This is a genomic window from Dorea sp. OM07-5 (assembly GCF_003481355.1).
Taxonomy (GTDB): Bacteria; Bacillota; Clostridia; order Lachnospirales; family Lachnospiraceae; genus Dorea_D; species Dorea_D hominis.
In genome coordinates this window covers 1-104,057 of record NZ_QUKZ01000009.1, presented here as the reverse complement: position 1 = coordinate 104,057, position 104,057 = coordinate 1, and the positions used below count along the sequence as shown (strand labels likewise).

108 protein-coding genes and 2 tRNA genes are annotated in these 104,057 nt (G+C 41.6%); 63 read left to right on the top strand and 47 right to left on the bottom strand.

The window, feature by feature from the left end:
- Window positions 1-796: 796 nt before the first annotated feature.
- The 13 genes from DXC04_RS10375 to dnaA all read right to left on the bottom strand — a co-directional run bounded on the left by DXC04_RS10375 (window position 797) and on the right by dnaA (window position 14,003).
- A tRNA-Ser gene (locus DXC04_RS10375) sits at window positions 797-884 on the bottom strand.
- 187 nt (window positions 885-1,071) lie between these two features.
- Window positions 1,072-1,785 (bottom strand): lysophospholipid acyltransferase family protein, encoded by a 714-nt coding sequence (locus DXC04_RS10370; protein ID WP_021859835.1) that lies wholly within the window; start codon window positions 1,783-1,785, stop codon window positions 1,072-1,074.
- Between the two features lie 150 nt (window positions 1,786-1,935).
- Window positions 1,936-3,435, bottom strand: a complete 1,500-nt coding sequence (locus DXC04_RS10365; RefSeq protein WP_118660956.1) for a DUF4153 domain-containing protein — start codon at window positions 3,433-3,435, stop codon at window positions 1,936-1,938.
- A 32-nt stretch (window positions 3,436-3,467) separates the two neighbouring features.
- Window positions 3,468-3,659 (bottom strand): hypothetical protein, encoded by a 192-nt coding sequence (locus DXC04_RS15550; protein ID WP_117538465.1) that lies wholly within the window; start codon window positions 3,657-3,659, stop codon window positions 3,468-3,470.
- Between the two features lie 101 nt (window positions 3,660-3,760).
- Window positions 3,761-3,967, bottom strand: coding sequence for a helix-turn-helix domain-containing protein (locus DXC04_RS10355; RefSeq protein ID WP_118660955.1), 207 nt, complete (start codon window positions 3,965-3,967; stop codon window positions 3,761-3,763).
- A gap of 11 nt (window positions 3,968-3,978) precedes the next feature.
- Window positions 3,979-4,428, bottom strand: a complete 450-nt coding sequence (locus DXC04_RS10350) for a DUF2975 domain-containing protein (protein WP_118660954.1) — start codon at window positions 4,426-4,428, stop codon at window positions 3,979-3,981.
- 248 nt (window positions 4,429-4,676) lie between these two features.
- On the bottom strand, window positions 4,677-5,123 hold the full coding sequence (locus tag DXC04_RS10345) for a C-GCAxxG-C-C family protein (protein ID WP_021859830.1): 447 nt from the start codon (window positions 5,121-5,123) through the stop codon (window positions 4,677-4,679).
- 305 nt (window positions 5,124-5,428) lie between these two features.
- On the bottom strand, window positions 5,429-7,954 hold the full coding sequence (gene gyrA, locus DXC04_RS10340) for a DNA gyrase subunit A (protein WP_118660953.1): 2,526 nt from the start codon (window positions 7,952-7,954) through the stop codon (window positions 5,429-5,431).
- 16 nt (window positions 7,955-7,970) lie between these two features.
- On the bottom strand, window positions 7,971-9,905 hold the full coding sequence (gene gyrB / locus DXC04_RS10335; protein ID WP_021859828.1) for a DNA topoisomerase (ATP-hydrolyzing) subunit B: 1,935 nt from the start codon (window positions 9,903-9,905) through the stop codon (window positions 7,971-7,973).
- A 10-nt stretch (window positions 9,906-9,915) separates the two neighbouring features.
- Window positions 9,916-11,001, bottom strand: a complete 1,086-nt coding sequence (gene recF / locus DXC04_RS10330) for a DNA replication/repair protein RecF (protein ID WP_117538469.1) — start codon at window positions 10,999-11,001, stop codon at window positions 9,916-9,918.
- Window positions 10,991-11,200 carry an RNA-binding S4 domain-containing protein gene (locus DXC04_RS10325; protein ID WP_021859826.1) on the bottom strand — a complete coding sequence of 70 codons (210 nt, stop codon included), beginning with the start codon at window positions 11,198-11,200 and terminating at the stop codon, window positions 10,991-10,993. Before DXC04_RS10325 ends, recF begins: the two co-directional genes overlap by 11 nt.
- An 11-nt stretch (window positions 11,201-11,211) precedes the next feature.
- The gene (dnaN, locus tag DXC04_RS10320; RefSeq protein WP_118660952.1) at window positions 11,212-12,321 is read right to left on the bottom strand and encodes a DNA polymerase III subunit beta; all 1,110 of its coding nucleotides are present in this window, start codon (window positions 12,319-12,321) and stop codon (window positions 11,212-11,214) included.
- A 287-nt stretch (window positions 12,322-12,608) separates the two neighbouring features.
- Window positions 12,609-14,003: a chromosomal replication initiator protein DnaA gene (gene dnaA / locus DXC04_RS10315; protein WP_021859824.1), complete on the bottom strand. Its 1,395-nt coding sequence runs from the start codon at window positions 14,001-14,003 to the stop codon at window positions 12,609-12,611.
- A 407-nt stretch (window positions 14,004-14,410) separates the two neighbouring features.
- Here dnaA and rpmH point away from each other — a divergent pair, with 407 nt between their 5' ends.
- The 8 genes from rpmH to rsmG all read left to right on the top strand — a co-directional run bounded on the left by rpmH (window position 14,411) and on the right by rsmG (window position 21,344).
- Window positions 14,411-14,545: a 50S ribosomal protein L34 gene (rpmH, locus tag DXC04_RS10310; protein WP_021859823.1), complete on the top strand. Its 135-nt coding sequence runs from the start codon at window positions 14,411-14,413 to the stop codon at window positions 14,543-14,545.
- A gap of 49 nt (window positions 14,546-14,594) precedes the next feature.
- Complete coding sequence (rnpA, locus tag DXC04_RS10305) at window positions 14,595-14,930, top strand: ribonuclease P protein component (protein ID WP_021859822.1); 336 nt, start codon at window positions 14,595-14,597, stop codon at window positions 14,928-14,930.
- A gap of 11 nt (window positions 14,931-14,941) precedes the next feature.
- Window positions 14,942-15,154, top strand: coding sequence for a membrane protein insertion efficiency factor YidD (gene yidD / locus DXC04_RS10300; protein WP_021859821.1), 213 nt, complete (start codon window positions 14,942-14,944; stop codon window positions 15,152-15,154).
- 29 nt (window positions 15,155-15,183) lie between these two features.
- Complete coding sequence (locus tag DXC04_RS10295) at window positions 15,184-16,245, top strand: YidC/Oxa1 family membrane protein insertase (protein WP_021859820.1); 1,062 nt, start codon at window positions 15,184-15,186, stop codon at window positions 16,243-16,245.
- Between the two features lie 11 nt (window positions 16,246-16,256).
- Window positions 16,257-17,105, top strand: a complete 849-nt coding sequence (gene jag / locus DXC04_RS10290) for an RNA-binding cell elongation regulator Jag/EloR (protein WP_117538470.1) — start codon at window positions 16,257-16,259, stop codon at window positions 17,103-17,105.
- Between the two features lie 81 nt (window positions 17,106-17,186).
- A complete protein-coding gene (mnmE, locus tag DXC04_RS10285; RefSeq protein ID WP_118660951.1) occupies window positions 17,187-18,608 on the top strand; it encodes a tRNA uridine-5-carboxymethylaminomethyl(34) synthesis GTPase MnmE in 1,422 nt (473 codons plus the stop codon).
- The gene (gene mnmG / locus DXC04_RS10280; RefSeq protein WP_118660950.1) at window positions 18,574-20,484 is read left to right on the top strand and encodes a tRNA uridine-5-carboxymethylaminomethyl(34) synthesis enzyme MnmG; all 1,911 of its coding nucleotides are present in this window, start codon (window positions 18,574-18,576) and stop codon (window positions 20,482-20,484) included. Before mnmE ends, mnmG begins: the two co-directional genes overlap by 35 nt.
- Window positions 20,485-20,654: 170 nt before the next feature.
- Complete coding sequence (gene rsmG, locus DXC04_RS10275) at window positions 20,655-21,344, top strand: 16S rRNA (guanine(527)-N(7))-methyltransferase RsmG (RefSeq protein ID WP_243112139.1); 690 nt, start codon at window positions 20,655-20,657, stop codon at window positions 21,342-21,344.
- Between the two features lie 84 nt (window positions 21,345-21,428).
- Here the strand turns inward: rsmG and DXC04_RS10270 are convergent, their stop codons facing one another.
- Window positions 21,429-22,403, bottom strand: a complete 975-nt coding sequence (locus DXC04_RS10270) for an alpha/beta fold hydrolase (RefSeq protein WP_118288806.1) — start codon at window positions 22,401-22,403, stop codon at window positions 21,429-21,431.
- An 816-nt stretch (window positions 22,404-23,219) separates the two neighbouring features.
- Here DXC04_RS10270 and DXC04_RS10265 point away from each other — a divergent pair.
- From DXC04_RS10265 to DXC04_RS10235, 6 genes are all read left to right on the top strand, one after another.
- Window positions 23,220-23,981, top strand: a complete 762-nt coding sequence (locus tag DXC04_RS10265; RefSeq protein WP_118660948.1) for a ParA family protein — start codon at window positions 23,220-23,222, stop codon at window positions 23,979-23,981.
- 31 nt (window positions 23,982-24,012) lie between these two features.
- Complete coding sequence (locus DXC04_RS10260; protein WP_021859813.1) at window positions 24,013-24,927, top strand: ParB/RepB/Spo0J family partition protein; 915 nt, start codon at window positions 24,013-24,015, stop codon at window positions 24,925-24,927.
- Between the two features lie 6 nt (window positions 24,928-24,933).
- A complete protein-coding gene (locus DXC04_RS10255; RefSeq protein ID WP_021859812.1) occupies window positions 24,934-25,461 on the top strand; it encodes a DUF4446 family protein in 528 nt (175 codons plus the stop codon).
- Between the two features lie 90 nt (window positions 25,462-25,551).
- Entirely contained in the window at window positions 25,552-26,838 is a 1,287-nt protein-coding gene (gene serS, locus DXC04_RS10250; RefSeq protein ID WP_021859811.1) for a serine--tRNA ligase, read from the top strand.
- 77 nt (window positions 26,839-26,915) lie between these two features.
- Window positions 26,916-27,794 (top strand): DUF3881 family protein, encoded by an 879-nt coding sequence (locus DXC04_RS10245; RefSeq protein ID WP_117538476.1) that lies wholly within the window; start codon window positions 26,916-26,918, stop codon window positions 27,792-27,794.
- Between the two features lie 614 nt (window positions 27,795-28,408).
- Window positions 28,409-28,485 (top strand) — tRNA-Arg (locus tag DXC04_RS10235).
- Between the two features lie 231 nt (window positions 28,486-28,716).
- Here DXC04_RS10235 and DXC04_RS10230 read toward each other — a convergent pair.
- The 20 genes from DXC04_RS10230 to DXC04_RS10120 all read right to left on the bottom strand — a co-directional run bounded on the left by DXC04_RS10230 (window position 28,717) and on the right by DXC04_RS10120 (window position 44,834).
- Window positions 28,717-30,183: a site-specific integrase gene (locus DXC04_RS10230; RefSeq protein WP_118660947.1), complete on the bottom strand. Its 1,467-nt coding sequence runs from the start codon at window positions 30,181-30,183 to the stop codon at window positions 28,717-28,719.
- A 21-nt stretch (window positions 30,184-30,204) separates the two neighbouring features.
- Window positions 30,205-30,405: a helix-turn-helix domain-containing protein gene (locus DXC04_RS10225; RefSeq protein WP_226814520.1), complete on the bottom strand. Its 201-nt coding sequence runs from the start codon at window positions 30,403-30,405 to the stop codon at window positions 30,205-30,207.
- 503 nt (window positions 30,406-30,908) lie between these two features.
- The gene (locus DXC04_RS10210; RefSeq protein WP_005334926.1) at window positions 30,909-31,097 is read right to left on the bottom strand and encodes a helix-turn-helix domain-containing protein; all 189 of its coding nucleotides are present in this window, start codon (window positions 31,095-31,097) and stop codon (window positions 30,909-30,911) included.
- Between the two features lie 57 nt (window positions 31,098-31,154).
- Window positions 31,155-31,526 (bottom strand): RNA polymerase sigma factor, encoded by a 372-nt coding sequence (locus DXC04_RS10205; RefSeq protein ID WP_442873197.1) that lies wholly within the window; start codon window positions 31,524-31,526, stop codon window positions 31,155-31,157.
- Between the two features lie 285 nt (window positions 31,527-31,811).
- Entirely contained in the window at window positions 31,812-32,036 is a 225-nt protein-coding gene (locus DXC04_RS10200) for a sporulation initiation factor Spo0A C-terminal domain-containing protein (protein WP_118660946.1), read from the bottom strand.
- A gap of 87 nt (window positions 32,037-32,123) precedes the next feature.
- A complete protein-coding gene (locus DXC04_RS10195) occupies window positions 32,124-32,843 on the bottom strand; it encodes a hypothetical protein (RefSeq protein WP_118660945.1) in 720 nt (239 codons plus the stop codon).
- Window positions 32,844-32,876: 33 nt separating this feature from the next.
- Entirely contained in the window at window positions 32,877-33,359 is a 483-nt protein-coding gene (locus tag DXC04_RS10190) for an SMI1/KNR4 family protein (protein ID WP_158569968.1), read from the bottom strand.
- Between the two features lie 118 nt (window positions 33,360-33,477).
- Complete coding sequence (locus DXC04_RS10185; protein ID WP_118327222.1) at window positions 33,478-34,380, bottom strand: conjugal transfer protein; 903 nt, start codon at window positions 34,378-34,380, stop codon at window positions 33,478-33,480.
- A gap of 14 nt (window positions 34,381-34,394) precedes the next feature.
- A complete protein-coding gene (locus DXC04_RS10180; protein ID WP_118660944.1) occupies window positions 34,395-35,402 on the bottom strand; it encodes a bifunctional lytic transglycosylase/C40 family peptidase in 1,008 nt (335 codons plus the stop codon).
- Window positions 35,399-37,549 carry a CD3337/EF1877 family mobilome membrane protein gene (locus DXC04_RS10175; protein ID WP_118660943.1) on the bottom strand — a complete coding sequence of 717 codons (2,151 nt, stop codon included), beginning with the start codon at window positions 37,547-37,549 and terminating at the stop codon, window positions 35,399-35,401. The genes DXC04_RS10180 and DXC04_RS10175 overlap by 4 nt, the downstream gene beginning before the upstream one ends.
- Window positions 37,546-39,999 carry an ATP-binding protein gene (locus DXC04_RS10170; RefSeq protein WP_118660942.1) on the bottom strand — a complete coding sequence of 818 codons (2,454 nt, stop codon included), beginning with the start codon at window positions 39,997-39,999 and terminating at the stop codon, window positions 37,546-37,548. The genes DXC04_RS10175 and DXC04_RS10170 overlap by 4 nt, the downstream gene beginning before the upstream one ends.
- The gene (locus tag DXC04_RS10165) at window positions 39,986-40,375 is read right to left on the bottom strand and encodes a conjugal transfer protein (protein WP_005611098.1); all 390 of its coding nucleotides are present in this window, start codon (window positions 40,373-40,375) and stop codon (window positions 39,986-39,988) included. The genes DXC04_RS10170 and DXC04_RS10165 overlap by 14 nt, the downstream gene beginning before the upstream one ends.
- 113 nt (window positions 40,376-40,488) lie before the next feature.
- Window positions 40,489-40,992 (bottom strand): antirestriction protein ArdA, encoded by a 504-nt coding sequence (locus DXC04_RS10155; RefSeq protein ID WP_055158607.1) that lies wholly within the window; start codon window positions 40,990-40,992, stop codon window positions 40,489-40,491.
- Window positions 40,993-41,009: 17 nt separating this feature from the next.
- Complete coding sequence (locus tag DXC04_RS10150; protein WP_117458680.1) at window positions 41,010-41,405, bottom strand: hypothetical protein; 396 nt, start codon at window positions 41,403-41,405, stop codon at window positions 41,010-41,012.
- A 15-nt stretch (window positions 41,406-41,420) separates the two neighbouring features.
- Window positions 41,421-41,912 carry an antirestriction protein ArdA gene (locus DXC04_RS10145; RefSeq protein WP_117458681.1) on the bottom strand — a complete coding sequence of 164 codons (492 nt, stop codon included), beginning with the start codon at window positions 41,910-41,912 and terminating at the stop codon, window positions 41,421-41,423.
- Window positions 41,913-41,995: 83 nt separating this feature from the next.
- On the bottom strand, window positions 41,996-42,523 hold the full coding sequence (locus DXC04_RS10140) for a YcxB family protein (protein WP_005334889.1): 528 nt from the start codon (window positions 42,521-42,523) through the stop codon (window positions 41,996-41,998).
- Window positions 42,524-42,612: 89 nt separating this feature from the next.
- On the bottom strand, window positions 42,613-42,834 hold the full coding sequence (locus DXC04_RS10135; protein WP_004844214.1) for a hypothetical protein: 222 nt from the start codon (window positions 42,832-42,834) through the stop codon (window positions 42,613-42,615).
- Entirely contained in the window at window positions 42,831-42,965 is a 135-nt protein-coding gene (locus tag DXC04_RS10130) for a DUF3789 domain-containing protein (protein WP_005611092.1), read from the bottom strand. The genes DXC04_RS10135 and DXC04_RS10130 overlap by 4 nt, the downstream gene beginning before the upstream one ends.
- Window positions 42,966-42,968: 3 nt before the next feature.
- Window positions 42,969-44,201 (bottom strand): MobT family relaxase, encoded by a 1,233-nt coding sequence (gene mobT / locus DXC04_RS10125; protein WP_117980761.1) that lies wholly within the window; start codon window positions 44,199-44,201, stop codon window positions 42,969-42,971.
- Between the two features lie 219 nt (window positions 44,202-44,420).
- Window positions 44,421-44,834, bottom strand: coding sequence for a hypothetical protein (locus DXC04_RS10120; RefSeq protein WP_118324637.1), 414 nt, complete (start codon window positions 44,832-44,834; stop codon window positions 44,421-44,423).
- A gap of 107 nt (window positions 44,835-44,941) precedes the next feature.
- Here DXC04_RS10120 and DXC04_RS10115 point away from each other — a divergent pair, with 107 nt between their 5' ends.
- Window positions 44,942-45,142: a helix-turn-helix domain-containing protein gene (locus DXC04_RS10115; RefSeq protein WP_005334884.1), complete on the top strand. Its 201-nt coding sequence runs from the start codon at window positions 44,942-44,944 to the stop codon at window positions 45,140-45,142.
- On the opposite strand, the gene DXC04_RS10110 is transcribed toward DXC04_RS10115, so the two are convergent.
- The 6 genes from DXC04_RS10110 to DXC04_RS10085 all read right to left on the bottom strand — a co-directional run bounded on the left by DXC04_RS10110 (window position 45,134) and on the right by DXC04_RS10085 (window position 51,686).
- Entirely contained in the window at window positions 45,134-46,525 is a 1,392-nt protein-coding gene (locus DXC04_RS10110; protein ID WP_118001316.1) for an FtsK/SpoIIIE domain-containing protein, read from the bottom strand. The two genes, DXC04_RS10115 and DXC04_RS10110, sit on opposite strands and share 9 nt — an antisense overlap.
- 103 nt (window positions 46,526-46,628) lie before the next feature.
- Window positions 46,629-47,024, bottom strand: a complete 396-nt coding sequence (locus tag DXC04_RS15710; protein WP_008704173.1) for a DUF6483 family protein — start codon at window positions 47,022-47,024, stop codon at window positions 46,629-46,631.
- A 95-nt stretch (window positions 47,025-47,119) separates the two neighbouring features.
- Complete coding sequence (locus DXC04_RS10100; RefSeq protein ID WP_117819228.1) at window positions 47,120-47,647, bottom strand: DUF3592 domain-containing protein; 528 nt, start codon at window positions 47,645-47,647, stop codon at window positions 47,120-47,122.
- Window positions 47,648-47,735: 88 nt separating this feature from the next.
- On the bottom strand, window positions 47,736-48,119 hold the full coding sequence (locus DXC04_RS10095; protein WP_118324635.1) for a YdcP family protein: 384 nt from the start codon (window positions 48,117-48,119) through the stop codon (window positions 47,736-47,738).
- Between the two features lie 15 nt (window positions 48,120-48,134).
- A complete protein-coding gene (locus DXC04_RS10090) occupies window positions 48,135-48,458 on the bottom strand; it encodes a YdcP family protein (protein WP_005334875.1) in 324 nt (107 codons plus the stop codon).
- Between the two features lie 177 nt (window positions 48,459-48,635).
- Window positions 48,636-51,686 (bottom strand): VaFE repeat-containing surface-anchored protein, encoded by a 3,051-nt coding sequence (locus DXC04_RS10085; protein ID WP_118660941.1) that lies wholly within the window; start codon window positions 51,684-51,686, stop codon window positions 48,636-48,638.
- A gap of 730 nt (window positions 51,687-52,416) precedes the next feature.
- Here DXC04_RS10085 and DXC04_RS10080 point away from each other — a divergent pair.
- Entirely contained in the window at window positions 52,417-52,596 is a 180-nt protein-coding gene (locus tag DXC04_RS10080) for a hypothetical protein (protein WP_024721699.1), read from the top strand.
- A 75-nt stretch (window positions 52,597-52,671) separates the two neighbouring features.
- Here DXC04_RS10080 and DXC04_RS10075 read toward each other — a convergent pair whose 3' ends face one another.
- Window positions 52,672-52,893, bottom strand: coding sequence for a DUF3784 domain-containing protein (locus DXC04_RS10075; protein ID WP_015573075.1), 222 nt, complete (start codon window positions 52,891-52,893; stop codon window positions 52,672-52,674).
- Between the two features lie 610 nt (window positions 52,894-53,503).
- Between DXC04_RS10075 and DXC04_RS10070 the strand changes: the two genes are divergently transcribed.
- The 27 genes from DXC04_RS10070 to DXC04_RS09940 all read left to right on the top strand — a co-directional run bounded on the left by DXC04_RS10070 (window position 53,504) and on the right by DXC04_RS09940 (window position 85,307).
- Complete coding sequence (locus DXC04_RS10070; protein ID WP_024721698.1) at window positions 53,504-54,328, top strand: ParA family protein; 825 nt, start codon at window positions 53,504-53,506, stop codon at window positions 54,326-54,328.
- A complete protein-coding gene (locus DXC04_RS10065) occupies window positions 54,285-55,229 on the top strand; it encodes a ParB/RepB/Spo0J family partition protein (RefSeq protein ID WP_024721697.1) in 945 nt (314 codons plus the stop codon). The genes DXC04_RS10070 and DXC04_RS10065 overlap by 44 nt, the downstream gene beginning before the upstream one ends.
- Window positions 55,230-55,462: 233 nt before the next feature.
- Complete coding sequence (locus tag DXC04_RS10060) at window positions 55,463-56,167, top strand: hypothetical protein (RefSeq protein ID WP_024721696.1); 705 nt, start codon at window positions 55,463-55,465, stop codon at window positions 56,165-56,167.
- A gap of 70 nt (window positions 56,168-56,237) precedes the next feature.
- On the top strand, window positions 56,238-60,488 hold the full coding sequence (locus DXC04_RS10055) for a SpaA isopeptide-forming pilin-related protein (protein ID WP_015573073.1): 4,251 nt from the start codon (window positions 56,238-56,240) through the stop codon (window positions 60,486-60,488).
- 148 nt (window positions 60,489-60,636) lie between these two features.
- Window positions 60,637-60,930, top strand: a complete 294-nt coding sequence (locus DXC04_RS10050; RefSeq protein WP_003525240.1) for a hypothetical protein — start codon at window positions 60,637-60,639, stop codon at window positions 60,928-60,930.
- Between the two features lie 9 nt (window positions 60,931-60,939).
- The gene (locus tag DXC04_RS10045) at window positions 60,940-61,533 is read left to right on the top strand and encodes a hypothetical protein (protein WP_015573072.1); all 594 of its coding nucleotides are present in this window, start codon (window positions 60,940-60,942) and stop codon (window positions 61,531-61,533) included.
- Between the two features lie 13 nt (window positions 61,534-61,546).
- Window positions 61,547-61,780: a hypothetical protein gene (locus DXC04_RS10040; RefSeq protein WP_015573071.1), complete on the top strand. Its 234-nt coding sequence runs from the start codon at window positions 61,547-61,549 to the stop codon at window positions 61,778-61,780.
- Between the two features lie 55 nt (window positions 61,781-61,835).
- Window positions 61,836-62,315, top strand: coding sequence for a hypothetical protein (locus DXC04_RS10035; RefSeq protein ID WP_243112138.1), 480 nt, complete (start codon window positions 61,836-61,838; stop codon window positions 62,313-62,315).
- 5 nt (window positions 62,316-62,320) lie between these two features.
- On the top strand, window positions 62,321-63,004 hold the full coding sequence (locus DXC04_RS10030) for a hypothetical protein (protein ID WP_015573070.1): 684 nt from the start codon (window positions 62,321-62,323) through the stop codon (window positions 63,002-63,004).
- A gap of 15 nt (window positions 63,005-63,019) precedes the next feature.
- Window positions 63,020-70,684, top strand: coding sequence for an N-6 DNA methylase (locus tag DXC04_RS16100; protein WP_118660940.1), 7,665 nt, complete (start codon window positions 63,020-63,022; stop codon window positions 70,682-70,684).
- Window positions 70,674-71,066 carry a hypothetical protein gene (locus tag DXC04_RS10020; protein WP_014635901.1) on the top strand — a complete coding sequence of 131 codons (393 nt, stop codon included), beginning with the start codon at window positions 70,674-70,676 and terminating at the stop codon, window positions 71,064-71,066. Before DXC04_RS16100 ends, DXC04_RS10020 begins: the two co-directional genes overlap by 11 nt.
- Before the next feature lie 16 nt (window positions 71,067-71,082).
- Window positions 71,083-72,036 carry a DUF3991 and TOPRIM domain-containing protein gene (locus tag DXC04_RS10015; protein WP_024721691.1) on the top strand — a complete coding sequence of 318 codons (954 nt, stop codon included), beginning with the start codon at window positions 71,083-71,085 and terminating at the stop codon, window positions 72,034-72,036.
- Complete coding sequence (locus DXC04_RS10010) at window positions 72,033-72,950, top strand: DUF3846 domain-containing protein (RefSeq protein WP_102364678.1); 918 nt, start codon at window positions 72,033-72,035, stop codon at window positions 72,948-72,950. Before DXC04_RS10015 ends, DXC04_RS10010 begins: the two co-directional genes overlap by 4 nt.
- A gap of 133 nt (window positions 72,951-73,083) precedes the next feature.
- The gene (locus tag DXC04_RS16285) at window positions 73,084-73,227 is read left to right on the top strand and encodes a DUF3789 domain-containing protein (protein WP_081721142.1); all 144 of its coding nucleotides are present in this window, start codon (window positions 73,084-73,086) and stop codon (window positions 73,225-73,227) included.
- The gene (locus DXC04_RS10000; protein ID WP_024721689.1) at window positions 73,208-73,549 is read left to right on the top strand and encodes a plasmid mobilization protein; all 342 of its coding nucleotides are present in this window, start codon (window positions 73,208-73,210) and stop codon (window positions 73,547-73,549) included. Before DXC04_RS16285 ends, DXC04_RS10000 begins: the two co-directional genes overlap by 20 nt.
- Complete coding sequence (locus tag DXC04_RS09995; protein ID WP_024721688.1) at window positions 73,540-74,910, top strand: relaxase/mobilization nuclease domain-containing protein; 1,371 nt, start codon at window positions 73,540-73,542, stop codon at window positions 74,908-74,910. The genes DXC04_RS10000 and DXC04_RS09995 overlap by 10 nt, the downstream gene beginning before the upstream one ends.
- Entirely contained in the window at window positions 74,894-75,688 is a 795-nt protein-coding gene (locus DXC04_RS09990) for a PcfB family protein (RefSeq protein WP_003525219.1), read from the top strand. Before DXC04_RS09995 ends, DXC04_RS09990 begins: the two co-directional genes overlap by 17 nt.
- A 5-nt stretch (window positions 75,689-75,693) precedes the next feature.
- Window positions 75,694-76,578, top strand: a complete 885-nt coding sequence (locus tag DXC04_RS09985; protein ID WP_015573064.1) for a hypothetical protein — start codon at window positions 75,694-75,696, stop codon at window positions 76,576-76,578.
- 9 nt (window positions 76,579-76,587) lie between these two features.
- Window positions 76,588-76,791, top strand: coding sequence for a hypothetical protein (locus tag DXC04_RS09980; RefSeq protein ID WP_002606285.1), 204 nt, complete (start codon window positions 76,588-76,590; stop codon window positions 76,789-76,791).
- Complete coding sequence (locus tag DXC04_RS09975) at window positions 76,778-78,574, top strand: VirD4-like conjugal transfer protein, CD1115 family (RefSeq protein ID WP_024721685.1); 1,797 nt, start codon at window positions 76,778-76,780, stop codon at window positions 78,572-78,574. The genes DXC04_RS09980 and DXC04_RS09975 overlap by 14 nt, the downstream gene beginning before the upstream one ends.
- A 14-nt stretch (window positions 78,575-78,588) precedes the next feature.
- Window positions 78,589-78,948: a glutamyl-tRNA amidotransferase subunit A gene (locus DXC04_RS09970; protein WP_014635894.1), complete on the top strand. Its 360-nt coding sequence runs from the start codon at window positions 78,589-78,591 to the stop codon at window positions 78,946-78,948.
- A gap of 73 nt (window positions 78,949-79,021) precedes the next feature.
- A complete protein-coding gene (locus DXC04_RS09965; protein ID WP_118660939.1) occupies window positions 79,022-79,858 on the top strand; it encodes a hypothetical protein in 837 nt (278 codons plus the stop codon).
- Between the two features lie 14 nt (window positions 79,859-79,872).
- Window positions 79,873-80,058, top strand: coding sequence for a hypothetical protein (locus DXC04_RS09960; protein WP_015573063.1), 186 nt, complete (start codon window positions 79,873-79,875; stop codon window positions 80,056-80,058).
- Window positions 80,058-80,423, top strand: coding sequence for a PrgI family protein (locus tag DXC04_RS09955; protein WP_015573062.1), 366 nt, complete (start codon window positions 80,058-80,060; stop codon window positions 80,421-80,423). Before DXC04_RS09960 ends, DXC04_RS09955 begins: the two co-directional genes overlap by 1 nt.
- Window positions 80,416-82,749 (top strand): VirB4-like conjugal transfer ATPase, CD1110 family, encoded by a 2,334-nt coding sequence (locus tag DXC04_RS09950; protein ID WP_015573061.1) that lies wholly within the window; start codon window positions 80,416-80,418, stop codon window positions 82,747-82,749. The genes DXC04_RS09955 and DXC04_RS09950 overlap by 8 nt, the downstream gene beginning before the upstream one ends.
- A 37-nt stretch (window positions 82,750-82,786) precedes the next feature.
- Window positions 82,787-83,557 carry a class B sortase gene (srtB, locus tag DXC04_RS09945; RefSeq protein WP_015573060.1) on the top strand — a complete coding sequence of 257 codons (771 nt, stop codon included), beginning with the start codon at window positions 82,787-82,789 and terminating at the stop codon, window positions 83,555-83,557.
- A 40-nt stretch (window positions 83,558-83,597) separates the two neighbouring features.
- On the top strand, window positions 83,598-85,307 hold the full coding sequence (locus DXC04_RS09940) for a CHAP domain-containing protein (RefSeq protein WP_015573059.1): 1,710 nt from the start codon (window positions 83,598-83,600) through the stop codon (window positions 85,305-85,307).
- Between the two features lie 58 nt (window positions 85,308-85,365).
- Here DXC04_RS09940 and DXC04_RS09935 read toward each other — a convergent pair whose 3' ends face one another.
- The gene (locus DXC04_RS09935) at window positions 85,366-85,587 is read right to left on the bottom strand and encodes a hypothetical protein (protein ID WP_015573058.1); all 222 of its coding nucleotides are present in this window, start codon (window positions 85,585-85,587) and stop codon (window positions 85,366-85,368) included.
- Window positions 85,574-85,906, bottom strand: a complete 333-nt coding sequence (locus DXC04_RS09930; protein WP_015573057.1) for a hypothetical protein — start codon at window positions 85,904-85,906, stop codon at window positions 85,574-85,576. Before DXC04_RS09930 ends, DXC04_RS09935 begins: the two co-directional genes overlap by 14 nt.
- Before the next feature lie 427 nt (window positions 85,907-86,333).
- On the opposite strand from DXC04_RS09930, the gene tet(O/32/O) reads away from it, so the two are divergent.
- The 5 genes from tet(O/32/O) to DXC04_RS09900 all read left to right on the top strand — a co-directional run bounded on the left by tet(O/32/O) (window position 86,334) and on the right by DXC04_RS09900 (window position 91,727).
- The gene (tet(O/32/O), locus tag DXC04_RS09925; RefSeq protein ID WP_118442958.1) at window positions 86,334-88,253 is read left to right on the top strand and encodes a tetracycline resistance ribosomal protection mosaic protein Tet(O/32/O); all 1,920 of its coding nucleotides are present in this window, start codon (window positions 86,334-86,336) and stop codon (window positions 88,251-88,253) included.
- A 50-nt stretch (window positions 88,254-88,303) separates the two neighbouring features.
- Complete coding sequence (tet(40), locus tag DXC04_RS09920) at window positions 88,304-89,524, top strand: tetracycline efflux MFS transporter Tet(40) (RefSeq protein ID WP_118660938.1); 1,221 nt, start codon at window positions 88,304-88,306, stop codon at window positions 89,522-89,524.
- 599 nt (window positions 89,525-90,123) lie between these two features.
- Window positions 90,124-90,633, top strand: coding sequence for a sigma-70 family RNA polymerase sigma factor (locus DXC04_RS09910; protein WP_105116765.1), 510 nt, complete (start codon window positions 90,124-90,126; stop codon window positions 90,631-90,633).
- 94 nt (window positions 90,634-90,727) lie between these two features.
- On the top strand, window positions 90,728-91,153 hold the full coding sequence (locus tag DXC04_RS09905; protein WP_000323895.1) for a sigma-70 family RNA polymerase sigma factor: 426 nt from the start codon (window positions 90,728-90,730) through the stop codon (window positions 91,151-91,153).
- 124 nt (window positions 91,154-91,277) lie between these two features.
- A complete protein-coding gene (locus DXC04_RS09900) occupies window positions 91,278-91,727 on the top strand; it encodes a GIY-YIG nuclease family protein (protein WP_015573053.1) in 450 nt (149 codons plus the stop codon).
- A 41-nt stretch (window positions 91,728-91,768) separates the two neighbouring features.
- Here DXC04_RS09900 and DXC04_RS09895 read toward each other — a convergent pair whose 3' ends face one another.
- Both DXC04_RS09895 and DXC04_RS09890 read right to left on the bottom strand, forming a co-directional pair.
- Complete coding sequence (locus DXC04_RS09895; RefSeq protein WP_024721678.1) at window positions 91,769-92,302, bottom strand: ImmA/IrrE family metallo-endopeptidase; 534 nt, start codon at window positions 92,300-92,302, stop codon at window positions 91,769-91,771.
- Between the two features lie 100 nt (window positions 92,303-92,402).
- Complete coding sequence (locus tag DXC04_RS09890; RefSeq protein WP_015573052.1) at window positions 92,403-92,813, bottom strand: helix-turn-helix domain-containing protein; 411 nt, start codon at window positions 92,811-92,813, stop codon at window positions 92,403-92,405.
- Window positions 92,814-92,963: 150 nt separating this feature from the next.
- On the opposite strand from DXC04_RS09890, the gene DXC04_RS09885 reads away from it, so the two are divergent.
- The 14 genes from DXC04_RS09885 (at window position 92,964) to DXC04_RS09810 (ending at window position 101,542) form a co-directional block, all read left to right on the top strand.
- Window positions 92,964-94,199, top strand: coding sequence for a DNA polymerase Y family protein (locus DXC04_RS09885; protein WP_015573051.1), 1,236 nt, complete (start codon window positions 92,964-92,966; stop codon window positions 94,197-94,199).
- A gap of 12 nt (window positions 94,200-94,211) precedes the next feature.
- Window positions 94,212-94,511, top strand: a complete 300-nt coding sequence (locus DXC04_RS09880; RefSeq protein ID WP_024721677.1) for a hypothetical protein — start codon at window positions 94,212-94,214, stop codon at window positions 94,509-94,511.
- Window positions 94,512-94,513: 2 nt separating this feature from the next.
- Window positions 94,514-94,765, top strand: a complete 252-nt coding sequence (locus DXC04_RS09875; protein ID WP_003525178.1) for a hypothetical protein — start codon at window positions 94,514-94,516, stop codon at window positions 94,763-94,765.
- 19 nt (window positions 94,766-94,784) lie between these two features.
- A complete protein-coding gene (locus DXC04_RS09870; protein ID WP_024721676.1) occupies window positions 94,785-95,516 on the top strand; it encodes an ImmA/IrrE family metallo-endopeptidase in 732 nt (243 codons plus the stop codon).
- A complete protein-coding gene (locus tag DXC04_RS09865; RefSeq protein ID WP_074124429.1) occupies window positions 95,513-95,710 on the top strand; it encodes a hypothetical protein in 198 nt (65 codons plus the stop codon). The genes DXC04_RS09870 and DXC04_RS09865 overlap by 4 nt, the downstream gene beginning before the upstream one ends.
- Before the next feature lie 244 nt (window positions 95,711-95,954).
- Window positions 95,955-96,494, top strand: coding sequence for a sigma-70 family RNA polymerase sigma factor (locus tag DXC04_RS09860; protein WP_015573050.1), 540 nt, complete (start codon window positions 95,955-95,957; stop codon window positions 96,492-96,494).
- 100 nt (window positions 96,495-96,594) lie between these two features.
- A complete protein-coding gene (locus DXC04_RS09855; RefSeq protein ID WP_024721675.1) occupies window positions 96,595-97,173 on the top strand; it encodes a type II toxin-antitoxin system PemK/MazF family toxin in 579 nt (192 codons plus the stop codon).
- Entirely contained in the window at window positions 97,166-97,426 is a 261-nt protein-coding gene (locus DXC04_RS09850; protein ID WP_015573048.1) for a helix-turn-helix domain-containing protein, read from the top strand. Before DXC04_RS09855 ends, DXC04_RS09850 begins: the two co-directional genes overlap by 8 nt.
- Window positions 97,427-97,532: 106 nt before the next feature.
- Window positions 97,533-97,784, top strand: coding sequence for a helix-turn-helix domain-containing protein (locus DXC04_RS09845; protein WP_015573047.1), 252 nt, complete (start codon window positions 97,533-97,535; stop codon window positions 97,782-97,784).
- Window positions 97,771-98,472 carry a helix-turn-helix domain-containing protein gene (locus tag DXC04_RS09840; RefSeq protein WP_015573046.1) on the top strand — a complete coding sequence of 234 codons (702 nt, stop codon included), beginning with the start codon at window positions 97,771-97,773 and terminating at the stop codon, window positions 98,470-98,472. Before DXC04_RS09845 ends, DXC04_RS09840 begins: the two co-directional genes overlap by 14 nt.
- A complete protein-coding gene (locus tag DXC04_RS09835) occupies window positions 98,462-98,668 on the top strand; it encodes a helix-turn-helix domain-containing protein (protein ID WP_015573045.1) in 207 nt (68 codons plus the stop codon). The genes DXC04_RS09840 and DXC04_RS09835 overlap by 11 nt, the downstream gene beginning before the upstream one ends.
- A 12-nt stretch (window positions 98,669-98,680) precedes the next feature.
- Window positions 98,681-100,144, top strand: a complete 1,464-nt coding sequence (locus DXC04_RS09830) for a tyrosine-type recombinase/integrase (RefSeq protein WP_015573044.1) — start codon at window positions 98,681-98,683, stop codon at window positions 100,142-100,144.
- A gap of 737 nt (window positions 100,145-100,881) precedes the next feature.
- Entirely contained in the window at window positions 100,882-101,130 is a 249-nt protein-coding gene (locus DXC04_RS09815) for a hypothetical protein (RefSeq protein WP_117538435.1), read from the top strand.
- 13 nt (window positions 101,131-101,143) lie between these two features.
- Window positions 101,144-101,542: a hypothetical protein gene (locus DXC04_RS09810; protein WP_330411929.1), complete on the top strand. Its 399-nt coding sequence runs from the start codon at window positions 101,144-101,146 to the stop codon at window positions 101,540-101,542.
- 179 nt (window positions 101,543-101,721) lie between these two features.
- On the opposite strand, the gene DXC04_RS09805 is transcribed toward DXC04_RS09810, so the two are convergent.
- The gene (locus DXC04_RS09805) at window positions 101,722-103,017 is read right to left on the bottom strand and encodes a tyrosine-type recombinase/integrase (RefSeq protein WP_108817231.1); all 1,296 of its coding nucleotides are present in this window, start codon (window positions 103,015-103,017) and stop codon (window positions 101,722-101,724) included.
- A gap of 86 nt (window positions 103,018-103,103) precedes the next feature.
- Window positions 103,104-103,733, bottom strand: coding sequence for a helix-turn-helix domain-containing protein (locus DXC04_RS09800; protein ID WP_109257464.1), 630 nt, complete (start codon window positions 103,731-103,733; stop codon window positions 103,104-103,106).
- 175 nt (window positions 103,734-103,908) lie between these two features.
- Between DXC04_RS09800 and DXC04_RS09795 the strand changes: the two genes are divergently transcribed.
- A partial coding sequence (locus DXC04_RS09795; protein WP_147366237.1) for a helix-turn-helix domain-containing protein occupies window positions 103,909-104,057 on the top strand: 149 nt, incomplete at its 3' end.

The following is a 104,057-nucleotide window of genomic DNA, read 5'->3' as shown; positions in this document are numbered from 1 at the left end:
ACTAGCTTTCTTATCCCTTTTACTGTTTTAAGGTTGACATTCTAAAATGTCCGTTCTGAATATTCTCTTAAGAATTTTCAGGGTTGTTGTCTATTGTTTAATTATCAAGGTTCTTATCTGTTGTCTCATCGACAGCTATATTAGATTATCACATCTTCAAGCGTTTGTCAACAACTTTTTAAATTTATTTTGCTATTCGTTTGAACCGTTGTTCTTGCGAGTCAGCTTAGATATAATACCATTTACGCAATTACATGTCAATAGTTTTAGTAATTTTTTTTACACTTTTTTACATTTTCTTTTCTAATGCTACACAAAGTATTAATTTAATGCTTTTATACTATATATAGGTCTTTATATTCCCATATCATAACTGTACACTCTACATTCTTACTTCTTATTTTATATATCTTTTCACATTATATTTTTGTTACACAATTTTTTGCATTCGATTATTTATAATAATACATATAATATTATATTTTCTATAGCTTTCATTTTATTTGCCATTACAATTAATGATGCTTTCTCTGTTAAATAATAAAACCGGTAAACCTGACATTAATAATTCTAAATTCTAATGCAAATCAACTTCATATGAGATATACTTTAAAAATCTTATTCTGATTAGATGGCGCAGAATGAATCTACATATATGTTTTTTCCTGTTTCCATAGAAAACACTTTGCGAGTTTTATTCGCTGATTAGCGGTCGACAAATGCTGTCATAAAAGCATGGCGTATTTTCCTCATCGCATAACAAAAAATCGCAATTCAATGAATTGCGATTTTCTTACGGAGAAAGAGGGATTTGAACCCTCGCGCCGGTCACCCGACCTACACCCTTAGCAGGGGCGCCTCTTCAGCCTCTTGAGTATTTCTCCAGCACGCATTATTATACTAGAGTTTATGTTTATTGTCAATATAGTATTTTCATTTTTTTATTTTTTCTCAATTATGTATTTGTGAAACTAAATAAGCCCTTTTTACTTTCTCATTTGTAAAACCAACTTCTACTCTTTTTCTTCACTTCGTAGAAAAACAAGTTTCTTTACGTTGCACTATTTCTATTTAAAATCCAGCTTCTCTAATTGTATTCTGAATTCTTTCTCTGACTAGCGCTGCTATTTCTTTTGTATTCATATCTTTATAATCTTCATAATAAAGAGGTTTCAGAAAATGTACCTGAACTGTTACCTGACTTGTAGTATTTGTGTCAAATGGTTTAAATGAATCTATTAATGCTACCGGAACGATTGGGCATTTCGCTTTTGTAGCAGCTTTAAAGCTTCCACCTTTAAACTCCAGAAGCTCATTTCCATTTTTAGATCTTGTTCCTTCTGGGAAAATTAAATAGTTTCTTCCCTTTTTTACTTCATTTGTTACATTGATAATTACCTGAAGTGATTGCTTAATGTCATCTCGATCTATCATATATGCTTTCATACAGGCAAATACTTGTTTCAAAAACTGAATGTTCGCAATTTCCTTCTTAGCTACAACTGAAAATGGCTTCGGGCATACATCCAGAATAGCCAATACATCATAAAGCCCCTGATGATTCGGAAAGAACATAAATCCATTTTCATCCGGAATATTTTCCACACCGTATGCATCAATCGTAACGTTTCCACCTTTATTTGCTCTGTGAGTAATATACTTTAGTAACTCGTAATGTTGTTCTTCTTTGTATTTATCCACATGTGATGCATGATAGCACAATCTTATCCACATATAAGGAACTAGAAACAGATTCCGAAATACCATCATTATGATCCTTTTCATTGTAAACTCCTCTCCTTATTCGTTTCCCCACTGTTGGGGAATATTATCTATTTTAGTATAATGTTTTGTGGATAAAATGTAAAGTTAGTAAAAAGGGGACGGGGTTTTTTTTAAGTGCCAGGTGCATGTCCAAAAGGGGACGGGGATTTTCTAAAAAATCCCCGTCCCCTTTTGGAAGTTTTCTACTGCTTTTTTCGCTTTATATCTTCCTAAATTCCAATTTCTTAAATTTAGATCACTTTGGTCTTTTTTCACTTCCCGGAAATATTCCGCCAGTACATCTTTTACATTATCTATGTCTTCACTGTCCAGATCTTCCGATTTCAGATCTGCTAATACAGGGGCAGCATCTTCTGACCACATATCTGTCAGCTCTGCTATATCATTAAATTTCAGTTTTTTATTTTCTGCCTGTATATGAGTGATGTTATATTTTGAAATCATCCAGTCCGGTTGGCTGAATGACAAAAAAATATATAATCCAAATGCAATCACCATTGTATAGCGGAACATAGGAAAGTTTCTTTTATATATCGAAATCACGACGCCACACATAACAAACCCAAGTACCAGCAATGACCATAATACAAGTATTCTTAAAAATGTAAGATGATAAGCTCCGATATAAAGTAACATCCGGTATGCCGCTGAAATGAGCATTATAAATGTACAACTGCAGACTATGGTTAGTATAATATTTAAAATTTTATTTTCTTTGAATATATAAAGGCATAATATAACAATTATAAAATTAAGTGCACAGACAAACAATAACTGCCAGAAGCCGCCTCTTGCATATTCCGCATAGGTTGTATTTGCCGGAAGACCTTTTTGCACTCCGATGAATAGATAAAAAATCTGTATTATACAATATAATACATAAATTGCGCTGATGATTCCTGTGAATGTTATTGCAATTACTGTATTTCCATTTTTCTTCTTTTCTTTATCCGTTTCCGAAAAATTTTTCTTGCTTGCTGTGTAGAAAAATGTGTAGCATAAATGTACACCTGCTATAAATAAAACGATATATCCAGGTACTATGCCTATTTTTATATGCTTTAATACATTTCCAAATATTCCTGCAAATATTGCATCCGAACTGAGCAGCACCGGAAATATGATGAGAAGCAACAATGCTGCAATTACTATTCCAATTAAAACTGCAATCAACATATTTTTCTTTTTTGCTTTGTCTTCTCCAGTGTGATCTCTTGTTAGATATCTTACTCCTCCAACATACAGGGCTGGCGTACTTTCGATCATTCCAATTCCAAGTAAAATGATTCGTTTCAGATAGCCGCCGAAATTCCAGCTTGTATCATCATAAAACTGATGCAGCATAAATACGGTTAATAAAATTGCTGTTCCTACCCAGTTGAAAAATATAAAAAAGTACGATGTCGTACATGCAGTTGATATTCCTAAAAGCAACATTCCTGTTATGTATATCCAGGAATCCTTTTTTAATTTCAGACCCAGTTTCTTTAAAAAGATTTTTATAAAAAAAATTGTGATTCCGATGCATATTGGAAATGTGATTCCAGAAATATTTTCATACAATGATACTGTGAAAATAATCCCATATAATAAACTTAATGCTGCAAAAAACGGATATTCTTTTTTTATTTTTTCAATATATCGATTCATATTAAACGCTCCTTCAATATCCACATTCTTAATTACCAATTTTCGTAAAAATATACAATTGTATGAATTTCATCATTGGCCGCCCATCCACATACATAACCATGATTCCATTCGTATTCTTTTTCTTGTGTTCCACTACACTTTACAAAACTATATGTCCACTTTACTTTTGTTTTCGGCACATGGAATCTTCTCTGGGAAACTTTCTGATACTTCTCCGCCATATGTCTTAATAATGCTATTGTAATTTGTTTTATAAATACCCAATAGAACAGCAAAAAAGAATATTACAATTAAAATGGACGAAATTAATTTCTTTCGCATATTACTCCTTCGTATACTCGATAATATCTCCTGGCTGGCAGTCGAGCTCTCTGCAGATAGCTTCTAATGTTGTGAAACGAATTGCCTTGGCCTTATTGTTTTTTAAAATAGACAGATTTGCCGGCGTAATGTCAATTTTATTTGCCAGTTCAACAAGCCCGATTCCTTTTTGTGCCATCATTACATCCAAATGTACTTTAATTCCCATTGTGACACCCCCTAAATCGTAAAATCATTTTCTTCTTTGTATGCAATTGCTTTGTCAAATACGCAGGCAAGTACCTGACTGAACAAAGCTGCAATAAAGAAAACGATTATAATTACAAGTGCCGCCGGTGTCGGATTGAAATAAAGTTTGATAATCCATAAAATTGTAATTCCGAAACTTAATCTTGCCATATGTCTGAGGCTCGTTACATTAGCGGTTACAAAACACTCTTCTTCCATTACGGTTTTCATCATTCTGCGGAGTTCATATATGATCGTCACTCCAAGGATTCCTGATATTCCGAAAATAATAAGCATTGGTATATACTGATTCATAAATACCTCAATCTTGAACTTTGCAAGATATCGTAAACTGATTGGCAATGTCAGAATTACAATAATTCCACTTACAAACATTACATCCAGAATATGTTTTGTAAATTTAACTGTCTTTGTATTCATAATTAGATTGCTCCTTCTTATTTTATTTTCTATAAAATAACATATTGTTTATTGTTTTTCAATATGTATTTATTGTTTTTCAATATTTTTTTATCTTTTTTCGATATTTAAAAGGTGGATTTTTGGTAAATAGCTTTTTTATATTTTTATATTCAACAAAAAAGACCTACCTCTGCAGGTAAGCCTTTTTTATACTCGCTTCTTAAATTTATCTTTGCTAAAAAGTGTAACTTTAATCTTTCCAGAATCTATGCTTCCAGTTCTCGCAGAATAATTTCTGCTGTTTTCTTTACAGTTGCTGCTACAAAGTCTGTACACTGTGCCTTACGTTCCGGAGAATTTTTCTCTTTTCCTTTTGTAAGTACACGACAACAGGTTGCTCCGCAATATTCTTTGAAGAAATCATGTAATTCATTTGTCAGGGCAAAACATTTGTTGATCTTTGGATCTCCCGGTGTGGTACGTCCAAAGAAATACCCAATCATCATTGTTGCTCCGGCAAGCGCTCCGCATATACAGCCGCCTCCTCCAAGTCCCCATGGAAATCCTGAGCTCATCGCAATTGCATCATCCGACATATCCAGATCAAAATTCTTGCGGATAGCATAGATCAGCGATTCTGAACAGGCGAACCCCTGATTGAAAATCTCTACTGCATCCTTCTGTAATTGCTCCATATTAATATCCGTATTCATAATAACGACCTCCTTTATTTTCCTCTTTTCATCTTACATCATTATTGATAAAAATTCTACGAAAATAAAATGTTCTCTTCCTTTCACTCTATTTTCACAGATTTTATGTACTATTATGACAATCAGGGAATATTAAGAGGCAAAGTCCCATAACAACACTGTAGTGGAATCCGGATTCCAGAGGATTTTTGCAGAATATGACAGCAGTCATAATAAAATAAATAAAACTGACGTACTTCAGATCTTCCTGAGATTCTTTCTGCAGATACGTCAGTTTTTCTATTTACTTAATCAATATAATATTTCTATTCTTCAGATGTATCGTTTTCTGTTACATCTGCTTCTTCAGATTCGGAAGTGCTCTCCTGCTCCTCCTCAGAATCGTCCTCGTCGCCTTTTCTTACTTTCGCAATACTTGCAACGATGTCTTTATCTTTAAGATTGATGAGCTTCACTCCGGATGTAATTCTTCCAAGTACGGAAATTCCTTCACACTTCATACGGATGATAATTCCTTCCGTATTGATGATCATGATCTCATCTTCTTCGTTGACAGCTTTTACGCCAACTACGTTACCTGTCTTTTCTGTGATCTTATAGCATTTCACACCTTTACCGCCACGGTTCTGTGGTGTAAATTCATCCATGTCAGTACGTTTTCCCATACCTTTTTCAGATACAAACAGAAGCTCACTTCCCTGGGAATCTAACTGCATACCGATGACTTCATCTCTGTCAGAAAGATTCATTCCGCGTACTCCCATAGATGTTCTTCCGGTAGAACGGACATCTGTTTCTTTGAAACGGATACACTGACCATACTTGGTAACAAGCAGGATATCCTGATTATTGTCTGTGTATTTTACTTCAATCAATTCATCTTCTTCACGAAGAGTGATTGCTGCAAGACCTGTCTTTCTTACATTTGCATAATCTGTAATAGGCGTTTTCTTAACAAGACCTTTCTTCGTAGCCATAAACAGATACTCACCTTCTCTGTACTCCTCAATCGGAATGACAGCACTGATCTTCTCACCCGGCATCAACTGCAGCAGATTGATGATCGCAGTTCCTCTTGAAGTACGGGAAGCTTCCGGGATTTCATATCCTTTCAGACGGTAAACTCTTCCGGTATTTGTAAAGAACATGATGTAATGATGTGTATGCGTCATAAACAGTTCTTCTACATAATCTTCATCCAGTGTCTGCATTCCCTTGATACCTTTACCACCACGGTTCTGTGCTTTGAATGTATCATTGGACATTCTCTTAATATATCCTAATTTGGTCATTGTAATAACAACATCTTCTCTTGGAATCAGATCTTCCATGGAAATATCAAATTCATCAAATCCGATGGATGTTCTTCTCTCATCACCGTATTTATCACGGATAACAAGAATCTCTTCTTTGATCACGCCAAGAAGTAACTTTCTGTCAGCAAGGATTGCTTTTAATCTGCTGATCTGCTCCATCAGTTCTTTGTATTCAGCTTCAATCTTCTCTCTTTCCAGACCTGTCAGCGCACGCAGACGCATATCTACGATTGCCTGTGCCTGTACTTCGGAAAGTCCGAACCGTTCAATCAACTCTGCTTTGGCGATCTGGACATTCTGCGAGCCTCGGATGATATTGATTACTTCATCGATATTATCAAGTGCGATCAGCAGTCCTTTTAAAATATGTGCTCTTTCTTCTGCTTTGTTTAACTCATACTGTGTACGTCTTGTCACTACTTCTTCCTGATGATTCAGGTAGTGATTTAACATCTCAAGAAGATTCATGACTTTTGGCTGGTTTCCGACAAGTGCCAGCATGATCACACCAAAAGTATCCTGTAACTGTGTATGTTTGTATAACTGATTCAGGATGACATTTGCATTGACATCTCTTCTGAGTTCAATGACAATTCTCATTCCTTCACGGCTGGACTGGTCACTCAGATCTGTAATTCCATCGATTCTCTTATCTCTGACCATCTCTGCTATTTTCTCAATCAGTCTCGCTTTATTTACCATAAACGGAAGTTCCGTTACAATAATACGGCTCTTGCCATTTGGCATAGCTTCAATATCTGTGATTGCTCTGACACGGATCTTGCCACGACCGGTACGATATGCTTCCTCGATTCCTCTTGTTCCAAGGATCATACCGCCTGTCGGGAAATCCGGTCCTTTGATGATTTTCAGGATCTCTTCAATCGTTGTCTCTTCTTTGTCTTCGATCTGATCATCAATGATCTGAACAACTGCATTGATGACTTCTTTCAGGTTATGCGGCGGAATATTTGTTGCCATACCTACCGCAATACCGGAAGTACCATTTACCAGAAGATTCGGAAATCTTGCCGGAAGTACTGTCGGCTCCTTCTCTGTCTCATCAAAGTTCGGCGCAAAATCAACGGTATTCTTGTTAATATCTGCTGTCAGTTCCATGGAAATCTTACTTAATCTTGCCTCTGTGTATCGCATGGCGGCTGCACCGTCACCGTCTACAGAACCAAAGTTTCCATGACCGTCTACGAGTGGATATCTGGTAGACCACTCCTGTGCCATATTAACGAGTGCTCCGTAAATAGAACTGTCACCGTGCGGGTGATATTTACCCATGGTATCACCAACGATACGGGCACATTTTCTGTGTGGTTTATCCGGACCGTTGTTCAGCTCGATCATAGAGTATAAAATTCTTCTCTGTACCGGTTTCAGACCGTCTCTTACATCCGGAAGTGCACGTGAAGCAATAACGCTCATCGCATAGTCAATGTAAGATGTTTCCATTGTTTTTTTCAAATCCACTTCATGGACTTTGTCAAAAATATTATCTTCCATTTATCCTTTTCCTTTCCTACACGTCCAAATTCTTCACGTATTGTGCATTTTCTTCGATAAACTCACGTCTTGGCTCTACTTTATCTCCCATCAGGGTTGTAAATGTCAGATCCAGTTCACTTGTTGTCTCTTCATCCATCTTAACTTTCAGAAGTATTCTGTGCTGCGGATCCATTGTTGTATCCCAGAGCTGTTCTGCATCCATCTCTCCAAGACCTTTGTAACGCTGAATCTTGTTGTTTCCGTCTCGTCCAACTTCCTGCAGGATACTGTCTAATTCTTCATCGCTGTATGCGTACCATACTTTTTTGTTCTTCTCCAGCTTATAAAGCGGCGGCTGCGCCAGATATACATATCCTTCTTTGATCAGATCCGGCATAAAACGATACAGGAATGTCAGAAGCAGTGTACTGATATGTGCACCGTCGACATCGGCATCTGTCATGATGATGATCTTGTGATAACGCAATTTTGAAATATCAAAATCATCATGGATACCTGTACCAAATGCAGTGATCATTGCCTTGATCTCGGCATTGCCATAAATCTTGTCCAGTCTTGCTTTCTCAACATTCAGAATCTTACCACGCAGTGGAAGGATTGCCTGTGTCGCACGGTCTCTCGCTGTCTTTGCAGAACCGCCGGCAGAGTCTCCCTCTACGATGTAAATCTCACAGTTTTTCGGATCTTTGTCTGAGCAGTCAGCCAGTTTACCGGGAAGCGACATACCGTCTAAAGCAGATTTTCTTCTCGTAAGATCCCTTGCTTTTCTTGCTGCTTCTCTTGCACGCTGCGCCATCACAGATTTCTCGACTGTCATCTTTGCCACAGATGGATTCTGCTCCAGATAAATCTCAAGCTGTTTGCTTACAACACTGTCAACGGCACCTCTTGCTTCACTGTTACCTAATTTCTGCTTTGTCTGTCCTTCAAACTGCGGATCTTCGATTTTTACACTGATGATTGCAGTCAGTCCTTCACGGATATCTTCGCCGGACAGATTCGGCTCGCTGTCTTTTAGTAATTTATTCTTTCTTGCATAATCATTAAATGTCTTTGTAAGCGCATTACGGAAACCAACTACATGGGTTCCTCCTTCCGGAGTCGTAATGTTATTTACAAATCCATACGTATTATCGCTGTAAGAATCATTGTGCTGCATTGCAACTTCCACAGATACATTGTTGACATTTCCTTCGCAGTAAATGATATCTTCATACAGCGGAGTCTTGCTCTTATTCAGATATTTTACAAATTCGCGGATACCACCTTCGTAGTGGAATGTCCGTTCTATCGTTTCTTCTTCCGGACGTTCATCTCTTAATACAATCTTCAGTCCGGCTGTTAAAAATGCCATCTCGCGGAAACGCTGTTTTAAAATATCATACTCGAAAACAGTCTCTTCAAAAATCGTATCATCCGGTAAAAATGTAACCTTTGTTCCCGTCTTTTCCGGAGCACAGGAACCGATCACTTCCAGCTTCTGAACGACTTTTCCTTTCTCATAGCGCTGTTTATAAACCTTGCCTTCTTTACAGATTTCAACTTCCAGCCAGTTGGAAAGCGCATTTACGACAGAAGCTCCTACACCATGAAGCCCACCGGATACTTTGTATCCTCCACCGCCGAATTTACCACCGGCATGCAGCACGGTAAATACAACTTCAACTGCAGGAAGACCCGCTTTATGATTAATTCCGACAGGGATTCCACGTCCATTATCTACAACGGTAATCGAATTATCTTTATTAATGCTCACAAAAATCGTGTCACAGAATCCTGCAAGTGCCTCATCTACGGCATTGTCTACAATCTCGTATACGAGATGATGTAAACCTCTCGATGATGTACTTCCGATATACATTCCGGGACGCTTTCTGACAGCTTCTAGCCCTTCCAGTATCTGGATTTCATCTGCACCATATTCGTGCTGTACTTTTTCTGTACTCATTCTATTCCTCCTAGTTTTCTTTCTTTACCTGTCCGCTCTGGACATGGAATACTTTATTTATAGAAAATCGATGATTTACAAACTCATCCATCCCCGTACAGGTAATGAGCGTCTGTATATCATGAATACTATCCAGTAAATAGTTTTGCCTATGTTTATCAAGTTCAGACAATACATCATCCAGTAAAAGAACCGGCGTATCATGAATCGACTGTTTTACCAGCTCTATTTCTGATAATTTGAGGGACAATGCCGCAGTCCGTTGCTGTCCCTGGGAACCGTATTTACGAATATCGATATCGCCGATCATAAATGCAATATCATCCCGGTGCGGACCTACAGATGTGCTTCTGATACGCAAATCTTTTTCTTTGTTCTTGTTCAGCGCCTGCTCAAGCGTCAGATAGCTATTGCTTGGCTCATATAAAATCCGGATGGATTCTTTTCCTCCGGTCAGTTTGTTATGGATTCCGGAAATGATCTCATTCATCTGTTCTACAAATTCCTGCCTTCTCTGAATGATCAGATTGCCATAATGAACAAGCTGCATGTCCCAGATATCCAGTGTTTTCAGTACATCACTGTTGTATGCCGCCTCTTTCAGCAGATGATTCCGCTGATTCACAATTCTGTTATAATTTGCAAGATTGCTCAGATATACTTTATCCAGCTGAGAAAGTTCCAGATCCACAAACCTTCTTCTCTCTCCGGGACCATTTTTAATAATATTCAGATCTTCCGGCGAGAAAAATACAATATTGACAATTCCGAATAATTCACTGGCTTTTCTGATCGGCATCTTATTGATCGCAATTCCTTTTGGACTGTTCTTCTTCAGATGCATGTCGATCTGATAATTAATGCCGTTCTTCTCTACAACTGTCTCAATGTGGGACTCATTCTGTTCAAAACGAATCAGATCCTTGTCTTTGGCTCCTCTGTGGGATTTTGTTGTTCCAGAAAGATAGACAGCCTCTAAGATATTCGTCTTTCCCTGGGCATTATCACCGTAAAAGATGTTTGTTGCTTTGTCAAATTCAAGAGATAACAGCTCATAATTTCTGAAATTTTTAAGCTTTAAAGACTCAATCTTCAATTCTTATCTCTTCTCCATCAAATAATACCATATCCCCGGCATATAATTTTCTGCCGCGTCTGGTATCTGTTTCTCCATTTACTGTTACGAGTCCTTCTGTGATTACTTCTTTTGCTTCCACTCCGGACTCAACAAGACCGGCAGCTTTCAGTGCCTGTCCGAGTTTAATATATTCATCTCTCAGTCTTATAACTTCCATCTTTTCACCTCTTAACCAGCCGCATTAAAGTTTACCGGAAGAATCAGGTAAATATAAGTCTCATTGTCATCCTTGATGAAGCACGGAGCTTTCGCATTCATCAGATAAAGTGTTACTTCCTCGTCATCAATAACTCTTAATGCATCAATCAGAAACTTCGGATTGAATCCGATCAGCAGATCCTTACCTTCTTTATTGATCATAATCTCTTCATTCATGGAGCCAATCTGTGATTTGATCTTCAGTTCCATGATCTCATCACCAATATTGATGATAATTGGCTTCTTATCACCTTCTTTGACGAGAAGGGTAGCACGGTCAATACAGTTTAACAATTCTTTTTTGTTAATTCTGACCTTAGTATCATAATCGCTGGACAGCATCTGATCAATTTTAAAATATTCTCCCTCCAGAAGTCTGGATACAACAACTGTATTATCAAACTCAAATACAATGTGATTGTTTGTGTAAGAAATATTTACTTTGCTTTCAGCTTCTCCGGATAAAATCTTACTGATCTCGATCAGTGTCTTACCTGGAACAACAAGTTTCTTGTCTGTAACGTCTGCATTCAGAGCAATCTTACGGATGGAGATACGGTGCCCATCCAGAGATACAACCCGAAGCATATTATTCTTAATCTCAAAGAGTTCTCCTGTCATCAGTTTATTACTGTCAGAATCAGCAATAGAGAAAATAGTCTGTCTGATTACTTCTTTCAGCGTAAACTGTGATACTTCGATCGATTCGTCTTTTTCGATGATTGGAAGATAAGAAAATTCATCGCCCGGTTTACCGGAAATATTAAATTTTGCTTTTTCGCAGACAATCGTAGTCTGTAAAGATTCGTCTGTTTCGATAATGACATCACTGTCTGGAAGTTTTCTTACGATTTCGGAGAAAAACTTCGCGTCAATAGCGATCATACCTCTTTCGATGATCTCACCTTCTATGTCTGTCTGGATACCAAGTTCCATATCATTGGCAGTCAGACGGATAATATCTGTTGTAGCATCGATCAATACACATTCAAGGATTGACATTGTTGTTTTTGAAGGTACCGCTTTTGAAACAATGCTAACCCCTTTTACAAGATTACTTTTCGTGCAAACAATTTTCATGTGTGTAAAACTCCTTTCGCGGTGCGCAATATATATTATGTCTATGAAATGCTTCCGTATCCGTCGCCTTAGGGGGTGTGGAAAAGGGGAAAACCCCTTCAAGCCCTCTGTTTATCGGCGTTTCCGGAATTAAAAACTCTGTGGATTTCGATGAGAATTCATGGGGATTGCATTGGGATAAAAAAATTCTATCCACCGCGTTGGTTAAAAATCCACATATAATCCCATAATTATCCACAACTATATGAAAGTTATCCCAAGCCAGTCCACATAATAATTCACATAAACTAAGCCGGATTGATCTTCTTCTTAATGATATTGACAGTATTTGCCAGTGTTTCGTCGGTCTCCATCTCGGATTCTACCTTTTCAATACCGTATTTGATAGTAGAATGGTCCTTTCCACCAAAAATAGCACCAATTGCTTTTAAAGAAAGCTCTTTGGTAGACATCGTACGCATCAGATACATCGCTACCTGACGAGGATTGGCAATTTCTGCGTTTCTTTTTTTGCTCTTAAGATCAGCAATACTGATATTGAAGTGCTCTGCAACAATATCCAGTATGAGTTCCGGTGTAACTTCTCGGTTATTATCAGAAGAAATAATATCTTTCAATGCTTCGGCAGCGAGAGATATGTCAATCGTTCCTTCATTATTATTCAGTCTGTAAAGAGCAATCAGTTTATTAAGAGAACCTTCCAGTTCTCGGATATTTGTCTTGATATTTGTGGCAATGTACTGGATTACATCTAATGGGATGTTGTATTTTTCAAGCTTGTCCAGTTCGATCTTCTTCTGAAGGATTGCCATACGTGTCTCATAATCCGGAGAAGAAATATCTGCAAGCATACCCATCTCAAAACGGGAACGCAGTCTGGCTTCCAGTGTCTCGATATCCCTTGGCGGGCGGTCACTGGAGATAATGATCTGCTTTCCGGAAGTATGTAAATGATTAAAAGTATGAAAAAACTCTTCCTGCGTACTTTCTTTACCAATAATAAACTGGATGTCATCGATTAACAGTACATCAATATTCCGGTACTTTTCGCGGAACTTTGTCATAGAAGATTCGTTGCCGGATGATTTACCGTTCTTTAATGATTCAATCAGTTCATTCGTAAATGTCTCACTTGTTACATATAAAATCTTTTTCTTTGGATTCTGATCTAAAATAAAATGTGCAATGGAATGCATCAGATGAGTCTTTCCCAGTCCGACACCTCCGTAGAGAAATAGAGGATTATAAACCTGTCCCGGCGATTCCGCTACCGCAACGGAAACTGCATGGGCGAAACTGTTATTTCCGCCTACAACAAAAGTGTCAAAAGTGTACTTAGGATTCAGCCCGGCTCTTTCGGCTACGGACTTCGTACGTTTCTTTTGACTTGCTTCAACTGCCATATTCTGTATTTCATTCAATCGGTCATCATCTTCGGATATGAAAGAAACTTCGTATTCTTCTCCTGTGATTTCAGCAATGCATACCTTCAAAGGAAGAAGATATTTTTTTTCAATGTATTCAACACTTGAATTCATATTTACCATAATAAATACAGTGTTGTTGATGACATCATATACTTTCAGCGGTTTAATCCATGTCGAGAATGATACATTGGATAATTCGTGTTCCACGCGCAAATGTTCTATTATTTGCGGCCATTTTTCCTCTACTGTGTTCATTTTATAAAACTCCTAATCTTCTATATACTCTATTATAGTTTACATCAAAATGGGGGATTAGGCAACGTTTAATCAATGTGGATAACTAATTTCCCCCTTGAAAACGGCATATTTGCGTTCGATTTGTGGAAAAAAAAGTTAAAATCCACAAGTTATCCACTGAAATCCACAAAGTTTTCCACATTTAGTGGATAATTCCATGATAAATAAGTTCTTACCTATTTATATAAGGCGAAGTGAAAAATGTGGAATACCGGCATATTTATCCCCATTAACTAAAATACAAAGAAAAAGTCTATAAACTCGCAGGTTTTGCTTGACGTAAAGGAATTTTATGAATATAATAAAAAATGATGTCTATAGAAAACTGAGGGATAACCCTTAAAAATATAAGGAGGTGGATATCAATGAAAATGACATTCCAGCCAAAAAAGAGACAAAGAGCTAAAGTTCATGGTTTCAGATCAAGAATGAGCACTGCAGGCGGAAGAAAAGTTCTTGCAGCAAGAAGAGCAAAAGGAAGAAAGAAATTATCAGCGTAGGCCGCATATATGTGGCCTTTTCTTCTCTCAAAATTAGGAGAAAATGAAAATGAAATATTCCGAATCATTAAAAAAAAACAGGGATTTCCGTTTAGTATATAAGGAAGGAAAATCCTGTGCAAACAAATATCTGGTCATGTATATTCGAGAGAATCATTCAGATGTAAACAGATTGGGAATATCTGTAAGTAAAAAAGTTGGAAATAGTATAGTACGTCATAGAATAACGAGATTAATTAGAGAGAGTTATCGACTACAAGAAGAGCACTTCAAGTGTGGATGGGATCTGGTTGTAATTGCCAGAGCCGGTGCGAAAGGAAAAACATATCGAGAAATAGAGAGCGCATTGATCCATCTTGGAACTCTTCATGAATTATATATATGAGGTAGCGTGTTATGAAAAGAATTCTGTTGGCATATATCAGATTCTATCAGAAATATTTATCGAACCTCAAAGGATCATCGACCTGTAAATATTATCCGACCTGCTCCTGTTATGCAAAAGAAGCAATTGAAAAATACGGAGCATGGAAAGGCGGAAGACTTGCGTTATGGAGAATATTGAGATGCAATCCATTTTCAAAGGGAGGCGTTGATCCAGTTCCATAAAAAATGTAGTTACGATGGAGGAAGAACGAATGACTGTAAGTTTACTGACTGCAGCAAACTGGCCGCTCGTAGGACAGTTATGCTGGCTATTAGGTAAAGTAATGAGTTTTATCTATGACTTCTTAGATAAGGCTCTGCCCTCAGATAATGGGCTTGTAGGATTATCAATTATCATCTATACGATTCTGGTATATACTTGTATGCTTCCATTGACGATCAATCAGCAGAGATCATCTAAAATGATGGCTGTGATCAACCCGGAAGTACAGAAAATTCAGAAAAAGTATAAAAACAAAAAAGATCAGGCTTCTATGATGAAGCAGCAGGAAGAAATCCAGCAGGTATATGACAAATATGGAACTTCCATGATGGGAGGATGCCTTCCGCTGTTAATCCAGATGCCGTTCCTGTTTGCATTATATCCGGTTATTTATAATATTCAGCAGTATGTACCGGCAATCAAAGGAGCTCCGGCTGCAGTAAACAGATTTATCACAATACCGGATCTTACCGTATCTCCGGCTGCTATGCTGAAGAACAGTGGATCATACGGAATGCCGGCAATTGTGATCATGATTACGGCAATCGTGCTTCCGCTTCTTTCAGCCGGAACACAGTATGTAAGTATGAAACTGTCCCAGGCAATTTCCGGACAGCAGCAGATGGATAAAGATAATCCGATGGCAGGAACTATGAAGACAATGAATATGACAATGCCTCTGTTCTCTGTATTCATGGTATTTACATTGCCGACTGGTATCGGTATTTACTGGATCATCAGTGCGTTAGTACGTTGTGTACAGCAGGTATTTATCAACAAACACCTGCAGAAGATGTCTGTTGAAGATCTGGTAGAAAAGAATAAAGAAAAAGCAGAAAAGAAACGTGCAAAGAGAAGCGAGAAAGCAGAGAAGATCAATGCAATGGCTCAGATGAATACGAAAAACATTTCTGAGAAATCAAGTCTGGGTGTTTCTGATGCTGAAAAAGAGAAAAAGCTTGAAAAAGCAAGAAAGAATGCAGCGAATGCAAAAGAAGGAAGTCTTGCAGCGAAAGCCAATATGGTTAGAAAATTCAATGAGGACAAATAGGGGGCGCTATTATGGACGGTTACATTACTGTATCAGCTAAAACATTGGATGATGCGATTACAGAAGCATTGATCCAGCTTGGTGTGACAAGTGATCATTTAGATTACGAAGTAATTGAGAAAGGAAGTGCCGGATTTCTTGGAATCGGCATGAAGCAGGCAGTAATAAAGGCGCGCAGAAAACAAGAGGAACCTGTAGAGGAACCGGTTGTTGAAGAAGTAGAAGAAAAGCCTGTTAAAAAAGAAGTAAAAGAATTTAAAGAAGAGAAAAAAGATTTTCATAAAAAAGAATTCCACAAAAAAGAGCATGTGAAAAAAGATAATTTCAAAAAAGAGGCTCCAAAGAAGGAATTTGTGAAAAAAGAAGTTCCGAAGAGAGAAGTTGAACTTGCTCCTGTTGAAGATGCAACAAAAGAAGCATGTGTGAAATTTGTAAAAGATGTACTCGCTGCAATGGATATGAACGATGTTGAAGTGAAAGCAGAGATTGATGAAGAAGGTGCTCTGAGCATCACGATGGACGGAAAGAATATGGGTATTCTGATTGGAAAACGTGGACAGACACTGGATTCCCTGCAGTATCTTACAAACAGAGTTGCAAACAAAATGCAGGATGGTTATGTCAGAGTAAAACTCGATACAGAAGATTACAGAAGAAGAAGAAAACAGACATTAGAAAATCTTGCAAAGAACATTGCAAGCAAAGTAAAGAGAACAAGAAGATCTGTTTCTCTTGAGCCGATGAATCCTTATGAAAGAAGAATTATTCATTCTGCTCTTCAGTCTGATTCTGCTGTATCTACACATAGCGAAGGTGAAGAACCGTACAGAAGAGTTGTAGTAACATTGGTAAGAAGATAAAGAAAGAAAAAATAGGGGTTTTGATGACCTCTATTTTTTATATAACGAAAAATGCAATTTTATGTTATTAGGAGGAATTCGATGAATTATAATGAGCAGACCACTATTGCTGCTATTTCAACGGCTATGAGTAATTCCGGAATCGGTATTGTACGAATGACAGGAGAAGATTCTGTTGAAATTGCAGATCGTATTTATCGTGGAAAAAAGAATAAAAAGCTTAGTGAGCAGATGTCACATACCATTCATTATGGCTATATATGCGATGGTGACGAGGTGATCGATGAAGTCCTTGTAATGCTGATGCGTGGTCCACATACTTATACAGGAGAAGATACTGTGGAAATCAACTGCCATGGCGGTGTGTATGTGGTGAAAAAAGTGCTAGAGACAGTGATCAAATATGGAGCAAGACCGGCGGAACCAGGTGAATTTACAAAAAGAGCATTTTTAAATGGAAAAATGGATCTTTCCCAGGCAGAGGCAGTAGGAGATCTGATTACTGCTCAGAATGAATATGCATTGAAAAGCTCTGTTAGCCAGTTGAAAGGAAATGTAAAAGAGAAGATTTCAAATATCAGACAGAAAATTATTTATCATACTGCATTTATTGAAACAGCGTTAGATGATCCGGAACATATCAGTGTGGATGGATATGGAGAAAAGTTGAAAATAACAGTGGACGAACTGCTCGGTGATATCAGACATCTGTTGGACACATGTGATGATGGAAGAATTCTGAAAGAGGGTGTGAACACTGTAATTTTGGGAAAACCGAATGCCGGAAAATCATCGCTTATGAATGCATTTCTTGGGGAAGATAGAGCAATTGTAACGGATATTGCCGGCACAACAAGAGATGTACTGGAAGAACATATTAATTTGCAGGGGATTTCTCTGAATATCATGGATACTGCAGGAATCCGTGATACAGAAGACATTGTTGAGAAGATTGGCGTAGATAAAGCAATCAATTATGCAAAAGATGCGGATCTGATTTTATTTGTAATTGACGCGTCATCTGAACTTGATGAAAATGATATCGAGATTCTGAAGATGATACAGGGAAAACAGGCAATTATCTTGCTAAATAAGTCAGATTTAGATATGATAGTTACGAAAAAAGTAATTGAAAATAAAGTGAATGAATTACAGCCTGTAAATTCGAGTGAGACAGAAAATCATAACCCGATCATTGAAGTTTCTGCGAAAGAGAAGAGTGGAATTGCGGAGTTTGAGCAGATTTTAAAAGACATGTTCTATGATGGAAAACTGACATTTAATGACGAGATTTATATTACAAATGTTCGTCAGAAAACAGCACTTCAGGAAGCGTACAGATCACTTCAGAAGGTAAATGAAAGTATTGAAATGGGAATGCCGGAAGATTTTTATTCCATTGATCTGTTAGATGCATATGAATCACTTGGCAGTATCACAGGCGAGACAATAGGAGAGGATCTTGTAAATGAAATATTCAGCAAATTCTGTATGGGAAAATAAAGATCAATATGATGTAGCAGTGATCGGGGCCGGTCATGCAGGGTGTGAGGCGGCTCTGGCGTGTGCACGACTTGGCTTTCGTACAATTGTATTTACTGTCAGTGTAGACAGTATTGCACTTATGCCGTGCAATCCGAATATTGGAGGAAGTTCTAAGGGACACCTTGTAAAAGAGGTGGATGCACTCGGTGGAGAGATGGGGAAAGTCATTGACCAGACATTTATCCAGTCCAAAATGCTAAACAAATCCAAAGGACCTGCAGTACATTCACTGCGTGCACAGGCTGATAAGAATGAATACAGCAAAACAATGCGCCAGGTTCTGGAAAATCAGGAGAATCTGGAGATTAAGCAGGCCGAGATTGTGAATATTCTTACTGAAAATGATGAAGTGACAGGAGTTCAGTTGTATTCTGGGATGATTTACCGGTGCAAAGCTGTTATTTTATGTACAGGAACTTATTTGAAATCACGCTGTGTTTACGGTGATGTGAGCATGAGTACAGGACCAAATGGATTACAGTCAGCAAATTATCTTACGGATTGTCTGAAAGAGCTTGGAATTAAGATGTATCGTTTTAAAACGGGAACACCGGCGAGAATTGACAAAAATTCCATTGATTTCAGTAAAATGGAAGAGCAGTTTGGTGATGAGAGAATTGTTCCGTTTTCATTTACAACAAATCCGAACGATGTGCAGATTGATCAGGCATCCTGCTGGCTGACTTATACAAATGAAGAGACTCATCGGATCATTCGTGAAAATCTCGATCGTTCACCACTATATTCGGGAATGATAGAGGGAACAGGACCAAGATATTGTCCTTCAATTGAAGATAAGGTTGTAAAATTTGCCGATAAAAATCGTCATCAGGTATTTATCGAGCCGGAAGGACTTGGAACAAATGAGATGTATGTAGGTGGAATGTCCAGTTCGTTGCCAGAAGATGTGCAATATGCGATGTACAGATCAGTTCCGGGACTTGAAAATGCGAAAATTGTTCGAAATGCATATGCAATTGAATATGATTGTATTGACGGAAGACAGTTAAAACCGTCTCTTGAATTCAAAAATATTCATGGGCTGTTCAGTGCCGGACAGTTTAATGGAAGTTCAGGATATGAAGAAGCAGCGGCACAGGGAATTGTTGCAGGTATTAATGCATCGAGAATGTTACAAGGAAAAGAACCAATGATTTTGGACCGTTCAGAGGCGTATATTGGTGTGCTGATCGATGATATTGTTACAAAAGAAAGTCATGAGCCATATCGTATGATGACATCGAGAGCAGAATACAGATTACTGCTTCGTCAGGATAATGCAGATCAGAGGTTAACAAAAAAAGGTTATGAAGTCGGTCTGATCAATGAAGAAAGATATCAGCGTTTACTGAAAAAAGAAGAGTTGATTAAAAACGAAATAGAACGTGTAGAACATGCAAATGTCGGCGCAAATGAGAAAGTACAGACATTATTAAAAGAATGTGGAAGTACACCACTTTCTTCTGGTTCCACAATTGCGGAACTGATCCGAAGACCAGAGCTGACATATGATATGTTAAAGCCGATTGATAATGCAAGACCGGATTTTCCGAAAAATCTTGCAGAAGAAGTAGCAGAGCAGGTTAATATTTGCATTAAGTATGCTGGATATATTACAAGACAGATGCGACAGGTAGAGCAGTTTAAGAAGCTGGAACGTAAGAAAATACCGGATGATATTGATTATGATAAAGTAAACAGTTTGCGTATCGAGGCGATTCAGAAGCTGAAAGAACACAGACCAGCATCAATCGGACAGGCATCCAGAATTTCCGGAGTATCTCCGGCAGACATATCAGTTCTGTTAATATACCTTGGAGGGGTATATAAGTAGCATGGTTGCTGTTGTTTAAAAGAGTGTTTAATGCTATATAATATATATAACATTAATAACATCCAAAGAAAAATATATGTATCATAAGTTTGGGATAATATCTCAAACATTGTATATGAGAGTTGAGAGTAAAGGTAATATATATGCATAAAGAAATATTAAATAAAAAAATGGAAGAAATAGGGATACAGTTAAGTGATATGCAAACAGAGCAATTTCTTACTTATTATGATATGTTGATCGAACGTAATAAAGTAATGAATCTCACTGCAATTACGGAATATGACGATGTAGTAGAAAAGCATTTTGTGGATAGTGTATCTCTGATCAAGGCATTGGATGAAGAAAAAGTTAAAAATGTAATTGATATAGGGACAGGAGCAGGATTTCCGGGGATTCCATTAAAAATTGTGTTTCCACACCTTAAAGTGACATTATTGGACTCACTAAATAAAAGAATAAAATTTCTGAATGACGTTATTGGAGCATTAGAATTGGAGAATATTGAAACAATTCATGGAAGAGCTGAAGATTTTGCAAAGCAGGAAATATATAGAGAACAGTATGATCTGTGCGTGTCCAGAGCAGTAGCAAATCTTGCTACTTTATCTGAATACTGCTTGCCTTATGTAAAGGTAGGGGGATATTTTATATCCTATAAGTCCGGCGAGATAGAAGAGGAATTACAGCAATCGAAACGTGCAGTAAGTATACTTGGAGGTACACTGGGTGATGTTATAAAATTTGCACTTCCGGGAACAGATATCGGTCGTTCTTTTGTGAAAATAAAGAAAGTAAAGAATACCGGTAAGAAATATCCAAGAAAAGCAGGATTGCCATCGAAGGAGCCATTGGTGTAAAAAGAATATAGGATAATAAAAAAGATGAATGTACGTAGCGCATGGGGCAGGCACATTCATCTTTTTGCTTTACTTTGTATAATACTAAATTGTCGTTTCATCTTCGTAGGAAAGTATTACAGCTAATTGCTCAATGAAAGCATCAGGTCTTTCTAATTGAGGAAGATGTTTGGTATCTTCTATTTTCATAATCTCGATAGATGGAAGAATACTTTCATATTTGCACGCAATATCAGCATTTCGGGAATCTTCGTCTCCAGATATAATGAAAATACTATTTGTTAACGATTTCATACAATGATAGACATTAACAGTTGTATAATGGCCAAGCAGACTGGATAGCAAATATTTGGATGAAGAGTGGTCCAGATGAGCTGTTTCGTAGTAGTTGTTAATATATTCCTCTTTTAATTTGTAATGATCATAGAAATATTCGTTCTTGAATTTATCTGTAATAAGTCTCCTTTTTACTAATATGTTATAGAAATAAGTGCCGAATACAGGCATATTTAGAAACCATGTCAGAGATTTACTTCTCTTTGATGGCATCTTATTTAATTTATTCACATCTTCAGGATTTACAAGTATAATGCGATTTATAAGATTTTTGTTGTTCTGTACGGCTGCAATTGCGAATGATCCAGAAATACCGGTTGCTATGACATCACAAGGTGAATCAATAACTTGATTAATGAAGTCTGTGATTAATTGCACATATAAATAATTAGTATAAGTGATGGATGGTTTCTCGGATCTTCCGCATCCAAGCAGATCAATTGTATAAACAAGATGGCTTTTTGCCAGTTTATCAATGATTCTGTGCCATTCATAAGATGAACTTCCGACAGAAAAATCATGAATCAGAAGAACAGGCTCACCTTCGCCATATTTCTCATAATATATATTTCCAAATTTCCAATCAAAGTAAGAACCGGCTGTGTTTTGCTCGTGATTTTCAGAAGTCGCGGAAATATCAATTATTTTATTAGCCAAATGTATAGTAAATGTTGTCAATGCAGATAATGCAGATATAGTAATAGCTTTCTTTTTCCAACTCATGAGTATTACTCCTTTTGCTTATATATTGTCACATCAAATGTTGATCTTCTGATTAATGGAATCAGTGAAAACGTTTGATACTACAATATAAATAATACCACATGCTAAAATTAAAGTAAATGTTTCACGTGAAACATAGTGATACAGATGCTTTTTGGAAAATATCGTAATATATAAATGAATAGTTGTTGTGAAACATTTATTGCAAGAATTTAAAGAATGAAAGAAAACATTATTTCATAAATATTGCTGCAAGAATAATATAACGTTGACAGTTAGAAAATTATTTTGGTTAGTCATAAATTATTCTAATATTATAAGTAATATGTTTCACGTGAAACATATACAATATGGGACGATGAATTTTATAATTTGAAGAAAGAATATGTAATTGTAAATTATATGTAATTATAAATAAATCATCATAAAATCAGGACGTTAATTTTCTTTACTTGCTTATAAATAAATTGATATGTTTAAAACAATTACAACAGTATAAGACAAAATTAAGATAATATTAAAGATACGAATAAAATTTAATGATATAATATGATACCGGAATCAAAAGTTGCTTGTAAATTGTTCTATGCTGTGTGCCGCCAAAGAGATCAGTCTTAAACGTTATATTCTAAAGACAGTCTAATTATTATAGTAAGCAGGTAATATTCATTAAGATTATAAATAGACAAAAATATAAATGTTTCACGTGAAACAATTATAAAAAAGTGAAAAATTATGTTTCACGTGAAACATTTATAGAAAAGTAAAATAAAAAATGCTATACTAGAAGAAGCTCAAAATAGAAAGGTGATAAAAATGGGAAGAGTTATAGCTATTGCCAACCAAAAAGGTGGAGTGGGAAAAACAACTACAGCTATCAACTTATCGGCATGCCTTGCGGAAAAAGGACAGAAAGTTCTGGCGGTGGATATGGATCCGCAGGGGAATATGACAAGTGGATTAGGTGTTGATAAAAATAATGTTGAAAACACAGTGTATGATTTGATTATAGGAAAATCATCAATTAATGAAGTGATTGTGAGGGATGTTCTGGAAAATCTGGATATAATACCAACAAGTATTGATTTGTCCGGAGCGGAAATTGAGCTTCTTGATGTAGATGAAAAAGAGTATATTATAAGAAATGCGATTGCAAATATTAAAGAAGACTATGATTATATAGTAATTGACTGTCCACCATCTTTGAGTATGCTGACAATTAATGCAATGACTACAGCAGATTCTGTATTAGTTCCTATTCAGTGTGAATATTACGCGCTGGAAGGGTTAAGCCAGCTGATTCATACAGTCGAGTTGGTTCGTGATCGTCTGAACCCGCAACTGACAATAGAAGGTGTTGTGTTTACAATGTATGATGCAAGAACTAATCTTTCGTTGCAAGTCGTTGAAAATGTAAAAGATAACTTAGATCAGACAATATATAAAACAATTATTCCTCGCAATATTCGATTGGCAGAAGCACCGAGTTATGGTATGCCGATTAACAAATATGATCCAAAATCTGCAGGTGCAGACAGTTATATGCGCCTGGCGGATGAGGTGATGGAAAAAGAATAATACGGAAAATAATGCAGGAGGCGAATGAGAGATGGCGGTTAAGAAAAAAGGTCTTGGAAAAGGTCTTGATAGTTTGATACCGGATAATAAACCGGCTAAGAAAAATACAGAGACGGTACAAAAAGCTGAAGAGAAAAAAGAAGAAATGAAAGACGGCGTTCAGATGATGAAAATCAGCATGATCGAACCAAACCGAGAGCAGCCGAGAAAGAAGTTCGAGGAAGATGCATTACTTGAGCTCGCTGATTCTATCAAACTTCATGGGGTTTTGCAGCCGTTGCTTGTCAGAAAAATTAAAGATTATTATGAGATTATTGCAGGCGAAAGAAGATGGCGTGCAGCAAAGTTGGCCGGTATCAAAGAGGTACCTGTAATAGTAAAAGAATACAGTGAACAGGAAATTGTGGAAATTCGTTTGATTGAAAATATTCAGAGAGAAAATCTGAACCCAATCGAAGAAGCTATGGCATTTAAAAAACTTCTCGAAGAATTTCAATTGAAACAGGATGAAGTCGCAGATCGAGTTTCAAAAAGTCGTACCGCTGTAACAAACTCTATGCGCTTGCTGAAACTGGATGATAAAGTACAGCAGATGATTATTGATGAGATGATTTCTACAGGACATGCAAGAGCGCTGCTGGCAATTGACGATAAGAAATTACAGTATGAGCTTGCAAATCGTATTTTCGATGAAAAATTAAGTGTACGTGAAACAGAAAAGCTGGTTAAGGAGATTAAGAATCCGAAAAAACCAAAAGAAAAGAAAGCAGTAGAGAATGAATTTGTTTATAAAGATCTGGAAAACCGTATGAAAGAAGTTATGGGAACGAAGGTCAGTATTGCATCAAAAAGCAATGGAAAAGGTAAAATAGAAATAGAGTATTATTCAGAAAAAGAATTAGAACGTATGTTCGAGATGATTATGACAATAGGAAAGGAAGAATAAGAACTTATGGAAAGCAAAATCTTAAGTACAATAGGGATTGATCCGGGAATCATTATTATCTTAATGTTGATTTTGATTATTGTGTTGTTTATCCTTACTGTAAATGTTACAATGAACTACAATAGGCTAAAAAGCAGCTATCAGACGTTTATGAAAGGAAAAGACGGTAAAACTCTTGAAGAGAGCATGAAAGAACGCTATACAGATCTTGAATCCGTAGTAAAAGTTGTAAAACAGAACCGTCTTGACATTCGTGAACTGAACCGGAAGATGGATAGAAATTACCAGAAGATTGGTGTTGTGAAATACGATGCATTTAACGAAATGGGAGGTAAACTTAGTTTCGTACTTGCACTGTTGGATAATCGTAATAATGGATTTATCCTGAATGCAATGCATAGTAGAGAAGGCTGTTACACTTATGTAAAAGAAATTGTTAAAGGTGAGAGCTTTGTTGAACTTGCTGAGGAAGAGGCAGAAGCACTGGATAAAGCGATTTTCCAGGAATATACACCGGAAACTGTAGAAAAATAGCAGTAAAATGTAAAACTATTATATAAGGTAATTATAAAACTAAAGGATAATAATAAACCTATATTAATTACAAAATGAGGAGGATACAATATGTTAGACATTAAATTTTTAAGAATGAACCCAGATGTGGTGAAGCAGAATATTAAGAATAAATTCCAGGATGAAAAACTTCCATTAGTGGACAAAGTAATCGAGCTGGATCAGAAAAACAGAGATATCAAACAGGAAGTAGAAGCTCTTCGTGCAGAGAGAAATAAAATTTCCAAAGAAATCGGTGCATGTATGGCACATGGTAAGAAAGAAGAAGCAGAAGAACTGAAGAAAAAAGTACAGGCAAATGCAGATCGTGTAGAAAGCCTGTCAGCTGAAGAAAAAGATGTAGAAGCTGAAATTAAGAAGATCATGATGGTCATCCCGAACATCATTGATCCGTCTGTTCCGATTGGAAAAGATGACAGCGAGAATGTAGAGATTGAGAAATTTGGTGAGCCGGTTGTTCCAGATTACGAAATCCCGTATCACACAGATATTATGGAAAGTTTTGATGGTATAGATCTTGAGGCAGCAGGAAAAGTAGCAGGAAACGGTTTCTACTACCTGATGGGAGATATTGCAAGACTTCATTCCGCAGTAATATCTTATGCACGTGATTTCATGATCGACCGTGGATTTACTTACTGTATCCCGCCGTTTATGATCAGAAGTAACGTTGTAACAGGTGTTATGAGTTTTGCAGAGATGGATTCCATGATGTATAAGATCGAAGGAGAGGATCTTTACCTGATCGGAACAAGTGAACACTCTATGATCGGTAAATTTATTGATACAATGACTAAAGAAGAAGAACTGCCAAAGACACTGACAAGTTACTCTCCATGCTTCCGTAAAGAAAAAGGTGCACACGGTATCGAAGAAAGAGGCGTATATCGTATTCACCAGTTTGAGAAGCAGGAAATGATTGTTGTATGTAAACCGGAAGAAAGCAAACAGTGGTATGATAAGTTATGGAAAAATACAGTAGATCTGTTCCGCTCTATGGACATCCCGGTACGTACACTGGAATGTTGCTCTGGTGACCTTGCGGACCTGAAAGTAAAATCATGTGATGTTGAAGCATGGTCTCCAAGACAGAAAAAATATTTTGAAGTAGGTAGTTGTTCAAACCTTGGAGATGCTCAGGCAAGAAGACTTGGTATCCGTGTTAAAGGAGCAGATGGAAGCAAATATTTCGCTCATACATTAAATAATACAGTTGTTGCTCCACCGAGAATGTTAATCGCGTTCTTGGAGAACAATTTACAGGCTGACGGATCTGTCAAGATTCCGGAAGTTCTCAGACCGTATATGGGCGGTAAGAGCGAGATCAGACCAAAATAATACCGGAATAAATGTGTAAATTGTGGATAAATAAGTCCACAGCGAATGACTCCGGGGATAATTAATGAGGAAGTAAAATGCATCAATATTTAACTGCAATTGGAATGGAAAGTGTAAAGTCAAAACAAGAACTGGATCGTTTATTGCAGGGGCTGGAGCAGGAGAATAATGAACGTGCTGTAATGTCTGTAACTGCAGATAAATATGACCGGTGCGAGTATAAAAAAGAATTTGCAAAAAATATTGGAATTGCAGCGGGTGGATTTCAGGACAGCAATGGAATATTTGAAAGAGAATATATATATCCTTATTTTTACGGAACCGGAATTACAACATATGCAGATGTAACGGTGGAAAGAACAAAGGATCAACAGTCCTACATCGGCATCTGTGAAGATGTGAAAATAGGTGTTACATTAATGTTCCGGATTCAGAATTATATGGAATATCTGAAAAAGAAATGGCATCCGCAGGAGCCGGGAGGTTATGACTCTATTACATTATCCGGGCTGTGCAATGAGGGAAAGATTCTCCTGCCGGTAATGAAGGACGAATCACAGAAACAGCAGCAGTCGGAAGATGTGCATAACCGGATGATGCTTGTCAGTGCTGCAAGAGCCGGAGATGCGGAAGCAATCGAGAATCTGGCGTTGGATGATATAGACATTTACACAAAAGTATCAAGAAGGCTGATTAAAGAAGATGTATTCAGTATTGTAGATACATACATCATGCCTTACAGTGTAGAGTGTGACCGGTATTCCATCCTGGGTGTGATAACAGGTGTGCGGATTGTGGAAAACATTTACACAAAAGAGGAACTTTATGTGATGAATTTGGAAGTAAATGACCTAAAATTCGATGTCTGCGTGCCGGTTCATCGAGTATTTGGAGAGCCGAAAGCCGGACGCCGGTTCAAAGGAAAAATCTGGATGCAAGGGCGGATTAATTTTTAGGTGTTTGTGGGCAATTCTGCAGGTGATTTATTTGCAATAAGATCTGTTTAGAAAGAAATGTAGATTTTTATATGCCAGAGTGTTATAATAACATTCTGGCAATAAGTCTTGTTAGTTTAACTGATAAAATAAGCGCCTCCTAAGAGAAAGCCGAGGCATTCCCCAAAGGGAAAAAATGAAAAACAACTTTCAGTTCGAATCTATTCTGAAAAATGCTAATGGTGACAACAAAGCATTCCCCAAATTGGGGAACGTTCTAATGTTACCAAATCAAAAAAATCTGTAGATTGACAACTCGAAAAAGAGTTGATAATCTTATATATGGCCGAAGGGAAAAATCCCAGAAACCCAGTAAAATCAAGGGTTTGCGGCATGTGTCGTCATAGCTCAGCTGGATAGAGCACTCGCCTCCTAAGAATATGTTATAACGACCGCCTTTCGGGCAAAGGCGATTGACATTGAGTAAGTTTAAGACTAAAATTGAATAGATTTTAAAGATGTTTCCGTAGCTCAGCTGGATAGAGCGACCGCCTCCTAAGGGTCAGGTGGAGCAATCCCCTTTTGGAAGCGATTTATGAAATAAATTTGAAAATTGCTCCGTGAAAATTAAATACGTCTCAGTACCTCAGTAGGATAGAGGGTTCGCCTCCTAAGCGAAACGTCGCAGGTTCGATTCCTGTCTGGGACGCCAGCAAACAACGCTGAAAGCCTTGATTTATCGAGGTTTTCAGCTTCTTTTGTTTTTGGCTTATAACCTGTCGGATAAGAACATATTCAATTTATATTTTGCAATTTCTTTTGATTTTCAGAATTTGTAATTCGATATTTTTATGACTGTTTGAGTAGAAGAGTTTGCTAACACTTTTTTTATTTTGAAAAAATATCAGCAGATTTTTGAAGATTTGCTAACACTTTTGAAAAATTACTTTGAAGCTGATTGTTTCAAAAGCATTGCTTTCATCTCTGGCGTAAGTGATTTTAAAAGCTGTAAAAGCTCCATATCACTGTCTGATAAGCCGTTGTTTTCTGGCTGAACTTCCTCATTTTGTGGTTGCATTTCTGAATCATGGTTTAGAGTGGAATAAAATTGTTCGTCCATCTTTTGAGCATTGTAACGTCTATCTTCGTCTATGATTTCTGAATAAACGTCTGTAACCATTTCTGCTTCTGCATGACCTGTATCGCCTTGTACCGATTTTACATCGCCGTTGGTCATTTTCAATTTGTATCCTGTGGATAAATGACGCAGACTGTGGAAAACAACTTGTTCATAGCCATTTTGTTCGCATAACTTTTGAAATCTGTCTCTCACAATTCTACTCTCAACGGGATTTCCATTTTCCAAAGCTATAACAAGGTTGTAATTGTTATAAGCGTCTCCTAGAAATTCCTGTAATTCCTTTTGGTCTTTTTGATATTGCACCAGCAATTCTGCAACTGTCTTTGGCAACCATACGGTACGATTACTTGTTTCTGTCTTTGGTGTCTTTAATACAAGCCTTGTTGTGCAATGTGGCTTTTGTGTCGGAAAAATCTTGATAATATCTTTTTCCTTTAATTTCTGCATAGCTTGTGCATTTACTCTAGAAAGCTCTTTATTGATGATTACTCTTGCGTTATTCGTTGCAATGGATTGTTCATCAATAATTACATCTTCCCATGTAAGACCTGTAATTTCTCCAATACGAATTGAGCAGGAAAACGCCAAATGCATACAGATGGTTAATAAATCGTCGTCTGACTGCTGAATTGCTTCACGGAATGTATCTACACTCCATACTTTTCTTTTTACCTTAGGAACTTTAGGAAGCGTTGCTAATGAAGCAGGGTTACGCTTGTTGGTATCAATATATTCCCAACGGATTGCTTGATTTAATGCACAGCGTATAATGTCATGTATTTTCTTGATATTGGCAGGTTGTACGCAACGTCCAGTTGCTTTTCTGTTAGCTCTGGGTACTTCTGGAACGCTCAATAAATCGTTGTAGTAGGCAGATAATTTCTTTGTGGTAATCGCATTTAACTTCCAATCCCCGATAAGTGGATTGATGTAATTTTCGATAGTACCGACCTTACTACTAAATGTACTAGGCGACCATTTTGACGTACCATAGAGATTGACAAATATTTTTAAAAAGTCACAAAGCGTAATATCTTCATCGGTACTATCAAGTTCTTTTTTCGATTCATCAATCTGGCGTGCAAACTGTTCCTCTAAGGGAACAATCACATAACCATATTTTTCTTGATAATACTCAACAAATGCTTTTCTCTGCTTTGCTTCTTTCTTTGTCTCTAACGTATCCCATTTCTGTTTACGTTCTCCTGCATTGTCTAAATACCAGTAAATAACAGAAAATGTTGATTTTCTTTTTTTGATTGAAGCCATAATATATTCTCTCCTTAACAGTTAATTTTGATTTAACCATTTATCGAAAGAATCTTTAGATACCCGTATGGCTCTACCAGCACGAACATAAGCGAACTGTCCACTTTTAACCAATGCGTAAGCCACTTTTTTACTCACACATAATTGTTCTGCAATTTCCTCTACTGTATATGTCTTTTTCTCCTTTTTAGGAGTTTCTGTATTTGATGTATCACTTATCACGAGTAATAATAACTCCTTTCCGTGTGATAACAGCAAAATACATACGTTTAACAAGGTCATTATAGCATATCAATAACTCTTGCGGATATGTTTTTTGCCGTTGCTAACACTTTTGCTAATACTTTTTATATGCAGACAAATGGCTTTGGCAAGCTCCACTGGTATCTCAACCATTCCCATTCCTGTGGGCTGAACCGTGTCATACGGGTGTATCATTATCCTGTGTTGCAGGTCATGGCAGAACGACTTTTCCAACGGTCGCTCCCAGATCATTGCATGAATCGCTATCTCCCGATTGGAAAAGTCACGGCGTACAATCTCTGATGGCTCACTGCAAGCACAAACGTATCTGTCTGCATTATTCAGTTGTCAAAGAACTATTAGGCTCTTGTCAGCCTGTATCAATCTGTTTTGTTAAATAGACTGATACAGAATGACAAGCTAAGAAGTAAGCGGAACAGGAAAGAGGGAAGTGCTTATATGAAGCGTTCCGCAGATATTACCTATTCAATTTTTATGTCAAATTCCAATATCATTTTCATAATGGCTTCTCTGATACGACCTTTTAACTCCATATCCACAGCGATATATACATTTCCGTATTCATCATATAATGGTCGAATACAGCTTTTTGATATATACGGGTCATAAAAATCTAAGATTTTATCAATGGAAATTTTGTCGCCGTCCATAGCCGATGAAATCACATAAAATGATGGCTTCTTATACGAACGTTTTTGTTTCAAATACTAATGTTCCTCCTCTAATGACTTTTTCATTTGTTTTAATGCATAGTGTCGGTTTTGAAATACACCACTTCGGGATATATTCTGCAATTTTGCAATTTCCGTATCACTCATATCCAAGAAATAGTACATAAGTACATTTTCACGGTAACGGTCAGATAATTGTTTAATGACTTTTGCCAGCTCATCGTCATATACATAAATGTCATGTCCACATATATTGAAAGTCGTGTAATCCGTTTTATATGTATCCCATATAGCAACTTTATCTATGATAATATCGGGAAGCTCACAAAAGGGGATAGCTTCTGCTTGATTCTTTTTCAACTCTTTGTAGTAATCCTTTACAACTCCGAAAACAGTTTTTTTAAACAACTATCAAAACGACACATTACAGTTTTCTGGAAGTCAGATGGTTTCATGTTCTCACCTCCTCCCTGTGCTGTTTTGTATCTATCCCTCTTTCCACTCCATATAAGAAAAAAACAGGGCAGTTGCTAAGTGATTTGAAAAAATAATCGCTATTTTAGATAAAATTTATATTTGCCCTCAATATATAAGCCGATGAGAAAGGTAAAAATTATTCAATTCGATAAAAAACGACAAAAAAAGACCTGCACAGTTAATGTACAGGTTAATGAAGTGATGATTTTTCATAAATCAGTATTTAATTTTTGTTGCCATCGTGTAAACGTATTCTTCTGGTGTAGGTCGTTTCTTTCCAAAATAACTTGAAAATTCAGCTTGCACATCTGGGTCATCGCTATAATACATTTCATCAATGGTTGACTGAATACGTTCTTTTACTTCTAATACGGAAACACCCTGTTGATGTGCAATCGCTTTAAATACTTGTTTTGTATCACGTTTTTTGATACCCAACATCTAACCACAACCTTTCTGAATAAATTTATTTCCATTCGATAATACCACAAAAATATCAACGAAAACACTAAGGAATATTTTTATCCATTACATATTAAAATTTGATATTAAATATGGCTCTTTACTCATATTTTTATAAGACGGTTTCTCATAAAAATATTTTCGTCTTCGGTTAATCATATCTACAACCATCTGTTGTGCAGATTCCTTTGAAGATAAGTGACATTGAATGTTTTCAATACAATAGTTATAAAATTGTTCATGCCATTCAATATAACAATCCCCAGAATAAAAACTGTCTTTTAATATTTGCATATAATGTTCAAATACATCTTTTCCTTCTTCAAAATCTCCCTTTAGAAAACAAAGCATTGCCAGATTGTATAACTCCCAAAATCGTCTATATTCTGGAAGTTTATCAACTTGCTCCTGCAAACAAGATTTTGCATAGTCCATATCTGAAAATTTTCGATATTCGTCTACTTTTTCTAAAGCTTTTTTTGCCAGTTTCTCTATGCCATTCTGAAACGCCTCATCATCATTTTTATATTCCACATAACTCGTTATAACTTGACATTCGTAATCATATGATAACATTTCATTTAGGCTTTCCGTAGATTCCCATAGAAACGAAACTCCTGCATTCAAGCTTGCCCCTTTTGAATAACCACTTGATGCAAATTCAACAATAATCATATAATACCCTTGATCGTCTAACCAGCTTCTTGAGCTTCCTATTTGAAAAAGTTTTTCCGGCTCTAAAAATTTCTTAACTGTTGTTTTGATAATTTTATTATGTGGTAACATATAAATTCAGCTCCTTTTTAAAGTAGATATGCATTAAAAATTTTCTATCGCATTTTCCAGATTATCTCTAAAAAAATCATAGAAGTTATCAAAACGATATATTACACCGTCATTATCATATTGACTCCATGAAGTAATCTTCCCATTAGAAGTATCCAAGCAATGATAAAATTCATCACAATCTTCAATAACCAAGAAGTTTTCCGGCAACCCATTTTCTCTCTGATTAAGAGTTTCTTCAACAAATTGTGCTTTTCCGTTTTTAGTGTAGCCAATGAAATCAAACCAATAGCCACCACTACCAAATTCTTTTAAAAACCATACAAAAGGTGCAGGAATTTTTACTCCTAATTGTTGCTCTGCTTGAAATATTTCCTTATCGGTAGCTCTTTTTCCCAAAAAGGCATTATCAAATATAGCATGATTTTGTTGGACTATATTTTCAAGTTCTCTTTGTTCATCTGTTTTTATTTGCTTTACGTTCTCTTTGTTCTTGAATTTATCAAACAATCCCATAATTATGACTACCTCCATAATATCATGTTTGCATATTTCTTAATTCATACTATATCATAACAAAATGCAGAATAGTATAGAAAAAATAACAAATTACCATACTATTCTGCTGTAATATTTATCCTACAATTTTCCAGTTATCGTCCTTATGAAGCACAAGCTCATACTGTGAGATTTGTGTCATTTTCGACTTGTTATCCAGATATTTCACTGACACACTGACTTTGAGGTTATCGCCGTCTTTGGTAAAGACAGGGTTTACCAGTTCCGAAAATACATAGTCGCCGGAAACAGGAGCAAGCACTCCGTCTTTGACATAATAGGCAAGTTCTTTTTCCGTAGCTGTCGGATAGAGCTTAAAGAATGTTTCCAAGAAAGCGGTAGCGTCCTTGACAGTATCGGAGCTGACACTGACATCTGTTTCCTGTGCTTTCGGTTCATACTTTGATTTCTGCACTGCCGGAGCAAGGGTAGGATTCTGGGTAATGACCATTGTACCGTCCTTATCCACATGAACGGTCACGGTGTAGTTTTCTGTGACTGCCTGTGTCTGTTCTCCCTCTTTTACCTGCTGATCTACTTCGTAGGCAACGGTAAAATCGTCCGTTCCAGACTGTTCTACATTCCAGACCAGCACATTTGTAACCGTAACACTGGTTGGTATGTCCGTTCTGATGGTATCAGCGTTCAAGTCCTGTAATTCTTTGGTAAGGTATTTACTGATTTCCGTTGTTCTTGCTTCAATGGCTTCCTTGCTGGTATCCCATGAGTAGTAGGCTTTCGCAAAGTTCTTGACGAAATTCTCAATACCGTTGGTATCGTTCAATCTTAACTGAATGATTTCTTTTTCATGTACCGTGTGGGTGTCAATGGCGGTAAAGTTCTTATACACACCAAAGCTGGTGCTTGCCAGAAGCACCGCCCACAAAAGCAGAACAGATTTCTTATGTGTACCGACTTTCATGGTACGCACCTTCTTATTCTTAGGTGCTTTCTCTGTTTTTTCTTTTTTCTTAAACATATTTCAAGTCCTTTCTATTGTTTGATTCTTCCGGCACAAATGATGTGCTGTTGCCAGTAGGCAGAGGTCAAATCGGTATAGCCGATTGGATTTCCGGCATGATACATCTGATTGTTTCCGACATAGATTCCTACATGGGTAACATAGTCACTGGTATTGTAGGTGGAATGGAAAAAGACCAAATCGCCAGCCTGTGCCTGTGACAATGGGATATGCTGGGTTGCGTCATACTGTGCCTGTGCGGTTCGTGGCAGGCTAATTCCGGCTTTTCCGTAGCACCACTGGGTAAGACCAGAACAGTCAAAAGAGGTGTTTGGGTTACTGCCACCATAGACATATTTCCAGCCTTGATACTTCAACGCTTCATTCATAACCGCCTGTACCGTTTCATTACTGAACTGTTTTATGTTCAGATATTGGTTGACCAGCTCCACATAAAACATATTCCCGTAGTTATAACGCCAGCCACCATTTTTACTGACTGCTATCGGGTTCGTATAGGTCACTTTTATACCGCCGGATTTATTCTTTGCGAAATTCTCTGCAAGGTTGAAGCTGTGCTTTTTCCCGTTCTTCGCCACATAGTCTGCATAGCCACCACCATAGTTATAAGATTGAATGACCACGTCAATGTCATTCATACCTTTGGCTTTACAGGAAGAAAGCAGGGACGCAAAATATTTACATCCCTGCTTAATGGATTCTTCCGTACTTAATGAGTTTGGCGGTAGTCCCAGACTTTCACTGGACTGCATGACATCGGTAGCCGTACCGCCACTTTCCACCTGTATGATGGCAAGCAGGACGTTCACATACTCCAAGATACCGTTTTCTCTGGCGTATCTTTCTACTATCGGCTGATGTTTGAGGACATCTGCTGACAGGTTCATGCCAGAGTAGACCGCCGAATAGCTGTTAGCGTTGTCATCATCTTCGCCGGAAATCAGTATCCCGAAAAAGAGGACGATGGAGAAAAGGACAGGAAATATCGTACCTATGATAAGGATACGCTTTAATCTCATTTTTTCCGTCCTTTCTCTGATGGCTTCCTAACAATTTTACGGTTTTGTTTTTGATTGACCTGTGTTTTCTGTACCGTTGATTTTTTCGCATTGTTGGTGGTTTCTGTTACTTTCGGTTGGTTCGTTCTGACAACAGGTGTGACCTGCTGTTCCTGTCTGATATTGGTTCGGACAGTTTCTTTTCCAACTTTGACTTCTGCATTTTTTATCACAGGGGAAGTAGCAGGACGTTTCCTTTCCGGCTTTGCAACCGTATCTGCCTGTGCAGGTTTTGGAACAGGTGTGGCAACAGGGCGTTCATGGCTTCTGGTAGCTCCGACTGTCGCTGATCCATTCGCATGAACATTCTGTCTTGCTTCCTGTGCTTTCTGTAATTCCTGTTTTTTCTGTGAGATATTTTCCCTATGCAGATTGCGTTTCTGTGTACGCTGTTCCTGTCGGTTTTCCCGTTCTTCTACAATGCCACGCTTAAAGTCAGATACATTATCCTTTGCTTTCTGTTTGGCAGAATGGACGGCATAACCAGCCTGTGTCGGTAAGTCTTTCACATTTTCTTTCAGAGAAGAAGCACTGTCACGGACTTTATTTTTCGTATCCATCACAGCACCTACCGCAGAACCGATACGGCTTCCCATGGAAACCTCATTATTCCTTTGTGGTCTGGCTGGCGTATTTTTATGTGTAGAACGAGAGTGATTATAAGCAGAACCAGCGACTGCACCAGCACCAGCTCCGACCATACTTCCTGTACCCACAGCCCTTGCAAGTCGGCGTTCCATACGTCTTGCCCTGTGTCGCATGAACACCATCGGTCTACGGAATATCCGGCGACCTATCTGCTGGCTGTCATTGGCATTAAGGCTGAACATACTCATTAGTTCTCCGAGTTTCATGTAGATTCCGGCAAAACAGATTATCTGCAAAAACGCCACCATGAAGAACGGATAGTCCGTGGAAATGTTGTAGAACATACTGGAAATCGAAAATGCCACGGTCACAATCAGCGTAATTCCGGCTCTTGTCATAATGGCGTTGAACACACGGACAACTGCCTGTTTCGCCATGTTCTCATAGGTCGGTATCATGGACAGTAAAAAACTGACAGGTAAAAACATGGCATATATGATAAATAGTATCTGGGAAAATAACATCATGCCGGTAAGCAGGAAGATAAAGATTGTGATACCGAGATTGAAAATGAGCAGGAAGAACACCATACCCAGACGGTTGACGACCTGTGGAATGGTAAGGTTGTCATTGTCGTTATCTTCAATCTCTGTTTTGACAACATTTTCCCTTGTTTCTCCATCTTCGTCTGACGGACTGGCAGATACCAGAGCTTCCACACGGTCAGCCCCGATTTCTTCGGTATCACTGTTCCCGAACTGTAACAACAGCCACGGTTTTTCTACCTGTATCGAAAACAGGCTGTCACGGATAAGGTCTACGCTGTCTTTCCCTTTGCTTTGTGAATCGGGGAGCATGATTTTTGTCCCCAAGTCCAGAGAAGCGGTGCTGATGTCCGAACTGAAATCATTGATTTTCTGGATATAGTTGGGAGCATAAGCAATAAAGGACGCAGACACAATGAACACCATCACAAAGTTGATAACAGCGTGAAGTGCCTTGCTTGTTTCCCGTTTGAGAAGCCCTGTATAGGCGATATAAACACCTACAATCAGAATGATAATGAGCAGGAATCCCACATAGAATCCACTGCTGGAAAATCCGTTTTCGGTCACTCCGGCAAGTGTCTGGATACTTTTCCCGATACTGTCAGCCATGTCATTGATAAAGTCCAGCTTATACGCCTGTTGCACCACATATCCTGTGGCATTGCTAAGATACAGGCTGATTGTCCAGACAAAATTTGTGATACAGTAAAGCCCGTACTGCACCGATTTTCCAATGCCGTCCAGCCAGTTCCACGGAAGCCATGACCAGCTATTGTCCACATAGAAATCAAGCTGATAATTGGAAAGCGGATACTTTGAATACAGGTTGTCTGCATTGACCGTATCATCGACCAGTCCAGACGCATGAGCTACTGTCCCAAGCAGGGACAGCAGTACCAGCGTGACGGTCACGGCAAGCAGAACCAGTTTCAGTACATGGAATACCTTTTCTTTTGTGACAGATTTCATCATTCCAAATCCACCTCACTTTTTATCGGCGGTCTGGTATCAAAGGCATGAAGCAGTTCTACAAAGACAGGGTGTATCTGTACCACACCCACACGCCCGTATAAATCCTGCATTAAACATTGTCCGTTCTCCAAATCCCTCAACCGTTTCTGGTTGTTTTCGTCCTCACTGTCCAGTCCGAAAAACTCTAAGGTCTGTTTGATTTCATTGGTATCTGTGGAGCGGAACGCAAACTTTAAACCGATGTTATTTTTTAGGCTTTCTTTCGATACGTCCCCAGAGGATTGTGTCACGAAATAAACTCCGGCGTTCATGGCTCTACCAGCACGCACCAGCTTATTTGAGAGGGTTTCGCCCTGTGCCACATTTAAGAACGCCCATGCTTCATCAAGGTCTACAATCTTAAAAATGCTTCGGTCTGAATGGATAAAGTCTAAGGCAAAGGTAGATATTACAATCAACATTGCCACCGATAATAATTCAATGGTCGTGTATTCGTCAAAAGTAGTATCTTTATCCGGCAGAACCAAATCCGCAACCTGTATGATATTGAGCTGGTTATCCAGACTGATAGTATTTTTCGCTGTTCCGTCTGAAAAGAGCAGGTGTGCAAAATCATAATTTGTAAAACTGTCAATATGATTTGCGATATGGTTTGCAATAGGCGTATTTTCTTTCCGTAATTCTGTGATAACATTTAGCAATCCTCTTTGTTCACTTTCTGATACTTTGCTGATTGCACTGATAAGCACAGGGAACTTGTCTCCATCACGGGTTGAGATACCTGTTAAAAATGTTAAAATTTCTTTTGCCAGTGTAGCTCCGTCCTCTTTATCTTTCATAATTACAAACGGGTCAAGAAGCCCTGCATTTTCCTTGTCGCTGGTAAGATTTACAATGTTGATTTCCTCTGCAATCTCCGGCAGTGTTTCTTTCCAGTTTCCACGCTCACTTTTCGGGTCTAGGATAACTGCCTGTCCCCCGAACAGGACGGAATAATACACCAGCAGGTTATTACAGAATGATTTTCCACCACCAAGCGAACCGACAAAGGCAGAAGCCAACGCATTTGTGACCGTACCTTTTATCCCTTGACTGGCAAGGGACGGTTGCAGGTAGACATTTCTTCCTGTATCCACGGAATATCCGATATAGATTCCTGTATTTTCTCCCAACATCTGGGTAGCACCGAAACCAAGTCCGGCTAAAAAATCGGATTTCACATACTGGATATAATCATTGATATAACGCTTGCTGGCTGGAAGAAATTCTCCATGCAGTCCCATCATATCTCCGGCAGGGCGTACCAGCTTCACGTTCAAATCATCGTAAAAATCCTTAACCTCATCGCAACGGCGTTTCAGTTCGTCAAGATCGGGTGCAGACACCCGTATGACGTAACTTAACTTATACATACTTTCCTTGCTCTGGTCTAAATCTGTTTCCAGTTCATCGACACTGTCTAAGGCTTCCACCACATTTGAACTTGTTTCATTTCCGGCTTGATAGGCGTGATTGTCCAAGTCTTTTAATTCCTTTTTCTTGTTGCGGACAGTGGTTAATGCTTTCTTATTTCCCACAATCTCAACATTCATGGAAGTATCCACAGGGAATGTGAACTGCTGTTGCTGGAAATAAAAGATTTCCGATGATGGGAAGTCCAGCTCCCCGACAATGGCATTGACCGTAAAGTAGGACACATAGCTTTCGCTGTCCTCATGTTCCAGACGCAAATATCGCTGGCTTTCTTCCACCACACAACGGGTAGGACGGATAAGGTCATAATACTTAATCAGTGTTTCCCTTTTTAATTTTCTTTTTGGCAGAGGATACACATAATCTTCATAGGCTATCCCGTCCCTGCCGTAGAGGTGTTCCATCAGATACGCAAAGTCTTTGGCTTCCAGTCGGCGGATTTTGAACCTACGGGAGATTTTATTTTCCAATAACTTCTCCATCTTCACATAACGGTTGATTTCATCATTGCTCATGGAAACAAAGTCATTCATCAGCGTGTGTCTTACCTCGTTCAAAAACTCACGGAATGTCAGAAATACCGATTTTTTGATGTTCTTCAGATTGACTTCGTCCTCTGTGACCATGAGCTTGAATCCCAGAAAGAAACGGTAATCAACTTGATTGTCGCCTATCATGGATACAAGGGCTTCGGTCTGGTCGTCTATCTTTTGGATTGCTATCTCATGGAGCTTTCCAGTGACCAGCTTCTTTGACTGTTCCTGTATGCTTCGGATTGAACTTTCGGTTGCAATCTGCAACGCATGAATCTTTCCCTCACGGGACTGTGCGATAAGCTGACGGAAGCTGTCATGCACAAGGTATTTCTGTTCTGGGGATAAGAATGAATAATTGTACGGTATCAGCTCATAGTAGGCGAACACCTCATTGTCCTTATTCCAGACAAGGTTATTGTCGATATATTTAATCGGGAACATAGGTCACACTCCTTACTGCCGTGATAGTTTCCTCAAATTTCTGCTTATGCAGGTTCACGGCTTTTCCGGCATAAGTCACTTTGGGACGCAGAGCATACAGCACCATCGTCTTGATGTAACTGTATGGCTTTTTCCCGTCAAAGGTTTTCTGTGACATAAACCATGTGAGGGCAACGGGAATCCCGAAATATTTTAAAAATGCTCCCTCAATCATGGAAAGTGGCGGTACATCTGCAAACAGAATGATGATAAATTCCGTCAGTACAAACCATGTAATCTGGGTAAAGGTTACAGGGAATGGCAGGTTTACATCATTGATGGCATACAGTACCTTTTCCACGTTCCAGATACTTGTATAACTTCGGATTTTCTTCACTTGTAAATGCTCCTTTCTTCATTTTCATAACAACAGGGACAGCCGGATTTCCCAGACTGCCCCCAAGAGAAAAGCTGACAGTAGCACCAGTGGCGGTGCTGATCTGCCAGCCCTTAACGCAGTACCTCACAGATACCAGCGTTTGTTGCAATAAATGTCCCCTCTATATCGAGGTCACGCCCGTAGGCTTCGTAGTCGATATAGTTCTGTAAAGAGGACGGGATTTCTCCGAGTACCTGTTCTTCATCAATCAGATAGTAGGCTAAATCGGTCATCGTTTCACAGCCGGAATACAGAATGATGTCGTCTTTATGCTCCACCAGTTCTTCCAGACTGCCATAATAGGATACAAAACTGTCCAAGTCGTCCAGCAGGTAGTCTGGTAATTCTTCCAACTGCTCATAGATACGGTTCAGTTCTTCGATGGAAGTATATTCGCTAATCTCCATAGGGAAGTTGTCCGTATCGTGGATTGCGTATTCTTCGTACTCTGCATTTAAGCCGATACGTTCTGCAATCACTTCTTCGTCCAACGGAAAAGAGAACCAGTCCCCGACCAGTTCTCCCTCATTGTACTTGCCAAGATTGGCTATATAGACTTGCATATCATCAATCATAAGCGGTTCACTTCCTTTCACTCATTGTATTCATAAAATCTGCCATGCACACATAAGAAATGTTCTGATGTTTTTTTCATATCTGAACAGTTCCGATGGTATGTAATACTGCCAAGTCCGGCTTCCAGCTCTTGCAGATTTGAAAACCATTCTCTTTGAATTGCAGGTATATCTTCGGGTGGAATTTCACTCTCCGAAATTGCAAGGCAGACATTGTTTAACAGGTCAAGGTCTGTATCTTGCAGGATTTCAAAAGGAAAATCATAATCACTGATAAGATAACGGTCACTGTCCGGCGGTAAGCCAATGGATTGTTTTAATGCTTCTATGTTGCAGGGAAGTGTAAACCATGCACAGCCTGTATCTTTTTCCTGTTCATCAAGATTGATAACAAATACTTTCATTTCTGCCATAAGCAATACCACCTGTCAAAGTTTAAACATTCCATTATTGCAGACAGCATAACGTCCTTTTTCGTCCAGTTCATGGGCGTAGGCTTCCAGATTAAAATATTTCTTTCCCTTTTCGGAGAGAGCAGAAAATTCAATGTTATGCTCCAAGCGGTAGCGGGCAACGTCCATGATGTTGTGACACTCTGGATAAAACAGAAATTCTTCTGATTTCTGCAATAAATCCTCTACACCGCCACAATAAGGAATCAACTCTTTGTATGCCTGCTGAACTTCTGGCGATAAATCCGTGTAAGCAAAGTATAGCTTGTTTAATCGTCTGACAGAAGTTGTCCTTACAATGTCGCCAGCAAAGGGGAGCTTCATATCTATAATCTGATAATCATTGCTGTCAGCTTTCACGCCGAGCAGGTCACGGAACAGCTCATAATCAATGGGTAAATCAAACCAGCGAGAGGTTTTATCCTCTGCTGATTTGGTCGTTTCAATCAATACGCTACATTCTTCCATCGTAATTCAGTCCTTTCTTCTAATTTTGAGTATGAAAAAAGCAGTCGATCATAACTGAAAGACTGCTTAACTCTAAAACAATATTAAAGCGTTTCTTCTTTTAAATTCTGACTCAAAAGGGATTTTAACTCTTTTACATCATTTTCAGACAAATCATTTTGATTAACAAGAACCATTTCATTTTTTATTGTTCTGATATATATGTAATTTCTGAAAATCCCCCAACATTTAAAGGCGTTCCAATGATTAGTCCCGTTACCGATATCAGAACTAACTGTAATACCATCGGTATCAAAACAATATTCACGTTTTCCCGAAGTCAATTTATTATCCATCTTTGAATGAACAATATTTATTACTTTTTTCTGAAATGTGTTAGCTCCGTTTATGATAATCCAGATAAAGAAAACCGAAAATAATAATCCAATAATACCATATCCAATACGACTATTCATAAAACAAAGAATCGTATATATTAACATTATGACAGCCATCACAGACGATAACCCTGTTGCAAATTTACGTTTCTTTACATTTTTATCACTGGCTAAAACGATTTCTTTTAAAATATCTTGTTCTTGCTGTCCGATTTCAATACTGTATCTAACCATAATAAGAATCTCCTTTAAACATTTTAATGATATTAGTATATTACCACATATTACCACAAGTTTGTGTTCAAAATGTGGGATTCTTAATTTTACGCTCCAATAATCTTATTAAATAACTGTAACAATACGTCTTTTACGCCGGACGCATTGAATACAAGACCAACGGCGACTAAGGCAACTACCAAGAATCCGATAAGTTTGGAAAACTCACGCTTGAATCCCAAGTAGATTCCGATAACAACAATCGCCATCAGCACAAGGCTCTGTGCGTTGCTTAAAAACCAGTTATAAAGGTTCTGTCCAAAATTCATGCTTTCTTTTCTCCTTTCAGTTCCATCATTTTTCGGTCAGACTGTCTGCCAGCCTGTAAAATACACATGGCAATCACGCCAACTGTTCCACCTAAAGAGAAGAACAGGAAGTCAAATAATAATCGTTGCATTTTTCAATTCTCCTTTTCTAAAATTACATCTTCGGTTGATGTGGTCTGTTGTTCGATTATCTTGTAGTGCTTTTCCGTCAGTTTCGTGGATTTACGGATTTCTTTCAGATAATCAATCCCTGTTTTCGCTGTGATTGTTTCCAGCATTTTGAGTGTCGGGTCAACCTGCCGTTGAATCCAGCGTAGGGTTCTGTCCAGTGTGTAAGGTTCGGGTTTGGTCGTGAGCTTTAACGGCTCTCTGTTTTCCCCGATGAACCACGCCCAGCGGACAGATAATTTCCAGTCGCTCCGTTTCTTGTCTGCTTCCTTATCCACAAAGCGTACATAACGGTTGATAATAGAAAATGCCGTCCGTTCAGCGTCATAGTAAGTCAGCAGGTCACGGACAGCATAATAAGCACGTTCATTTTTTAACCGTATTTCAAATCTGTTTTTTATCGGTGCTTCCTCAATGGGAATCCCAAGTTTGATGTACTGCTCATAGCTTTTTTCATAAACACAGAAGTACACCTCACTTTTCAATGAGCCGATATAAAGCGTATACCCCATACCAGCCTTGTCCTGTTCCTCATGCTTGACCAGTTCGCCGGAAGCATAGGACTTAAAGGAACGGAACACCGATACACATTCCTCATTCCGGCATTTTTCGGTCAGTTCTGGAATATCTAACATTCCCGTATGGTCATTGATGGCAAGGTCAAGACGTTTCATCACACCGCCGTCCACCAGAGCGTCCATAAGGAAGTCATACCAGCTCCGTTCCTGTGCCAGCAGATAACTTTCAAACTGGCGACAGCCTTTTCCTTTCAGTTCCAGCAGGACACCTTTTTCTTCATCGGGGGAAGTATATACGAAAATATCTCCAATGTAGTAGTGTTCCGTGTAGCTGTAATGCCCGAAGTCCTCATGTATCATGTACTGGATATTGAGCTGTAAGATGTCCTTAATGATGTGTCCAATATCCAGTGTCGGAAACCGTATCCTCACATAATCAAACAGCATGGTAAGCGGTGCTTCTGGATTGAATTTTTCCAGAGCTTCCAAAAGTTTCACTTTCATTTCTTCTGTGACCGCCACCTTGCTGGATTCGATACGGCTTAAATGTTCACGGCTGATTCCAGCCATGACCGCAAGTTTCGTCTGGGATACACCGTACTGCAAACGTTTGTCTGCAAAATCCTGTATCCACTCTGTATCATTCAGTGCGATACCCCCTTTACGAAAAAACTGTGACATTTTTTATCCGATGTCACAGCAGTAAAAAAAGCTACCAAACGCTTGATTTCAGCTAAGAATCGGTAACTTTTGTGTATGTTTCCTTGTGATTTGTGCCCCTCTGTTAGATACCGAGGGGCTATTGTCTGCTGGCGTGGCTACCGCCACACCAGCAAGGCTAGTCCGTACCTGTGGCTTTCGCTCCGCACGCCACCTGTCCGTCCTGCCTTATGTGTGCAATCAGTCCATTTCCAGAGTAAATTTTTCTGGATTGTCCACAATATTGTATGTGCCGTCTATCTGCTTCTCCTGCCGATAGGAAAAGCGAAATGCCGAGTTGCCGGATTCAGCGTCTTTCTGGTTCTTGTAGACCGTAACAGAAAGTGCGTGGGGAATCTGAATATCATAACTGAAACGGACACTGTGAAAAGAGTTGTCCCTGCATTTTTCAAATATTTGTTCCGCACATTTCTGTTGATCGGTCACGACCAAAGTGTTGAGTATGACCGACACCCGTAGCTCATAATGGTTATCAGAGCCAGAGCCAGACGAAGAAGATACGTCCATCTGTCGTCCCCATTGCAGGTAAAACAGGATTCCTGCCAAGAGCAGAAGTATAGTGATTACTATAATTATTGTCCGTTTTCTTATCATTTTAATTTCCTCCGTACACCTGTATTACAGTACAAGTGTAGAGCAAAACAGCTTATTTTTCAATACAGCTATATTTATAATTTGATTAAAAGACGAGGTAAACAAAAATGACAGTATACATGGATTTAGAAAATCTTCTCAAAGAAAAGAATATCAGTAAAAACAAAGTCTGTGAAGCCTGTAATTTACAAAGGACACAGCTCAACAACTACTGCAAAAATAAAGTAACCAGAATCGACTTCTCCATCTTAGCAAAGTTGTGTGAATATCTGGACTGCACACCTAATGACATCTTGAAATTAAAGTAAGGCTTCGGATTGTTCCAGAGCCTTTTTTTCTGTTCTCCTTTCTGCAAGTTCCCCAATCGTACCTAAGAAATCATAGCCTTTGGGTACAAGGGGAGTGTAAAATTCCGATATGACGCTTGTTCCCACATCACAGTATCCACGCCCTTTGATTTGCTTCTGGAAAAACTGCTTTTTCACATCACTTCCAAAGAGCATACCGTAGCCGAGTTCACTCATGCGACCGAGCCCCACACGGAAATTAAAGTTATCTCTGATACCGTCCCCGAAATACTTTGCGTCTGGACGCTGGCAAGCTACAATCAGAAAGTATCCAGCCTGTCTGCCAAGCATGACGATTTTCTTTAACTGGCTTAACAGGGCAGTGCTTTCCTTTGTCGTGAGCATTTCCAAGAACGCCACATATTCATCAAAGATAAGGAACTGTGGAGCAAGCCCCAGATAGGCATAGTTTTCCCCTGTACGGTAGTTCGGGTGCAGTTTCATTTCTTCCGAGCGTGTGACCATGCTCTCATAAAAGGCATTGACGCAGTCAATCATATCGTCTTTCGTGTGGTAGACATTTCCCATGACCGTTCCCAAGTCTGCAAGGTCAGCGTTCTTCGGGTCAAGAATGTATAAATCCGCATTGGTTCTAAGCAGGGCTTCAATGATGGTCAATAGAAAATATGTCTTTCCACCACCTGTACCACCGCAGATAAGGGCATGGGGAAGTGAATCGTATTCCCACACCAAATTTTTCATTAACCGCAGACCACCATTTTCGGCAATCACTTCATCAATCGAAATACGGTTCGCTATCATATCATAGAGCAGGGTGTATTCGATGTATCCGTCATGCAGTGTTTTGTCAGTAAGTTCACAGTACAGCCCCGATTCCAGCTTATCCTCTAAGGACAGGAGCTGTTCTTGATATTTTCCCATTGTGATTTCACACAAAATATGCAACAATCCATTGTCCATCTGATAATAGATTTTCGGAAACCACACGATTTTTTCTCTTGATCTGCTTTGCAGGTCAGTGAAAAAACCGCTGTCTTTGGTGTTTTCCGCTTCATACCATTTATTTTCCAGCACCATACGAGCCAGTTTTTGTCGGTGTAACAACCGCTTGATACGGTCATATCCGTAACGGTAGTAGAGAAAAACGACCAATGCACAAACACCAGTCGCTATCAGAACCGTAATGGAATTGTAGGCAGTCCATGTGATTCCGGCATGGAGCAGGTTAAAATCTTTCCAGTTGGTAACAAGGAGCTGTCGCAGGTTCAGTAGCAGGAATACCGCAACGAACAGGAGCAACAACCAGCCGATACAGAAATGATAGACCAGTGATTTGTCACTGGCACGAATCCTGTTACCTTTAGAGTTTTTCCATACTTTCATATAAACTCCTTTCTTTGGACGTAAGAAAAGCAGTTAATCATGTAGACTAACTGCTTTGTGAATATAAATATAAAATTATAAAGGCTGATTTTTTAATTCTGTATTACTCATCATATTTGAGCAAATAAAGCAAATCGCTATATCCCGATTTCATAAGTAATTGTTTGAAACCAGAAAGCACTTCTTCTTTTGTATAATTGTTGTTTTCCAAAAACTGATTATCTTTTTCACTAAGGTACTGATAAAAAAGAGCCACCGCCATTACTTCGTTTTTGTTTGTATAGTCAATGCTATCTAAAAGTATGTTCTCTGCTTCGTTAATCTGTCCTAAATCAATCATATTAAGAAAAATTTTCAAATTTTTTCCCGATACTTCATACTTGTTTTCTTTTTCAAGTTCAACAGAAACATACTTTTTCCCAAAGGCTAATGAAAATAATACTCTCACCATTTCTTTTATCATTCGCATGATGTAATCTTTTTCATCGGTAAAATTCATTTTCCCATCTCCTTAAATGTTGGTTTAATTGTTTGGAACATATAAGCTAACTTATAAAACTTGAAGTTGTCTGATTAGCAATTATCTTTTGCAATTTATAACTGCATCAAAAAGAATACCAGTACACTCGAGAGTATTGTTACTGTCCCCATTATGATAAACATCATGGAAGTAAAACTTTTTGAAATTGGTCTATCAACATAACACTTTTTAGGATTGTTTGGATTATAATAAACTGTCATCTTACTGTTGATAGGCCACAACTGCTCTGCAAATTGACGTAAATTTGCAATAGCTCCAGTTTTTACATGTAGCCATCCTTTTTCATCTTCATAGACTTCTGATTTCATCGGTACAGGTACTCCTGATAGTTGCGTTGTTATAATTCCTCGAAATTTTTTCTTTGCTTTATAACAAGTTCCATTCACAAAGTACTCAACGATTGGGTACACTCTTCCATTTCCAGGAAACCCATATTGTTTAACAATACCGTCTGTCTTTTTTGTACACAATTTATTCTGTCTTTTTACAATGATATTGAAAGTAACTCCTAGTAGAACTAATATTACACCAAGACCTCCAACTGTCATCAATTCTAACCATGCAATTTGTATTTCAGCCATAGTTTCATCACCTCAAATTCCGATTTGATTTTTTTATATTATATCAACCCCATTTGAACAATACAATGAAAATCCATTAGTTACAAACTTATTTCTTCGGCGGTTGCTGTGAAACATTGTTCTGTGGATTTCCGGCATGAGTGCCTTTGTTCTTCGGAACAATGTCATCTGCCTTTACATACCAGTCCACATCTGCACCACGGTAATTCGCATTGGCTACCGTATCTGCAACAGGGTTGATAAGTTCCACTTCGGCGTTGTAGTCATAGTCCTTTAACGGAACAGTCGCCGGAACGGATACCTGTATCATACGTCCTTGTGTGTTACATTTCAAATCGTAAGTACGTTCCTTGATTTCTTCACTAACCGTTCCATCTTCATTCTGTACATGAACCTCACGGCGTAATGCGGAGAACTTCAACACTCCGAAAGTCTTTTCTTTATCAATGACGATTCCATTTGCTAATCTCATAATCTGAATACCCCCTTATTTATTTTCTGCTGGTAACATATCGTCTGCAAGTAAGATGTAATTGACAAATCCACGTTCTCCGATTTTATAGCCATCAGTAGTGATTCGTGGGTTGATAAGTTTTACTTTCTGCTCTGGCGAGAAATGCTTTTCGCCAGCTTTGGCAGGAAGTGTCACAACTACATCATCGGCTCTCTGCACATCGGAATACAGGTTGTAGCTTCTGGTAATGACAGCCATACGCCCGTTGATTCTCTGTTGTTCCGTAGTATTTTCTCCGGCAAACTCCAAGTTTCCGAATGTCTTTTCCATGTTTGGTACGACAAATCTTAATTCCATAAATAATTGACCTCTTTTCTTTCTGTTTTAGTTTCTTTCCTGCTGTACTTTGTGGGGAGCTACACTCCCCACGCCCCTAGTGGACTTCACGCCCCCGTAAATCAGAGCTTCACGGGAGCGTGAAGTTGCAAAAAGGGTGGCGACCTTGAACGCTCTACCAACCGCTACATTACCGCCTTATGATTTCTTTCTACGGCGTTTGAAGTAAAGCATACCGCCAAGCCCTACGCAGGAAAGACCGAGCATGGCAAGGTAAGCATAGATATTGGTATTGTCGCCTGTTTTTGGGCTGTCACTTGTCTTAACTGTAGATGGTGTATACGGTGTGTCAGTATCCTTTGGTGTGTCTGGGACTTCCGGCACTTCCTTGATTGTCACAGTCTGTCCATCGTCTGTGATGTCCTTATGTTCTGTCACTTTCTTTGGTTCGTCTGGATTAGTCATATCGTATAATTCCTCAAATGTGACAAGGCTCTTGCCACCAAGAGAAGAGCCATCAAAGGTAAATGCAATCTCAACTGTCATTTTTTCATTGTCGGCTGTAAACTCATAATCATTGGATACTTTCTTTCCATCAATCAGAAGTTCGGCGTTTTCTTCCTTTAACATCTGCCAGCCGGAAAGTTTATATTTTGTTCCAACTTCCAGCCCATCTAATGTGACTTTATCCACAATCGTTACATCTTTTCCGGCTTCGATTTCTTTCTTGCCGTTCTTGTCCGTAGCGGTCGTATGGATTTTGATGATACGTTCTGTGATAAGAACAGTCTGTCCATCATCGTTGATGTCTTTATGTTCGGCAACCTTGACAGGCTCTTTCGGATTGCTTATATCGTACAATTCCTCAAAAGTAACAAGATTCTGACCGCCAAGAGCTGAACCGTCAAAACTGTAAGTAATCTCAAACGTCATTTTTTCGCTGTCAGCAGTGAAAGTATAATCACTGTCTACACGTTTCCCGTCAATCAGAAGTTCGGCGTTTTCTTCCTTTAACATCTGCCAGCCGGAAAGTTTATATTTTCTGCCTGTTTCCAAGCCATCAAGTGTAACTTTGTCCACGATCTTGATGTCTTTTCCGGCAACAATCATTTTTTTACCTGTTTTCTTGTCGGTAGCTGTGGTATGGATTGTGATTTCTTTTTCGTATTCATCGGTCAGTGTCCCTAAATCTACGGTCACTTTATTTCTGGATACGACCACCTCAAAAGCTGGAATCAGCTTAAATCCGGCGTTGGAATCACACTTTAATTCCTCAATCACATAGGTATCATAAAGTAATGCACCTTTGCTGTCGTCTGGTTCAGATGTCCCAAACCATACACCGTCCTCACTGGATTTTCCGGCATTAGTATTGACCTTATGGGAAGCCCAGCTTGAAGCAGTGGAGAACTGACCGTTGTTGTCAGTAACTACAATATGAGATTCTCCCGTTGTCTTGCTTGTAATTCTGAATGGAACACCTGCAAGACGTTTGTGTGTACCTGCACCGATTTTTACACCCTCAATATCGCCACGTTTAATCTGGTTGTAGACAGAGTGAGATTTGTCGGTCAAGTCCACGATTTTTCCATCTTCCGTGATAGAAAAGTCGATTGTTTTTGCACCGTCTGTCAAGTAGCCCTCTGGTGCTTTGCTTTCTTCTAATCTGTAATTTCCGTAAGGGAGTAAATCAGCAGAAGTAGAAGCAATTCCATCAATGCCTGTCTGAATCTTCTTGACAGTTTCATTCTTGTTGTATAGTTTTCCCTCAACCAGTACAGGACTGTCATTTAAGGAAATGATGTTGAACTCTGTGTACTGTAAGGTTGCACTTCCTTGTGCTTTGGTATCCTTTGTTTCAAGGTCACGTTTCTGGATTTTTACACCGCCACGGATAACCTTGTCAGATACGGAATACTGGTTGCTTCCAGAAAGTACGGCAAGTTCGCCATCTTCGGAAATCTGTGTAAGGTATGTTCCCTTAATCTGTTCAGAACTTCCGTCAGCCTGCATATATGCACCATCTAATAAGTAGCCGTTTGGTGCTTTCGTTTCTGTGACAGTGAGTGTACCAAGTGACAGTACATTCTTACCGTCCTGTGTATAGAAGCTGTCGCCGGATACTTTGTAGCTGTCGGCAAGTCTGGATACATAATGGATAGTTCCGTCACTGTCTTTTTCGGCAACGGTTTTGGTTGTCCATGTACGGGTAGCCTTTGCAGGAAGATTGTCTGCATTGTAGTAACCGTCATAATAGCTCCATGTGAACTCTGCACCCTCTAAAGATGCATTTCCCTGTGGAGTGGATTTTCCTGTTTCCATGTCAATTTTGAATAAATCAATCAAAGTCTCTGTGACCTTTGGAGTGTCAGCAACAGTTAATGTCGCTGTTTTTCCAACTTCCACATTTAAGGCATGGACAGTAGAATCCAGCTTGTAACCCTTTGGAGCAGAAAGTTCTTTGATGTAAACTGTTCCGGCTTTTACCTCAACTTCTTTGGTATCGCCGTTTCCATCGGCAGTAAGTGTGGCAAGCTGGCTGTTACAGCCCTTATCAGAATAGACACCAAATGTCGCACCCTCAAAGGAATAGTTGGCATTTCCATCTGTGACCGTGGGATTGGAAGAAGTCTTTTTGACCTTTGCATTTCCCACATTTAACTTCGCCCAGAACTGTCCGATGTCCTGTCCTTCGCCAGTATAAATGTAACCGCCACATTCATAACGTCCCTTGTTTGCTTTCACAAATGCTTTCGCACCAGCGTACACTTCATTCTGTACCGCCTGTGAAATTTCATTATAGGAAGCTCTGACGTTATCGCACTGCCAGCCGAGCTGTTCACTCAATCTCTGCCAGACAACACACTGTTCCAGCAAGTATCCCTGTTTGTAATTCAAGTTCGTATGAGAAGCGGTATATTGCTTGACGTACTCTAAGGAAAGAGCAACGTCCGCAATTTGATCGCTACTCATACGAGTGCTTGCGTCAGAACGTGTTTTATATCCATTCTTAAAACTGGTATTGATGTCCACACAGTAGGCAGTTTCGCCCTCAACTTTCATGTGTCCCTCATTGAATGTAGATTTGATAGAACCGTCATTCATAACGTGTTCAATGTAGCCGACACGTTCTGCTGATTCTGTCCAGTATTGATTGCCGGAAGCATGAACCGCCGTCACTGGTAATGCCGTAAGAATGGTTGCAAAAGCAAGCGTTCCTGTCAGCAATCGCTTTACTAGCTTATTCATATTTTCTCTTTCTCCTTTCGATTTTGGGTATGAAAAAAGACGCTCATTTATTGAACGCCTTTAACTTAATTAAATTCAACCTAACGGGTATCTTGTTTCCATGTGATAAATGATTTTAAATACGATTGTAACAAATTATCAGTAAATCCCGAAAAAGTGGTTGGTTTGCTAACAGCCTGCTAACACTCTAAAGGATATAATTGAATATTAGAGTTTATTAACAGAGTCGTTGTGCAAGCCCCTTTTCTGCTTTTTTGGGCGTTAAACGTCACTTACAGGATAATCGAACTACTACATACTAACCGCCACAGGGAACTCCTAAGCGGTAGGTCGGGTGTTCGAATCACCTCGGGAACGCCAAAAACTCCGCCGGAAAACCCAGTAAAATCAAGGGTTTCCGGCGTTTTTTCATTTTTACGGAAAAAGTGAAAAATCGTAAAATTCACAGATTTTCATTAGCAAAATCTCCGTCAGCTAATGGAAATTAGGACGAATGTCGTCCGCCTTTCAGGTGAACGACTTGCTAATAAAAATTAGCAGGATTTTCGCTATTTTGCTAATGAAAATGCCCTCTCTGCTAATGGCAGAAAAATTCGAGCAAAATTCCTGCTAATGAATAAGGCGTTCGTTACCCTGTTAATTCGTTCATTTAGGGGTGGTCAAGCGACAATCGCACACTACTTCTATGCCATTTCTTATTATATAATTGCGGTAACAGGAGGTGGTTGTTTTGAAAGAACAAAAATATCATTTATACCTTTCCAAGGACGAATACAGCGAAGTGCTGCAATCACTTATCCGTTTGAAGAACAGCCTGATAGCACAAGGCAGATACACGGACGCAGCAGATGATATTATTTGCAAGGTGCTTTCAGCCAAGAAAAGAAAGTTCAAAATCAAATATATCTGAACACGAATAAAGACCGCCTACACTTTTGTAAGCGGTCTTTGCTAATTTAGAGTAAGTTAGACAAACTGGAATTTATTAGGCAAACAGAATAAGTGCAACACCTGTGATAAGCAGAACTATACCAACAACAAACTCTATCATTCCCACTTTCTTTGCGTATTCTTCTTTCTTCCGACCGGCTTTGAAATCCGCCTCAAAACCGTTGATAAGATTGTATTTCTTTTTAAAGTAAATGAAGTATCCAAACAGAAGGAATGCCAATCCCAGAACTACAGCCAATACCTTTAGGAATATCATATAAACACCTCCACAAAAAATTCAAATTTGTCTTTCTCTTAATTTCCTATTATACACCAAAATTATGAATATTTCTACCCGCCGTCTATTGACCTCAATTAAGAGGAAAGTAGGTGGCTTTTTTTGTTAGCAAAAAAATTTTCAAGAAATTTTGAAAAAACACCCCCCAAAAACGCTCTCCCATTTCAAACAAGTGAAGGGGTTAATTCCGAGCCACGAAAAGGTCAGCCCTTTCACTTGTATTTTGACAACTGAATAAACCATTCACTAAGACTTTAATTCTGATGATTTTAGCCACCTTATCGGGTACGCCGTGACTTCTGCATTGCAGAACAGCGAGAACTCCCGGTATAGGTAACAGGTTGCCCCTGTTACGGCGATGACAGTCAGAAGGATAATGATACTTCTCTACGGAGCTGGCGGAGTACCCGGCAGAGGTGAAATTCCTATGATACAGATTAGCAGTCTGTTCCTTAGTGACTTCCCGTGAGCTTATTGCTCGGCAAGGGGTGTTGAGAACAAATATTGCCCGACCGGTTAGGAAATGAGCCGGTCAAGTACATAGCCATACTGCGATGGCTATGAATTTCACGAAAGGAGGACGCACAAAGTGTCGAACTGCAAAACGATTGCGATATGCAATCAAAAAGGCGGAGTTGGAAAGACGACCACTACGGTAAACCTCGGCGTCGGTCTTGCAATGCAGGGAAAGAAAGTGCTGCTCATAGACGCAGACCCACAGGGCGACTTAACCACTTGTCTCGGTTGGCAGGATACAGACAACTTGGGTATCACGCTTGCAACGAAACTCACAGATGTCATAAATGAAACGATGAATGACCCTACGGTCGGTATTCTGCACCACGACGAAGGTGTTGACCTTATTCCGGCAAACCTTGAGCTTTCAGCAATGGAGTTTAACCTTGTCAACGCAATGAGCAGAGAGACGGCATTGAGAAACTATCTCAGCGAAGTGAAGGAGAAATACGACTATATCTTAATAGATTGTATGCCTTCCCTCGGAATGGTAACAATCAATGCTCTATCTGCGGCAGACAGCGTAATAATTCCTGTTCAGGCTCAGTATTTACCGGCAAAAGGTATGACGCAGCTTGTTCAGACCATTTCACGAGTTAAGAAGCGTATCAATCCGGGCTTAAAGATTGACGGTATGCTTCTCACTTTGGTGGATAGCCGTACCAACCTCGCCAAAAGCACGGTAGAAGCTCTGAGAGAGAACTTCGGTAGTCAAATCAAGATGTATCGAACATATATCCCGATTGCCGTAAAAGCCGCAGAGACTTCTTCCAAAGGCAAGAGCATTTTTGCCTACGAACCGGGCAGCACGGTGTCAAAAGCGTACACCGAATTTACAAAGGAGGTGTTAGCCGATGGCAGGAAGAAAGAGCGACTTCACTCTCACGAAGCTCGATGACTTATTCTCGACGCAGGAACAGAGAGATGAAGAAAAACTTTCAAAAATCCGAGATATTCCCTTGACTGAGATTGACGATTTCCCCGACCACCCTTTTAAGGTGCGTGATGACGAGGATATGGCACAGCTCATTGAGAGTATTAAGGAACGAGGGGTAATCACTCCGGCGACGGTAAGGCAGAAAGAGGACGGCAGATACGAACTCATATCGGGACACAGACGAAAGCGAGCCTGTGAGCTTGCCGGGTTTGATACTCTCCGTTGTGAGGTCGTTGAACTGAACCGAGACGAAGCCACGATTTTAATGGTTGAGAGCAACTACCAAAGGTCGCAGATACTTCCCTCGGAAAAAGCCTATGCCTACAAAATGCGTTTGGAAGCATTGAGCAGACAAGGCAAAAGAACAGACCTAACTTCCGACCCAGTGGGTTGGAAGTCAAGCGGAAAAGAAACAGCACAACTAATTGGAGAGCAGTCGGGTGACAGTCAAACCCAAGTTCGCAGATATATTCGCCTTACAAACCTTGTTCCCGAACTTTTGGAATATGTTGATGAGGGGCGAATTAAAATGCGACCGGCGGTTGAATTGTCTTTTCTCGATGAGGACAGTCAGCGTGATGTGGTTGATGAAATCGACCTGAACGACGCAACCCCGTCCCACGACCAAACAATCCGTATGCGAAAGTTCTTTGAGGAGGGCAAGCTCACAACCGAAGCAATCCAAGCGATTATGTCGGAGGAAAAACCAAACCAAAGGGAGAAAATTGTTTTGAGGGGCGATAGGGTTCGACAGCTTATCCCGAAGAATATTCCCATAAGCCAAACGGAGGATTTTGTGTGCAAGGCATTGGAGCATTACAACAAGTTTCTGCGAAGCAGAGCCGACCGTGACAGCCGATAGCCTTCCCCCTTTCTCACACTCTAACCCCTATATATACCGGCTATTAACCTGCTGAAAAATATACTCTATCTCCCTTGAGTATATCTATCTCTAATAACATATAGCTGTCTATAAAAGGGTTCGCACATTTGGAGCAAAAGCAAAATGTCTGCTACGATAAAAAGTTCAGCCAATCGCACCTTTGATGTTTTGACCGGTTTTGATTACGATTAAGGCAGAAAGGAGCGATGGATATGAAAAACAGGCTGATACCTTGTGTTCTTGCCTGCCTGATGATTTTCCTCGTAGGTTGTAACGGTAACACAGCCAAAGAAGCTGCACAGGAGATTACGAAAACAGAGACTTCTTTTCCGGCTGGTAATACCGAAACAGATTCTCAGGAAGAAACGGCAGAAGAACCGGAAAGCACGACAGTTCAGGAAGAAACACCGATTACGGCAGAAGAAAGCCAATCAACCGCTGAAAGGCAGACGGTTGCGACTGTTCAGACAAAACCGGCGGAAGAAAAAACGGCTGATACTCCTGCAACCGAAAAGCCAAAGGCAGAGCCACCGAAGCAGACAACCACGCAGGCTGAACCCGAAAAACAAACGGAACAGCCAAAAGAACAGACAACTGCCGAACAAAAGCCGGTTGAAAAACCGACTGAAAAGCCGGCAGAACCGAAACCGACAGAGCCGCACAAGCAGACATTCGATGTCAGCCCTTATGTTAGTTACGCAAAAGAGTATGCGGTAAGCATAGGGCTTTCTCTTGACATCACGGCGACAGAATGTTGGGACAACCCCATATCCGCAAATCCTAACCGAAGCGGTATCAAGTCTGATATTGAAAGCAGACTGAACCGATACAAGAACAGCGAGGGTTTTACCGCTGTGTGGATATGGACAGAAAAGCTATCCGATACGGATTACAACATCTATATCGGCTACTGCTAAAACAAAATAATTTTAAGCGGACGCACTGAGTAAAATCGGTGCGTTTTTGCATTTCAAGGAGGAAAACGCAATGGTTAAAACAAAATTCAAGAAAGCCGTCTCGCTTATGTTGGCGGCGGTTATGAGCCTTACTGCTTTTACGGGCATTGGGGCAACGACAGCCTTTGCAGCCGTAGGAGAAAAAGCCGATGTGTACCTCGTCGATTATCCCCGAAGCGGAGATACCAATAACAACGGCGAATGGGGACACGGCAATCTCAACTATATGAACGGTTGGAAAGGCTTGTCCACAAAATATACAGGACTTCGTGCAATGGGTTCGTATTCGGGCAATATTGCCTACTGTATTGAACCGGGTACAGGTCAGCGGACTGGAGATACTCTCACCGAAAAGGACGAGAACTTCTTTAATAACATCAGCCCGAACGGAACGATTTCCGGCGATGACATTCGCCTGCTTATCGGTCGTATCTTGCAGTACGGCTACCGTGGAGGTATTTCGACAAGCTGGAAGTCGCAGAATGAAAGCGACGCAAACTGCATCGCACACGCTTATGCCACTCAGATTTTGATTTGGGAAACGATTGTCGGAGAAAGAGACGCAGGCTTTAATCACGTTTCTACCAGCGGATACAATGCCGTGCTTGAATGTGTAAGCACTGCACACCCACTCCGCAGTAAAATCTTGTCGTACTACAACAGTATGGTAACAAGTGTTCAGAATCACACCAAAGTGCCGAGCTTCTGCACAAGGTCAAGCGGTTCTGCAAAGGTAAACGAGCTTGAATGGAACGGAAGCAAGTATGTTGCTACTCTCACCGATACAAACGGTGTGCTTGGCAATTACAACTTCTCGGCAAACATTGACGGGGTTTCTTTCTCTGTCAGCGGAAACAAATTGACTGTTTCGATGGAGAAAGCTCCGAGCAAGGAATTTACCATCACAGCCGCAAAAAAGAACGGTGTCCGCAGAGGTGTTGTCGTATGGTCTGACGGTATCCATCAGAACGGAAACGGCATTCAGGATGTGGTCACTTATGCTCAGGAGGTCAGTGACCCTGTCAGCGGCTTTGTCAAAATGAAGGTAAGCTACGGCTCTTGTCAGATTGTAAAGACAAGTGAGGACGGAAAGGTTGACGGCATTCAGTTTACCATAAGCGGTAACGGTGTCAATCAGACTGTAACAACCGCAAACGGCGGTAAATTCCAACTGGATAACCTTATGCCCGGTGTTTACACGGTAACAGAACAGTCTATCGACAAATATGTTCCGCAGGAGGTTCACAGAGTAACTGTTGTTGCCGGTCAGGTGTCAAAGGTCAATTTCAATAATGTTCTCAAAAGAGGTAATCTTCAGGTCATCAAATCTTCTGAGGATAACTTGGTTGAGGGCGTTACCTTCCATCTTTACGGCACATCTCTTTCCGGTATTGCTGTCGATGAGTATGCCGTGACAGATAAGAACGGTGTTGCTTCTTTTGATGATGTGCTTATCAGCGGCACTACCCCATACACCATTGAGGAAGTGGATACCGCAATCCGTTATGTTGTGCCTGCAAATCAGACCGCACCGATTAACTGGAAAGAAGTAACCACAAGAAACTTCACGAACATTCTCAAAAAGTTCAGCGTAACCGTAACAAAGAGCGACCGAGAGGAAGGCACACCGCAGGGCGACGCTACCCTTGCCGGAGCAGTTTACGGTATCTATAAAGGCGAAACCCTTGTGGACAAGTATGTGACGGATAAGAACGGGCAGTTTACCACAAAGGAATATGTCTGTGATAATGACTGGACAATCCGTGAAATCACGCCGTCCGAGGGTTATCTGCTTGATACGACTGTTCACAAGGTCGGTGCTGAACCGCAGCTTTATACGGTGGAACACAATCAGACAGCAAATGATGTTACCGAACAGGTTATGAAAGGCAATATCGCCATTATCAAGCACACCGATGACGGCGAAACTCAGATTGAAACACCGGAAAACGGAGCAACCTTTGAAATCTATCTCAAATCTTCCGGCAGTTTTGACGCAGCAGAAGAAGATGAAAGAGATGTCATTGTCTGTGATGAAAACGGTTTCGGGCAGACAAAGGATATGCCTTACGGCGTATATACCGTTCATCAGACCTCCGGTTGGGAAGGTCGTGAGCTGATGAAGAACTTTGATGTGTTCATTGCTCAGGACGGACAGACCTACCGCTATCTTATCAACAACGCAAACTTTGAAAGCTATATCAAGGTTGTCAAGGTGGACGCAGAAAGCGGTAAAAACATTCCTTATGCCGGTGCAGGCTTCAAAATCTTTGACCCTGACGGCAATCAGGTAACAATGACCTTCACTTATCCTACTCCGACAACGATTGATACTTTCTACACCGACGCAAACGGACAGCTTGTGACACCGGAAAAACTGGAATACGGCAAGGGATATTCTCTTGTAGAAGTTCAGGCTCCTTACGGATATGTGCTTGACAGCACACCGGTGTACTTTGATGTGGCAGAGGAACATTCTTCCGATGAGGGTGGTATTACCGTGATTAAGGTCGATAAGCCTAATATGGCACAGAAAGGTACAGTCAGCATTGAAAAGACCGGCGAGGTGTTTTCAGGGGTAAATATCTCCGGCGTGGAAAACGCCGATGTGATTTATCAGCCTGTCTATGAAGTGAAAGGTCTTGCAGGTGCAGTTTATGAGATTAGCGCAGCAGAAGATATTATCACTCCCGACGGTACACTCCGTTATGCAAAGGGCGAGGTAGTAGATACTGTTACCACAGATGAAAACGGACTTGCCAAGAGTAAGGAGCTTTATCTCGGAAAATATACGGTGGTTGAAATTACTGCACCGGAGGGTATGGTCATCAACAAAGAAGCTCACGATGTTGAGCTGACTTATGCCGGTCAGGAAGTGTCTGTAACCGAAACCGCCACAAGCTTTGTAAACGACAGGCAGAAAGTAGCGGTAAGTCTTGAAAAGACTATTGAAAAGAACGACATCTTCAATATCGGCAACGGCGATGAAATGAAGAATATCAGCTTCGGACTTTTCGCCGCAGAAGAACTTGTTTCTGCAAGCGGTACTTCTATTCCGGCAGACGGACTGATTGAGATTATCTCACTTTCCGAGAACGGCAAGGCTGTTATCAAAACCGACCTTCCTTTCGGAAGCTACTATGTAAAGGAACTTGCCACCGATGAGCATTATATCCTTACCGACGCCAAGTATCCGTTCACTTTCAGCTATGCCGGTCAGGATACCGCAAATGTTGAGATTGCGGTCAATGACGGCAAGCCGATTGAAAACAAGCTCATTTACGGTTCTGTTTCCGGTAAGAAGATTACCGAAAACGGCGAAGCACTGGGAGGTGCTGTAATCGGTCTGTTTAAGGCTGATGAAACCGAATTTACAAAAGAAAATGCTTTGATGACTGCTACCTCCCAAAAAGACGGTAGCTTTTCTTTTGAGAAAGTACCGTATGGCAACTGGCTTGTAAGAGAAATCGAGCAGCCGGAGGGCTTCGTGCTTGATGAAACTTCTTATGAAGTTAAAATCTCCGAGGTCGCTCAGGTCATTGAGGTCGAAATCGTCAATGAGTATGTTCACGGCAATATCAAGTTGACTAAGGTCGATGAAGATTACCCGGACAACAAGCTGACAGGAGCGACCTTTGAGGTTTACAAAGATGTAAACGGCGACGGTAAACTGGATGACGCCGACGAGCTTATCGGAACTCTCTCCGAAACCTCTACCGGTATTTACGAGATGAAGGAACTTCTTTACGGAAAATACCTTGTAAGAGAAACCAAAGCACCGGATGGCTTTGAGCTTGATAAGGGTGTGTACTCTGTTTTCATTGAAAAAGATGAAACCACCTACGAGGTAGAAAACAAAGCCGGCGTCGGCTTTATTAACACAGCTATGAAAGGAAACCTGAAAATCGTTAAAACTTCCTCTGACGGTAAGGTTGAAGGCTTCACTTTCAGAGTTACAGGAGTAAACGGTTACGACCGAAGCTTCACGACCGATAAGAACGGCGAAATCATTATCGAGGGACTTCGTATCGGAGATTACACCATTTCCGAGGTTCAGGATAGTGTTTCTGCTTCCTATGTGCTTCCTGCGGATAAGATTGCAACCGTAAAGGTCGGTTCTACTACCGTTGTGGAAATGCACAATGAGCTGAGAGATACACCAAAGACCGGAGATAACAGCAATGTGGGCTTGTGGACGGCACTTGCGGGACTTTCTGCCCTCGGTATTGTCGGCACAGCCGTTGTTGCGTACAGAAAAAAGAAGAAGGAGGACAATGAGTAATGGACGCTAAAACAATCGTAGCAGTTGTATTAGTCGCCTTTATTATCGGCGGCTTTATCTTCTTGCAGATTAAGAACAGAAAGAAATAAGGAACGCTTGTGTGGGCGGAGTGAAAACTTCGCCCACCGTTCTTTTACGGAGGTGCATTATGAATAAGCAAAAGACGGTTGACAGCAAGGTGCTTGCAATACTCAGAGAATGCCCCGAAACGAGGTATGACGATATGCAGCTTATCCTTTGCTATTACAACCGATACAGCTATATGAGAGTCGGAGATTTACCGCTTGAGGATATAGTCAACAACTATAAAGGCTACGGCTTGCCGTGCTTTGAGACTATCCGCAGAGCAAGACAGAGAGTGCAATCCCTATTTCCCGAACTGTCAAGGCAGTGCAGTGGCTGCGACTGCGGAAACATCAGAATTGTGATTGAAGTAAGCTGAGGTGTGGATATGAACGAGGGAAAAAGAAAAATCGGTGAATACACTGTTCTTTGCTCGGTCAATGTGGGCGAAAAGGAAGTTATCTTGGCTTCCAATGAGCAAAGTACAAACGGCGATAAATTTATGTGCGGCTTTGCAGAGCGAAACGACCTGTTTGAACTGTGTTCGGAATGTATGGTAAGCGATGACTATATCGAAATCGTACACCTTTTCGGAAGCCGTGTGGCAAATGAAGCGGAGCTTTTCAAGGAACAGGTCGAAAAACTGGATATTCCAATCACACTCATAACAGAAGCCGACTGTATCCCCGACCACTATTCCAAAGACATCAACGGCAAAATCATAGCCATTGACCCCAAGGTATTAAAGCCTGAATTTCAGAGAGCCGACAGACAGCTCTACTATGTTACAGGTGGTTTCGGTGCGTCGGCAAACAGCCGTGGAAGTGCCGTGTTTTGTACCAATCTTCACACCGGCAAATCAACCCGATATGAAAGAATGGATGTTATGGGCGAAATAAAGCCTGAGCGTCTGCCTGAATGGGCAAAGGAAAAGGCACAAGAGCTTTCAAACAAGAAGCGAAATAAAGACAAAGAACGATAAGGAGGACAAAGCAATGAAGGAAAATTTCACTTTTCAGCAAAAGACAAAGCTTCTGACGAAACTGTTTGACGCAGGCTGCAATACCGAAAAGAAATTGCAGCAGCTCGACATGGAGAGCATTTTGAAAATTCCGGGTATCACTATTCCGGATATGAGTCTGATTATCGAGTTTCAGAAGCAGACCAAAGCCAATAAGCTGTTCTCTTATTTGGGAGGTGGCACTGATGAGCAGGCAGGAACAGAATGACCGCCATATCATTTGGAGCGACATTAGCCTTGACCTTGATGATTGGCGAGAGTCTTTGGAGGAACTGTATCCCGGATATTCCGATGATGAGCTTTACGACATTATGGTAAAATCCAATGCCGAAAATCTTTATGATGAACGAGTAAATCTCAATATTCAGCTTTCACAGCCGATTATTGTTATCGGCGACCTCGGCAGATGGAACGGCAGAGTGTCGGGCTACAAGATGATTGATTCCGGCAACATTAAGGACTGCCTTTATTCCGATACCGATTACAACGAATGGTATGTGGATAAGTACGGCGACCTTCGTGCCGACGCCGTTCATCACGACGGTACAAACCATTATCTTTACCGTGTATTCAAAGACGGTGTTACCGATACGCAGATTGAAAATCTGCAAGATAAAATCTATAACGGAAAAGCCACAAGAGCCGACATCACACGAGTTACCAAAAGGCTCGGCGATGACATTGCCGGAGTTTATGGTTTTCCTATTCCAAAGCAAAGACAAACAAACGAACAAGCGAGGTGATGAAAATGGATTACAGAGTATTGACCGAAGCAGAGCGTAAATACACCTTCAGCCAAAGTCAGCAGCTCTCTATGCAGACCGGTCTTATCGGATATTTGAGAGCCGACTTCGGTTCTAACGGGAACGAGTTTTGGACGACTTGGAACGATTTCAGAAAAGACTTGAAAACCGATGAATTTAAGGCTGAATTTGATGAAGTCATAAACGGATTGCGTGACGGCGATGTTTTGTCCGGCAGAAAGGCTATGTCCTCTTACTGTTATTCCACTCCCGACAGCTCCTTTAATGATGACTGCAACCACTACGGCATCCGTCTTGATACGGGAAAGTACAGCTATCTTATGAGATTTAACCCCAACAGGGGCGAGTACAATCTGTACTGCTATTGCTATCAGAAAGAGTGGCTAAATGCCCACTTGAAAAACGCTGAGCGAGGTATCCGATTTATCAACCCGCACTATCAGGAGCAGTTTCGCATTGCGGACGGAGAAAAAATCTCAATCAAGCTCGGCGACGGCAAAACAATGGAGAGAACTTGCAGATATATCGACGACTACCATTTGGAGGTCGGCACAAATCTCTACCATATCTGCGAATTTGCCGAGCTTTGCGAGAGAAACGGTCATACCGTAGAACCAGCCGCAAAAGAAAACACGAAATCCGCAAAGGACAAAGAAAAAACACGATAAGGAGGTGCAGACGAGGTGGCAAGAAAATTTGACCTGATTTCAGAGCTGTATGAAAGAACCTGTTTTGCAGTTACAGACAATCCGGTAAACTGGCAATCGTTTCTGAAAACAGCAGGCAGAAATTTCAGGCTCCGATTTGATGAACAGCTTCTCATTTATGCCCAAAGACCCGACGCAACAGCCGTGCTTGAAATCGAACGATGGAACGGTACTTTCGGTCGCTGGGTAAACCGAGGAGCAAAGGGTATTGCCGTATTTGAGGACACAGACAGAAGCCGTCAAAGGCTGATTCATTACTTTGATATATCGGACACCCACGAAAGTCGACATTCCCGCCCTGTTCCGATTTGGGAGATGAGACCCGAATATGAAGCAGAAGTTATTGAAACACTTGAAAATACTTTCGGTGCGGTAAACGATACAACGAGTATTGAAAATGTCGTCAAAGAGAGCATTGCCAATGCCGTTGAGGATAACATCGCAGACTATATCTCCGACTTTATGAGTTTGGGTGCAGGAAGCGATATTGAGTATTTGTCTGCCGACGAAGCAAATGCCTTGTATTTGGAGCTTGTCAGAAACAGCGTATCATATATGGTTATGGCACGATTGGGACTGAACGCAGACAAGGTCTATTCTCCCGATGACTTTGCCGGTATTTCAAGTTTTAATTCACAGGAAGTTCTCAATGCGGTGGGTATTGCTACAAGCGACATTGCAGAAATGGCGTTGCTCCCTGTCAGCAGAACAATCAGCACGCTCAGCAAGGAAAATCGCATAATTGATGAACAGGAGCAATCCGAATACAATAAAGACATCAAAGACGAAAGGAGTCAAAGCGATGAGCGAAATCACATACACGATGGTGGGAGATTACAATCTTCCGAACCTGAAACTGCCGGAGCAGACGGAAGTGACTCTCGGCAGATGGTCGCAGATGAGGAGAACTTATCTGAAGGAACATCACAAAATCCTGTACTACAATCTTCTGACGAAAGGGATTCTGAACAGTCACTTGGCGGAGGTTCAGCAGAGAGCCAGCGAACTGGAGGAAACTCTCGTGAAGCAGATGGCACAGAAAGCCGGGCTGACGGAGCAGATGAAAGCGGAAGATATGATGAAGTGGGTTCGCCTGATGAACAACATCAGGAACTCGGCACAGGAAATCGTGAAGAATCAGGTAATATTCGCTTAGAGTATTACGACAGAAACCACGAGGACAAGAGCCTGCCGTTTTTCGGTGGCGATGATACTATCCGAGAGATACTCGGTACTACCCCGCATTTGTCCGCTTCAAAGGAAGAAATCAAAGACTTCTATGAGAGAAATACGGACAATGCGACCCGTACCGAATATATCAAGGGTATCTTCAATAACGACTACACCCGGCTTACCTTAAACGACGGCAGGCTTGTGGGATACAAAACATTTCAGAATGTCCTCCACTTGTGGGAGGGTGAATACGAAAACAGAACCGCTCAGAGTTTCTACGACTGGGGCGTTATCGCACAGCATTTTGAAGCAATGAGACTTTTGGGAGAATTGACCGATACAATGAAACCGATTCCGTCTATGGACGGTCAGTTGACTCTCATTATGGGAAATCAGGCAGAGGAACAAAAAACCTCTGCCTTTACTTTTTCTCAGGAAATCATAGACGCTGTATTGACCCGTGGAAGCGGAGTTTCCGAGGGTAAAATGCGTATCTATGAGCAGTTTGAAAAGAGCATTTCCGCAAAAGAGAACGCCGACTTCTTGAAAAACGAATACGGTTGGGGCGGCTCTTATCCGGTCATCATCGGTGCAGGCATTGACGAACAGCACGACGGAAAAGGTATCACAATTTCAAAAGGTATCGGAAGCGACAAGCCGCACATTACTCTTTCTTGGTCTCAGGTGGAAAAGCGTATCGGAGACCTTATCCGTATGGACAGATACCTAAACCCAAAGGAAAAAGAAAAGTACCCTGAATGGCTTGAAAAGCAGGAAGAACGGCGAGCCGAGCTTGCAGAGCAGAGAAAAAACCGTGAGATACTTTCTACCGCACCGCCTGAACCTGAAAACAAAGAGGACGAGCCGGAAGCGCAGTATGAATATCATCTCGGCGACAGCGTGTATATTGGGGCTTCTCAGTATGAGATTTTGTCCTTTGATGAAAACCGTGTAATGCTCTATGACTTCGATATGCCCTTATTCAACAAGGAACTTTCAAGGGAAGAATTTGACCGCAAAGTGCGTGAAAATCCGATGAACGACCACTTGAAGGTCAGTGTATTACCGGCGGAAGAAAAAACCGTTACAGGCGAAAATAAAGCTCAAAACGATACTGAAACCGTACCGGATTTCAGTCCGAAAACCGGTTATGACGACGCCTTCTTTATTGACCGGGACAATGAAAGTGTAACTTGGATGTACTATAACCCCGACAGCAATGCCGGAGGTCAGTATGTTACAAATACTCTTTCTTTTGACGAGATACAGCAAGTCGCACGGGAGTATGACTCGGCAGAGGATTTCTTTGATTATCTCGGTAGCATTGCAAATCAGGAGCTTGCCGATGTAGGTACGGAATGGTTTGTGGACGCAGACCGAGAATTTCACAGGACACCGGATTTGACCGACTGTACCTCTGCCACAATGGAAGCTCTTATTGAAAACACTGAAAGAGCTGATATGGTGGCAACAAATATCGGGAATGTACCGATTGAGGATTACAGAGAAATCGTTGCTACTCAAAACGGTTTTGACAGCGATGAGGAAATGTATAACGAGGGTGTTCGTATCGGCAACGGTTACGACAAAGAGCCTGAACCGATTGTCCCCGCTTGGGAGCAAAAGAAAAAGTCAAAAGTAAAGAGCTTTGACCTCCACCCGGATATTCCTATGTCCGAACGACACAACTTTGACCTTGCCAATAATCAGGTTGAAGAAGTGAACAAGAAAGAACGCTTCCACCGAAACTATGCAGCAATAAAAGTCCTGAGAGATTGTCAAAACGAAAACCGTTTTGCAACACCTGACGAGCAGAAAATCTTGTCGAGATATGTCGGTTGGGGCGGTATTCCCGAAGCCTTCGACGAACGAGCAGGAGCTTGGCATACAGAGTATGCAATGCTGAAAAACATCCTGACGCCGGAGGAATATGCGTCGGCAAGAGAAAGCACACTGACTGCATTTTACACTCCGCCCGAAGTATCTACCGCCATTTACAAGGTGTTGGAACAGATGGGATTTCAGGAGGGCAACCTGCTTGAGCCGTCCTGCGGTATCGGTAATTTCATCGGTATGCTGCCCAAGTCAATGGAAAACGCAAAGGTTTACGGTGTTGAGCTTGATACCATTTCAGCCGGTATCGCTCAGCAGCTTTATCAGAAATCTTCCATTGCGGCACAGGGCTTTGAGGAAGTAAATGTCCCCGACAGCTTCTTTGACGGCATTATCGGCAATGTGCCTTTCGGAGATTTCAAAGTCTCCGATAAACGATACGACAAGTACAATTTCTTAATCCACGATTATTTCTTTGCAAAATCGCTTGATAAGTTACGCCCCGGCGGTGTGATGGCTCTTGTGACAAGCAAAGGAACTATGGACAAGGAAAACTCCAATGTGCGTAAATATATCGCACAGAGGGCGGAGCTTCTCGGAGCAATCAGACTTCCGAACGACACCTTCAAAGGTAATGCCGGGACAGAGGTCGTATCCGATATTCTGTTTCTGCAAAAGCGAGACAGACTCATAGATATTGAGGCGGATTGGGTTCATCTTGACACCGACGAAAACGGTATAAGGATGAACTCATATTTTGTTCAGCACCCGGAAATGATACTCGGCGAAATGAAAATGGTAAGCGGTCGCTTCGGACCGGAAGCAACCTGTGAACCGTTTGAAAATGCCGACCTTTCGGAGCTTTTGAACGAAGCAGTCTCAAACATTCACGGAGAAATCTCCGAATACGAGGTTGCCGACGAACTGGAGGAAGAAGATAATTCTATCCCGGCAGACCCTATGGTAAGGAACTTCTCTTACACTGTTTTAGACGATAAAATCTATTTCCGTGAGAACTCCCGTATGTCCCCGGTGGAGGTATCTGCAACCGCTGAGAACCGCATTAAGGGTATGATTGGGATAAGAGATTGCGTCCGTAACTTGATTGAACTGCAAACCGAGGATTACCCGGACAGCGAAATCAAACAGGCACAGGATAAGCTGAACACACTGTATGACAGCTTTACAAAGAAGTACGGACTGATTAACAGCCGTGCCAATACTTCTGCCTTTTCCGACGACAGCTCCTATGCTCTGCTCTCCGCTCTTGAGGTTATCAATGAAGATGGCGAACTGGAACGCAAGGCGGATATGTTCTTCAAAAGGACGATTAAACCGCACAAGCCGGTAACGGAGGTTGACACCGCAGACGAGGCTCTCGCTGTCTCTATGGGCGAAAAAGCAGCCATTGATATGGAATATATGATGGAGTTGTCCGGCAAAAGTGAGGAGGAATTATTCGCTGACTTAAAGGGTGTAATCTTCTTAAATCCCCTTTATGAGTACGGTAATTCCTATGAGCCGAAGTATCTGATGGCAGACGAATATCTGTCGGGCAATGTTCGTGAGAAGCTGGCGACAGCCAAAAGGTCTGCGGCACTGTATCCCGAAGATTACACCGTCAATGTGCAGGCACTTGAAAAGGTGCAGCCAAAGGATTTGACGGCAAGCGAGATTTCCGTAAGGCTCGGTGCGACTTGGATACCGCCCGAAATATTCCAACAGTTTATGTTTGAGTTTCTCGACACCCCACGCTATGCACAATGGAATATCAAGGTTCACTACTCTCAGTTTACCGGCGAATGGAACATTGAGGGAAAGAGCTACGACCGTTCCAATGTAAAAGCGTACAGCACATACGGTACTTCCCGCATCAACGCATATAAGATAATTGAGGAAACACTGAACCTGAAAGATGTCCGAATCTTTGACTATATCGAAGATGAGGAAGGCAGAAAGAAAGCCGTTCTCAATAAAAAAGAGACGGCAATCGCACAGGCAAAGCAGGAACTCATAAAGCAGGGCTTTCAGGACTGGATATGGGCTGACCCTGCCCGCCGAGAAAAACTCACGAAGATGTATAACGAAAAGTTCAACAGTATAAGACCCCGTGAGTACGACGGAAGCCACATTGTTTTCAACGGTATGAACCCGGAAATCGAACTCCGTGAACATCAGAAAAATGCGGTTGCACACATTCTGTACGGCGGTAATACGCTGTTAGCACACGCAGTCGGTGCGGGCAAGACCTTTGAAATGGTAGCCGCCGCTATGGAGTCCAAACGACTGGGACTTTGCAATAAGTCGCTGTTCGTAGTGCCAAATCACTTAACCGAGCAATGGGCGGCGGAGTTCTTACAACTCTATCCGGCGGCGAATATTCTCGTAGCGACAAAGCGAGATTTTGAGACAAAGAACCGCAAAAAGTTCTGCGGTCGAATTGCCACGGGAGATTATGACGCCGTAATCATCGGTCATTCTCAGTTTGAGAAAATCCCGATGTCCATTGAAAGACAGAGGGCAATTCTTGAGCAGCAGCTTGAAGAACTGACAGACGGTATTATGGATTTGAAGCGAAACCGTGGAGAAAACTTCTCCATTAAACAGCTTGAAAAGTCTAAAAAGTCCGTGAAACAAAAGCTGGAAAAGCTCAACGACCAAAGCCGAAAGGACGATGTTGTTACCTTTGAAGAACTCGGTGTGGACAGGCTTTTTATTGACGAGAGTCATTATTACAAGAACCTCTATCTTTACACCAAAATGCGTAATGTGGGCGGTATCGCTCAAACGGAAGCACAGAAATCCTCCGACCTGTTTATGAAGTGCCGATACCTTGACGAGCTTACAGGCGGTCGAGGAACGGTATTTGCAACCGGTACTCCTATCTCAAACAGTATGGTGGAGCTATATACCATTCAGCGATACTTGCAGTACAACACGCTTGTCAAAAACAACTTGCAGCACTTCGACTCGTGGGCAAGTACCTTTGGAGAGACTGTAACAGCCGTTGAGCTTACCCCGGAGGGAACGGGTTACAGAGCGAAAACCCGCTTTGCGAAATTCTACAACCTACCGGAGCTTATGGCGATGTTTAAGGAGGTCGCCGACATCAAGACGGCGGATATGCTGGAACTGCCTGTGCCGGAAGCACACTTCCACAATGTTGCGGTCAAGCCTTCGGAAATGCAGAAAGAGATGGTTGCTTCCCTTGCGGAACGAGCCGAGAAAGTCCGTGGCGGCGGTGTAGATTCGAGTGTAGATAATATGCTTAAAATTACAAACGACGGCAGGAAGTTAGCACTTGACCAGCGTATGCTTAACGATATGCTGCCTGATTTTGAGGGCAGTAAAATCAACGCCTGCGTCGATAACATCTACCGTATTTGGGAGGAAACAGCCGATAAAAAATCGGCACAGCTTGTGTTCTGCGACCTCTCAACTCCAAAGAATGACGGAACATTCTCGGTATATAACGACATCAGAAAGAAGCTCATAGAGCGTGGTGTCCCCGAAAGCGAAGTCCGCTTTATCCACGAAGCAGATACCGATGTGAAGAAAAAAGAACTGTTCCAAAAGACCCGTAAAGGCGAGGTCAGAGTGCTTCTCGGCTCTACGCAAAAGATGGGAGCCGGCACGAATGTTCAGGACAGACTTATCGCACTTCACGATGTGGATTGCCCGTGGAGACCGTCAGACTTGGAGCAGCGTTCCGGTCGAATTATCCGTCAGGGTAACTCAAATCCTGATGTAGATATTTACCGCTATGTAACGGAGCAGACCTTTGACGCATATCTCTATCAGCTTGTAGAGGGAAAGCAAAAGTTCGCCAGTCAGATTATGACGAGCAAATCCCCGGTGCGTTCTGCCGAGGATATTGATGAAACCGCCCTTTCCTATGCAGAGATTAAAATGCTTGCCACCGGCAACCCGTATATTAAGGAGAAGATGGATTTGGACATTCAAGTTCAAAAGCTGAAGCTCTTAAAATCCAACTTTCTATCTGAAAAATACGCTTTGGAAGATAAGATAATCAAATATTATCCGCAGCGAATTACAGCTTTGGAAAACCGTATTGAAGGATTGAAGCAAGATGTAGAAACTGCGAAACAGCACCCGAAACCAACGGACGACCGATTTGTCGGTATGGAGGTTAAGGGTGTTTTTTATTCCGAAAAAGCCGACGCCGGTAAAGCAATCATTGAAGCCTGCAAGCAGATGAACAGCCCCGACCCTATTCCTCTCGGCAAGTACCGAGGGTTTGAAACGGAACTGCTTTTTAATACCGCAGAGCGAAATTATGAGGTTCGACTGAAAGGTGCGACAAGCAGAAATGTTCCTCTCGGTGATGACGCACACGGCAATATTATCCGTCTTGATAACGGCATTGAGAGATTTGCCGAGAGCTTGTCGCTTGCGGAAAATGACCTTGAGAACACCACAAATCAGTTGGAAACCGCAAAGAAAGAAGTCCAAAAACCGTTTATCCAAGAGGAAGAACTAAAGACAAAGCTTGCCCGCTTGGACGAGCTGAATATCTTGCTCAATATGGATAAGCGAGAAAACGAAATTGTCGGCGGCGAACCCGATGAGGGCGAAGTGCCGAACACACGAAAGGAGAAAACCTATGAACGATAAAATGACACCCGATAAGGAAAGAGAAAACTGCCCTTGCAGAAAAGCAATCATTAACCCTTTTGACGCAATGATGATGGTTGTGGTCAGGAGACTTGATAAAGCATATCTCGAATTGAAAAGAAGCAAACCGCCCGCAAAGGAAGCAGAATTTGCCCTTAGAAATGCAAAGCTTTCTTTCTACGGAGAGTTGGTTCGACAGAGCATTGAAACGGTGTTTTCGCCGGAAGAAATCATTGCTTTGTATGAAAACGACGACCTTGCGGGAGGTGCTTGGACTGTTTGGAATGACATCGGCTGCCCTGTTGATAAGATACTCATTATCATTGCAAAGCTCAGTATCAACGAACCGATACAGAAAGCGGTTGCCGATTTGCTGATGTAGAACGGCGGTGATAATTATGCCGTATATTGCACCGGAAGTCATAACCGAAGCCAAACGAATGGATTTATTAACCTATCTTAGAGAGTATGAACCGGGCGAGCTTGTTAAATTTTCAAGTAACACCTACACCACAAGAACCCACGACAGCTTGAAGATTTCCAACGGCAAATGGATGTGGTGGTCGAGAGGTATCGGGGGCAAATCTGCCCTCGATTACCTTATCAAAGTCCGTGGAATGGATTTTGTGGAGGCGGTTCAGACCATTATGGGAAACGGTTCAGTCAGCTTTCCGACTTGTGAAAACATCAAAAGTTATGAGAACCAGCCTTTGCTTCTGCCTGAAAAAAGCCCCACTACCGATGTGGTATTTGATTATCTTTTCGGGCGTGGGATTGATTATGAAATTATCAACTACTGCTTGGAACAGAAGCTAATCATCGAGTCGCTCCCATATCATAATGCTGTTTTTATCGGCTATGACGAGAACAAAGAACCTAAATACGCCGCATACAGAGCAACAAATCAATCAAGAATTATGGGCGACTGCACCGGAAGCAAAAAGCAATATTCTTTCCGCCTGACTGCCGAGAACACCGGAGAGGTTCATCTTTTTGAGTGTGCCATTGACCTGCTTTCCTATGCAACTTTGATGAAGCTGGAGGGCAAAGACTGGCGACAGTTTAACCTTGTTTCTCTTGCGGGAGTGTATTCCCCAAAGCAGAAAATCGAGGACTCGAAAGTGCCTGTTACACTCGGCAGGCTGCTTGAAAAGGACAAAACAATCAGGCGAATTGTTCTTCATTTGGACAATGATATTGCCGGAAGAAAAGCGACCAAAGCGTTGCAGACGATTCTTTCAGATAAGTATGAAGTCGTTGACGACCCTCCCCAATATGGGAAAGATGTCAACGACTTTCTTTGTAAACGCTTGGGAATAAAAGATAAAACCGAAAGGAGTTTTGCACGATGAAACTAAAAGAAATCAGAGAAATGTACCCGGAGGGAACGCAGATTGTACTCACTGAAATGGCTGGCGAAAGTCAAATGCCCTACGGTCTGAAAGGAACGGTTAAATTCGTTGACGACGCCGGACAGATTCATATGAGTTGGGAAAACGGAAGCTCCCTCGCCTTGAATATTAACGAGGATACCTTTGAAAAGGTAGAAGCACCTGAGAAGATTTCCGTCATTCTTGTTGAGCCGGGCAGGTATCCGAAGCTCATTGAAATCGAGGATACGCTTGAAGCAATGCAGTCTCTTGTGGAGGGAGATATTGAAGAATATATGCCCTTTGAGGACGAAGTTGCCATCATCTGCAACGATGAAGGAAAGATGAACGGCTTGCCGTTGAACAGGGCAGTTTATTCCGAGCCTGAGAATGTTGAGATGAGTTATCCGCAGTTGAAAGCTCATTTCCGGCAGGCAGAAAAAGAAAGAAACCACACGACCGGATATATTGTTTTTACGGATGACAGCTTTGACAAGCCTTACACAGAGGAACAAAGAACCTATGTTGTCAGCAGTAACAATAAGGCTTTCATTGAGGGTATGGGAGGATATTCTATCTATGCTTCTTCCCTTGACGGCTCGGATAAATGTGTGCGACTGGAAGCGTATATGGCTGATGAACACGGCGGCAAGGATGGTTGGAAGATTGAAAAATGTTATGTGAAAGACGACAGCAACCGTGAAATGCTCGACATTATTGCCGGCAAGTTCTTCATTGCATACGCACCGATTGAGTCGGAAAAGTTCCTCAGTATGCCGAAAGAACTGGCTCGTAAGTACGAGGAAAAGTTCAAATACCCGGAGAGATTTTATAAGTCCTTGGACGGTATTGAAGCAAAGCCGTATAAGCCTGTCTCAAAGGATATGGAGAGATAAGAGTCAATCTATGGGGCAACCCTGAGTGTCTGCATAATCTTAGCGAGCAGACCATTTATGGACAGGAATGTCCAAAACGGTACACTCGTTAGGGGTTGCCCCTAATACCCCAAGCAAGAAAGGAGCATAAGCTTTGCGGGAGATAGTATTGGTCGCCGCCGGGTTACTCATCGGCGGCTTTTTCGGAGTAACAACAATGTGCCTGTTTCAGATAAACCGGGACAGACACTATATTTACAGAAAGGACAGCGATAAAAATGAGCAAGAGAAACATTGAAAAGCACATTCTGATGAACAAGGCAGAAGCTCAGGATTTGCAGAAAAAAGCAAAGCGGGCGTGTCTTTCCGAAGGCGGACTTATCCGTTTGCTTCTCAGAGGATACGAGCCGAGAGAAAAGCCCGATGAAAGATTTTACGATGTTATGCGTGAGCTTTCCGCTATCGGCAACAACATCAATCAGCTTGCGGCGAAAGCAAACACCCTCGGATTTGTGGACGCACCGCAGCTCAAAAAGGAAGCCGAGCGTTGGCACAAGTTTCAGGCTGATGTGGAGCGTACTTTTTTAAGACCCGATAAGAGCGATATGAAATGGCAGTAAGTAAATTGTGGTCGGTCACATCAAGGCTCGGTCAGGTAATCGACTATGCCGCCAATCCCGAAAAGACGGCGGCAGACATTTACACCGAGGAACAGTATCAGGCTCTCCGTGATGTTCTCAGCTATGCAAAGGACGAAGAAAAAACCGAGCGTGAGTTTTTCGTAGAGGGTATCAACTGCAACCCTGCGACCGCAAGAGACCAGTTTATATCTGTAAAAAAAGCATACGGCAAAGACGACGGCATTCAAGCCTATCACGGATACCTGAGCTTTAAGGAACAGGACATATCCCCGGAGCTTGCACAGAAAATCGGAATGGAATTTGCAAACGAAGTGTGGGGCAAAAGATTTCAGGTGGTGGTTACTACTCATCTGAACACGAAACACCTGCACTGTCATTATGTAATAAACTCCGTTTCCTTTGTGGACGGCAAGCGGTTATGGGGCGACGAAAAAGCGTGGTTCAAGTTTCGTTTGGTTGCCGACTGCCTTTGTGAAAAGTACGGACTGTATTACAATCCGAACCCAAACCGCAGTAAGCAATCCTCTTATTACTACAAGCAGGAACAAGCCGGTATGCCGAGCCGATATTCAATGACCCGTGACGCCATTGATGAAGCGATTGCACACAGCACCAACTTAAAGACCTTTGATTATATCCTGACTCAGATGGGCTATGAACATTGTCTCAGCGACAGTCGAAAGTATTGGACGATTGTCCCGAAAGGATACAAGAAGCCGATACGACTTAAATCACTCGGAGAGAATTATACCGAGGACGCAATCAAGCGTAGGCTGACGGAAAATCAAAAGGTTCTTATCGTTCCTTTTGCAAAGGAAACGGTAAGAGTCAGGCAGTACCGAATGCCCACAAGAGAACACAAAGTCAAAAAGGTCGGCGGACTGTATGGGCTGTATCTGCATTACTGCTATAAGCTGGGTTATCTGCCGAAGTACAAAAAACAGAATACCGCAAGGCTTCACTATCTTTTGAAAGAAGATTTGCTGAAGCTCGACAAAATCACTCAGGAGACAAGGCTGCTTGGACGGGAGAACATTTCTACCGACGAGCAGCTTTTCTCATATAAAGAGTCCGTGTTGTCGCAAATCAAATCCTTGACTGACGATAGAACGCACCTGCGAAAACAGTTAAGAAGAAATTTGAGTGACGATGAGCTATCAAATGTCAAAGAGCAGATTACGGCAATCACGAGCAAGCTGTGGACTCTCCGCAAAGAGGTCGGTCTTTGTGATGACATAGCCGAAAGGTCAAAGGTTATTGAAGCCAACCTTGAAACGGTAAGAGTTTACGAAGAAAAACAAGAACGAAAGGAGCAGAACCGTAATGACAAACGGAGGTGATGCGGCAGAACAGGTCGTCAGGCTATCGCTTGAAGGCTTTGAAGTAGCCGCAAAATTAAGCGGAGCGGCAGCAAAGAATATTGCCGTTCTTTTAGTCTCTGTTCTCAAACAGGAACAGAAAACAAAAGGCAAGGCTCGACTTACTAATATGATTAAGTCGGGCAAGGAGCTGAAGGTGTTTTCTATCCCCAACAAGGACTTGAAGAAGTTTACCGAGCAGGCAAAACGCTACGGCGTTCTCTACTGCGTACTCAGGGATAAAAACACAAAGGGCGATAATGTCCCGATTGATATTATTGCCCGTGCAGAGGACGCTTCCAAAATTCAGAGAATCGTTGAGAGATTTGAACTCGGTAAAGTTGATAAGGCTGCGATTGTCACCGAGTCTCAGAAGGCTGTCGAAAAGCGTGAAGCTTTGGAGAAAGACAAGCCGACGAAAACCAAAAACGAAATCATCACTGAGGAAGCCGTCAGAAAACCTATTCAGAAAGAGGGGTATTCCCAGTCAAACCCCACAGTCGCCAAAACGGACAAAAACCCTCCGTCAAGGCACGACTCCGAGCCGGTAGATATGCAAACTGATAAGGGTACTGTAAGCGACAGACAGAGAAAGCCGTCGGTAAAAGCAAAGCTTGACCGATATAAGGCACAGTCCAAGCAGCAGAAAGAAGCAGAACGCAAAGAGCCGGAGGTATCAAAGCCGGAAGTCAAGAACGCCCCGGCACAGACCGTACACCAGCAGCCGAAACCTAAAAGCAAAAATGTGAAAGAGAGGTAATCACAATGACAAACAATTTTACCCCTGCTAAGGCAGGACAGCAGAGCAAACGACTTTCCAAAGAGGAATATGCCGAGAAGATGAAGGCTGAAAAAGAAGCCGTATATCAGATGGCGGACGACACCGCAAAGGCGATTGTTTCCGACCCGGAAAAGTTCAAAGCCTTCCTTGATACGCAGAGCCGTCTTGACAGATACTCTGCGGTCAACGCACTTCTGATTTTCAAGCAGCTTCCCGAAGCAAGCCAGCTTAAAAACTTTGATGACTGGAGCAAAGATAATGTGAAAATTCAGAAAGGTGCGAAAAGCATTTCCATTCTTGAACCTGTCGAGTATGCAAAGAAAGACGGTACGACCGGCATTTCCTACAATGTGAAAAAGGTCTTTGATGTTTCGCAGACCAACGGCAAAAGACCGCCTGCACCGACTGTCAACCGTGACCCGAAAGCACTCATTACCGTTATGCTGGATTCTTCCCCGGTTGAAGTGGAAGCAACAAATGAGCTTCCGTATCCCAATATGGCGGCGTTTTATAACAACGAGGAACAGACCTTGTATGTAAAGCGTGATGTGGGAGACAGCGTAGCGGTCGCTCAGTGCGTAGCACAGGAGCTTGGCCACGCACAGCTCTCTATCAACAGCGACAGTTACAGCAGAGCGGATATGGGCTTTCAGGCAGTATGTATCGGCTATATGCTTTGCAAAAAGTACGGCGTCGATACACAGAATTTTGCTATCAACCGTATCCCTGAAAAGCTCGCCGGCAAAGAGCCGAAGGACATTCGCTATGAGCTTTCCAAAACGAGAAACGCAATGGCGGATATTCACTCCCGTGTTTCCGATGAGCTTTACAAGAAAAAGCAGGAACGAAGCAAAGACTACGAAAGATAAGGTGAGACTATGGCGAAGGAAGAAATGTATCATATCGCATTGGACGATTATGAACACGGCATTATTATCCGTTCTCTCAACGACGAGAAAACAGATTTGATGAACGAGGGCAAATCTACCGATGCGGTGGACGACCTTATCATCAAGGTCGGAACTGCCCCAAAGAAAAAGTTCAAAGTTATCGAAAAGGAACGCTCCTGTGAATCGAGATAACGAGAGGCAGTCTGCTATTATTCTTTCCGTCATCGGTATTATCCCGGTCGTATGGCTGGCACTTCTGATTGCACCCTCTGTAAAAGGAGGATTGCCGGAAATACTGCCGAGCCTATTAACAGCGTTCAACGAACCATTTCATATTGAGCTATGCGAGGACAGCCTAAAAACTGTCCTCGTTTTGCTTCTCTGCTATGCAATGGGTATTGGGATTTACTTCTCAACACAGAAGAATTACCGAAGGCGTGAAGAACACGGTTCTGCAAAATGGGGCAATGCAAGAGCCGTAAACAAAAAATACAGACAGTCTCCGGCTTCTGCAAATAAGCTGATGACGCAAAATGTCTGTATCGGACTCAATGCAAAGAAACACCGAAGAAACTTAAACACCCTTGTGTGCGGCGGTTCGGGAGCCGGTAAGACAAGGTTTTACTGCAAGCCGAATCTTATGCAGTGCAACACATCATTTGTCATTCTTGACCCAAAGGGCGAAATTCTCCGAGATACCGGAAAGCTGCTTGAAAGCAAAGGCTATGAAGTCCGTGTTCTCGATTTGATTTCAATGGAGAAAAGCCATTGCTATAACCCGTTTGTCTATTTGCAGAATGACAACGATGTGCAAAAGCTCGTGACGAACCTTTTTAAGAGTACCACTCCGAAAGGAAGTCAATCACAAGACCCCTTTTGGGATACCTCGGCTTCAATGCTTTTGCTTGCACTTGTATTTTATCTTCATTATGAAGCACCCGAAGATGAACAGAACTTTGCAATGATAATGGAAATGCTCAGAGCCGGTGCGATTGAGGACGAGGAGGACACAAGACCTTCTCCTCTTGATGAACTGTTTGCGGAATTGGAGATGTCGAATCCCGACCACATTGCTTTGAAGTATTACCGTTCCTATCATTCAGGTGCGGCGAAAACCTTAAAGTCCATACAGATAACCCTTGCGGCAAGACTGGAAAAGTTCAACCTTGAAAGTCTTGCTTCTTTAACCACCACAGACGAGCTTGACCTCCCGTCACTCGGAGAGAAAAAGGTCGCTCTGTTCGCTTTGATACCGGATAACGATTCCAGCTTTAACTTCTTGGTATCTATCCTTTACACACAGCTTTTTCAGCAGTTGTTTTATGCTGCCGACCATATTCACGGCGGCTCGCTTCCCGTTCCCGTTCATTTTTTGATGGACGAGTTTGCGAATGTTTCACTCCCTGATGACTTCGACAAAATTCTTTCGGTTATGCGTTCCCGTGGGGTATCGGTAAGTATTATCTTGCAGAACTTGGCACAGCTTAAAGCCTTGTTTGAAAAGCAATGGGAAAGCATTGTAGGTAACTGCGACGAGTTTTTATATCTCGGCGGCAACGAGCAAAGCACCCACAAATATGTGTCCGAGCTTCTCGGCAAGGAAACCATTGATACCAACACTTTCGGAAAAAGTACCGGTCGAAGCGGCAACTACTCCACAAATTATCAGATTAGCGGTCGAGAGCTTCTTACTCCTGATGAGGTTCGTATGCTTGATAACCAATATGCAATTCTGTTTATTCGTGGAGAACGCCCCGTTATGGACTTCAAGTACGACATCTTGAAGCACCCGAATGTGGCACTTACAACCGATGGAAAGGCTTCTGCATATAAACACGGCGAAGTGACCATCAAGCACTCATCAATTTCCGTTCTTTCTATTGACCCGGAAGAACTTCCGGAGGAAAGCTACGGAGAAACCAATTACGAACTTCTGTCCGATGAGGATTTTGAAGTGAATAAAAACTTATTTTAACGGAGGAAAACACAATGAACATTTTTAAGAAGAACAACGAAAAGAAAACTACTCAGAAGCTGCCTATGACCGGAAAGGTTCAGAAAGGCTTCCGTGCTTACTGCGCCGTAATCGCAGCAGCAACTCTTGTTTGCGGTATGAGCGTTACCGCTTTTGCCGCCAGCGACCCGATTACCGTAGTCAACAATCTGTCCGATTTCATCTTCGGTCTTATCCGTGCCATCGGTCTTATCCTGCTTGGCTTCGGTATCGTTCAGGTCGGTCTCTCTTTGAAGTCTCACGACCCGTCTCAGAGAGCCAACGGTTTCCTGACTCTTGCAGGCGGTATCATCATTACCTTTGCAAAGGAAATCCTTACCCTTATTACCGGTTAAGAGAACACAGTTATCAAACGGGGCATACCTGGCATTTCAGGTATGCCCCTAATCTTAAAGGAGGTGCAAACAGATGAGTGATAACTGGGTAGTTCAGAACCTCGAAAATGCCCTTGAAACTTGGAACAGCAAGCTTTCGGAAATATGGCAGTTGCTAACCACTTCGCCGCAACAGTTCAAAGGCGGCAGTATTTGGTCGGTAATGGTGAATATCAACGGAGCAGTTCAGGCTATCGGTCTTGCCCTGCTTGTTCTGTTTTTTGTTGTCGGTGTGGTTCGCACCTGCGGAAGTTTTACCGATGTAAAGAAACCGGAACACGCATTAAAGCTGTTTATCCGCTTTGCCATTGCCAAAGGTGTGATTACCTACGGGCTGGAGCTTATGCTTGCCCTGTTCGACATCGTACAAGGTACGATTTCAACCATTATGACATCTGCGGGATTCGGTACGCCCAATCAAACAACTTTACCTGCTGAAATGGTAACAACCATTGAAAGCTGCGGATTTTTTGAAAGTATCCCATTGTGGGCGGTTACTCTTATCGGCGGACTGTTTATCACGGTCTTGTCGTTCATTATGATAATGACGGTGTACGGACGATTTTTCAAGCTGTATATGTACACTGCTCTCGCTCCGATACCGCTTTCCACATTTGCCGGAAAACCGTCGCAGAATGTGGGTAAGAGCTTTATAAAGAGCTACTGTGCCGTTTTGCTTGAGGGAGCAGTAATTGTACTTGCTTGTATCATCTTCTCCCTATTTGCTTCTACGCCGCCGGTAGTGAACCCTGACGCAGCAGCCGTTACTCAGGTATGGGCATATATCGGCGAACTGGTATTCAATATGCTTGTGCTTGTCGGTGCGGTTAAGATGAGCGACCGAATTATCCGTGAAATGATGGGCTTATAACGGGAGGTTCTCTGATGAAGAAAAACAAGAATAATAACGATAGATGGCAGGGCTATACGCCTGCCGACTGCGACTGCAAATATTGTGTGTATTACGGAGGAAAGAAAAACGGCAATGTGATTTGCCTTGCGGACACCTGCGTCTGCTCTGATGAAATCCGTCACGCAAAACAAGCATATCGCAGAGAAAGGAGCTTTTGATGGAAGTCAAAATTAACCGAGAGATACGAAATTACACAGAGTCAATGTTTTTTGGACTGTCGCTCAGACAGTTCATTTTTTCTGTCCTCGCCTGTGCGGTAGCGGTAGGACTTTACTTCCTCCTAAAACCGTACCTCGGAACAGAAACTGTATCGTGGGTGTGCATTTTGGGAGCTGCCCCTTTTGCGGCTCTCGGCTTTGTGAAATACAACGGAATGACGGCTGAGAAATTTATATGGGCGTGGATAAAGTCCGAGTTCCTTATGCCGAAAAAGCTGGTCTTTCATTCCACCAACACCTATTACGAATTGATGAAACCGACAATCGAACAAAAACAGAAGGAGGCTTATAAGAACAATGATTAAAACTCTTACAAACCTGTTAAAGCAGGACAAAGAAAAGTTCGTAGTACCAAAGGGCGTACAGGATTGTATTCCCATTACCGCTATTTATGATGACGGCATTTTCCGTGTAGGCAAGGACAAGTATTCCAAAAGCTTCAAGTTCACGGATATTAACTATGCCGTAGCGAGCCGTGAGGATAAGGAAGCAATGTTCCTTGAATACTCCGAGCTTCTCAACTCTCTTGACAGCGGAGCTACTACAAAGCTGACTATCAACAACAGACGGCTTAACCGTCTTGACTTTGAGAAAACCATTCTTATCCCCGAAACCGGCGATGAGCTTGATGTTTACCGAGAGGAATATAACAAAATGCTTCTCGACAAGGCAACCGGGGCAAATGCCATCGTTCAGGATAAATATGTTACTATCTCCATCAATAAAAAGAGCGTGGAGGACGCACGAACCTATTTTGCCCGTGTCGGTGCTGACCTGATTGCCCACTTTGCAAGACTCGGAAGCAAATGTGTGGAGCTTGAAACCGATGAGAGACTGAGAATTGTCCACGATTTCTTCCGTGTCGGGGAGGAAACCGCCTACCACTTCAATATTAAGGAAACGAGAAAGAAGGGACACGATTTCAAGGATTATGTTTGCCCCGATACAATGGAATTTGAAAAGGACTACTTCAAAATGGGAAACCGTTACGGGAGAGTCCTTTTTCTTCGTGAGTACGCTTCCTATATCAAGGACAGTATGGTAGCCGAGCTTACCGACCTGAACCGCAACCTGATGATGTCCATTGACATCGTACCTGTTCCTACCGATGAAGCGGTGCGAGAAGCAGAGAGCAGACTGCTTGGGGTTGAGACGAATATAACCAACTGGCAGAGAAAGCAGAATCAGAACAATAACTTTTCCGCTACCGTTCCGTATGATATGGAACAGCAGAAAAAGGAAATGAAGGAGTTCCTTGATGACCTTACCACTCGTGATCAGCGAATGATGTTCGCTGTACTCACTATGGTTCATACTGCGGACTCCAAAGAACAGCTTGATAACGACACCGAAGCTCTGCTTACTACGGCAAGAAAGCATTTGTGCCAGTTTGCCGTTCTCAAGTATCAGCAGATGGACGGACTGAATACGGCTATGCCCTTTGGAACACGCAAGATTGACGCATTCAGAACCCTTACCACAGAAAGCCTTGCGGTCTTTATTCCCTTCAGGGTTCAGGACATTTACCACGAAAACGGCATTTACTACGGTCAGAATGTCATCAGTAAAAATATGATTATTGCCGACCGCAGACAGCTACTCAACGGCAACTCTTTTATTCTCGGCGTATCCGGCGGCGGAAAATCCTTTGCGGCAAAGGGTGAAATTGAAAATATCATTCTTTCCTCCAATGCAGATGTTATTATCATAGACCCTGAGCGAGAGTATTCGCAGCTTGTAAAAGCTCTCGGCGGCGAAATAATCAATATTTCCGCTACTTCTCCGAGCCATATCAATGCGATGGATATGAACAAGGAATACGGCGACGGAGCAAACCCGGTTATCCTGAAATCCGAGTTCATTATGTCCCTTTGCGAACAGCTTATCGGCGGTACAAACCTCGGAGCAAAGCAGAAATCTATCATCGACCGTTGTACGGCAAGTGTTTACCGAGACTATCAGCAGAGAGGATATACCGGTACTGTTCCTACCTTGCAGGATTTTCGTGCGGAGCTTTTGAAACAGGACGAGCCGGAAGCAAAGGAAATCGCCCTTGCTATCGAGCTGTTTACTCACGGTTCTTTGAATACCTTTGCAAAGCCAACCAATGTTGATACGGATAACCGACTTATCTGTTATGACATTCTTGACCTCGGCAAGCAGCTTATGCCTATCGGTATGCTTGTCGTCCTCGACTCTATTCTGAACCGTATTACACAGAACCGTGCTAAAGGTAAGCAGACCTTTATCTTCATTGATGAAATCTACCTCCTGTTCCAGCACGAGTATTCTGCAAACTTCCTGTTTACGCTTTGGAAGCGTGTAAGAAAGTACGGCGCTTATGCCACCGGCATTACACAGAATGTGGACGACCTTTTGCAGAGCCATACAGCGAGAACTATGCTTGCAAACAGCGAGTTTTTGATTATGCTCAATCAGGCGTCAACCGACAGAATTGAGCTTGCAAAGCTCCTTAACATTTCTGACCTCCAGCTTTCGTATATCACGAATGTTGACGCAGGACACGGATTGATTAAGGTCGGCAGTTCGCTTGTGCCGTTTGCAAATAAGTTCCCGAAGAATACGAAGCTGTATAAGCTGATGACAACCAAACCGGGCGAGGGTGCATAACCCTTGCCCTATTCTGTAAATGAGAAAGGAAACACCTATGAAAAACAAAATCTATATTGCCATAATCTGTGCTTTCAGCATTGTATTTGCCGTCAGTTCAGGTTTTCTCATCAAGCACTATTGCGACTCTGCAAAGCAGGCTGAGATGTACGACAATCTGATTGAGGTTGTGGAGACCGAGCCTGAAGAAACCACAGAGCTGATGAACTACTCCGAAGAAAAGACCTTTATCCCGGAGTATCAGGAGCTTTATCTGCAAAATAACGATATGGTCGGCTGGATTAAGGTTGAGGACACAAAAATCAATTATCCCGTTATGCAGTCAAAGGACAACCCGAACTTCTATCTGAAGCACGGCTTTGATAAGGCATACACCGACTACGGCTGTCCTTATGTTCAGGAAAACTGCGATATGGAACTGCCAAGCGACAATATCATTATCTACGGTCATCATATGAACGACGGCTCTATGTTCGCCGGTCTTATGAAATTCAAGGACAAGAGCTTTTGGGAAAAGCACAAAACAGTATCCTTTGATACGCTGACCGATAGACAGACCTATGAAGTAATTGCCGTGTTCAAAACCGTAGTATATACGGATAGTCCCGACAGCTTCAAATATTATCAGTTCGTCAATGCGGACACCGCCGAGGATTTCACTGCCTATGTTGAGAAGTGCAAGAAACTGTCGCTTTACGAAACCGGCATAACCGCCGAATACGGCGACAAGCTCCTGACCCTTTCCACCTGTGAGTATTCCCGGACAAACGGCAGACTTGTTGTAGTGGCGAAGCTAATAAACGAATAATACAACAGGTAGTTCAGCCTGCATAGGAAGGAGGGATTGTATGGCTGATATTAAAACGAAAGACAATGCAAAAGGTACGATACGAACAATAGATAAGGCTGCCGTCGCAACCCAACGAATGAAGCAGGCGTATATCGCAACAAAAGAAAAGGCGGAGCGGTCGGTAAATGCCAACAGCAGTTCTGCCGAGGAATACGCTTCCGATAAACTGGAAAGCGGTATTGACGAGGTGTTTCACGATGGTGCCTATGCGTTTGACAAGGCGGGACGAAAGGGACTTGAAACCACAAAAGAGAATATCCGCACCGCAAAGGACGGTATTCAGCGTTTCAAGCAGCAGCGAGCCGAGCAGTCTTTGAGAAAACAGGCTTCGCAAAACACAAGCTCTGCGATTAAGACTGTCGATAAGGCGGAAAAGACCATAAAGCAGTCTGCCACTTCCTCCGGAAAGAAAACCATTAAGTTTGCCGGAAAAGAAGCAACAAAGACCGCACAGAAATCGGTTAAGACGGCTGAGCAGACTGCAAAGACTGCGATAAAAACCAGTCAGCAAGCGGCAAAAGCGGCACAGAAAACAGCTCAGGCGACAGTTAAGGCTTCGCAGAAAGCGGCACAGGCGGCAAAAGCCACAGCCAAAGCAACAGCCGCTACGATTAAAGCCGCAGCCAAAGCCACCATTGCCGCAGTAAAAGCAATCATAGCGGCGGTAAAAGGTCTTATTGCCGCTATCGCTGCCGGCGGTTGGGTTGCGGTGGTAGTAATTATTGTGCTATGTCTTGTAGCCTTGATTGCAGGTTCTGTGTTCGGTATCTTCTTTTCGGGAGAGGATTCCGGCACGGGAATGTCAATGCAGACAGTCGTTCAGGAAATCAATCAGGAATATGATGACCGATTGGAACAGGAAAAGAACTCTGTAAGCTATGATGTGCTTGAAATGAGCGGAAGCAGAGCTGTTTGGAAAGATGTTCTTGCGGTCTATTCTGTTAAAGTGAATACCGACCCCGACAATCCGATGGAGGTTGCTACGGTTGATGAAACCAAGAAGCAGCTACTGTCGGATATTTTTTGGGAAATGAACGATATTTCTTCCCGAACGGAAACGAAAACCCATACCGAAATCGAAGAAAGCGACGACGGACACGGCAACATCGTACAGACCGAAACCACAGTAACAGAAACTTTCCTGTATATCACGGTATCGCACAAGACCGTTGATGAAATGGCGGCTATGTACGGATTTAATCAGGAGCAGAAAGAGTATCTTGCCGAGCTGCTAAAGGACGAAAACAATCAACTATGGTCTCAGGTGCTTTACGGTATCGGATACAGCGACGACCAAATCGTAACGGTTGCCTTGTCACAGGTGGGTAATGTAGGCGGTCAGCCTTACTGGTCTTGGTACGGATTTGACTCCCGTGTAGAATGGTGTGCCTGCTTCGTCTCTTGGTGTGCTAACGAGTGCGGATATATCGACGCCGGTATTATTCCAAAGTATGCCGGCTGTGTAAACGGTGTACAATGGTTCAGAGACCGAGGACAGTGGGCAGACGGTTCGTATGAGCCTTCGCCCGGTACAATCATTTTCTTTGACTGGGAGGGCGACGGTGTGACAGACCACACCGGTATTGTTCAGAAATGCGAAAACGGTACAGTCTATACCGTTGAGGGCAACTCAGGCGACACTTGCAGAACCAAAACATACCCTGTCGGAAGCTCTGTTATCTACGGATACGGTATTCCGGCATATTAAAAAGATGGCTGCTCGTTTGAGTAGCCATCAAGTACATTATGAGAAATCAGGTATTTACTCAAGAACAAATATAACCTTCTGAAGCCTTTGTCCCAACAAGAGAAATATGCGGATATATACCATTGACAACATCTTCATAGAATTTACGACCGATTCTTGCAGATGTAACTCTATTTGTGAAAAAGTCTCTAAAGTGGTATGTGCCGGGTAATAATGAAGGAACAACAGCAACAATAAAAGCGTTATATTCATTTTGTTCCATTTTGTTAAGTTTTATCATCAGTGTTCACCTCCTTGTTGATAAGCCTGAATTTGTAAATGGAATTCTGAGTTGTTACTAATAGATTGTTCTTTTTAATATAATAATCATCACGGGAACTAATAATTCCCAAAGAAGTAATTGGTTTAAAATCATCGTCAACAGGATGCCAAACAAAGAATTGTCTGTTTCCATTCTTAAGAATATAGATAACACCGTCTTGACCTATATATCTATTTCTCCAAGATGTAGAATGTGAATTATTATTCTTATCACAAGACTCTATATATGTGACAAAATAGACATCAACAATTTCATCTGCCGTTTTCAAATAATCCATAACATTTTTTCTTTCGCTTGACTTTAGTATCTTTCATATTGCTTGATATTATTGTGTAAAATATCACATACTCTAAATCTGTCAGAACAGTTTTCTATTATGTTCTTTAAATATAGGCTTGACAAATAAAGGGTTAAGGAATATAATTAGATTCAGTATTATACAAGGAGTTAATAAATATGCGGCAAGGTATTCTTAAATAAACTGTCAATTTGATAGTGGGAACAAAAAGTAGCAGTCCCGTTTCACTTTTAATATGGGGCTTAGTTTTTTGTACCCAGTTTAAGAATACTTTTATCATGTAATTTTATATGCCCGAAAACATATAAGTGTTTTGGGGCTATTGGAGTTATTTACCCAGTGATAGGAGTATTTATCACTGGGTATTTTTATGCCCTTTTTTGGGTGTTGATAGGAGGAAAATCACATGAAAATAATTAACTTAGGCATTCTGGCTCACGTTGACGCAGGAAAGACAACATTAACGGAAAGTTTATTGTATACCAGTGGTGCAATTGCAGAACTAGGGAGCGTAGATGAAGGCACAACAAGGACAGATACAATGAATTTGGAGCGTCAAAGGGGAATCACTATCCAGACAGCAGTGACATCTTTTCAGTGGGAGGATGTAAAAGTCAACATTATAGATACGCCAGGCCATATGGATTTTTTAACCGAAGCATACCGTGCTTTATCTGTCCTTGACGGAGCTGTTTTAGTCATTTCGGCAAAAGACGGCGTACAGGCACAGACGCGTATATTATTCCATGCGCTTCAGAAAATGAACATTCCGACAATTATCTTTATAAATAAGATAGACCAAAATGGAATCGACCTACAGCGTGTTTACCAAAGCATTAAAGATAAACTTACCAGTGATATGATTGTCATGCAGGAGGTTTCCCTGTCGCCAAAGATAACCATGACCGATATTTCTGATTTGGACAAATGGGATATGATTATTTCCGGAAGCGATGAACTATTAGAACGATATGTTGCAGAGGATTCTTTGGATATACAGGAATTACAATATGAAAAGTGCAAAAGAACCAGATGCTGCTCTTTGTTTCCTGTTTATCATGGGAGTGCAAAAGACAATTTAGGAACAGAAAAACTGATTGAAGCGATTACAGAAACTTTCATTACAGAAACAGACGATATTCAGTCTGAATTATGTGGATATGTTTTTAAGGTTGAGTATACAGAGCGGAAAAAACGGCTTTCTTATTTACGCCTGTATCATGGGACGCTCCATTTACGGGATACCCTGCTGCTGTCAAAAAAGGAAAAAATAAAGATTACAGAAATGTGTATTCCGTCAAATGGTGAAATCGTCCCGGTTGACCATGCCTGTCCGGGAGAAATTGTTATTTTAGCTGATGATACTTTGAAACTGAACGATATTCTGGGAAATGAAAAACTCCTGCCTCACAAAACACGGATTGATAATCCCATGCCATTACTTCGGACAACGGTAGAGCCGCAAAAGCCGGAGCAAAGGGAAGCCCTGTTAAATGCCCTCACAGAGATTGCTGATACAGACCCTCTTTTGCATTTTGACATTGATACTGTTACACATGAGATTATATTATCTTTTTTGGGAAAAGTACAGTTAGAAGTTATTTGTTCGCTATTAGAAGAAAAATATCATGTGGGCGTGGCTATGAAAGAGCCTTCGGTTATTTATCTGGAAAGACCGCTTAGAAAAGCAGAATATACCATCCACATAGAAGTCCCGCCAAATCCTTTCTGGGCTTCTGTCGGGTTGTCCATAGAGCCGCTCCCTATTGGAAGCGGAGTGCAGTATGAAAGCAGAGTTTCACTTGGATATTTAAATCAATCGTTCCAAAATGCGGTTATGGAGGGGGTTCTTTATGGCTGCGAGCAGGGGCTGTATGGATGGAAAGTGACAGACTGTAAAATCTGTTTTGAATATGGATTGTATTATAGTCCTGTAAGTACCCCCGCAGACTTTCGGCTGCTTTCCCCTATCGTATTGGAGCAGGCTTTAAAAAAAGCAGGGACAGAACTATTAGAGCCATATCTCCACTTTGAAATTTATGCACCGCAGGAATATCTCTCACGGGCGTATCATGATGCTCCAAGGTATTGTGCAGATATTGTAAGTACTCAGATAAAGAATGACGAGGTCATTCTGAAAGGAGAAATCCCTGCTAGATGTATTCAAGAATACAGGAACGATTTAACTTATTTCACAAATGGGCAGGGAGTCTGCTTGACAGAGTTAAAAGGATACCAGCCAGCTATTGGTAAATTTATTTGCCAACCCCGCCGCCCGAATAGCCGTATAGATAAGGTTCGGCATATGTTCCACAAGTTAGCTTAACAGCTTGCAAAAGTCATATAAAATGAGATTTGAAAGGAGAATGTAACTTCATGTTTGCTAAAAATTCAAAGGCATATTCTGTCTACCTGCTGTTCCGATTTGTCTGTTCCCTGGCGGTTTCTATGTCCACAGTGCTTTCCATCGTGTACCACCTGGAGGTGGTGCAGCTGGATGCTTTCCAGCTTGTCCTGGTAGGGACGGTTCAGGAGACCTCCTGCTTTCTGTTCGAGATGCCCACCGGTGTGGTGGCGGATTTGTATAGCCGTCGGCGCTCGGTGCTGATTGGAATGTTCCTCTACGGCCTGGGCTTTCTGATGGAGGGTGCGCTACCGTGGTTCGCGCCGGTTCTGCTGGCCCAGGTTGTCTGGGGTTGCGGTGATACCTTCATCACCGGCGCTCTGGAGGCGTGGATTGCCTCGGAGGAAGAGGACAAACCCATAGACAAGGTGTTCCTGCGGGGCAGTCAAATGGGGCAAATCGGCGGCGTTCTGGGCGTGGTGCTGGGCACACTGCTGGGAAACATAAACCTGCAAATGCCTGTCATCTTGGGGGGCAGTTTGTGCTTGTTGTTGGGGCTGGTGATGGTTCGCATCATGCCAGAAACCAACTTCTCCCCTGCTATTGAGGAACGGCAGGGCTTGCTTAAAGACTTTGTCTGCCTGTTCAAGCTCAACCTGGGCTTTGTGAAAGGCGCACCTGTGTTGCTGGCGCTCTTAGCAATCACACTATGCGGGGGACTTGCCAGTGAAGGCTTTGACCGGCTCTCCACCGCTCATTTTCTGGATGACACGGTAATACCCGTTATCGGGCCGCTGAACAGCGTCACTTGGTTCGGTGTTATCAGTCTTATCGGCAACGGCTTAGGTATTCTGGCTTCTCAGTTGCTCATCGCCCGCATGGAGAAAAAAGGGACTGTCAGCCGAACCAGTGTGGTCATGTCCACCAGCGCCGGGTATATCCTGTTCCTGGTTCTCTTCGCGGTGGGGCGGAGCTTTTGGTTCATGTTGTTGGTGTTCCTGCTGGCGGGGCTTATGCGCACCATCAAGGAGCCTGTGCTGGCCGCCTGGATGAACGACCAGGTGGATGAGAAAATGCGCGCCACAGTCTTTTCCACCAGCGGACAGCTGGACTCTTTCGGGCAGATCATCGGCGGGCCTATTGTGGGGCTGGTAGCCCAGCAGGTGTCCATACCCTGGGGGCTGGTCTGTACCGCTTTCCTGCTGTTGCCCGCGCTGTTCTTAGTGCCGGTGGCGGGAAAGAAGCGGGATTGATATGGCATAGTTAAGTTTACTGACGAGCGGGAGATTACTTCCGCTCGTCTTCATTTAGTAGCGCAAAATTTGAGGACTCTTTATTTCCTTATTCGGTATAGCGGAGGCGGCTGTCAATTCGACATAATTTTCTTGTGATACTTTACCGTACATGAGCATTTGTTTCGTATTTGAAAGAACAAACTCACCAAATAAAAAAAACGATATTCGGGTGGGTTATTTTGTTATACCCTAAATTACCCTCTGAATTTGTTTTTAAATTTGGAGGGATTTTTTTATGTCCTTTTTTCGGGCAGTTATCTATCTGCTCATACGAAGCAAAATTTATCAATACATAGCATATCAGAGAACGGCAGGAAACCAGTTAAAAAAATTTCTGCCAGTGCAACGGTACTTCTCACCTTGAAAGTAGAAGTACAATCTCCATACAATAGAATTACTATTTCCTATAACCGTAAAGGTCACAGAGCCTTTGCGGTTTTTCTTTTGTCGATTTTTGTTGGAAAGTGCCGTAGGGCTGTTTCTGATATGCGGTGTCGTTCTCCGCCTCTCCATCTGGATTTTTTACATTTCAAAAATTCAGATGGGAGGTATTTATGGTGAAATATGCACCAAGAAAGGTATATATCAGAGAAAGTGGCGGCTATGTGGAATTATCCTACACGGAGTTCTGCCGTTGCAGGGAATCCGACCAGACCTATATGGACAAGCTGTTTATCCCCATTCAAGGCTGTCTGCTTGAAGTCGTGAGGGAGCAATACACAGACTTCTACCGTGACAAGGAACGGTGGCGTTATCTGCAAAAATTAGATACAAAGAATAGACTGCTATCTCTCGACGGATTTACGGACAGCGAGGGGAATCCTCTGGACTTTATCACTGATGAAGCGGTGGACATTGCAGAAACCGTTGTCAATGCGGTCATGGTGGACAGGCTGAAAGCCGCCCTGCCTTTGCTGTCGGATAGTGAACAGGAGCTGATACAGGCAATCTTTTTTGACGGACTTTCCGAGCGTGAAGTCGGGGCGAGGTTGGGCATAACCCAGAGCGTTGTAAACAAACGCAAAGCCAGAATCCTAATAAAACTAAGAAAGATAATAGAAAATTAAAATTTAAGGCGTTCAGCCCCCTTGTTTTTTCCTTTGGGAAGATGAGGGGGCTTTTCTCTGCCCTCTCAATCAATTCTGATTGGAGGAAGTAAGAATGGCATACAACCACGGACGGGAGGACAGGAAATGGCGTATCTGGAAAGAAGCGGAGGAAAAGCTGCTGCGTGAGTGCGGCGTTGATGAAGCGACCATTGAGCAGATACGCATGGCGGACAGGGCAGACTTCAATTCCAACAGGCGGTTTTACCGATGGACGAATGACGTTGCGGAATATCTTGAGGACATGGCAGGCAGGGAGCGGCAGGCGGAAGTGGGTACGGTTGCGGAGTTACTGGAAGAGATTGAGAGCGAAAATCTCTATCAAGTATTAGTCACGGTGGACGGGCGTACCTTGAAAATCGTCCTGCTGAAAATGCAGGGGTATTCCACAAAGGAGATTGCCCCGCTTGTGCATTTGACGACTGGTGCCATCTATGCGAGGTTAGACCATCTGCGGAAGAAGCTGCGGAAAATTTTATAGCTTCTAAAACAGCCTGCCATCCTGCGGGCTACTGGGTGAGGGATGGAAATCCCCTCACTCATTTTTTGCAGGAGGACAACAGGATGGCATACAGGGTTAAGGCATGGGAAGAACCTATGAGTCTATGATGGAGGAACTGGAAGTAATAGAAATTCTTTCTACTGCTTATGATGGTGACGAATTTCCGGGTTATGAGAACATAAGATTGAGTTTTTCACAACTGGAAACGATTATTCGGAATAAACGCAGCGGTTGGCTTGATGCTTTGAGAAATCAAAAAGCAGTTTATCTTATAACTGATACCAGCAACGGAAAAATGTATGTTGGCTCGGCAACTGCTCAGTATGGAATGTTGCTTCAAAGGTGGACTAACTATATAGACAATGGACACGGTGGGAATGTTGAACTTAAACATATTGTTGACACCAAAGGGTTTGATTATATAAAAGCAAATTTTCAGTATTCAGTATTAGAAAACTATAACGCACGAATGGATGATAATTACATACTGAGTCGTGAAAAATGGTGGAAAGATACCCTTTGCACAAGACAATTCGGATATAATAAAAACTGATAAAAATTAGACCGTCAGATCTCATTCGAGACTTGACGGTCTTATATTTTTTTACTGTATTTAAGAAAATCGTTTTGGTGTTCCTGTTTGCGAAGTTGATAGCCTTGTGCAATCAGCGTATCTACTTTCAGAGCAATTAGGTTTATGTCGGAACACATTGCCCGTGCAATCTGCTGAATGTCATAGCCGTTTTCAATGTATTCCAAAATGGTGTCGTCCGGGAGCGAAGCCTGAGAAGCGAAGATATTTGCTTCATACTCCATACGGTTCTCTCTCATATCAAAGATGTTGAACTCTTTGAACCCGCCGACAGCAACCGCTTCTTGCCTGTGGAGAACATCGTGTCCGATTTCGTGCCATAGCACTATCTGTTCCACGACCGGGTGCATACCGTTTTTAAGGAAAACAAAGCGGTTCTTCAGAATGACCTTGTATGCTCCACGCTGCTTTTCAAAATCTCGGTAGATAATATTGATACCAAGCTCTTTTGCGACCTTGTACGGGTCACGAGTACCGCAACGGTCAATGAGCTTGTTGACGATTTTCACAATTTCAGCCGTAGTGTAATACCCCAATCCGGCTCACCTCCCATATTATAGTATATCGGATATTTACCCTATAATAAATTATAAACTATTGTGTGTCCCATATATTGGACTTAGTTCACTGTGAGGATTACTCGTCTTTGCGGTATTTCTTCGGGGTGTATTTTTTATTGTTCTTCTTTGCAATAAGATATGCTTCCTGAATAGCGTCAACCATTTCACGCATATCTTCGTCAGCCATTTCGCCGCCGGCAAACAGACCGGTAACTTCTGCAAGCAACTCCTGAGCCTGTCTTGCCCCTCTGCGTCCGTATTTATCCTCTACATCGGCGATGAAAGCGTCATCCTCAGACAGCAGATAATTCACATTTACATTTAATGCTTCTGCCAGCTTCTTGTATCTTTCCGTTCCTCTCGGACGGGATTTATCATTTTCATAAGAACAAATTACACGTCGGGTTACGCCTATTTTTTCAGCCAATTCATCCTGATTAAGACCGAGTTTAGTCCTCTCTGCTTTGACTTTTTCACCGAATGTCATCTTTGATTTCACTCCTTAAAAGAATATTTACAGTTTAACTTCTCATTTACTCTTGACAAGTACACTTAAACTGCGTATAATAAGAAACAGGAAGTTGAACTACTCATAGTTTACACTAAACTTCCCAAAATGTCAAGGGGGGTTCAAAAAATGTTACGAAGCATACTTCATTGTGATATGAACAACTTCTATGCCAGCGTCGAATGTATGCTCGACCCCGCATTGAAGAAATATCCGATTGCTGTCTGCGGCTCTGTGGAGGAACGACACGGTATCGTGCTTGCAAAGAACTACAAAGCAAAGGCTTTTGATGTGAAAACCGGGGACGCAGTATGGCAGGCTAAACAGAAGTGCAAGGACTTGGTTGTAGTGCCGCCCCATTATGAGGAGTATATCAAATACTCAAAGCTTGCGAGAAGCGTTTATGAGCGATATACCGACCAAGTTGAACCGTATGGTATGGACGAGTGTTGGCTGGATATTAGCGGGACAGAAAGCCTTTTCGGTTCGCCGGAAAAGGTGGCAAATGAAATTCGTGAAACGATGAAGTTTGAACTCGGCTTGACGATTTCTGTGGGTGTTTCCTTTAATAAGATATTTGCGAAGCTCGGCTCGGATATGAAGAAACCGGACGCAGTAACCGTTATACCAAAGGATACATTCAAAGAAAAGATTTGGGGACTTCCTGCCGCTGACCTGCTCGGTGTAGGACGGGCAACCCAGCGAGTGCTTGACAGCTATTGTATTCGTACCATCGGGGATTTAGCGAATAACGACCCTGAGTTCTTACGCAGAAGATTAGGAAAGAACGGAGTAGTTTTATGGAACTATGCCAACGGCAACGACCTTTCCCTTGTTGCCAAGAAAGATTTCGTTTCTCCTATAAAAAGTGTAGGACACGGTATAACAACAGTAGCAGATTTAGAGAAACCGGAGCAGGTGTGGCCCGTGTTTCTCGAATTAACCCAAGACATCGGACACAAGCTCCGTGTTCACGGACTGAGTGCAGAAGGTGTCGCAATACATATTAGAGACAACACGCTCAATACAAGGCAATGGCAGACGAAGATTGCACTTCCTACACAGTCTCCGATGATTATTGCAAAGACCGCTTTTCAGTTGTTTGAAAAAAGATATGGGTGGAATAACCCTATCCGTTCTGTGACAGTACAAGCCATAAATCTTATTCCACAAGACACGCCCCGTCAAATAGATATGTTTATGGACGCCGCAAAGCAGGACAAATTGGAGCGAATGGAAAAGTGTGTTGAAGAAATCAGACGGCGTTTCGGAAAGGACAGCATAAGGAATGGGGTTCTGTGTCAGAACTTGCGGCTACCACCGGAAAAAGCCGAAATCACTATGCCGACAGGTATGGTTGGTTAAGGAGGTCTAAATGTGATTGACGAAAAAGAGGTTACGGCTTATGTTACGATGCCCGACTGCTTTTTGCAGGGGTGCAGCGAAGATATTGTTATCTTTCGTGCGGACGGCGGAAACCATTTTACCGACTACGGTATATATGAGGGAATGTTTCTTTTCTTTGACCGGAAAAAACGCTTTAAGAAAGGAAGGCTTTCCTGTTACATCAATACTGCCGGAGATGACCGACCCAAGTACAGGGTGTCGGATAAGAACATCGACGGATACAAGCACTTGGGAAGATTAGTTTTGACTTTGAGAAATTACGAGGAATAAAAATGGAATCCGAAAGAAGAAAAGTTTATGTTGAAGTAAATGTAACACATAGACCTGATGGAACGGCTCGTCCGAACTTCATCAAGTTTGAGAATGATGAAAAATATGAGATAGACCGTGTAATTCAGAAATGCCGTGCGGCTTCCACCAAAGTCGGAGGAACCGGTATCCGCTACACGGTACAGATTTGCGGCAAGCCCACATTTCTGTTCGACGAAGAAAACGGAAAGTGGTTTGTAGAAGCAAAATCCTAATGGTAGGAGGTTTTGTAACTTGAAACATTTATCGAGATTTGACATCGAAGCGATTGCCGACAAGTATGTTCAGGCATATATGGCACTTCCCGATGTCCGTAACACACAAATATACAGAATTGACCCGGAGCTTCTCTTGGAGAAGGTTCTCGGATTGAATGTCGAATACCAGCACCTATCTTATGACGGTAGTATTCTCGGAATGACCTCATTTACGGAAATGGGTGTTCAGGTATTTGAAGATGATGATAACGAAGCCTTTTTCTTTTTGGATGGAAAAACCGTTCTCGTGGAAAAGGACTTGAACTTTGACAGCAAGCTGAAAGGCAGAAAGAATTTCACCTTAATGCACGAGGGCAGCCATCAGATATTTAAGATGTTGTTCCCGAATGATTACGGTGTGACACAGAAATCTGCCGGAGTACATTATTACAAGGCAAATTCCGAGAGAAATAAGCCTATATCCGATTGGGAGGAATGGCAGGCAAATACGCTTGGAGCTGCTATCCTTCTTCCCGAAAACCTTATAAAGCAGGGAATGTATCTGTTCAGTCTTGGAGAAAAGATTGAGTGTCTGAACAAAATATACTATCCGAGCGTATATAAGAGATTTGATGCACTTGCGGATTTTTTAGGGTGTTCCAAAAAAGCACTTGCTATACGAATGAAACAGCTCGGACTTTTGAAAAAGGAGTATCTTGATAATCCTTTTGATTTGGTTACGGTTTATCCGGAGGTGAGCGAGCTATGAAATCGTTGGAACAAAAGATAATCGTAAGGTGCAAAAACTGTGGCTGGCGTATTTTTGACAAGGTAACAATGACAACAGGCGTGATTGAACTGAAATGTCCGAACTGCCACAGAGTAGTAGAGGTTGACCTATCCCTACGCAAGGGAACAGTCAAGTACAGATTAACAAGAAGTAGTAACAGAGCGAACAATTAAATATCGGACAGATGTACCGAGCCACGAGTCCTTGAGCGAAAGCTCTTGAGTCATCAAATTGCCGGACGCTGAGAATTAAGGGATAGAAATATCCTAATGTTCTTGGTGTCCGGCTTTTTTGTCGCTCCCGAAAGGAGCAAGACCGTGACATATAAGTGGCTGGCGTATATCGCCAAGTATCCGTAATCTCCGAATTTTTGATTTCAACCAAATTCAAAAATTCAAATTTAAGGAGATTACGACAATGACAAAACTTACATTAGAACAACAGGAATTATTATTTGCGAACGACTGCAAGCTCATTAACCTGCGGTATGAATATCACGGCTACACCGGCACGGAGAAATGGGCGATTGTAACAGAACTGGCGGAAGAAGAATTGTGGGTTAAATACCCTGATGTTATCCGTCGGTACACTCCGTTCATTCTGCTTTCTATGGCTCAGGGCGAAGTGATAACGGAGTATCAGAACTACGAAGCAAGAGAGAGAATGAGAAGGCTTCTTTTCGGACACGCATTTGACATCAATGACGGAGAATTTGAAGTGCATCATCCGGAATTGGCAGTCGATACAGACCCAATCGAAGAAATAATGCTGAAAGACAATATTAAGCGACTTCGGGAGGTTTTGTGTTACTTAAGCGAAACACAGAAACGCAGAGTTTTTAAGTATTTCTTCTACAACAAAACACTTGAAAAAATCGCAGATGAAGAAGGAGTCGATTTTACTTCTGTAAGGGAATCGGTAAACAGTGCAATAAAAAAGTTGAGGAAATTTTTCTAAAACACCCCCCAAAAACGCTCTCCCATTTCAAACAAGTGAAGGGGTTAATTCTAATCCGGATATGAATTACCTCAGAATAATCGAAAGCGAGGATTTACATATGAAAGAAAAAGAATTTAAGAATGTCAGATGGGGCGATATTTATTACTGCGACTTGGGGGTTACAAACGGTAGTGTGCAATCGGGAATGAGACCGGTTCTTGTGGTTCAGACAAATCGCTTAAATGAAAGCAGTCCTACGGTCGTTGTAGCCGCTATAACGGCTGTTAAAAAGAAAACGGCAATGAATACTCATATTGAGCTAAACACGGATTGTGGCTTAAAAGAGCCGTCGATGGTAATGCTTGAGCAGCTACGCACCGTGGATAAAGCCACAGAGCTTGATAATTTTGTCGGAAGAATTACCGACGCAGATAAAATCAGCGAAATCAAGCGAGGATTGAAATTTGCAGTCGGTATTCCCGTTAAACCCAAGACAGAGCGTAAAGGCATTGTACTAAGTCTTTGCCCTCGTTGCAGAAGCGAGTTTCAGTCTATCCCTGAAAACATTGTAAAAAGACTTGACCCCTTTCAGGCAGATAAAGAGATGTGCGATAAATGTCAGGTAGGATACGGCTATGACTATATGATTTTCAAAAAGAACCATCATCACGCTAAGGGAGGTGTTGACAATGTTTGAAGATAAGATTGAAGCAATGAACAAACTACCCAACGCTGTTGATGATAGTTCCGGCTTTGAGAAAAGAGTTTATACGGTAGAAGAAATAATGGATATTCTCAGCATTGGAAAGAACACTGCTTATGCTCTCGTCAACTCAGGCGTTTTCCATTTTGTAAAGGTCGGCGGACATTACAGAATTTCCAAGAAGAGCTTTGACCGATGGCTTGATAATATGGACAGCGAAAGCTCCGGTTGTCAATTATGCGATTAAACCAATCGCATAATTAACAAAAACTCCGATTTTCAGTACCATATAGCCAAGTCACTTGGCTATATGGTAGTCAGAGTGGCAAATAAGAAATCGGGGGTAAACGGTAATGCGAAAGAAAATTGAAAAGAGCGATACTCGACTTCCTAATACATTCAGGCAGACTGAACCTGATATACGAGCATACACGGTAGATGATATACAGCACATCTTGAAAGTGAGCAGAACTACCGTCTATGAGCTGCTTAAAAGCAAGAAATTCCATAGCGTTCGTGTCGGAGGTCAATATCGAATATCTAAAAAGAGCTTTGAAAATTGGCTCAATGGCGAGAAAGGAGGTTCTGAAGATGGCATTTGTTAATATGTTCAATGACCGAGTGGAGCAGTTTAATCTCAGAGAGGAAAATGAACGCTTGGCAGAATTGTTCAGCGATGAAAAGCTTCAGGAGGAAGCACAGTGGCAAGCCTATTCTGTCAAGGAAATATCTCGGTTGTTTTCCATTTCCGAAGAAGAAGCACTGAAACTGATGAATTGCGGCTTATTCAAAACATACCGAGTCGGCAACGAATACAGAGCTTCAAAGAAAAGCGTTGAAGAAAATAAGAAAATCGTCAAGGCAGTTCTTACATATCAGGACAAAAAGACAATGTCTGTACCCGACGTAATGAGAATACTCGGTCTTGGAAAGACGGCTACATACCGACTCATCAATCAGTGCCGATTTAAGACCTATTTGGTACTGGGCAAAATGAGAGTTGATGTGGATAGCTTTGAAGATTGGTATGCAGGACAATTCCATTATGAGAAAGTAAACGGCGAAAGACCCGGTAAGAAATACGGCAAAACGCTCTCTCCTCTTACTGTTGCAAAGGTACTCGGCATTCCGAGAAGCACCGCAAATGACCTTATGAACGATGGCATTGTTGAGTTTATATGGGTTGACGGTAAACGCCGAATAAAAAGAGAAAGCTTTGATAAGTGGTACGCTTCGCAAAGTAAATACACTAAAGTTAAGGAAATCGAGGAGGTGGAGGGATATGTCGATTGAGGATAGAGTTCGTGAATTAAACGGCGGTACATATACAAAAAAGAGCTATTCCGTAGAGGAAGTTCAGTCAATCTTGGGTATTACCCGACAGACCGTATATAAGCTCATCAAACAGGGGTGTTTTCAGGCAGTAATGCTCGAAACCGGATACCGCATAATAAAGACCAGCTTTGATAAATGGCTGGATAATGAATAAGGAGGAACGACTATGGCTTCTATTGTAAAGAGAAAGAATCGATATTCCGTCGTTTATACCTACAAAGACGATGACGGAAACCAACATCAAAAATGGGAAACCTTTGATACAAACGCAGACGCTAAAAAGAGAAAAACTCAAATTGAGTTTGAACAGCAAAGCGGTACATTCATCATTCCTAATGCTACGACAGTTGCGGATTTGCTTGAAGAATACTGCTCCGTGTACGGAGTAAATAACTGGGCAATGTCAACCTACCGTTCAAAGAAAGGGCTTATGTATAATTACATCATTCCGCTTATCGGCGATGTGAAACTTGATGAACTGACTCCGAGACTTATGGATAAATTCTATCAAAGCCTTCTGAAAGTTAAGACCAAAGTGGTACAGAATAAAAAGCCTAAAAATGAGTATCTGACCGTACATACCGTAAGAGAAATCCATAAGTTTTTAAGGAGTGCCTTTAATCAGGCGGTAAAATGGGAGTTGATGACAAGAAACCCGGTTCTCAATGCAACGCTCCCGAAAGAGGAACATCAGAAACGAGAAATATGGACAGCAGAAACTCTTATGCACGCTCTTGAAGTGTGCGATGATGATATTCTCGCATTAGCCATCAATTTATCCTTTGCCTGTTCACTCCGTATGGGTGAAATGCTCGGTCTTACTTGGGATTGCATTGATATTTCGGAGGAAAGCCTGAAAGAAAACAACGCTTCCATTTTTGTAGATAAAGAGCTTCAGCGAGTAAACAGAGATGTAATGGAGGTGCTTGATAATAAGGACATTATCCGTGTCTTTCCGAGAACTCTGTCAAATACAAATACCTCCCTTGTTTTGAAAACGCCAAAAACTAAAACAAGTGTGAGAAAAATCTTCTTGCCGTCAACCGTAGCTCAAATGCTGTTAGAGAGAAAAAAGCAGATTGACGAAATGAAAGAGCTTTTCGGTGATGAGTATTTGGATTATGACTTGGTATTCTGCCATTCGTCAGGCAGACCGATGGAAGGTCAGGTAATCAACCGTGCTTTGAAAAAGCTGATACAGGACAACGACTTACCCGATGTGGTATTTCACAGCTTCCGTCACGCAAGTATAACCTACAAGCTGAAATGGAACGGCGGCGATATGAAATCGGTTCAAGGCGACTCAGGACACGCCCGAATGGATATGGTTGCCGATGTTTACAGCCATATAATCGACGAGGACAGGCGATATAACGCACAGAAGTTTGAGGAACAGTTCTACAACGCTAAAGGTCTCAAAAATGCGGAAGAAGGTAAAACTGCTCCAATGCCCAAGTTTGAAACTTCGGTTGAACTCCTTGACCCAATGGCAGAGGTTCAAAAAGAGAGCGAAGTTGAAAAAGAAAAGCCTGCTGAGAACAGTACAGATGAAAACGCCGCCTTGCTCACAAAACTGTTATCAAATCCGGAAACAGCAGCATTATTAAAGGCTTTAGCGAAAACAATTTAGTCATACAAAAAAGGCAATCCGTCAGGGTTGCCTTTTGTAATTCCTGAAAAATCTTGAAATCAAGAAGAAAAACCATTATAATATTTGAACACAGATTATTGATTTGCATAAGAGAATGCGTAAACTTCAAATGCGTTTCCTGTGATTTATGGGCTACAGATTAACTCAATGATGTTTCCCATATTTCTTTGCATTTGCTAATACCCTGCTAAAAGGAAGGCAAAAAACCACGAAAAATTAGCAGGTTTTGGACGAGAATTTACTAACAGTGAAATCCCAGAAAAGCCAGTAAAATCAAGGATTTTCGGGGATTTGTAGGGAGTCAAAAATGCCCCTCGGGGGCTTCTCCTAAGCGAGGGGTCGGAGGTTCAAATCCTCTTGGCGACGGGCTTCAAAGCGTTCGAAAATGTTAGCTGGATTAGCTGACAACGAACGCTTTTGTTATTTTCTAATCATGTTCGTGACACAAAATCCCATTCAAAATGAGCAATTTCCAGCTAACATTTGGGTTCCGCTCTGTTGTCACCCCTTATTCGGGGATGTAAATCAGAGAAAAGGCGGGAAAAGAAACAATCTCTCCCAAACCTGCAAACATAAATTAGCTGAAACAATACTCAATTCTATTAGCTACAGCTAATGGTCAAACAGCAATGTCTGTTTGGAACTTTACTATCTATAAAAGTTCCAGGCAGGCATTTTTTAGTATCCTGAATCCTGGAGGAAAGGAGTCAAGATAGCTGATACTTTTTGTGATCGGCCTGGCAGTGAAGATGACAGTACAGACTTATGCGGTTGTCAGAGGGATCCTTGGATTTATATTCACTTTGTTGATTATAGCGACTGCATACTGTTACCATGATTGGGTACAGGTTGCATTCCTGTTTTCGCTGAGTGTAATTCTGTATCTGATCCTGTTTGCAGGAGTGTTTGTAGATACTGTACTGGACATGACAAGAGAACGTATTATTGATTTTATTATATCGTGAGGAGGATATGAAAATGAGTGAAAAGAATGATTTTATACAATTACCACCAATCAAAAAAGACACACCGTCCGAAGTGGTCTCAATGATCTGGCAATATTTGAAATTACCTGAGGAATCCAGAAAGAGAGTGACGGCAGATCTAATTGATGTGGATGAAAATTGTGAGAAGGAAGATTTTCAGATTCCAGATCTCTATGACATCGTTCCAAAAGAAGAAATCGCGGAATTTGAAGAAACTATGCGTAAAATTATAGTAGGAATTATCTCTCAGGCCAGCAGTGTTGCCACCTGGGTGTATGTACAGAAATATGTGAAGCACAAAACTCTGGATGAAATGCTGCAAGAATGGAAAGGGGTAAGCCAGTTTATTATTGTCATGGATACCTGGTTCGAAAGATTGATGGCAGAATAATAGATGCTGTGATAGAATGAAGAAAACGATTTGAAGTGCAAATCGGAATTTGTGGAGAGATTTCCTGAACTTTCCTTATTTTTCAAGGCTTACAGCCTCTTAGATAGTGAAATGATATGTATTTTCCCTTATTTTTGCCCTTATGCGGAATCCGCAAGGGAAATAAGGGAAATTTTTAGTTAAGCATTGCTCACTACTTTATCAAGAAGTCTTGCGGAATCCCGCTTTGCTTTTCTTGTTGAGTGAGCGTAAATATTCATTGTGGTACTGACATCAGAGTGTCCTAACAGTTCCTGTACATCTTTCGGTGCAGCCCCATTGGAAAGCAGATTGCTGGTGTAGGTGTGACGTAACTGGTGGAAATGGAAATCTTCAAATCCTTCCAGCTTTTTTGACACTGATCTGCATACAATGCTGAGTGTACTCGGCAGTTCCAAAGAGCCATCCGGTCTTAAGCAGACAAAGGAGATTTCTTTGTAATCTGCCGGGACTTCCTGTGTTCCGGCAAGATGATAGTATTCATAATAGACTCTGTTTTTCACATGAACTTCTTTGTAGTAATTGCGGTGATATAATTCGCCATACTGCATCCGGTTTTTGAGTTGTTCCTTTCTGGCAGCTTTTAATATTTCAGTCAGAGTATCGCCAAAATCAACAATCCTTACTTTCTTCCGTTTCGTTGGTCCGATAATGTTTTTGTGTTTTATGCCGTCGTAGCGGATACTGCGTTTTATGGTCAGGCATTGTTCCTCAAGGTTAATGTCCTGCCATGTAAGACCACAGGTTTCTCCGATACGGAGCCCGGCATAATACGCAATCTGAATCGGCAGAATGGCAGGTGGGTTTTTCTTTTCCAGATACTTGATAAGCCGCTCGTAATCCTCGTGTGAAATCGGCTGTGTGCCTTCTTCCACTTCATCATCGGAAAAGAGGTCAACTTCCTCTGCCTGTCGTTTCAGTTTGATATATTGCATCGGATTGAAACTGATTAGTTGTTTTGGAAATACTGCAAAACGGAATGACTGCTGTAACACTGCGGAAAAAGAATGTATATAATCTTTGCTGTATCCCTTTCTTACTTTCCCGTCTGGAAACTCACCACCGAATGTAAGCAGATCAAGAAATGCCTGTAAATGTTCGGCAGTAACTGTTTTCAGTTTGCGGTCTGCAATCGGGTGTTTTTTGATACAGCGGATTGCACCAAGATAATTTTCCACTGTGCCGTTGCTGAGTGTCCCGGTTTTCAGTTCTTCTTCCGCCCACATATCCAGAAGCTCTCCTACCGTAAGGCTGTCTGCCTTTGCGACAAACTTCTTATTTTCGTAATCTTCCAGTGCTTTGCGGAGAAGTTTTTCCGTCTCACTTTTACTTTCGGTTCCAGCATATTCTTTCTGAACCATTTTACCGCTTGCATCTTCTACATAGAAGCGATAGTACCATTTTTTTCCTTTTTTTCTAACAGATCCTTTTGCCATAATCGTATGTCTCCTTTCGATATCAGACAATCGGAACTGTTGAAATGCTTCTTGCGTGTAAGTATATCACAACTCCGGTTGTCTTACTATACCGATTCAGAATCCTCATACATAACTTCGGATAAAAGATTGGCAAGTCTTTGTTCTGCTGTTTCCGGTTTCTTAGAATAGAGTCTTATCACATCTGCCATATCGTTAAATGCGTTGACAGTATGTGTGATCTCCCTGAGAAACATGATCTCGTTATATTCATCTTTCGATTCAAAGCCCATTACTTTGGCAATGTCCGCATCTTTGGTACTGCCCTTGTAATTTTTACAGGCGAACTGAAACGAATCCAGAAACAGTTCATATTGCTTTAACATTAACAGCAGTAAGTCTTTGGAAAATGCGTCTTCTGTTTTATTGAGGTCGAGCGGTAACTGTTTGAGAATATCACTCATCGCATCACGAATCAGTAATTCTTTCTTATCCGTAATATCAGTTTCATATTCATCGTTTTCCCCTTTGAGCCATTCAATCGATACATGAAGTGCTTCCGAAAGACCTTCCAGTACCATCTTTTTGGTATTGTCAATCGAACCATTCTCATAACGCAGGATTGTGGAAGCGGTAACTCCCATCTTCTCTGCGACATAAGGCTGTGTCAGATTTAATTCCAGACGGCGCTGTTTTGCCCTGCTGCCAATCAGCTTGCGTAGTTCTTTATCTTTCATGCTGATGTGCCTCCTTTTTCGGTATGTCATTACTATACCACGCAACAAAATATATTGCAATATGCAATTTATAGAAAACGAATGAAATTTCATAATGCTTGACAAAGCAATATAAACACGCTATACTGACAGCACAAATGAAATTGCATAATGCAATTTAAAAGGAGGTGGTCATATGACACAAAGAAAGATTGCCTTATCTATTGAAGAAGCTGCTGATTATACGGGAATCGGCAGGAACACCCTGAGAAAACTGGTGGAATGGAAGAAACTTCCGGTATTAAAGGTTGGGAGAAAAGTCCTGATCAAAACGGATATGCTGGA

Excerpts from the sequence above, each read along its gene's own strand:
- DXC04_RS10370 (WP_021859835.1), bottom strand. The coding sequence starts at position 1,785 with ATGAAAAGGATCATAATGATGGTATTTCGGAATCTGTTTCTAGTTCCT.
- DXC04_RS10365 (WP_118660956.1), bottom strand. The coding sequence starts at position 3,435 with ATGAATCGATATATTGAAAAAATAAAAAAAGAATATCCGTTTTTTGCA.
- DXC04_RS15550 (WP_117538465.1), bottom strand. The coding sequence starts at position 3,659 with ATGGCGGAGAAGTATCAGAAAGTTTCCCAGAGAAGATTCCATGTGCCG.
- DXC04_RS10355 (WP_118660955.1), bottom strand. The coding sequence starts at position 3,967 with ATGGGAATTAAAGTACATTTGGATGTAATGATGGCACAAAAAGGAATC.
- DXC04_RS10350 (WP_118660954.1), bottom strand. The coding sequence starts at position 4,428 with ATGAATACAAAGACAGTTAAATTTACAAAACATATTCTGGATGTAATG.
- DXC04_RS10345 (WP_021859830.1), bottom strand. The coding sequence starts at position 5,123 with ATGAATACGGATATTAATATGGAGCAATTACAGAAGGATGCAGTAGAG.
- gyrA (WP_118660953.1), bottom strand. The coding sequence starts at position 7,954 with ATGGAAGATAATATTTTTGACAAAGTCCATGAAGTGGATTTGAAAAAA.
- gyrB (WP_021859828.1), bottom strand. The coding sequence starts at position 9,905 with ATGAGTACAGAAAAAGTACAGCACGAATATGGTGCAGATGAAATCCAG.
- DXC04_RS10325 (WP_021859826.1), bottom strand. The coding sequence starts at position 11,200 with ATGGAAGTTATAAGACTGAGAGATGAATATATTAAACTCGGACAGGCA.
- dnaN (WP_118660952.1), bottom strand. The coding sequence starts at position 12,321 with ATGAAAATTGTTTGCACGAAAAGTAATCTTGTAAAAGGGGTTAGCATT.
- dnaA (WP_021859824.1), bottom strand. The coding sequence starts at position 14,003 with ATGAACACAGTAGAGGAAAAATGGCCGCAAATAATAGAACATTTGCGC.
- rpmH (WP_021859823.1), top strand. The coding sequence starts at position 14,411 with ATGAAAATGACATTCCAGCCAAAAAAGAGACAAAGAGCTAAAGTTCAT.
- rnpA (WP_021859822.1), top strand. The coding sequence starts at position 14,595 with ATGAAATATTCCGAATCATTAAAAAAAAACAGGGATTTCCGTTTAGTA.
- yidD (WP_021859821.1), top strand. The coding sequence starts at position 14,942 with ATGAAAAGAATTCTGTTGGCATATATCAGATTCTATCAGAAATATTTA.
- DXC04_RS10295 (WP_021859820.1), top strand. The coding sequence starts at position 15,184 with ATGACTGTAAGTTTACTGACTGCAGCAAACTGGCCGCTCGTAGGACAG.
- jag (WP_117538470.1), top strand. The coding sequence starts at position 16,257 with ATGGACGGTTACATTACTGTATCAGCTAAAACATTGGATGATGCGATT.
- mnmE (WP_118660951.1), top strand. The coding sequence starts at position 17,187 with ATGAATTATAATGAGCAGACCACTATTGCTGCTATTTCAACGGCTATG.
- mnmG (WP_118660950.1), top strand. The coding sequence starts at position 18,574 with ATGAAATATTCAGCAAATTCTGTATGGGAAAATAAAGATCAATATGAT.
- rsmG (WP_243112139.1), top strand. The coding sequence starts at position 20,655 with ATGGAAGAAATAGGGATACAGTTAAGTGATATGCAAACAGAGCAATTT.
- DXC04_RS10270 (WP_118288806.1), bottom strand. The coding sequence starts at position 22,403 with ATGAGTTGGAAAAAGAAAGCTATTACTATATCTGCATTATCTGCATTG.
- DXC04_RS10265 (WP_118660948.1), top strand. The coding sequence starts at position 23,220 with ATGGGAAGAGTTATAGCTATTGCCAACCAAAAAGGTGGAGTGGGAAAA.
- DXC04_RS10260 (WP_021859813.1), top strand. The coding sequence starts at position 24,013 with ATGGCGGTTAAGAAAAAAGGTCTTGGAAAAGGTCTTGATAGTTTGATA.
- DXC04_RS10255 (WP_021859812.1), top strand. The coding sequence starts at position 24,934 with ATGGAAAGCAAAATCTTAAGTACAATAGGGATTGATCCGGGAATCATT.
- serS (WP_021859811.1), top strand. The coding sequence starts at position 25,552 with ATGTTAGACATTAAATTTTTAAGAATGAACCCAGATGTGGTGAAGCAG.
- DXC04_RS10245 (WP_117538476.1), top strand. The coding sequence starts at position 26,916 with ATGCATCAATATTTAACTGCAATTGGAATGGAAAGTGTAAAGTCAAAA.
- DXC04_RS10230 (WP_118660947.1), bottom strand. The coding sequence starts at position 30,183 with ATGGCTTCAATCAAAAAAAGAAAATCAACATTTTCTGTTATTTACTGG.
- DXC04_RS10210 (WP_005334926.1), bottom strand. The coding sequence starts at position 31,097 with ATGGACGGCGACAAAATTTCCATTGATAAAATCTTAGATTTTTATGAC.
- DXC04_RS10200 (WP_118660946.1), bottom strand. The coding sequence starts at position 32,036 with ATGTTGGGTATCAAAAAACGTGATACAAAACAAGTATTTAAAGCGATT.
- DXC04_RS10195 (WP_118660945.1), bottom strand. The coding sequence starts at position 32,843 with ATGTTACCACATAATAAAATTATCAAAACAACAGTTAAGAAATTTTTA.
- DXC04_RS10190 (WP_158569968.1), bottom strand. The coding sequence starts at position 33,359 with ATGGGATTGTTTGATAAATTCAAGAACAAAGAGAACGTAAAGCAAATA.
- DXC04_RS10185 (WP_118327222.1), bottom strand. The coding sequence starts at position 34,380 with ATGTTTAAGAAAAAAGAAAAAACAGAGAAAGCACCTAAGAATAAGAAG.
- DXC04_RS10180 (WP_118660944.1), bottom strand. The coding sequence starts at position 35,402 with ATGAGATTAAAGCGTATCCTTATCATAGGTACGATATTTCCTGTCCTT.
- DXC04_RS10175 (WP_118660943.1), bottom strand. The coding sequence starts at position 37,549 with ATGATGAAATCTGTCACAAAAGAAAAGGTATTCCATGTACTGAAACTG.
- DXC04_RS10170 (WP_118660942.1), bottom strand. The coding sequence starts at position 39,999 with ATGTTCCCGATTAAATATATCGACAATAACCTTGTCTGGAATAAGGAC.
- DXC04_RS10155 (WP_055158607.1), bottom strand. The coding sequence starts at position 40,992 with ATGATTGATGATATGCAAGTCTATATAGCCAATCTTGGCAAGTACAAT.
- DXC04_RS10150 (WP_117458680.1), bottom strand. The coding sequence starts at position 41,405 with ATGGCAGAAATGAAAGTATTTGTTATCAATCTTGATGAACAGGAAAAA.
- DXC04_RS10145 (WP_117458681.1), bottom strand. The coding sequence starts at position 41,912 with ATGGAAGAATGTAGCGTATTGATTGAAACGACCAAATCAGCAGAGGAT.
- DXC04_RS10140 (WP_005334889.1), bottom strand. The coding sequence starts at position 42,523 with ATGGTTAGATACAGTATTGAAATCGGACAGCAAGAACAAGATATTTTA.
- DXC04_RS10135 (WP_004844214.1), bottom strand. The coding sequence starts at position 42,834 with ATGAATTTTGGACAGAACCTTTATAACTGGTTTTTAAGCAACGCACAG.
- DXC04_RS10130 (WP_005611092.1), bottom strand. The coding sequence starts at position 42,965 with ATGCAACGATTATTATTTGACTTCCTGTTCTTCTCTTTAGGTGGAACA.
- mobT (WP_117980761.1), bottom strand. The coding sequence starts at position 44,201 with ATGTCACAGTTTTTTCGTAAAGGGGGTATCGCACTGAATGATACAGAG.
- DXC04_RS10120 (WP_118324637.1), bottom strand. The coding sequence starts at position 44,834 with ATGATAAGAAAACGGACAATAATTATAGTAATCACTATACTTCTGCTC.
- DXC04_RS10115 (WP_005334884.1), top strand. The coding sequence starts at position 44,942 with ATGACAGTATACATGGATTTAGAAAATCTTCTCAAAGAAAAGAATATC.
- DXC04_RS10110 (WP_118001316.1), bottom strand. The coding sequence starts at position 46,525 with ATGAAAGTATGGAAAAACTCTAAAGGTAACAGGATTCGTGCCAGTGAC.
- DXC04_RS15710 (WP_008704173.1), bottom strand. The coding sequence starts at position 47,024 with ATGAATTTTACCGATGAAAAAGATTACATCATGCGAATGATAAAAGAA.
- DXC04_RS10100 (WP_117819228.1), bottom strand. The coding sequence starts at position 47,647 with ATGGCTGAAATACAAATTGCATGGTTAGAATTGATGACAGTTGGAGGT.
- DXC04_RS10095 (WP_118324635.1), bottom strand. The coding sequence starts at position 48,119 with ATGAGATTAGCAAATGGAATCGTCATTGATAAAGAAAAGACTTTCGGA.
- DXC04_RS10090 (WP_005334875.1), bottom strand. The coding sequence starts at position 48,458 with ATGGAATTAAGATTTGTCGTACCAAACATGGAAAAGACATTCGGAAAC.
- DXC04_RS10085 (WP_118660941.1), bottom strand. The coding sequence starts at position 51,686 with ATGAATAAGCTAGTAAAGCGATTGCTGACAGGAACGCTTGCTTTTGCA.
- DXC04_RS10075 (WP_015573075.1), bottom strand. The coding sequence starts at position 52,893 with ATGATATTCCTAAAGGTATTGGCTGTAGTTCTGGGATTGGCATTCCTT.
- DXC04_RS10065 (WP_024721697.1), top strand. The coding sequence starts at position 54,285 with ATGGCAGGAAGAAAGAGCGACTTCACTCTCACGAAGCTCGATGACTTA.
- DXC04_RS10060 (WP_024721696.1), top strand. The coding sequence starts at position 55,463 with ATGAAAAACAGGCTGATACCTTGTGTTCTTGCCTGCCTGATGATTTTC.
- DXC04_RS10055 (WP_015573073.1), top strand. The coding sequence starts at position 56,238 with ATGGTTAAAACAAAATTCAAGAAAGCCGTCTCGCTTATGTTGGCGGCG.
- DXC04_RS10050 (WP_003525240.1), top strand. The coding sequence starts at position 60,637 with ATGAATAAGCAAAAGACGGTTGACAGCAAGGTGCTTGCAATACTCAGA.
- DXC04_RS10045 (WP_015573072.1), top strand. The coding sequence starts at position 60,940 with ATGAACGAGGGAAAAAGAAAAATCGGTGAATACACTGTTCTTTGCTCG.
- DXC04_RS10040 (WP_015573071.1), top strand. The coding sequence starts at position 61,547 with ATGAAGGAAAATTTCACTTTTCAGCAAAAGACAAAGCTTCTGACGAAA.
- DXC04_RS10030 (WP_015573070.1), top strand. The coding sequence starts at position 62,321 with ATGGATTACAGAGTATTGACCGAAGCAGAGCGTAAATACACCTTCAGC.
- DXC04_RS10020 (WP_014635901.1), top strand. The coding sequence starts at position 70,674 with ATGAACGATAAAATGACACCCGATAAGGAAAGAGAAAACTGCCCTTGC.
- DXC04_RS10015 (WP_024721691.1), top strand. The coding sequence starts at position 71,083 with ATGCCGTATATTGCACCGGAAGTCATAACCGAAGCCAAACGAATGGAT.
- DXC04_RS10010 (WP_102364678.1), top strand. The coding sequence starts at position 72,033 with ATGAAACTAAAAGAAATCAGAGAAATGTACCCGGAGGGAACGCAGATT.
- DXC04_RS10000 (WP_024721689.1), top strand. The coding sequence starts at position 73,208 with ATGAGCAAGAGAAACATTGAAAAGCACATTCTGATGAACAAGGCAGAA.
- DXC04_RS09995 (WP_024721688.1), top strand. The coding sequence starts at position 73,540 with ATGGCAGTAAGTAAATTGTGGTCGGTCACATCAAGGCTCGGTCAGGTA.
- DXC04_RS09990 (WP_003525219.1), top strand. The coding sequence starts at position 74,894 with ATGACAAACGGAGGTGATGCGGCAGAACAGGTCGTCAGGCTATCGCTT.
- DXC04_RS09985 (WP_015573064.1), top strand. The coding sequence starts at position 75,694 with ATGACAAACAATTTTACCCCTGCTAAGGCAGGACAGCAGAGCAAACGA.
- DXC04_RS09980 (WP_002606285.1), top strand. The coding sequence starts at position 76,588 with ATGGCGAAGGAAGAAATGTATCATATCGCATTGGACGATTATGAACAC.
- DXC04_RS09970 (WP_014635894.1), top strand. The coding sequence starts at position 78,589 with ATGAACATTTTTAAGAAGAACAACGAAAAGAAAACTACTCAGAAGCTG.
- DXC04_RS09965 (WP_118660939.1), top strand. The coding sequence starts at position 79,022 with ATGAGTGATAACTGGGTAGTTCAGAACCTCGAAAATGCCCTTGAAACT.
- DXC04_RS09960 (WP_015573063.1), top strand. The coding sequence starts at position 79,873 with ATGAAGAAAAACAAGAATAATAACGATAGATGGCAGGGCTATACGCCT.
- DXC04_RS09955 (WP_015573062.1), top strand. The coding sequence starts at position 80,058 with ATGGAAGTCAAAATTAACCGAGAGATACGAAATTACACAGAGTCAATG.
- DXC04_RS09950 (WP_015573061.1), top strand. The coding sequence starts at position 80,416 with ATGATTAAAACTCTTACAAACCTGTTAAAGCAGGACAAAGAAAAGTTC.
- srtB (WP_015573060.1), top strand. The coding sequence starts at position 82,787 with ATGAAAAACAAAATCTATATTGCCATAATCTGTGCTTTCAGCATTGTA.
- DXC04_RS09940 (WP_015573059.1), top strand. The coding sequence starts at position 83,598 with ATGGCTGATATTAAAACGAAAGACAATGCAAAAGGTACGATACGAACA.
- DXC04_RS09935 (WP_015573058.1), bottom strand. The coding sequence starts at position 85,587 with ATGATAAAACTTAACAAAATGGAACAAAATGAATATAACGCTTTTATT.
- DXC04_RS09930 (WP_015573057.1), bottom strand. The coding sequence starts at position 85,906 with ATGGATTATTTGAAAACGGCAGATGAAATTGTTGATGTCTATTTTGTC.
- DXC04_RS09905 (WP_000323895.1), top strand. The coding sequence starts at position 90,728 with ATGGCATACAACCACGGACGGGAGGACAGGAAATGGCGTATCTGGAAA.
- DXC04_RS09900 (WP_015573053.1), top strand. The coding sequence starts at position 91,278 with ATGATGGAGGAACTGGAAGTAATAGAAATTCTTTCTACTGCTTATGAT.
- DXC04_RS09890 (WP_015573052.1), bottom strand. The coding sequence starts at position 92,813 with ATGACATTCGGTGAAAAAGTCAAAGCAGAGAGGACTAAACTCGGTCTT.
- DXC04_RS09885 (WP_015573051.1), top strand. The coding sequence starts at position 92,964 with ATGTTACGAAGCATACTTCATTGTGATATGAACAACTTCTATGCCAGC.
- DXC04_RS09875 (WP_003525178.1), top strand. The coding sequence starts at position 94,514 with ATGGAATCCGAAAGAAGAAAAGTTTATGTTGAAGTAAATGTAACACAT.
- DXC04_RS09865 (WP_074124429.1), top strand. The coding sequence starts at position 95,513 with ATGAAATCGTTGGAACAAAAGATAATCGTAAGGTGCAAAAACTGTGGC.
- DXC04_RS09860 (WP_015573050.1), top strand. The coding sequence starts at position 95,955 with ATGACAAAACTTACATTAGAACAACAGGAATTATTATTTGCGAACGAC.
- DXC04_RS09855 (WP_024721675.1), top strand. The coding sequence starts at position 96,595 with ATGAAAGAAAAAGAATTTAAGAATGTCAGATGGGGCGATATTTATTAC.
- DXC04_RS09850 (WP_015573048.1), top strand. The coding sequence starts at position 97,166 with ATGTTTGAAGATAAGATTGAAGCAATGAACAAACTACCCAACGCTGTT.
- DXC04_RS09845 (WP_015573047.1), top strand. The coding sequence starts at position 97,533 with ATGCGAAAGAAAATTGAAAAGAGCGATACTCGACTTCCTAATACATTC.
- DXC04_RS09840 (WP_015573046.1), top strand. The coding sequence starts at position 97,771 with ATGGCATTTGTTAATATGTTCAATGACCGAGTGGAGCAGTTTAATCTC.
- DXC04_RS09835 (WP_015573045.1), top strand. The coding sequence starts at position 98,462 with ATGTCGATTGAGGATAGAGTTCGTGAATTAAACGGCGGTACATATACA.
- DXC04_RS09830 (WP_015573044.1), top strand. The coding sequence starts at position 98,681 with ATGGCTTCTATTGTAAAGAGAAAGAATCGATATTCCGTCGTTTATACC.
- DXC04_RS09810 (WP_330411929.1), top strand. The coding sequence starts at position 101,144 with ATGAGTGAAAAGAATGATTTTATACAATTACCACCAATCAAAAAAGAC.
- DXC04_RS09805 (WP_108817231.1), bottom strand. The coding sequence starts at position 103,017 with ATGGCAAAAGGATCTGTTAGAAAAAAAGGAAAAAAATGGTACTATCGC.
- DXC04_RS09800 (WP_109257464.1), bottom strand. The coding sequence starts at position 103,733 with ATGAAAGATAAAGAACTACGCAAGCTGATTGGCAGCAGGGCAAAACAG.